This window comes from Variovorax sp. LjRoot290, assembly GCF_964253985.1.
Taxonomy (GTDB): Bacteria; Pseudomonadota; Gammaproteobacteria; order Burkholderiales; family Burkholderiaceae_C; genus Variovorax.
This window is the reverse complement of record NZ_CAXURW020000003.1, coordinates 439,923-532,618: the sequence shown is the minus strand read 5'-3', so window position 1 is coordinate 532,618 and position 92,696 is coordinate 439,923. Positions and strand designations below refer to the sequence as shown.

The 92,696-nt window shown below is 63.1% G+C and carries 78 protein-coding genes and 1 pseudogene (1 of these 79 only partly in view); 38 read left to right on the top strand and 41 right to left on the bottom strand.

Annotation, left to right across the window (positions count from 1 at the left end; translation table 11 throughout):
* On the bottom strand, positions 1 to 986 hold a 986-nt coding region (locus ACSQ9A_RS40085), incomplete at its 3' end, for an IS30 family transposase (RefSeq protein ID WP_436308236.1).
* A gap of 205 nt (positions 987 to 1,191) precedes the next feature.
* On the opposite strand from ACSQ9A_RS40085, the gene ACSQ9A_RS40080 reads away from it, so the two are divergent.
* A complete protein-coding gene (locus ACSQ9A_RS40080; RefSeq protein ID WP_436308235.1) occupies positions 1,192 to 1,512 on the top strand; it encodes a hypothetical protein in 321 nt (106 codons plus the stop codon).
* Positions 1,513 to 1,605: 93 nt separating this feature from the next.
* On the opposite strand, the gene ACSQ9A_RS40075 is transcribed toward ACSQ9A_RS40080, so the two are convergent.
* The 13 genes from ACSQ9A_RS40075 to ACSQ9A_RS40015 form a co-directional block, all read right to left on the bottom strand.
* Complete coding sequence (locus ACSQ9A_RS40075; RefSeq protein ID WP_436308234.1) at positions 1,606 to 2,937, bottom strand: hypothetical protein; 1,332 nt, start codon at positions 2,935 to 2,937, stop codon at positions 1,606 to 1,608.
* Positions 2,938 to 2,949: 12 nt separating this feature from the next.
* On the bottom strand, positions 2,950 to 4,395 hold the full coding sequence (locus tag ACSQ9A_RS40070) for a hypothetical protein (RefSeq protein WP_436308233.1): 1,446 nt from the start codon (positions 4,393 to 4,395) through the stop codon (positions 2,950 to 2,952).
* Positions 4,396 to 4,407: 12 nt separating this feature from the next.
* A complete protein-coding gene (locus ACSQ9A_RS40065) occupies positions 4,408 to 5,574 on the bottom strand; it encodes a hypothetical protein (protein WP_436308232.1) in 1,167 nt (388 codons plus the stop codon).
* Between the two features lie 274 nt (positions 5,575 to 5,848).
* Positions 5,849 to 6,193, bottom strand: coding sequence for a hypothetical protein (locus ACSQ9A_RS40060; RefSeq protein ID WP_436308231.1), 345 nt, complete (start codon positions 6,191 to 6,193; stop codon positions 5,849 to 5,851).
* Positions 6,194 to 6,210: 17 nt separating this feature from the next.
* Positions 6,211 to 7,500: a hypothetical protein gene (locus ACSQ9A_RS40055; protein ID WP_436308230.1), complete on the bottom strand. Its 1,290-nt coding sequence runs from the start codon at positions 7,498 to 7,500 to the stop codon at positions 6,211 to 6,213.
* Between the two features lie 28 nt (positions 7,501 to 7,528).
* Positions 7,529 to 8,143: a hypothetical protein gene (locus ACSQ9A_RS40050; protein ID WP_436308229.1), complete on the bottom strand. Its 615-nt coding sequence runs from the start codon at positions 8,141 to 8,143 to the stop codon at positions 7,529 to 7,531.
* Positions 8,046 to 8,948 carry a hypothetical protein gene (locus ACSQ9A_RS40045; RefSeq protein ID WP_436308228.1) on the bottom strand — a complete coding sequence of 301 codons (903 nt, stop codon included), beginning with the start codon at positions 8,946 to 8,948 and terminating at the stop codon, positions 8,046 to 8,048. The genes ACSQ9A_RS40050 and ACSQ9A_RS40045 overlap by 98 nt, the downstream gene beginning before the upstream one ends.
* Before the next feature lie 389 nt (positions 8,949 to 9,337).
* Positions 9,338 to 9,814, bottom strand: a complete 477-nt coding sequence (locus tag ACSQ9A_RS40040) for a hypothetical protein (protein WP_436308227.1) — start codon at positions 9,812 to 9,814, stop codon at positions 9,338 to 9,340.
* Between the two features lie 12 nt (positions 9,815 to 9,826).
* Positions 9,827 to 10,339, bottom strand: a complete 513-nt coding sequence (locus tag ACSQ9A_RS40035) for a hypothetical protein (protein ID WP_436308226.1) — start codon at positions 10,337 to 10,339, stop codon at positions 9,827 to 9,829.
* A 13-nt stretch (positions 10,340 to 10,352) separates the two neighbouring features.
* Complete coding sequence (locus tag ACSQ9A_RS40030) at positions 10,353 to 10,580, bottom strand: hypothetical protein (protein WP_436298023.1); 228 nt, start codon at positions 10,578 to 10,580, stop codon at positions 10,353 to 10,355.
* 55 nt (positions 10,581 to 10,635) lie between these two features.
* Positions 10,636 to 10,956 carry a hypothetical protein gene (locus ACSQ9A_RS40025; protein WP_436308225.1) on the bottom strand — a complete coding sequence of 107 codons (321 nt, stop codon included), beginning with the start codon at positions 10,954 to 10,956 and terminating at the stop codon, positions 10,636 to 10,638.
* 62 nt (positions 10,957 to 11,018) lie between these two features.
* Positions 11,019 to 11,525, bottom strand: a complete 507-nt coding sequence (locus ACSQ9A_RS40020; protein ID WP_436308224.1) for a DNA topoisomerase — start codon at positions 11,523 to 11,525, stop codon at positions 11,019 to 11,021.
* On the bottom strand, positions 11,522 to 13,045 hold the full coding sequence (locus ACSQ9A_RS40015; protein ID WP_436308223.1) for a DNA topoisomerase: 1,524 nt from the start codon (positions 13,043 to 13,045) through the stop codon (positions 11,522 to 11,524). The genes ACSQ9A_RS40020 and ACSQ9A_RS40015 overlap by 4 nt, the downstream gene beginning before the upstream one ends.
* A gap of 239 nt (positions 13,046 to 13,284) precedes the next feature.
* Between ACSQ9A_RS40015 and ACSQ9A_RS40010 the strand changes: the two genes are divergently transcribed.
* Entirely contained in the window at positions 13,285 to 14,391 is a 1,107-nt protein-coding gene (locus tag ACSQ9A_RS40010; RefSeq protein WP_436308222.1) for a hypothetical protein, read from the top strand.
* Positions 14,392 to 14,413: 22 nt separating this feature from the next.
* On the opposite strand, the gene ACSQ9A_RS40005 is transcribed toward ACSQ9A_RS40010, so the two are convergent.
* The 5 genes from ACSQ9A_RS40005 to ACSQ9A_RS39985 form a co-directional block, all read right to left on the bottom strand.
* Complete coding sequence (locus ACSQ9A_RS40005) at positions 14,414 to 15,064, bottom strand: hypothetical protein (protein WP_436308221.1); 651 nt, start codon at positions 15,062 to 15,064, stop codon at positions 14,414 to 14,416.
* 85 nt (positions 15,065 to 15,149) lie between these two features.
* A complete protein-coding gene (locus tag ACSQ9A_RS40000; RefSeq protein WP_436308220.1) occupies positions 15,150 to 15,830 on the bottom strand; it encodes a hypothetical protein in 681 nt (226 codons plus the stop codon).
* A gap of 27 nt (positions 15,831 to 15,857) precedes the next feature.
* Entirely contained in the window at positions 15,858 to 16,793 is a 936-nt protein-coding gene (locus ACSQ9A_RS39995; RefSeq protein WP_436308219.1) for a hypothetical protein, read from the bottom strand.
* Positions 16,794 to 16,800: 7 nt separating this feature from the next.
* Entirely contained in the window at positions 16,801 to 17,253 is a 453-nt protein-coding gene (locus ACSQ9A_RS39990; protein ID WP_436298030.1) for a bactofilin family protein, read from the bottom strand.
* A 14-nt stretch (positions 17,254 to 17,267) separates the two neighbouring features.
* Entirely contained in the window at positions 17,268 to 17,744 is a 477-nt protein-coding gene (locus tag ACSQ9A_RS39985; RefSeq protein WP_436308218.1) for a hypothetical protein, read from the bottom strand.
* A 329-nt stretch (positions 17,745 to 18,073) separates the two neighbouring features.
* Between ACSQ9A_RS39985 and ACSQ9A_RS39980 the strand changes: the two genes are divergently transcribed.
* From ACSQ9A_RS39980 to ACSQ9A_RS39950, 7 genes are all read left to right on the top strand, one after another.
* Positions 18,074 to 18,346, top strand: coding sequence for a hypothetical protein (locus ACSQ9A_RS39980; RefSeq protein ID WP_436308217.1), 273 nt, complete (start codon positions 18,074 to 18,076; stop codon positions 18,344 to 18,346).
* Between the two features lie 163 nt (positions 18,347 to 18,509).
* On the top strand, positions 18,510 to 19,067 hold the full coding sequence (locus tag ACSQ9A_RS39975) for a YcbK family protein (protein ID WP_436308216.1): 558 nt from the start codon (positions 18,510 to 18,512) through the stop codon (positions 19,065 to 19,067).
* Positions 19,064 to 19,492, top strand: a complete 429-nt coding sequence (locus ACSQ9A_RS39970; protein ID WP_436308215.1) for an A1S_2505 family phage non-structural protein — start codon at positions 19,064 to 19,066, stop codon at positions 19,490 to 19,492. The genes ACSQ9A_RS39975 and ACSQ9A_RS39970 overlap by 4 nt, the downstream gene beginning before the upstream one ends.
* A gap of 143 nt (positions 19,493 to 19,635) precedes the next feature.
* On the top strand, positions 19,636 to 21,354 hold the full coding sequence (locus ACSQ9A_RS39965) for an esterase/lipase family protein (RefSeq protein ID WP_436308214.1): 1,719 nt from the start codon (positions 19,636 to 19,638) through the stop codon (positions 21,352 to 21,354).
* 114 nt (positions 21,355 to 21,468) lie between these two features.
* Complete coding sequence (locus tag ACSQ9A_RS39960; protein WP_436308213.1) at positions 21,469 to 21,765, top strand: hypothetical protein; 297 nt, start codon at positions 21,469 to 21,471, stop codon at positions 21,763 to 21,765.
* 8 nt (positions 21,766 to 21,773) lie between these two features.
* On the top strand, positions 21,774 to 23,486 hold the full coding sequence (locus ACSQ9A_RS39955; RefSeq protein WP_436308212.1) for a hypothetical protein: 1,713 nt from the start codon (positions 21,774 to 21,776) through the stop codon (positions 23,484 to 23,486).
* A gap of 105 nt (positions 23,487 to 23,591) precedes the next feature.
* Positions 23,592 to 24,170 carry a hypothetical protein gene (locus ACSQ9A_RS39950; RefSeq protein WP_436308211.1) on the top strand — a complete coding sequence of 193 codons (579 nt, stop codon included), beginning with the start codon at positions 23,592 to 23,594 and terminating at the stop codon, positions 24,168 to 24,170.
* Positions 24,171 to 24,291: 121 nt separating this feature from the next.
* Here ACSQ9A_RS39950 and ACSQ9A_RS39945 read toward each other — a convergent pair whose 3' ends face one another.
* Together ACSQ9A_RS39945 and ACSQ9A_RS39940 are read right to left on the bottom strand one after the other, a co-directional pair.
* On the bottom strand, positions 24,292 to 25,869 hold the full coding sequence (locus tag ACSQ9A_RS39945; protein ID WP_436308210.1) for an ATP-binding protein: 1,578 nt from the start codon (positions 25,867 to 25,869) through the stop codon (positions 24,292 to 24,294).
* 14 nt (positions 25,870 to 25,883) lie between these two features.
* A complete protein-coding gene (locus ACSQ9A_RS39940) occupies positions 25,884 to 26,552 on the bottom strand; it encodes an HAD domain-containing protein (RefSeq protein ID WP_436308209.1) in 669 nt (222 codons plus the stop codon).
* 193 nt (positions 26,553 to 26,745) lie between these two features.
* On the opposite strand from ACSQ9A_RS39940, the gene ACSQ9A_RS39935 reads away from it, so the two are divergent.
* Both ACSQ9A_RS39935 and ACSQ9A_RS39930 read left to right on the top strand, forming a co-directional pair.
* Entirely contained in the window at positions 26,746 to 27,456 is a 711-nt protein-coding gene (locus tag ACSQ9A_RS39935) for a hypothetical protein (protein WP_436308208.1), read from the top strand.
* Between the two features lie 148 nt (positions 27,457 to 27,604).
* Positions 27,605 to 28,987 carry a Fic family protein gene (locus ACSQ9A_RS39930; protein WP_436308207.1) on the top strand — a complete coding sequence of 461 codons (1,383 nt, stop codon included), beginning with the start codon at positions 27,605 to 27,607 and terminating at the stop codon, positions 28,985 to 28,987.
* A 123-nt stretch (positions 28,988 to 29,110) separates the two neighbouring features.
* Here ACSQ9A_RS39930 and ACSQ9A_RS39925 read toward each other — a convergent pair whose 3' ends face one another.
* The 5 genes from ACSQ9A_RS39925 to ACSQ9A_RS39905 all read right to left on the bottom strand — a co-directional run bounded on the left by ACSQ9A_RS39925 (position 29,111) and on the right by ACSQ9A_RS39905 (position 39,282).
* Positions 29,111 to 29,332: a hypothetical protein gene (locus ACSQ9A_RS39925; RefSeq protein ID WP_436308206.1), complete on the bottom strand. Its 222-nt coding sequence runs from the start codon at positions 29,330 to 29,332 to the stop codon at positions 29,111 to 29,113.
* Between the two features lie 548 nt (positions 29,333 to 29,880).
* The gene (locus ACSQ9A_RS39920; protein ID WP_436308205.1) at positions 29,881 to 30,729 is read right to left on the bottom strand and encodes a hypothetical protein; all 849 of its coding nucleotides are present in this window, start codon (positions 30,727 to 30,729) and stop codon (positions 29,881 to 29,883) included.
* Positions 30,730 to 30,794: 65 nt separating this feature from the next.
* A complete protein-coding gene (locus ACSQ9A_RS39915; protein WP_436308204.1) occupies positions 30,795 to 36,872 on the bottom strand; it encodes a strawberry notch C-terminal domain-containing protein in 6,078 nt (2,025 codons plus the stop codon).
* Between the two features lie 163 nt (positions 36,873 to 37,035).
* Entirely contained in the window at positions 37,036 to 37,800 is a 765-nt protein-coding gene (locus ACSQ9A_RS39910) for a hypothetical protein (RefSeq protein ID WP_436308203.1), read from the bottom strand.
* Between the two features lie 114 nt (positions 37,801 to 37,914).
* Positions 37,915 to 39,282, bottom strand: a complete 1,368-nt coding sequence (locus ACSQ9A_RS39905; RefSeq protein ID WP_436308202.1) for a hypothetical protein — start codon at positions 39,280 to 39,282, stop codon at positions 37,915 to 37,917.
* A 464-nt stretch (positions 39,283 to 39,746) separates the two neighbouring features.
* Between ACSQ9A_RS39905 and ACSQ9A_RS39900 the strand changes: the two genes are divergently transcribed.
* A complete protein-coding gene (locus ACSQ9A_RS39900; protein WP_436308201.1) occupies positions 39,747 to 41,165 on the top strand; it encodes a sensor histidine kinase in 1,419 nt (472 codons plus the stop codon).
* A gap of 63 nt (positions 41,166 to 41,228) precedes the next feature.
* On the opposite strand, the gene ACSQ9A_RS39895 is transcribed toward ACSQ9A_RS39900, so the two are convergent.
* The 6 genes from ACSQ9A_RS39895 to ACSQ9A_RS39870 form a co-directional block, all read right to left on the bottom strand.
* Positions 41,229 to 42,614 carry an RES family NAD+ phosphorylase gene (locus ACSQ9A_RS39895; protein WP_436308200.1) on the bottom strand — a complete coding sequence of 462 codons (1,386 nt, stop codon included), beginning with the start codon at positions 42,612 to 42,614 and terminating at the stop codon, positions 41,229 to 41,231.
* A gap of 218 nt (positions 42,615 to 42,832) precedes the next feature.
* Positions 42,833 to 43,144, bottom strand: coding sequence for an IcmT/TraK family protein (gene icmT, locus ACSQ9A_RS39890; RefSeq protein ID WP_436308199.1), 312 nt, complete (start codon positions 43,142 to 43,144; stop codon positions 42,833 to 42,835).
* Positions 43,141 to 44,430: an ATPase, T2SS/T4P/T4SS family gene (locus ACSQ9A_RS39885; RefSeq protein ID WP_436298058.1), complete on the bottom strand. Its 1,290-nt coding sequence runs from the start codon at positions 44,428 to 44,430 to the stop codon at positions 43,141 to 43,143. The genes icmT and ACSQ9A_RS39885 overlap by 4 nt, the downstream gene beginning before the upstream one ends.
* An 11-nt stretch (positions 44,431 to 44,441) precedes the next feature.
* The gene (locus tag ACSQ9A_RS39880) at positions 44,442 to 45,200 is read right to left on the bottom strand and encodes a type IV secretory system conjugative DNA transfer family protein (protein ID WP_436308198.1); all 759 of its coding nucleotides are present in this window, start codon (positions 45,198 to 45,200) and stop codon (positions 44,442 to 44,444) included.
* A 57-nt stretch (positions 45,201 to 45,257) separates the two neighbouring features.
* On the bottom strand, positions 45,258 to 45,701 hold the full coding sequence (locus ACSQ9A_RS39875; protein ID WP_436308197.1) for a DotD/TraH family lipoprotein: 444 nt from the start codon (positions 45,699 to 45,701) through the stop codon (positions 45,258 to 45,260).
* Between the two features lie 237 nt (positions 45,702 to 45,938).
* Complete coding sequence (locus ACSQ9A_RS39870; protein WP_436308196.1) at positions 45,939 to 47,861, bottom strand: hypothetical protein; 1,923 nt, start codon at positions 47,859 to 47,861, stop codon at positions 45,939 to 45,941.
* 527 nt (positions 47,862 to 48,388) lie between these two features.
* On the opposite strand from ACSQ9A_RS39870, the gene ACSQ9A_RS39865 reads away from it, so the two are divergent.
* The 6 genes from ACSQ9A_RS39865 (at position 48,389) to ACSQ9A_RS39840 (ending at position 53,977) form a co-directional block, all read left to right on the top strand.
* Positions 48,389 to 49,522 carry a hypothetical protein gene (locus ACSQ9A_RS39865; protein WP_436308195.1) on the top strand — a complete coding sequence of 378 codons (1,134 nt, stop codon included), beginning with the start codon at positions 48,389 to 48,391 and terminating at the stop codon, positions 49,520 to 49,522.
* A 13-nt stretch (positions 49,523 to 49,535) separates the two neighbouring features.
* On the top strand, positions 49,536 to 50,105 hold the full coding sequence (locus ACSQ9A_RS39860) for a hypothetical protein (RefSeq protein ID WP_436308194.1): 570 nt from the start codon (positions 49,536 to 49,538) through the stop codon (positions 50,103 to 50,105).
* Positions 50,106 to 50,861: 756 nt separating this feature from the next.
* A complete protein-coding gene (locus ACSQ9A_RS39855) occupies positions 50,862 to 52,277 on the top strand; it encodes a hypothetical protein (RefSeq protein WP_436308193.1) in 1,416 nt (471 codons plus the stop codon).
* 212 nt (positions 52,278 to 52,489) lie between these two features.
* On the top strand, positions 52,490 to 52,744 hold the full coding sequence (locus tag ACSQ9A_RS39850; protein ID WP_436308192.1) for a hypothetical protein: 255 nt from the start codon (positions 52,490 to 52,492) through the stop codon (positions 52,742 to 52,744).
* Between the two features lie 374 nt (positions 52,745 to 53,118).
* Positions 53,119 to 53,613, top strand: coding sequence for a methyltransferase family protein (locus ACSQ9A_RS39845; protein ID WP_435482150.1), 495 nt, complete (start codon positions 53,119 to 53,121; stop codon positions 53,611 to 53,613).
* A 16-nt stretch (positions 53,614 to 53,629) separates the two neighbouring features.
* Positions 53,630 to 53,977, top strand: coding sequence for a transglutaminase N-terminal domain-containing protein (locus tag ACSQ9A_RS39840; RefSeq protein WP_436308191.1), 348 nt, complete (start codon positions 53,630 to 53,632; stop codon positions 53,975 to 53,977).
* A 494-nt stretch (positions 53,978 to 54,471) separates the two neighbouring features.
* On the opposite strand, the gene ACSQ9A_RS39835 is transcribed toward ACSQ9A_RS39840, so the two are convergent.
* Entirely contained in the window at positions 54,472 to 55,395 is a 924-nt protein-coding gene (locus ACSQ9A_RS39835; RefSeq protein ID WP_436308190.1) for an AraC family transcriptional regulator, read from the bottom strand.
* A gap of 17 nt (positions 55,396 to 55,412) precedes the next feature.
* On the opposite strand from ACSQ9A_RS39835, the gene ACSQ9A_RS39830 reads away from it, so the two are divergent.
* Together ACSQ9A_RS39830 and ACSQ9A_RS39825 are read left to right on the top strand one after the other, a co-directional pair.
* Positions 55,413 to 56,279 (top strand): SDR family oxidoreductase, encoded by an 867-nt coding sequence (locus ACSQ9A_RS39830; protein WP_436308189.1) that lies wholly within the window; start codon positions 55,413 to 55,415, stop codon positions 56,277 to 56,279.
* A gap of 987 nt (positions 56,280 to 57,266) precedes the next feature.
* A complete protein-coding gene (locus ACSQ9A_RS39825) occupies positions 57,267 to 57,914 on the top strand; it encodes a hypothetical protein (RefSeq protein ID WP_436308188.1) in 648 nt (215 codons plus the stop codon).
* A 221-nt stretch (positions 57,915 to 58,135) separates the two neighbouring features.
* Here ACSQ9A_RS39825 and ACSQ9A_RS39820 read toward each other — a convergent pair whose 3' ends face one another.
* Positions 58,136 to 59,209, bottom strand: a complete 1,074-nt coding sequence (locus ACSQ9A_RS39820; protein ID WP_436308187.1) for a ParB/RepB/Spo0J family partition protein — start codon at positions 59,207 to 59,209, stop codon at positions 58,136 to 58,138.
* A gap of 3 nt (positions 59,210 to 59,212) precedes the next feature.
* Positions 59,213 to 60,466 carry an AAA family ATPase gene (locus tag ACSQ9A_RS39815; RefSeq protein WP_436308186.1) on the bottom strand — a complete coding sequence of 418 codons (1,254 nt, stop codon included), beginning with the start codon at positions 60,464 to 60,466 and terminating at the stop codon, positions 59,213 to 59,215.
* Between the two features lie 634 nt (positions 60,467 to 61,100).
* On the opposite strand from ACSQ9A_RS39815, the gene ACSQ9A_RS39810 reads away from it, so the two are divergent.
* Positions 61,101 to 62,510: a replication initiation protein gene (locus tag ACSQ9A_RS39810; RefSeq protein ID WP_436308184.1), complete on the top strand. Its 1,410-nt coding sequence runs from the start codon at positions 61,101 to 61,103 to the stop codon at positions 62,508 to 62,510.
* A gap of 460 nt (positions 62,511 to 62,970) precedes the next feature.
* A complete protein-coding gene (locus ACSQ9A_RS39805; protein WP_436308183.1) occupies positions 62,971 to 63,276 on the top strand; it encodes a hypothetical protein in 306 nt (101 codons plus the stop codon).
* A 447-nt stretch (positions 63,277 to 63,723) separates the two neighbouring features.
* On the opposite strand, the gene ACSQ9A_RS39800 is transcribed toward ACSQ9A_RS39805, so the two are convergent.
* Positions 63,724 to 64,758 carry a hypothetical protein gene (locus ACSQ9A_RS39800; protein WP_436308182.1) on the bottom strand — a complete coding sequence of 345 codons (1,035 nt, stop codon included), beginning with the start codon at positions 64,756 to 64,758 and terminating at the stop codon, positions 63,724 to 63,726.
* An 87-nt stretch (positions 64,759 to 64,845) separates the two neighbouring features.
* Between ACSQ9A_RS39800 and ACSQ9A_RS39795 the strand changes: the two genes are divergently transcribed.
* Both ACSQ9A_RS39795 and ACSQ9A_RS39790 read left to right on the top strand, forming a co-directional pair.
* Entirely contained in the window at positions 64,846 to 65,868 is a 1,023-nt protein-coding gene (locus tag ACSQ9A_RS39795; protein ID WP_436308180.1) for a hypothetical protein, read from the top strand.
* A gap of 5 nt (positions 65,869 to 65,873) precedes the next feature.
* A complete protein-coding gene (locus tag ACSQ9A_RS39790) occupies positions 65,874 to 69,206 on the top strand; it encodes a UvrD-helicase domain-containing protein (protein ID WP_436308179.1) in 3,333 nt (1,110 codons plus the stop codon).
* Between the two features lie 717 nt (positions 69,207 to 69,923).
* On the opposite strand, the gene ACSQ9A_RS39785 is transcribed toward ACSQ9A_RS39790, so the two are convergent.
* The gene (locus ACSQ9A_RS39785; RefSeq protein ID WP_436308178.1) at positions 69,924 to 70,097 is read right to left on the bottom strand and encodes a hypothetical protein; all 174 of its coding nucleotides are present in this window, start codon (positions 70,095 to 70,097) and stop codon (positions 69,924 to 69,926) included.
* Positions 70,098 to 70,117: 20 nt separating this feature from the next.
* On the opposite strand from ACSQ9A_RS39785, the gene ACSQ9A_RS39780 reads away from it, so the two are divergent.
* The 7 genes from ACSQ9A_RS39780 to ACSQ9A_RS39750 all read left to right on the top strand — a co-directional run bounded on the left by ACSQ9A_RS39780 (position 70,118) and on the right by ACSQ9A_RS39750 (position 77,497).
* The gene (locus ACSQ9A_RS39780; RefSeq protein WP_436291680.1) at positions 70,118 to 70,726 is read left to right on the top strand and encodes a DUF2459 domain-containing protein; all 609 of its coding nucleotides are present in this window, start codon (positions 70,118 to 70,120) and stop codon (positions 70,724 to 70,726) included.
* An 803-nt stretch (positions 70,727 to 71,529) separates the two neighbouring features.
* Complete coding sequence (locus ACSQ9A_RS39775; RefSeq protein ID WP_436308177.1) at positions 71,530 to 71,835, top strand: hypothetical protein; 306 nt, start codon at positions 71,530 to 71,532, stop codon at positions 71,833 to 71,835.
* Between the two features lie 14 nt (positions 71,836 to 71,849).
* A complete protein-coding gene (locus tag ACSQ9A_RS39770; protein WP_436308176.1) occupies positions 71,850 to 73,199 on the top strand; it encodes a hypothetical protein in 1,350 nt (449 codons plus the stop codon).
* Between the two features lie 47 nt (positions 73,200 to 73,246).
* On the top strand, positions 73,247 to 73,987 hold the full coding sequence (locus ACSQ9A_RS39765; protein ID WP_436308175.1) for a GIY-YIG nuclease family protein: 741 nt from the start codon (positions 73,247 to 73,249) through the stop codon (positions 73,985 to 73,987).
* Between the two features lie 149 nt (positions 73,988 to 74,136).
* Entirely contained in the window at positions 74,137 to 74,859 is a 723-nt protein-coding gene (locus ACSQ9A_RS39760) for a DMT family transporter (protein ID WP_436308252.1), read from the top strand.
* Between the two features lie 1,008 nt (positions 74,860 to 75,867).
* Entirely contained in the window at positions 75,868 to 76,569 is a 702-nt protein-coding gene (locus ACSQ9A_RS39755; RefSeq protein WP_436308174.1) for a hypothetical protein, read from the top strand.
* The gene (locus ACSQ9A_RS39750) at positions 76,559 to 77,497 is read left to right on the top strand and encodes a S1 family peptidase (protein WP_436308173.1); all 939 of its coding nucleotides are present in this window, start codon (positions 76,559 to 76,561) and stop codon (positions 77,495 to 77,497) included. The genes ACSQ9A_RS39755 and ACSQ9A_RS39750 overlap by 11 nt, the downstream gene beginning before the upstream one ends.
* Before the next feature lie 249 nt (positions 77,498 to 77,746).
* On the opposite strand, the pseudogene ACSQ9A_RS39745 reads toward ACSQ9A_RS39750, so the two are convergent.
* Together ACSQ9A_RS39745 and ACSQ9A_RS39740 are read right to left on the bottom strand one after the other, a co-directional pair.
* Positions 77,747 to 78,448 (bottom strand): annotated as a pseudogene (locus tag ACSQ9A_RS39745) (IS66 family transposase); the annotation flags it as partial.
* Positions 78,449 to 78,462: 14 nt separating this feature from the next.
* A complete protein-coding gene (locus ACSQ9A_RS39740; protein ID WP_436308172.1) occupies positions 78,463 to 79,506 on the bottom strand; it encodes a competence protein CoiA family protein in 1,044 nt (347 codons plus the stop codon).
* A 227-nt stretch (positions 79,507 to 79,733) separates the two neighbouring features.
* Here ACSQ9A_RS39740 and ACSQ9A_RS39735 point away from each other — a divergent pair, with 227 nt between their 5' ends.
* Together ACSQ9A_RS39735 and ACSQ9A_RS39730 are read left to right on the top strand one after the other, a co-directional pair.
* Positions 79,734 to 80,507, top strand: a complete 774-nt coding sequence (locus tag ACSQ9A_RS39735) for a hypothetical protein (protein ID WP_436308171.1) — start codon at positions 79,734 to 79,736, stop codon at positions 80,505 to 80,507.
* A gap of 163 nt (positions 80,508 to 80,670) precedes the next feature.
* A protein-coding gene (locus tag ACSQ9A_RS39730; RefSeq protein WP_436308170.1) for an IS3 family transposase occupies positions 80,671 to 81,803 on the top strand; the annotation gives its coding sequence in 2 pieces (ribosomal slippage) (positions 80,671 to 80,920 and positions 80,920 to 81,803; 1,134 coding nt in all).
* 136 nt (positions 81,804 to 81,939) lie between these two features.
* On the opposite strand, the gene ACSQ9A_RS39725 is transcribed toward ACSQ9A_RS39730, so the two are convergent.
* A complete protein-coding gene (locus tag ACSQ9A_RS39725; protein ID WP_436308169.1) occupies positions 81,940 to 82,551 on the bottom strand; it encodes a hypothetical protein in 612 nt (203 codons plus the stop codon).
* Between the two features lie 524 nt (positions 82,552 to 83,075).
* On the opposite strand from ACSQ9A_RS39725, the gene ACSQ9A_RS39720 reads away from it, so the two are divergent.
* Positions 83,076 to 83,351, top strand: coding sequence for a hypothetical protein (locus ACSQ9A_RS39720; protein WP_436308168.1), 276 nt, complete (start codon positions 83,076 to 83,078; stop codon positions 83,349 to 83,351).
* Between the two features lie 34 nt (positions 83,352 to 83,385).
* Here ACSQ9A_RS39720 and ACSQ9A_RS39715 read toward each other — a convergent pair whose 3' ends face one another.
* Entirely contained in the window at positions 83,386 to 85,536 is a 2,151-nt protein-coding gene (locus tag ACSQ9A_RS39715; RefSeq protein WP_436308167.1) for an RNB domain-containing ribonuclease, read from the bottom strand.
* A gap of 93 nt (positions 85,537 to 85,629) precedes the next feature.
* Here ACSQ9A_RS39715 and ACSQ9A_RS39710 point away from each other — a divergent pair, with 93 nt between their 5' ends.
* The 4 genes from ACSQ9A_RS39710 to ACSQ9A_RS39695 all read left to right on the top strand — a co-directional run.
* On the top strand, positions 85,630 to 87,426 hold the full coding sequence (locus ACSQ9A_RS39710; RefSeq protein ID WP_436308166.1) for a UvrD-helicase domain-containing protein: 1,797 nt from the start codon (positions 85,630 to 85,632) through the stop codon (positions 87,424 to 87,426).
* A 5-nt stretch (positions 87,427 to 87,431) separates the two neighbouring features.
* Entirely contained in the window at positions 87,432 to 88,025 is a 594-nt protein-coding gene (locus tag ACSQ9A_RS39705; RefSeq protein ID WP_436308165.1) for a hypothetical protein, read from the top strand.
* 61 nt (positions 88,026 to 88,086) lie between these two features.
* Positions 88,087 to 89,178, top strand: coding sequence for a hypothetical protein (locus tag ACSQ9A_RS39700; RefSeq protein ID WP_436308164.1), 1,092 nt, complete (start codon positions 88,087 to 88,089; stop codon positions 89,176 to 89,178).
* An 836-nt stretch (positions 89,179 to 90,014) separates the two neighbouring features.
* A protein-coding gene (locus tag ACSQ9A_RS39695; protein ID WP_436308163.1) for a hypothetical protein crosses the window boundary here: on the top strand, positions 90,015 to 92,696 show its 5' portion. Its footprint extends 828 nt past the window's final position; 2,682 of the gene's 3,510 nt are visible here — the first part of the coding sequence; it begins with the start codon at positions 90,015 to 90,017; its stop codon lies beyond the right edge, outside the window.

The following is a 92,696-nucleotide window of genomic DNA, read 5'->3' as shown; positions in this document are numbered from 1 at the left end:
GTTCTTGCGAACACTTCCAGGGGCGAGTGCCACGCGTGAGTGGCGCGAGGGCGGTTGTTCATGCTGTCGGCGATCGCGTCGAGTTCGTCTTGGCTGAACAGGCTCAGGTCGGTGCCCTTGGGCAGGTACTGGCGCAACAGCCCGTTGGTGTTCTCGCAGGTGCCGCGCTGCCACGGACTGTGCGGGTCGCAAAAGTAGACCTTCACGCCGGTCTGCGCTGCCAGGTCAGCATGACGCGACATCTCCTTGACCTGGTCGTAGGTCAGGCTCTGGCGCAGCGGCTCGGCAATCGAATTCAGCTTTGCAGAGAAGCCCGCGAGCGCCGAGGCGGCGGTGGCGTCGTCCATCTTGGCCAGCAGCACCAGACGGCTGGTGCGCTCGACCAGCACGCCCACCGAGGACTTGTTGCCCGCGCCCTTGATGAAGTCGCCCTCCCAGTGCCCCGGCATGACGCGGTCGTTCACCTCTGGAGGGCGCACGTGGATGCTGACCATCTCTGGGATCTGGCCACGGCGATCATCGCCTCGGGTGCGGGGCATGCGGGTGCTGCGCCCGCGGCGCAGGCAGGCGACCAGCTGGCGTCGCAACTCGCCTCGCGGCTGAGCGTAGATGGCGTTGTAGATGGTTTCGTGGGACACGTGGCGCTCGGGCTCGTTGGGGAACACGCGCTTCAGGGTACCCGCGATCTGCTGGGGTGACCACCTCCAGTCCAGCAGGGTCAGTACCACGCCCCAACCAACACCTTGCATGTCGAGCTTGCGTGTCGGACGAGCGGCCTGGCGCCGCCCCTGGCTGCTCACCTGCGCCGAGTGCGAGGCGTAGGGCAACTCGGCCAGCGTGTTGCGCCCCAACTCCCGGCTGATGGTGGACGCCGAGCGCCCGAGCATGCGGGCCATGGCCCGCATGCTCGAACCCTGCTGACACATGCTTGCCATCGTCATCCGGTCCTCAGGTTGAAGCTGCTGGTACCTTGTTCGTTCGTTCATGTGCACACCTTAGGCGATGAGGTGTTGCACTTCATACTTGAGGCCGCCGGGCCTAAGGTACGAATTACGTCCCGAGGAAATCGTGCGAAGAATTCATACAGTCGTTGGGCACAACTTGCATGGGACGAGAGGATACTGGGGGCACCTTAACGGTTCGGGATCTGTTGAAATAAGCCGCAAAACCAGTAACTCTATAGCGGTCGACTTGGACCTCGCTGGAAGAACCCCGCTTTCACCTGATGTCGAAGTCGACGTCGACTTTGAACTCGCCTTTAGCTGCTCCGACACGGGCGTTCAGATAGAAGTGAAAGACATTAAGGTGGAGTCTGACTTCGACAACATCATCGAGATTCCCCTTGTCTTCCTTGGGTTCGGCGTTGCAACTGAGCTTTATATAGACAAGCAGATCAAGAAAAGTATGCCGCCCTTAGAGGATCTCAACACCTCGATGAGCACGTCTGGACTCAGGTGCGCATCAACGAACGTTATTGAAGATGGAACTGTCTATTTGCAATTCAATCTTTAATAATTTAGAACACCAATGGTACAGAAAAGCCGGCACTGCGGGAGTGCCTGCGTCGCAGGCCAGCTCTCTGGGCGAGAACCGACTTTCGCGGTTCTACCCGCCGCGCGGAGAGTCCGCCGGATGCACGCTGCCCGCCATCAAAGCATCCTTCAAGGACGGCTTCGGCTGCACAGGCGACGTGACCTGACTGAGGGCCTCCTGCCAAGCCAAGTCGGTGCCGTGCATCTCCACAGCCTCCGGCGCCTGGAGCATCAGCTCGAGCGCGGTGCGTTCCTGGTCGGTGAAGCGTTGGGCGAAGGTAGTCATGGGTTCTACTTTACTGGACCGATCAGGCGCCTGGCGTGATTTCTGGTCCAGCTGCCAAACCTCAGCTTCAAGTTCGCGCATTTCGAACGCTTTCCACTGCGGCTTGAGGAACGCCGCCACCGCCTGCGCGTCGAAACCTGGCTCAGCGGGCGACCGCATGGTGGCAAGAACTTTCGGGTCGGCGACAACCGCGTCGCGAAGATGCAGCAGGAACTCCGATGTCCCGTGGCCATCCTTCGAGATCGTTTCCGCGCGCCAGCTCGCAATCCCTTCGAGCTGCTTCATCGTCAAGGCGCCCCTGGCCAGCATCGACAGCACCGAGAACCCATCGGCGTAGCGCTCCGACGACCGCTTGCGCTCGACGCTCATCTCCATCAACTTCTCGCTCGGCGCGCGAACCATCAAGAGCCGCTCGAAGCGAACGTCCAGCAGGTTGGACTGCACCCGTTCTGGCCGGACCTTGCCGGTGAGTGCCACATCCCGCAAGGCGGCGATCCCCTCGCTGTATTGCGCGCAATGGGCTGCCTCGTGCGCCAGCACGTAGGCGGCCGCAGTTTCGGCGTCGATGCCTGCGGTCTTCATCAGGGATCTGAACTCTGGGACATCGTGGTCCGACACCAGGATCACGCAGCCGGTGCGATCCGGCGACTTGCTGGCATAGGCCCATGCATGTGGAGTGGCGATCTGTGGGGCGATGGTTGCGATGTACGCCCCGGTTCGATCGGTTCCGCCGTTCACCGGTGGCAGCAAGCCTGGCGACCGACTCACGAAGCGCTCTACCTGCCGGCCCAGCTCGGGACCGGACAGCGTCGCGCTGTAGGCGAATGGGAACGCCGAGACCTTCGTGCTTCGAGTGGCCGTGGCGATCTGTTGCGCACCCGCGCGCCGCATCGCCGCCGCGACTGACGCTTCGAATGCGGTTTCTGACCCAGCCGCCGCAGCAGCCACTGGCAAGCCGGCGGACTCGGGTCCGGCTTGCGCATTGCCGAAACTCAGCGCCGCCGCTGCCATGAGGGTGCCCAGCAAGTGCGCGCGCCACTTGCGATCGGAGCCATGGATCTCGACTCGCTCTGGAGCGGCGAGGAGCGCCTCGAGTTCGGCAAGTTCCTTGGGGTTCATACGTGGTGACTCTTATCGCGGCCGAGGCGCTCCACCCAGGAGCGTCTGCATGTCCTCGTCGGTATAGCCGCGCGGGTCTTCGCGCTGCACGCCGCGGGCCTGGCCGCCCGCATCGGACTGTCGGGCTCCGAAGGTCGACGTCTGGCTGATGCGCTCCGCCGGCCGATAGCCCTGATTGGTCCGCTGGCGGTTCTGATCCAGCTCCATCTCGCGCGCCTCGAAGGTCTTCCAGATCGGCTTCAAGAACGCGGCGACGGCTTGGGCGTTGAAGCCGGCCCCGCTGTCCGATTTCATCGCCTCCCGGGCGATCGGATCACGCTGGACCTGGTCCTGCACCCAGCGAACGAAATTGGACGTGTCGTGGCCGCTGCCGGCGGACATGCGCCAGGAACCGATTCCGTTCCACTGTTGGCCGCTCAGCGGCTGCTGAGCGTTCATTGCGAGCGCGGCGAATGCATCTGCATACCGTTCGGCCGAACGCGATGTCTTGTCGACCATTCCCGGTTCGGCAAGCGCGCGCAAGGCGCCGCCCTGAATGGCGCGTTCGGTGCGAACGTCGACCAGGCCGGAATAGGCAGTTCGCTGACGTGCCTGCTCGCCGCGGCCGGTGCCAGCTTCGAGCTGCGCGGCGAGGGTCTCCCCCTGCTGGGCGCAATGCGCGGCTTCATGAAGAACGGCGAAGTCCATCGCCTCCTTCATGGACAGACCAGTCATCTGCGCCATCCGCTGCGCGTAGTCGGCCTTGCCGGCGTGCATCACGATCATGCATCCAGCCGTGTTCGGCGCGGCGCCCATGTACATCACCGCCATGGGGCCTTGACCAGCCTGCTGGGACTGCATGAGCCCGTCACGCACGAACGCCTGACCGCCCGGGCCCGCCGGCACAGCTGCGACAGCACGGCCCGCCGCATCGTTGAACTGGCTGAACTCGCTCTGACCTTGAGCCACGACGACGGGGAACAAGACCGGGCGCAGTGCAGACGTCGATGCGACCGAAGCGACGTCGTTGCGCTCCATCACTGCGGCCAGGTCGTTTGTCGTTTGTGGCAGATCCGAGCGCCCGAAGCCCAGCGCGGAGGAGAGGGACGGTTTGCTGCTGCTCACCGCGCCCGTCCCGGGGCGGGCGGTGACGTTGCGTAGATCCTGGGCATTGGCCGAATCGCCATTGACGGCCTGCTTCACGGTCTTTCCGACCGCGTCGAAGCCACCCTGAACGGTCTGGCGAACTGCGGTTGCCATCGCATTGCTGGCAACGCTGCTCAGCGTGCGCTCGAAGAGATTGGGTGAGTCGGCATGGGCCGACGGCGCGAAGGTCATCGCGGCGGTGGCCATGAGGGCTCCGACCAGGCCGTGCCTCCACGCCGTGTCGTTGCCGTGCAGCTCGATCACCTCTGGGGCCTCGAGCATTGCAGCGAGGGCTGCGCGCTCCTCTGCGGAAAAACGAATCTGGTTTGCCATCTTTCGGGCCTTCTAGTTGAAATTGGAGGTTGTGCGGCCGGGACCGACTGCGGACGGAGAGAACGAATCCGCGGCGCGCGCCTTCATGCCGGTGGCCAGGACGTCCTTGAGGCCAGCGCTGCTCTCGCGACGCGCCTCCAGTTCGGCCTTCTCGAAATCGTTCCATCGCGGACGAAGGAAGGCTGCGATCGCCTGAGCATCAAAGCCCGACTCGCCGGCGGATTGCATGGCAGCAAACGCCACGGAATCCCTGCGCACCTGGTCACGAATGTGGGCAAGAAAGCTGGCCGTGTTGTGGGTCGGCGCGTCGCCGAGACGCCACGCGATCAGCCCCTCGATCTGTTGTCCGTTAATTCGGCTCTGCGCCATCAGCGCCAGCAGGGCGAACCCATCTGCGAAGCGCTCGGCGCTCAGCATGTTCGAGCGACCGGCGAGCAGATTGTTGACGAACAGGTCCGCTTCCTTCCCGCCCGCGATAGTCGCCTCCAGATGGGCGCCGAGCATGCCGGAGGCGACCCGCTGGGGTTGAACGCGTCCGTGCTTCATCACGTCGTAAGCGGCGGCCAGAACTTCGGCCTGCTGCGCACAGTGGGCGCTCTCGTGGATCACCGTGTAGTCGAGCGCGGTCTCAGGGCTCATGCCCGTGGCTCGAGCGAGCGAACCTATTGCCGGGGCGTGCTGGTCACTGATGAGGAAGGTGCAGCCCGCGCGCCCGCTTTCCTTCGCGACATAGCTCCATGACATGGGCGACTGCGTCGTCGGCAGGTCGGCCTCGAGGTTGTTCTGCAGGCGGATGGAGCCGCCCAGCGCCGGCTCCAGGACGGACTTGCCGAACACGAACTGGACGACCTTCTCGTGGATCTCGTCCTCGTTCATACCGGCGCGAAACGGCAGTGGATACACCGTGGGTTTCACGCTCACCGCGGTGGACGCAACTTCTTGCGCGCCGGCGCGGCGCATGAGCGCGGCAACACCGGCCTCGGTATTCGGCACCACTGTCTTCTTCGTGAAGAAGGATGCTGGGGGCGCTTCGATGTGCGAGAGGTGCGAAGGCGCCGTGTCGTCGGCATGGGCGGAGCCGAAGCTCATGCACACCGTGGTCATCACGGCGGCGAAAAGCCCTGCGCGCCAGGCGCGATCGGAGCCGTGGATCTCGACGCACTCCGGCGCATCGAGCATGCCCTGGAGGGCAAGCCGCTCCCTGGCGCTCAGCAGACTATTTGACGACAACACACGCATGCTTCGATGATCGAGGCAGATCTTTATTTCTGCGCAAATGTTTTCGCGCAGATGATTGTTCTCTCCGCGATGCATGCACGGGGCGCCACCTGAATTCATGGGATGTACACGCGAACGAGAACGCCACGGCGCTTGGTCCGTGGCTTGCAATGTGCGAAGGCGAGCGAGTAGCCTGGCTAGGCCCGTTTGCGGAGGGCGAGAACCCCGCCGCCAGTCAGCGCGAAATCGGCACCGGCACCATGTCGTTGATGGTGATCCTGCCCTTTTTTATGTCGCCGGGCCCGTCGAATAGCGCGACGACGACCGAGTTGACCCACTTGGTGCGGAACTTCGGTGCGACGAAGAGCATGGTCCGCGCCGGCGGATGCTGGAAGGTCAGCTCGAGCGCCGAGGCCAGCCAGCGTGCGCCGACCGGCGGCTGCATTCCCGGCTCCGACTTTATGATCAGGCAGGCGGCGTCGCCGCGCTCCATCGTTGCGAAGTCGGTAATGACGAGGTTGTCCTTCGCGCGCGGCTTGTGTGACGGATCGGGAAACCACGAGGCTTGCGGGCTGTTCATTTCTTTGCTTCCTGAGATCAGCGGTTGACAGCGCGCTTGTTGGCGGCGACGAGCTGCGGCATCATTTCCGAGCGGATGGCGGCCTGGGCCGTGTTCGAGTCGATGACAGAGGCGACGATCTGGCGGTCCAGTGCGATGCTCTGGAGCCACGCGTTCATGGCCTGCATCCGCACGTTCTCGCGCGCCAGGTCCGTGTCGGACATAGCGAGCAGACGGAGCTGCCAGTCGGGGTTCATGTAGCGGCGCTGCGTTTCGAGGGCGATCAGCTCGGCCATCGAAATGCCCTTGCTGGACCAATCCGGCGCATTGGTCTGAAGATAGCTCTGGACGAACGGAGCATCTTCCGACTTGAGCATCTGCTGCAGCATCGGGATCAGCTCGGCCTTGGCGGCGATCAAGTTCGCTTGCGCTTCCTGAGGGTACTTCGCAACGCTCATCCGCGCTGCGAAGACATCCTCCAACGCCATGAACTGGCGGCCGGCGTCGGAATTACGTTGGGCCTTGGATAGGTCCTGCAGTTGCACCGGCTGATCGAGATTGCGCATCAGAGCGCGCACCGCAGTGCCGTCGCTTCCCGCCAGGTCGACCGTCAGGCGGCGCTTGACGACGTTGCCGTCAGGGTTCGTCTGTGGACCGTCGAACAGGGTCGACGCCCGAATGTCGGCGTTCGGGTAGCCCGAGCTGTTCGAGGCCGAGAAGCCGGAATCGGCGCAGGCCTGTCCACGAAGGTGCCCACTCGCAAAGGTAGAGCACGCTGCTTTCGCCGACTTTGCTGCCTCGACTTCGGGCAGCCCCGCTGGCGCCCTCTTCTCCGCGACGTTCAACACCGCCTCCATGCCTCCCGAGCCGCCGGGAGCGGGCTTTGGCGCTCCACCGCCGCCCCCTCCCGTTGCGGTTACCCCGCCTCGACTGGCCGACGACGTGCCAATAGTGCTCACGAGCACATTGCAAGGGTCGATGCCGCTAAAGCGCTCTTCGTTGCGGATCGCGGCCTGTTCCGACGCGGTGCGCTGAGCCGATTCCCCGACGGTCTTTGCGGCGCCGCTTGAGGCCTTTGAGGTAGTCTCTGCTGCTCCCGAGATCGCGTTGGCCAGACCCTTCTTCAGGTCATCCAGGTTCCTCGTCAACGTCTCCGTCTGGTCCGAGGTCGAATCCCTAATCGTCTGGGTGATCGTCTGCGTTGCTTGTTGAAGCTGCATCCCAAGTGCGAAGTCAGTCACAGGGATCTGCGCGTGTGCGGCGCCAGCGAAGGCGAACAGGGCCAGAACTAGGGCAAAGCGTAGGCGGAAGATGGGCATGAGTTTCATTCTTTCGGTCCGGCTGCGGTCGTGGTGCTCAGCACTTGCCGCTGATAGAGCAGGAGATCGAGTCCCAGACAGATCCGCTCGTCGCCTGCGCGCCTTGATTCACGCTCGTATTGACGCCGTTTGCGAGGCTGCCCGTTGCGGCACCAACGACGTTCTGGCCGATGTTTCCGATCGTGCCGCCGCCCAGTCCGCTGTTCACGCCGCTATTGAGCCCGTAGAGGCCCTGGTTCACGCCGCTGTTGATCTGTCCCGTCGCCTGGTTCGTCGCTTGGTTGAGTGCCGAACACGCAGCGCTCGTAAGTTGGCTCATGGCGCTGTTCGCCATCTGATCCAGGATGCCACCCGAGCCGCTCGACTGGGCCATCTGCGGGATGACCCGAGCAATCGCGCCGGTGACGGTGTTCTGGCAATTGGCCGCCTGGTTGATCGCGCTCGAAAGATTGGTGTTGGCCCGGTTCTGGCGCTGGATGGCGCGGTCGAGTGCGGCCTGACTTGCCGAGGTCGCCTGCCCGCAGTAGTCGGGCGCGGCCTGGGCGATGCTGAGGTTACCGAGCGCGAGGCATAGAACCAGGATCAGGTTCCTGGCTTTCGGAAACGCCTTCGACCCGTTCCGAGGATCTGCGATTGATGAATTGCTGCGCATAGGTTTCGACTTCTTGAAAAAGGCTCAGCGCCTGGCGCTGTGCGAAGGTGAGGCGGTCCTCCCCGCCTGGGACGAGAGCCTGCGATTGGAGGACTGCGACGATCAGGTCGGTGCACCGGCCCAGGCTGCCTTGCAACCAGGCAGTGCGCAGATCGAGCTTCAGGCCCGCGTGGTTCTCGGTCCCCTGTAGGTGGTCCACCACCTCCGCGATGCAATGGGCTCCGCGAACCGGAGGCACGCCGAGGACGCTCAGGCGGCCGATGGCGGCGGTGATGGAGACGTACAGGCGAGCCTGGGCGGTCTCGACCGTATCCGCAACCGCGTACCCGTCGAAACCGACCCGCCCCGAGATCGCTTCGGCTTCCTGGGCGATCGAGCCAAGCTGCAGCGCCAGCGCCTCGTTGAAGCCCTTGATCTTGTCTGCACTCATTCCGCCTTCCCAGGCCATGCAGAGCGTGTTCGCTGCGGCATCGGTCGCCTGGGCGCGAAGCCAGTCGGGAATCGGCCCGTTCAATACGCAGCGCTGCGCGAGCGCAGTGCCCAGTTCGAGCGCCTGGCGGTGCAGGTCGCGCAGCGTTTCGCTGCGCTCGTGTTCCTCGGCCATAAGCCCGGGCCGAGCCGCGACAGCGCCAAGCAAGCGCGTGAGCAGCTTGACCGTTGAAATGTGCACCTTGGTGGCATCGGAAGCGCGCTGCGACGCGACCGCGCCGGAGAAGCCGCCCGCCGGCGGCGATTTGCTGGCCCCAGACGATGGCGCCGGTGCTGGTGCGGGCCCTTGTGCCGGACCTTGGCTGAAGCCAGCCACGCGGGCGGGTTCAGCTGCCGCAGCGGGTGCAGCAATGGGAGCAGGAGCCGCCGCTGGGACAGACGCCGGCTTCGAGGAAGACGCGCCTACAGCTTGCAATTGTGCCGGCCGAGCGAAGCCAACCGGCCGTGGCGCCGAGATAGGAGCAGGGGCAGCACCTGGGACGGGTGTAGCCGCCTGTTCGGTGTCGTCGGCGGAAAGCTGCGCCGCGCTCGACGGAACGCGAGTGCCATCGACTGGCACCTCAGGCTCGCTCGATGCCGTGCCTGAACCCTTCGTGTGCAGTCGGCCCGTCTTGAGCTGGTGCTTGAGGAACCTGTTGGCGCCGAAGCCGAGCGGCGCGTTCGCAGTTGTGGAAGCGCCGTCGGCGCCGTTTCCTGTGGAGGTAGTCATTCGGCCATTGCGGTCTGGGGTTGATGTGCCTCGACGCGCGCGGCGAGCGCCGCGGTGTAGGACTCAAGGGACTGGCGCTCTTGCTCGTACCCGTCTTCCTTGAAGCGCTTGAAAACGGCCATCAGATCGACGAGCTTCTCCTCGTTCCAGCCGAAGACCCGATCGGCCGCTTGCTGAAAAAGGAGGCCCCGCAGAACCCCGATGTCGTCGCCGAGCGGGCGCACCGTCACGTTGAACTCGAATCCCTCCTCGGCCGGAAACAACTGCGCGCCGACCAGCTCCATGTCGAAGTCGCTCTCGATGCCTTCGCTCAGTGCGCGCGCTATGCGAATCGCTTCCGCGACGACCGCCGGCATGAACGAGAAGTCAAGGGATCCGAACACTTCGGTCGCCCCATACGGAATTCCGGCCGCAGTGAACGAAACGCCGTTCTGGACGGCCAGATTTGTGAGGAGTCGCTCGACGGAGATCATGGAAGGGCGGTATCAGAAGGCCATCGGACGGACGGACTCACCCTCGGGCTCGAAGTCGAGATCGCCCTGGATCATGTGCAGCAGGCTCATGGCCAGCCGGCCGGTGGTGATCGGCTCGTCGCCGCGGGCAATCTCCGCCTCGGTCTGCGGCAGCGCCACGTCGTTGTCGACGATGACGGAGTTCTGGTTGCGGATTCGCTCGAGCGCGCCTTCGGGATCCACGAGGATCGCCTGCTGGACCGAACGCCAGTCCATGTCGGGGGCGCAGATGTTGCAGCATTCTTCGAAGGACAGCACGCCCCCATTGCTCGCAACCCACTCGCGGCTCACCTGAAGCTCCTCGACGGAGACGTTCCTGCTCAGATTGCGCTCGGCAGTGCGCACCTTCTCCAGCAGGACCATGTCCTCGATGCTCGAGCGGATCAGGCTGGCTGCGAGCTTGCGCTCACCTTCAGTCGCGAAGTGGTAAAGCTCGATATCGTCGAGCACGACTGGTTTGTCCCAACCTTCAGACGGCTTGGTCATGGAGAGCTCCGGCCTATGGCTTCGTAGGGGGAAATGGGAAGCGCAGGCGTGGAACCTGCGGCAGGACGAGGCGCGCATGAGGATCGCGCTTCAGTTCGCGCATCAGGCGCGAGTAGGTCTGATCGAACACCGCGCCATCGATCTGGCTCTCGCGGCAAACGGCCGCCTTCGGCGCGCCCCGGACGATGCTCAAGTGAAACATCGTCCGCAGGTCGTCCGGCAACGACTCGATGCGCGCCATCACGCGAGCAAGACGACTCGCCGACCCTTGGCTCACAACGGCCGCATTCATTGCCTCAGCCTCGCGGAGCGTTGCCGCCGTCGGTGTCGTGCGGCGCCTCGGGCATTTGCCGCAACGCGGGCACATTGGCACGCCATTCAGCGCCTGCGGCGAGGAGATCGGTGCGCGCTGGTGCGCCGCCCGCCGCGTATGCGGACAGGACGCTCTTCACGCGCTCGACTGTGACGCCAACGCCATCCGAGATGCGATCGAGGAGGGTGTTGAGCTGGGTGGCCCGCTCCGGCGACGGTGCGATGCCGTTCATCGTCATCGCCACGCCTCCCAAAAGTGCTGTCATTTGATGTGCCCTTGCTTGATGTGAGAGATTCAGGTTCATAGATTGTTCTCCATTTACATTGTGTCGTGATTCTTTCACGGACAAATGAATTTTCGCGTCAGTCACTTCCCTGAGGGAAATGTCGGCAAAACGCCACGCGAGGAAAACGCTTCGGTGAGCAACCTTTTCACCCTTTCGGAGATCTTTTGTTTTAGAAGGTCTGGATTCGCTCGGCCCTCGGCAATGTCCGCGAGCGCGAGCTCCCAGAGAGCCGTCATCGAGACGCTCTTGAGTGACTCCGGCAACTGGCTCAGGAGGTACGAGCCGAATTCGGTAATGTGCAGCTGGTGCTTTTTGCCCTTCTTGACGCGGCGAAGCAGGTCCCGCTCAAGGTGATTTGCGACGATCTTGTCGCGCGTGCGCGAGGTCCCTATGCCCTGGACGCGCTTGAGCATCTCGCGCTCCCGGTCGTTGCGTCCGAACTTATGGGCCGCCATCATGTCGTCCATCAGCTCGTCTTCCGTATACGGGCTGGGCGGGGTCGTGCGCTTCGCTTCGACCTTGGCGCTCACCGCGTACATCACTGCACCGGTCTGGTAGCCGGCGAACTTGTCGGTGGGATCGCTCATCCGCGCATCCTTTGCACTTCACCGCGAACTTCGCCATTGCCGGCCGACCCCTCTTCGGACTCGCCGCTTGTTTCGCCGTCCGCCTCGACTTCCTTCCAGCCCTTGCGGATCTCCTGCTTCTGGCTGGCGCGGAACTCGTCCTGGCCGAACCGCCCGACGAGCGAGTGCTGCTTGTAGACATAGTCCGGGTAGAACTGCGCCATGAACCGCTTCGCGATCGTGCGGAAGACGGCCTTCTCATTCATCCCGACGCTGTTGCTCGGCAGGCCCATTGGGACGATCGCGAAATGCTCGTCGAGCTTCGCATCGTTGAACGCCGCGCCCTTGATTTCCATGTGCGCTCCCTGCGCATGGCCAGGAAACAGCTTGGCGAGCTGCCCCATCACCTTGCGAGCGTCCGCATGCATCGACTCGGGCAGAAACCGGCAGTCGGTTCCGACATACGAGATTGCCTTGCTCTTGTAGAGGTTCTGCGCCGCCTCTGTCACTTCGTCCAAAGTCATGCCGTGCTGGCGAGCGGCCTCGGCCTGCAGCGCGCCGAGGGAGAACGGCAGGGGCGGCTTCTCGCTGTGCTCCTTGGCGGTGGCCTGGACGCAAGTGCCTTTAAGCCCGCCGGTAATTGCGCGGACGATCTGCTTGGCCACCTGTTCGTCGATGATCCGGCCTTCGTGGTCGAAGCCCGGCGTCCCGGCGGCTTCCTCGCGCCTGTGCCATCGCATGACGGTGCCGTCGCGCAGGGTGATCACGGGGATGAAGTAGTCGGTGGGCTTGAAGTTGGCGATCGCCAGGCGCCGGTTCTCAACCATGGCGAGGACCGGCGTCTGCACCCGGCCCACGCCAACGTTCGACTTCTGCAGAATCGCCTGATAGGCCATCGAGGGGTTCAAGCCCCACACCCAGTCCAGGTACTGGCGAACGCGCGCCGCCTCGCCGCGCAAAGCCCACTTCGGCGCTCCGTTGCGATCGAAAGGCTTCTTGAGCGTCTCAGCGATGTCCTCTGCACGGTTGGAGACCAGCTCCACTCGAAAGACGTTCGGGCCCGCGGGGTCAATCCCAAAATGCTCGAGCAGCTCGTCCACGATCAGCTGGCCTTCGCGATCGGTGTCCCCGGCATTCATGACCTTGATGCCGCGGCGCAGGAACTTCTTGGCAACCAGATACGGGCCGAAAGGCTTGCCGGCGCCGGCGCTCTTCCCCTTCCCGCCCTTCTTCTCATCGGTGCGCGGTTGGGTGATGAGCTTCGGCGGCAGGACCGGCAGAAAGTCCTTGTAACGCTCGAAAACGCGCTCTTCCTCGAGCTTCGCCATCTCGGGCGACAGGTACTCAGAGACGCGAGCCGTCGAAAGCAAGTGCCCCGCAAGCGGCAACACGATGTGACCGTTGTCCATCACGAAATAGCCGTCGCGCCCAGCTGCACTCTCGTTCGTGCATCTGACGCCGTAGGCGAGCTTCATGCCCGCGACCAGATCCCAGGCAGCCGAGGGCTTTTCCGCAATCCATACGACCTGCTCACCAGCCATCTCTACTTTGAAACCTTGCGCGCTTTGTTACGTTTGCGGCAATAGTACTGCACGGCGCAATTTAATCGAAGAGAAGTTCTCTCTTTGCGTTGGTTTCTTGTTCAAACAAGGCGCTGTTGCCTTGGCTGGCCTGGCGGACCGGGCCTTGCTAAGTTCGCGCGGGGTTACTACGATCGGGGAGTGTGTGCTTTCCGTCCTCGAGCTGCTTCCGGGGATTCGTATGAGAATAGGAAGACGCCATGTCCGAGACAAGCGCTGAATCCGGCTCCACAGCAGAACAGGATCGCTGGGAGGCTGAGTTCGCACTGAAGCAGCGCGAACAAAAGAGTCGGGAGCAAGATCTCGAGCTACGTCGCCGACAGGCGACGACACTCAGCTGGCACAGCCCTCTCGTCCTAGCCGTCCTTGCCGCCGCGACTGCAGCACTGGGGAACGCAGCTGTAGCGCTCTTAAATGGCCGCCAGCAGGTCGCCTTGGAGACGGCCAGGTCTGAGGGGGCGAGGATGTTAGAAATGATCAAGACGGGCGACCCAAGAACAGCCAAGGTGAATCTTAAGTTTCTCCTCGACGCCGGACTTATCACCGACGAGAAGACAGCGAAAGCACTTGATACGTTCTTGAAGCAAACGCCCGCAGGGTCCTTCCCTTCGCTGCCATCAGCGGCCAACCCTGGTACGGTCTCCTTTGTTCAAACTCCAGAGATGACCCCAGACCTGCAGAAGGCCCTCGACGCGACCATTGCCAAGTTCATTGACTTCATGAAGGGGCTGGGCGGCGATGTTGGTGGCTCGATCGCCGTCCATGTTCTAAAGGACCTCGAAGTTTCGAAGGGAATGTCGGGCTACTACGATCCGGCGAAGGGGGTGTTCATCGACGCAAAGTATGCGAAGGAACAGGACCTCATTCTTCGTGAGCTGTCGCACGCCGTGCTTGCAACCGCAGCGAAGCGTCCGGACATGCCAATTGCCCTTGAATCGGGCCTATCGGCCTATTTCCCAGCGAGCTTCCGAGGCGGCCCAGATTTCGCGTCGGGCATGGCCCGCGACGCTTGGAACCTACGGAACTCAGTGAAAGATACGGGACCTCGAGATCCGAGCTTCCCCGCGGAGACGTTTCGGGGGCTTCTGCTTTGGGGCGGCACCTGCTGGGATCTGCGAGAGGCGATCGGGAAGGAGGCAGCGGACCAGCTGATCCTCGACGCCTGGGCCCTTCTAGGCGCAAGCCCGCCGTCGGTGCCAGATCAAGGCAAGGCCTTCAAGACTGCCTTACTGACCGCCGCGGAACGGAAGGCCCCCGGAAGGTTCAACACTGCGATTGAGGGGGTGTTTGCTAAACGCGGAGTTTAACGGCGGCACGTCGCACGCATCGTCAGCACTGCTCGCATTTCAGGCCTTTCCCGACAGCCCGATCAACGATATCCCTACCAGCAGGATTCGGCAGCCACCACCCCTTCGCGTTGAGCGAACCATTGACGATCTCGGCAGGCCGGACCGGGTGTTTGGTCAGCAGCGGGAGGTCTTCTGCGTAGTTGTCCTCGATCGACGCCAACTCCAGAAATCGATTGGCATCGAATCGGCCCAAGTACTTCACTTGGCCGGCTGCCACTTCGAACTCGATCGGCCGCGAGAACGCCTCTGATCGTTTGATCAAGCGGCCATAGTCCAGGGCCCACCCGGTCACTTGATACTTGCCAGGGGAAAGCTGAAGGGCGAACGTACTGCCCACGCCCTTCGGCAGCTTGGGCAGATTGTTGACGATGGTGGCGCGCCCAGTGTTTCCGCCGCTGGCAACAATGATTCGCTCGTTGTCGGGAGATTGAAGATAGAAGTAGGCTCCATAGGGAACGAACACCGAGCGCTCAAAAACCGTTCCAACGACCACCCCTTTGGATGGGTCCCTCTCCAGCAACGTGTACTTGGCAGAGGTCTCGCGGATCGAGGCGCAACCTGCAAGGAGTGCCGCCATGACGCCGACGGTTGCGAGGCGCCTGAAACGGCCAATGTTCGAGAGTGTGTACAAGATGTCCCTTAAAGGTGGTGGGGCTGGAAGTGATTGATGGCTTGCCGAGCGCGCCGATGTGCTGGGATTGAGCGCGTTCCGACGGTCAAGGATTGGACGCAACGAGCGCGGCCAGATTCTTCTGTTGAATGGCAAGCATGCGGCTCACCGTGCTGCTCGGATGCTTGGCCTCGTACAAGTTCATGGAAACGGGCAGTTGTTTGATGACCGTCATTCCAGTCACACCCAGCAAGACACGTTTAGAGCCGTCTTCCGCCGGGGCATTCGCGAGCAGGCCGATATAGATGGCGGCATCGTCAGTGCCGAGCACCCCCAGGTCTTGGTTGAGCGAGGTCGAGCCGTCTGTCGCAGCACGCAACTTCGCATCGACCTGCTTCAGAGTTTCTTCGCTGATCTTCGTCGCCCAAGTGTTCGCCGCTGCGACAAATGCCTGGCGTGAGGCGAATACTTTCTGGAGCTGGCCTCTCGGCATCGGCACCAGGATCTGCCCGAAGTGGTCAAGTGTTTGTCGGCGGCCCTTCCGGAAGCCCGCGACCTCTTCGCACTTTGCGAACGACATCACAAGGTGGTTGCTGCCTTGGAGCATTCGGCGGGTTTGGCTCAGCAGCTCCGCATCCCTCGGGTTCGAGTCGTTCAGCTCGCAGAAACCCTCAGGAGGCGTCGCCGTGATCGCGGCCCCGTTGACCATCACCGTGCCAGCGTGGGCGCCGAAAGAGGCAAGAAGAGCCACAAGGGCGATAGTGCGAAAGGTGCGTGGGGTGTTCATGGGCGTCTCGTCCAAAAGGGGCGCTCGTTACTGTGGCGGGGCGACTTGCGGGGCGGCCTTGATGACAATGCGCCGCTTGCTCGTGATGATCTCGCCAATGCCAGGATCGACGCTGATGAGCTTTTCACCGCTCGGAAAGCTGTCGCCTACCGCGACACGGCGGCCGCTCTTGAACGTCACGCCTCCTGCCTGCACTTCCGCCAGGCCGGCCTCGTCCTTGGTGACGCGCTCAGTAGGAGCGTTCGTCCCTGCGGCAGGCACCGGAGCGGCAAGCTGCACCAGCGGCTCTCGGCGCACCGGGGCTTCGATCACGGGCTTTGCACGCGCAGCGGCAGCGCGCGCCTCAGCCTGCTCACGTTCGCGATCCTTCTTCAGCTGCGCCTCCTGGGCCGCCTTGGCAAGCTTCTGCTCGCGATCGAGCTTGGCCTGGCGCTCGGCTTTGGCCCTGCGCTCTGCGTCTTCTGCGGCCTGTGCTGCCTTCCGAGCGTCCGCGGCCTTCCGCTCTGCGTCGCTTGGACCACGGGGAGGAGCACCTGGTGGCTGCGCTGCCGCAGCTGGCACCGCTGGAGTCGCAATGGGCGCAGCCTGCTGCGCGGCGAGCGCTGCCTCGGGCGCCGGCGCAGTGACCTTCGCCACCTGTGCCGTTGTCACCTGCTGCGCGAAAACTGGAGCTGGGTCCGGCATCCTTTGCTGGGGCGCGGGGGCGGGTAGCGCGGAGGTCGGTAGTAGAGCGCTTGCGCGCGGCGGCTCCTCCAGGGAAGCCAGTGTCTCGGCGTCCACGCCGGGCTCCACGTGCCTTATCAAGTTCTCGACCTGCTCCAATCGCGCCGCATCGTTCCTGGCGGCCTGAAGTTGGCTCCAGAGCGGGACTCCGGCAGCAAACACGCCGGTCGCCGTCCCCAGAAGGAATGCGGAGGCGAGCCAGGCCCAGGCAGTGAACCGCACTCGGTTGATAACGCTCATCGCCATATCAGCCTGCTCCCGTCCCCAACATCGACTTGATGACGCTCGAGTTCATTTTGGCCCCGAGCGGAATGTTGAAGAGCGGCGCACGTACCACCGCATGGATGTCCGCGCCCTCGCCGATCTGCAAATCCTCGCTCGCAATGAGCAGCGCACTGTCCTTGGCCGCCTTGGCGGGATCGCCCACCTTCCCCGCCACCTTGATTCGCTCAGCCGTCAAGCGCCCTGAGAACTCTGCGCCTGGTGCGATGATGGCTGTCCCCTTCTTGCAGTCGAGCGTACCGCGGAAGGTCCCGTAGATGACCACTCCGCAGTTGAGCTCGAGCGTGCCCTGAAACACGGCCTTCGGGGGAATCACCATCCCAATTCCGTGCTCCTCGATGGAGACGCGTAAGGTGGAGACCGCCGCTTCCGCATCGGGGTGAGCAGAAGCATGTGCGCTAAGGGAAGAACTGTTCATGGCGGTGGAGAGGGTCAGTTGGCGTCTTCGCGCACGAGCACGCTTGCCGTCGGTGTCCGGTAGATCCGGCGCACGGGATCTGTTTGAAGGAGCAGCTCACCGTTGGGCAAGGGCTTGCCGAGCTGGACGCGCAACGGGCGAGCGGCGGCGCCCTCCAGTGCGACGGTCACGCCCTCGGCGTCGACTCGGATCACCTTCCAGGCAGGCAGCGTGGATGTCCTGCGTTGCTCGGTAGCTGAAGAGGTGAGGTAAATCTGAAAAAGCGAACCGAGTGCGAATGCGGCGACCGTGCTGGCGGCTGCGAGCACCACCACCGTTCGCATGCGAATGCGCGATGCCACCGAGTTCGCGTTCAGGGCAGCGGCATCCGGGGAGTCGGGCCCGAAGGTTATCCAAGGTACGCCCTTTGCCGTGATCACAGGCCCCGCGAAGCCGGGCAGTTCGATCACATCCGAACGGAGCAGTGCGCGCGTCCAGTCCGCAGAGGTCACGGCCTGGCCGCGCGATGGAGAGCGCGCACCGTTGCTACGCGCGACGGCAGATGCGGAGGACCGCCCCCCAGGAGATTCCGTCTTCAATGCATTTCCCCAAGATCTGCGCACAACTCGGAGAGACGCGCCTAACTCCGTTTTTTGCGTTTGTGCTGTACTACTTATGCGGGTAATAATATCACCCACCACTCCAATCCAGCAACCCGCGAGGCGTTGTTACTTCACACATGAGTTCAAGGAAGAAACGAGCGCGAGCGAGCCGACCCTTAAACGACCAGACGGAGCTCGCCGCCCTCCTCGAGCAGCCACATCCCGATCTGGCCGCGCCCATGGCGGTCACGTTCACTCTCGACGACGTGTCGGCCGCCGTGCGCTACTGGGGCGATGATCCGGAAGACAGGAAGGGCGCAAAGGTATGCGGAGGGTTCGGTCCCAACGCGTGCCTGGCCATCGAGGTTCTCACCGTCATGACGCTCTCACGCGAGCGGACGGTCGCGTGCCAGGTCGACTCCAGTCTGGCGAAGGTCATCGGCTGTGCGCTCCGCGCGGGCCCGAGCAGACCTCACACTCCAGCCGAATCCGCTACCGATGCGATCACCTGACCCCTTCATTCACCTCGAGCCCACAGCCGCGCCGGCTCTTGCGGAATCGGTCACTCGACGCGCGGCGCTTCGCGGCCTGGGCGGTCTCGGGCTCGGCTCAGTGCTCCTTCTTCAGGAGCCAGGCGTCGCGATCGCCCAAGCGAATGCCGCTTCGGCGGGCGCATTGCCCCCGGCGGCCCAGCGCGACGAGTTTTGGACCCGGGATCGCACCATCTGGGTTCGACGCACTTCCACGGGCGAGGTCATCAAGAGCACCTATTGGCGACAAGGCCAGCTTATCCAGGGCGAGTACGAGCGCCTCTGCTGGTTCGCACGGGATACGACGCTGGAGCGGCGGATGCGCGACAACAGCCCGCACATCCGCCGCGCTTTGGACTCGGGGCGCTTCACGCCACAGCAGGTGTCTCAGTGGACGATGATGAACCCGATCATCTTCGACGTGCACTACGCCATCACGAGCTGGCTCGGGTGGTTCAACATGGCGAGGCCTATCGACTGGACAAGTGCCTTCAGGCATCCGATCACGAATTCGATCGTCGAGGGGTCGGCACGCGACAGCTGGCACATGCGCGGTGGAGCGATCGATGCACGTATCCCCGGTGTGCCGATCGAGCAGTTCGGCCGCTTCGCGCAATGGCTCGGCGCCGGCGGTGTCGGAGTTTACGTAGGCAAGTCCTTCACCCACACGGATTCGGGTCGCGTGCGGAGCTGGCGCTCTTGAAGTCCCTCGTTAGCGGCCGGGTCGACGGCGCAGTGTTCGTTTTTGGCTCGAACACCGCTGGGCGCCACGGCAAGGGCGCCGCCCTCTTCGCGCGCCAGCAGCGCGGCGCGATCTATGGCCAAGGCGAGGGCCTCCAGGGCAACTCGTATGCGATCCCAACGAAGGACCAGCTGCCAGATCGAACGCTGGTGCCACTGTCCCTTCCCGAGATCCAGAGGCACGTCCAGCGCTTCCTGGCCTTCGCCGCCAGCCGGCCGGACCTCCAGTTCGAGGTGACGCCGATCGGCTGCGGCCTGTCAGGCTACAAGCCCGCGGAGATCGGGCCGATGTTCGCCGGCGCGCCGAGCAACTGCGCGCTACCCTCCAGGTTCCTCGAGGTTCTGAGGGTTGAGTCGTCGTCGAGACCAGCGATCAAGTTCCCTTGAGCGATACAGCGTACTTAAGCGGCGGCAGGTTGCATCGCCGGCTGCTGTCCACCTAGCGAGATATACCGTTCGACAAATGGCGCTGGGCGCCGAGCACCGACATATTTCGTCTTGGGCGGGTGTCCTTGACGAGGAGTCGAATGATGGCAACCAAGAAGAAGGCGCCGCAGGCCAAGCTGTACCCCATCATCTACGTGCGGGGCTTCGCCTTCACGGCAGACGAGCGGGACCAAACAACTGCGGACCCCTACTGCGGTTTCAACATCGGATCAACCGTCTATCGCGCTACCGCCGACCGGGAGCGGCCGAAGTCGTACTTCTTCGAGTCGCCCTTGGTTCGGCTCGCATCCGACTACGGGTACCGGGTCTTGTACAGGGACGGCCTGGAGATCCTTGATCCGGCCTATCGGATGGGGCCCGATGGCGAGCTAAGGTTGACCGAAGGCATCCCACTTGCGTCGATCGTAATTCATCGCTTCTACGACGCCGGATCAAGATTGAAGGGGGACGGCAAACCTGAGTCCATCGAGCACTATGCGGCGGAGCTCGCGCAGCTCATCGCGCAGGTGCGTGACCTCGTGCAGGTACAGGCCAAGAAGGCTGACCCGAGCTACACAGACGAGGACTTCAAGTGCTATCTCGTCGCGCATTCCATGGGAGGGTTGGTTGTACGCGCGTTCCTTCAGAATGCCGCGCTCGAGAGGCCGATGATCGATGACAAGCCCGTAGCTTCCGTTCGCGGGTGCGTTGCGAAGGTGTTTACCTATGCGACTCCGCACAATGGGATCGAAGTTGGAGGAATCAACGTCCCCGGATTCCTCGGCGATGCAAGCAACTTCAACCGGGACGTGATGCGGAAGTACCTGGCGCTCGAAGCGGATCACGAGGTGAACTTCCTTCCTCAATCAATCTCACCTACGCCTGAAAACTGGTTCTGCATGATAGGGACCAATCGCCTCGACTACGAGACCGCGGCGGGCCTGTCGCGCACCTTTGTCGGACGTGGAAGCGACGGGCTCGTTCGCATCGAGAACGCGAGCCTTTGGTACAGGGAGCGCACCGACGCCGGAGCGGTCATCGAGAAGCCGGTGGCCTGCGCATACACTTACCGAGCTCATTCGGGCGCCTTTGGGATAGTCAACTCCGAAGAGGCGTATCAGAACCTCACTCGTTTCTTGTTCGGGAATTTCCGAATCGACCTTTGGCTTGACATCGCGGACGTCACCTTGCCGGCGGACGTACTCGCTGAAGAGAAGAAGGGCCGCAAGATTGACGCCGTCTATCAGACAGAGCTCGTCGTGGCCACGCGCGGCAAGACCTGGGCGCTCAGCCGACGCAAATCAGAGGAAGACTCTCCCGCTTGCCGTACCTACCAGCAGATAAAGAATCGAACATCGAAGGTCGAGTCGGTGCACCTCTCCACGGTTTTCTTGTCGAAGCTTGCCAAGGTAAACGCCAAGCGCCCAGGGATCTCTTACTCGGTCACGCTGGGAATTCGCGCCCCAGACTACGAGGTGAACAAGGCCTTCTGGGCCGACGGCCACTACGAGGGCGTGACGCTGTTCCGAGACTCCCTTGTCGTGACCATCTTCGAGCCCGCCGAGAGCCAAACGGACGATCCCGGCAAGAAAGCTGAGCTCAAAGGACTTCCGGGCATCTGGAAGGTCCACTACGAGTGGCTGAAGATCGCCGAGGACACCGATATTCCGGAGCGCGAACGCAAGTGGACGCAAGAGTTTGCGCCCGAGGACTTTGATGGCAAGGCGCTCACCGTGGAAGTCCAGCTGCACAAGGACGGCGCGACAGCCAAGACCGGTGCAGTCGCGGCGAAGCTGCGCATGGTGGCGCAGGCTTGGAGTTGAAATGATCCTGGCCTCGGCTTCAGAAAACATCCGGCAGAATCCGGGCGTTCGGACCTAGCATTGCGCGATTGCACCCGCGCGCGCGCGCGGGATGCATTGACCATGCGAGGCTCCATGACCAAACCTGACTCCCCTGAATTCGCCATCGTCCGCCTGGGCGAGGGCGACGAAGCCCAGTTCGCCATCGGCGCCCTGCCCCGCGTCGGCCGCCTGCCATTCAGCAAGGTGGAGCTGCACGCCACCCATCTGTCCGTGACGGGTCAAGATGGAACCGCCGAGGAGCTCGGATCCGAGGCCGAACCGCTCAGCCCTGAGGTCATCGAGCAGCTGCTATCCGACGAAGGGCTGGTCTTTGCCGAGCTCGACGAGGACACCGGCGCGCCCGTGGCCACCGACCGCATGAAGGGTTGAGACCGGTCGTGACGGAAGTAGAACTCCAAGGCGGCGCAGCGACGCCAGTCGATGTCGAGGTCCGGGGCAAGAGCGCCAAGCTGTTCAAAGCCGCGGCAATGTTCGCGTCAGGTCTCGCGGCGACCGCGGCAATGATGGGACCGGGCGCCCACAAGATCGCTGACGTGATCGGGAACATGCAGGCCCGCGGCGACCAGGCCAAGCAGGTCGCGCTGGCGGCGAAGGCTCCCGCGGCCACTCGGTCGGTTGCGATCGCGTCCGCATCGGTAGCGCCGCCAGCGACTGCGCCTGCCATGAACGAGACGGACCGCGCCCGCATCCAGATTCTCAGCCGGCCGCTTCCATCGGACACGAATGCGGCGGCCGAGATGAGCCGGGCCATGCCGCTCCCGAAAGACACGAAGGTCGAGATGCCGTCGGCCGAACAGACCGCCGTGCTGAGCTATGGCCAGTTCGCCCCGATCGCCGCCCGCGTCTTCAACAACGCCTCGAAGCAGAAGGAAACTCACTGGACGCTCCACCCCTGGGACGTGGCACGCCTGGCCGACCAGGCATCTGCGGAGCTGTACCAGGAGCGCCGCATCCGCGTGGAGCCGCGCCTCATCGCTGGCGCCTATTTCACCGAGAGCAGCGGGGTTATGCAGGTCGGGTTCGATCGCAAGGGCGTCGAGCTGCTCAACAAGGGCAAGAGCATCGAGGACGTGGTCAAGAGCGGAGCCAAGGCCAGCTTCGGCCTCTTCCAGATCGACCAGCAGCACGCCGGTGCCAGCGACCCGGATCCGCTGCGCGGCGCCAAGCGGGCCGCCGAGTTCCTGGCGGAAGGTCAAGAGAACATGAGGCGGCATCCGCAGCTGGGCATGCTCGCGGTATCCGCCACGTACAACGCGAGCAGCAATCTGCGCGCGAAGATCTTCACCGGCGCCGAGATGGACGAGCGCGAGCTCGAATCCTTCGAGGGCGTTCGCAGTCACGCTGCGAGCATGTCCTACGGCGCGGCACTCTACGACCTTGCGCATCGCACGTATCAGCAACACCTGGCGCAGTCCCACAAGATGGGCGTGCCGGTCGCCGTCGCGGCGGCCACCGTGAAGCGCGCTGATCCGCTGAAGAACGAACGCGTCGACGCGGTTTTCGCGTTGACTAGTCGCAAGCTCCCGCCGGCCGACCAGGTGGTGGCAGCAACGCCCGCGCCGCCGGCGGCAGCGACACCATCGGTACCGACCGCCCTGGTGGTTTCCGCGGTGAGTACGCCAGCTCCGACGCCGGCGCCGGTCGCCGCTGCGAACCGAGCGCCCGTGGCCACGGTGGCAGCCTCTCCGGCTGCGCACGACGTCAGCGCCAAGACCGCGGCTCCGGCCAAACCGTCGCTCCGTGATTCCATCAAGGCTGCTCCTGCTGCGCCTAATTACCAGAAGACTGCTCGCGCAGCGCCGTCCAATACCCGCGCCGGCGCGCCGGCCCCGTCGTCGCGAGGCGCCAACACCGCTCTGGACGTCGATCGGTTCATCCTCGGCACCTCCCCGCGGCCGGACGCCCCCATGGCGGCGCCGGAACGCGCCATAGTCGTCCTGTCCCATGGGCCGTCCGCCGAGAGGGCCAAGGATGCCCTCGACGCCTCGGTGAGCGAATGGAAGAACGGCGCGGCATCCATGCTCGGCCGGGTCGCCGCGTTCCACGAGCAGAGGACCCGTGAGATGGCGGGGCAACGCGAGGTTCCGTAGATCGGAGGCGTTGCGAAGTCCAGGGCTTCGAGGCCGCCAACGATCCTCTGGACAGATCGGGGAACGGCTCTACCATGAGACCCCGCACTATCAAGGAGCGGCATAGTGGTAGAAGCAAAACATCGGCCAGCCGAGCCAAAAGCAGATGCGCTAAAGCGCACCACCCGAAAACGGGAACTGTCATCTCGCGAGCCGCCTAAGGAGTGGGAGGCTATCAACGCAGACCTTTACGCCGAAGTGAAGGAATCTAAAGGACAGACTGATGCCGCAGCGACGGCTCTCGTACCCCTGTTTTTACTCTGCCTATTGTGGGCCTGGATTGCCCTGGATCTCTTCAAGCCACCGACATTTCATGTCATCGGCGCCACCCTTCTTGCAGTTGCCTCGGTCGTCGGGATCTCGTTGATGGGAGGGCGTCATAAGAGAATTTATCTCGAAGTAGAGGCCGAGATCGAGAAGATAAAACTCGCTATCGAAAAACCTCTGAATCTGCCAGCATCCGTCACCGTCACCGGCCGCGGAATCATTCAGGTGTTCCCTGTTCGGAGCATTGGAACTGTCAATGGCAACCAAAACTCCCAGGACGCAGTAGTGGCACTGTGCGTCGACGGGTCGACGTGGCTTCTTGAGATGACGGGCGAAGAGCCACAATGGAAGAAGCTGCCGGAGATTCCGAGCTCCTGAGTGACAGGCTCCGCTCAACAAGTCTCAGATTTTGGCTTCCTGCCAGGACGGCCAGGACGCCTTGTTGCGGTCTTTGCTTCGGAGCGACGCAAACGGCGAAGCAATCCTGCTAACTCCTCGGCTAACCTGACACGCGAACCAGCTTGAACTGTGGCGACTGCTCGCCACGCACGGAGGTCTGAATGGCAGCCACCTTCCCCGGAACCACGGCACCCAGCACCTCCTTGTCGATGCGCATCTTGCGCACGGTGCCGTCGAAGTAGAGCGAGTCCAGGCCGAGCAGAATTTTTGTGCCAGTGTTCGCCAGGAAGTCTTCGGAGAAGTGCGTGGGGCTCTGGCTCGCAGCGATCAGCGCGATTCCGAACTTGCGTGCCTCTTTCGAGATCTTGTCGAGCACGTTGGTGTCCTTGTCGGCAAAGAAGTTGTGCGCTTCGTCCACCACGATGAGATCACGCACTTCAGCCGCGCCCTTTACGATGCCCTTTTCGCGCGCCGCCTCGAAGATCTCTGTCAACCGGGTCCAGACAAACATTTTCTGTTCGGTGCCCGAGAGTGCGGTGAGGTTGTAGCGCCACACAGGCGCCGCGTCATCGAAGGGTGGCTCCGCACTGCGATAGATCCCGCTCGCGACGATGGTCTCCAGGCGATTCACGATCGAGCGCATCGTGTCGAGCGTGTCGTAGCGAATGAGCGCGTCGAGCTCCCTGCCGGTCGCGATCCCGGTCACGTAGTCGGTGAAGGTCTCGATGACGCCCTCCATCCCGTGCTCGACTTCCTTCTTGGCCTCTTCAACGTCCTCGCCGTTGGCCAGGCCGGCGCCCAGCTTGCGCGCCTTCGCCTGCCAAGCCACGACCTTCTTGTGGTGCTCCTCGAGCAGCCGCGTCGCCTTCGTCCCGCCGCCAGTGGTCAACGAGCGGAGACGTGTCTTGGCGAACGCAGCTGCGTCCGCGAGGGATGGATAGTGCTTGCCGAAACGCTTCTGCGGGTATCGCTCCAGCGGGCCTTCGTGGCGATCGGTCCACCAGCACTTCGCGTCTCGGTCGAACTGGAACGTTATCCCAGCGGCGCGCGCAGCATCCTTTGCGCCGTCCTTTGACTCGAACGGCACGTCTAGGAAAATCCTGCCCTCGCCATGCGCAGGAGCTTCACCCGGCTCTTCGTGCCAGGTCGAAGCGTCGTCGGCGCGAAAGCCGTGCTGCGCGTAGAGATCCTGCAGCAAGTTGCGCAATGAAGCGATCTGACGATCGCCCATCGGCGTGCGGCTGGCGTCGTTCACCATCTCGATGAATGCCTGGATTCTCTTTCGGACGCCTCCGTAATGCGGGTTGGACGATAGCTTGAGTGGGTTGATCCCATAGGGGGTCGACTCCGAGAAGATCACCGTCGACGTGTCATCCAGTTCGAGGTCGCCGTGCACGTCCATCAGGTGAATGCGGACGCCCCGCTGCGCGCGCGTGACCTGGCGGACGATGCGTCGAAGGGTGAAGGTCTTGCCGCTGCCGGACTTCCCGGCGAGAAGCATGTGGCCGTTGACAGCGTCGGCCTCCGACCAGGCGACGGGGACCTGCTGGCCACGTTGGAGCATCGGGTCATCGAAACCGAAGATGATGCGCATGAGGGCCGGCGTCGCGACAGCGTGTGCAGCCTGCGCCGTCTGGGTCAGCGGCGTCGTCGTGAGTTCGACATCGGAGATGGCCACGGCGGTCGCGTATCCTAGAATTTCGACGTGAGCCCCGTGCTGACTTCAGGGGTCACGAAGTGTCGATCACTGCGAGCAGCGTCCAGCATGCGCGAGAGCTGGATGCGTGTCTGTGCCATCGATAGCCCGAGGTTCGGGTCGGTGACGAGCAAACGCTGAGTCAACTCAGCGTCGCCAGCGAAGAACTCCGCGCGGTCGTCAAGCACGACGATTTCCTCGATCGTCAGCTCCGAAACGTTGGCCTCGCGTCGCGTTTCGTTGATCCATTCGAGAGCCTGGCGGATGAAGTCAGGCGCCGGAGCATCCAGGTCCACGAAGTACGACGGCGCCTGAATGACTCGATCCTGCAGATCTCCGAGCAAGTGGGCCAGCGTTCCTTGATCGAACTTGCGCCGCCAGGTTGAGTGCACGAGGATGCCGACCTCCGGGCGGGCGGCGAGAACGTCGCTCAGCTCGTTGAGCCATACCAGCCGCCTTTGGGCCTTCAGCTGCACCGCCAGTAGCGGCCCGCTCGCTGGGCGATCGGAGATGTGAATCGCATCCGATGCACGATGGAGAACGCCGTCGAAGTCCAGGCAGAGGATCGTTTGGCAGTATGTCTGGAGCGGCGGCATGAGCATATTTAATTGTTCGCGGCATTCTACGGAAACGGACGTATTGTCATCTGTAACGATCAACGACAAGGAAGTTTTTGAGTTGATCGCGATTCGAGCGGCCGCCCAACGAGGCTTCCCGAAGGAGCCCCTTGCTCCAAGGTCGTTCCCAAACTATCCTGTGGACGGGGAGCAGGTCCCTTTCATGCTTGCCCAGCAGAGCCCAGTGCGGGAGCACTAGCTGGGAGGATCGGCTGGGGTACATGCAGACTGAAGGTACACGGTGGGCAACTCGACCTCTACTACGACAAACCCGGACGCACCAGCCAACCCCGACACTGGCACATCGCCCAGTAACGAGTTTGCAGCCTTTCTGGAAGGCGTCGAGGAACATCTGATCGCGCTCCAAACAGACTTTCTGGCGGAGGGAACGCGCAAGGATCAGCGAGTCCTACTTGCAATCGCCACCTTGCTTCTTCTCCTCACCGCCGGCGTCGTATCTGTGCCGCAAGGCGCCGTGAGCATAGAAACCCCCGTAGCGAAATTCACCGCCGACTTTGGCGGCCGTTTGATTCTTGTTGGAGTAGCAGTCTGCAGCTTCTTCGAGCTGACGTTTCTGGTACGGGTCTATTCGGACCTCACCGCCTTCGGCATCGGCCGCGCTCTTGCCGATGCAAAACTCAAGGTCGCTTCCGATCGGATTCTGAAGGATCTAGGGACGACTAAGCTGAAGCGGTTCGAGGAGACCAGGGAAGCACTAAGCCTCAAACTCAGGGCCCGCTACTACGAGCAGCCAGACTCGGAGCAACTATACGACGAGGCCGAGGCAGCGCATAACGCCCAGATTCTTCGCTTCTTGGAGAGAAGCAACTGGCTTAAGACAAAACTTTCTCAGGTCGGGGCAAGCCGACGCCTTCGCATGTGGATGGAGGTTCTCTTCCCTCTCTTGTTCGGGGCTGCCGCGATCATTTTTGCTTCTGCTGCGCGCCACTGATTGCCAGGGGGCCGCCTTCCGGCTCGGGCATTTCAAACTCTGTTCCGTTGCGGGACAGTCCTCGAAACATTGCACGCAACAATGCCTCATTTTCGTAGCATGGCCTCTTTCACGGATGGAGAGGACGCCTGACCCCGGCGACATGCACATGGATCTGACCCGAATCACCGACCCGCACAAGCGAGAGCTTGCGCTCCACATCGGCATTGCCGGCGACACGGGTATTTCGATCGGGCAGTTGATGGAGAAGTGTGCCTTGGTACAGGACGCCACCACGGGAATCGAACGCACCGCCGTGTGGCGCCGTCTGAAGCAGCTCGCCCAGGAAGGCCTGGTGCAGCTGATCGACCCAGGTAGCCGACGCAACGCCTACTACATCCCGACGGACGTGTTGCGCCGCGCCGCGCTGCACATGCACCTCACGTCACAGGTGTCGGGTCGCGAGCGCGTGGCCTACGACAACGGGCTACTGGACGGCTACGTCCCCAATGAAACTCGTTACCTCCGATCGAACGAGCTGGCCGGCCTGCACGTTGCCTGCGCACCGGGCACCTGGGAGCGCGGCGCGCGGCAGGACCGCGAGATGCGCCGGTTCATGAGCGACCTCTCCTACGCTTCGAGCCGCCTGGAGGGTGTCGACTACGGCCACCTGGCCACGAAGAACTTCTTCGAAGAGGATTCGCCGATTTCGAATCTGGCGCCCCGGGACCGCAAGGTGCTGATGAACCACTTCCAGGCGGCCAAGTTCATTGTGGAAGGGATCAATCATCCGCCTCGCGAGGAGGACGTGGGCATCACCGAGCATGACATCCGCAGCGTCCACGCCATCCTCTCGAGCGGCTTGCTCACGAACCCAATGCGCCAAGGCGCCATGCGCGCGACCCAGGTGCGGATCGCGGGCAGCAGCTACATCCCGCCGACGATCCCAATGGAGATCAAGCGCCTATTCAGCCTTGTCGTGCAGAAGGCCGCGCAGATCGTCGATCCCTACGAGCAGTCCCTTTTCCTCCTGGTGCATCTGCCCTATCTACAACCGTTCGACGACTGCAACAAGCGCGTCGCGCGGCTCTGCACCAACGTACCACTCCTGCGCAACGGCATCCTGCCGATCAGCTGGCTCGACGTGAACAAGGACGAGATGGAACTCGGCCTTGCCGCCGTCTACGAGCAACAGGATCCGCGGATTCTGGCCGAGGTCTATGTGCAGGCCTGTCACCGGTCATTCGAGAGCTTCTCGATCACGCAGTCCGAGCGCGATCCGCACGAGATTGACTTGCGCTACGACAGCGAGCTACGCCAAGCCGTTCGTGAGCGGATCCTCGAAGGTGCCGAGGTGAATGTACCGTCCAGCGTCGACCCAGCCGATTCGGCCGAGTTCGTCGACCGGGTCGCCCAGATCGTGAGCGCCTGCATCGACAACCCGTTCGTTGGCGCACCGTATGGGCTGCGGCTGCCGGATATTGAGCGGTTCTCCCAGCGGGCAGACTCCGGCGTCGAGCACTCGGGCAGAGGAATGCGGCCGCTTCCATAAGGCGGCAGCCACCGAAGCCAACCAATCTCGCCCGGTTGCATGCCTTCGAGGGCTCCGCAATCTCCCGCTCGGTGAACCGCGACCCGATCAGCTTGCCGGCGCCGAGCTAGCCAGCCGGCTGTTTCAGCGCTGACTGTCTGAGATCTTGATCACGCCGCCGGCCGCTACGGCCAGGGCAAAAGCAGCCACAAACCACACGTTCCGACCGAGGTAGTAGCCAGCGCGAAACATGAGGTCGCCCGCCACTTGTTCCGTATCCTTGAGCGCCAAGAAGACCCCTGCGCCGGCGGTGGCAACAACGATGAGCGCGACGAAGATCGCGAGGTTGAGGGCAGCTTTGTTCACCGTGTCGCTTCTGAGTACAGGTGCGCGGATGTTACCTGTCTAGAAGTTCGACAGGTCCTGGCCCGAAGCTGAAGGCTCTGATGTCACGAGACACCTGTTCAATGCGACGGATATTGCTTCAACCAGGCATTTAGCACCGCCGAGATCGTGTTCCCTGGAGTGCCCGCGAGGGAGCTTCCGCATTCCAGTCAGCGGGCCCGACGAGGTAACCACGCCAGGTCGCAAAGGGCGGCGCCTCATAAATGGCGAGACCGTCGTCCTGGGCGTCCGCCCGGAGAGGGTGGGAAGCGCGCCATTGGCGCAGGCTATCGGGAGGAAGGGGAAAAGTTTTCATGTGGGAGATGTAATGCACGCTCCTCCCCCGCGACGGTGCCTCTTTTCCCGGTCCACATGCGCGTGGATTTACTCGTGAAGAAGGCGAAACTATTCGCGGCGCGTGCCGCGAGGGACGACTCATTCCAGCACGCGCCCAACCGGCGCCAGGTCGCCACCAATGGGCGACTTGGCGTGCAGCACGTACTGGCCGCAATTGAGCCGGTACTCCACATTCACCCTCGTGGCACGTCGAGCTGACGTGGCGCCGCGGCGATCGCTGCCTCGACCGCCTCGAACGCGCCCTGCGGGCCGAGCCGGGCGACCAGGAACTGCACCTGGGCATCTACGCCATCGTTCTTGACGTCGGAGCCCTTCATCGAGATCAGATCACGATCCTCGTCGCGCACCTGCGTCGGTACACTGAGGTCGGCGGCAGCATGCACCGCCTCGTCCAGCGCTTCGGCACCGAGCTGCGCATCGCTCATCACGGCGTTGAGGAAGCCGACGATCTCGTCGTTGCTGACGTAGGTCCAGGCCTGAACGTAGGCGCCCTGCGCGGGAAGCTCGGGATCGTCCTGGGAGATGTTCACCTGGGCGTTCTCGTCGACCTCGAGCTCGCCTTCGCGTTGGCCGCTGCGTGCGTATTCACGGAACACATCGCGCGGTAGATCGCCCTGGCTGGCAAGCGGGCGCGCGACGGAGATGAATCCGGTTTCCGAGGCCTTCCTCAGGGCGAAGGTCTCGATGTCGTCGTAGTAGCTGGCTCCGGGCTCCTGACCAGCGGCCAGCCTGCGAGCGAAGTCCGCCTGGAACTCGCCTGCCCAGGCCGCGTAGAGCCCGTAGCGATCGCGCGAATCAGTCGGCACCGCCAGTTCAGCACGGGCGACGGTCTCGGCGATGTCGATCAAAGGCTCAACCAGCGCCGTGGGAATCGTGTCTTTCGGCGTCGCAGCGGCAACACCCTTCGCAAAGGCCTTGCGAACAACGTCGCGCCACTGGCCCAGAGACGGGGTCGGGCCAGAGAGGGCTTTCAGGAGTTCGTCACACTCGGCGTTGGACAGTTCGATTGTTTGGACAGTCATGGTTTCCTCGATGATGATTTGGGGTTGGTTTGGGCCGCGGCGATCGACTTGAGGCGGTGATTCCTTCACGCCGCTGCGCGCTCTGCGTTGGGCTCGTCGTTGGCGGCTGGTGCTTCGGCCTCCGCATGTCCTTCGGTCGGCTCAGCCTGGTGGGCAGACTCGACGGGGGCATCCGCCGCAGCGGCGGAGATCGCCTGGCGAACTTGGTCGCGACGCTGCGCGGTCTCGGCGCGAATTTGCGCAAAGTACTCGCGGCCCACTTCCTTCGCGAGAGCGCGCTGCTGCATGCCCTTGGCATAGATCTCCAGGCCGGTGCCGTGCACAAGAAGGCTCAGCGCGCGGTCCAGCAGAGCCGGCTTCGTTGGGTCGAATCCGAGCTTCACCGCGACATAGCCCTGAGGAATGCCTGCAGAGGAAGATGTCGTTGCCTCGTCGCCGACATCCGCCCGGCCGTTCAGGCCAATTGCGGCGCGGCCCGTGCCGAGCCGGCCGTTGCGCGACAGGACGCCGAGGGTCACGTTCAGCGGGTCGCGCGCCGCCGTGGCCCGATCGCCCAGGGCCTCCTTGCGCATCTTCACCTGCTCACCGCGCATCAAGCGCAGCGCGCGTCGTGCATCCTTGGACTTGGTCAAGAGAAGCAGACCCTTGTCGTTGATCAGAATGCCGTAGGGCTTGTTCGACGCCATGAACTCGGTTTCGAGCATGAGGCCGTTTGCGCCTTGCGCTTCCACCAGGCGCTTCACGAAGGGCTTGATCTGCCCTCCCCACACCCGCATGGGCATGAACTGCGCTCCGACGTGGCTCATCGTCGCCGGCAGCAACACGCCGCGCTGGCGCATGCCCTTGTCATCCGTGTAGATGATCGAGCGACCGACGCGCGACTTCACCGACCAGTCGTAAGCCATGTACATGTTGCCGCCCAGCACATAGCCGGATCGGCGATGTTGGCCAACCGGCGCCAGGTCGAACTCGTCGCGGGTCCAACCCACGCGGGGCTCGTTGCCGAAGACGCTGGTGAAGCGCCAGCCCGTTTCGTTGGGCCGCTGGAACTGGGCAGGGCGAAGGCGGGAGTAGGCGTTGGTCATCAGGGTGCCCGCGACCTCGCCTTTGCGCACATCGCCGCGCACTTCCGAGAGCAGTGCCCGCAGCGAATACTCGATGGGACGCTCTTCGCCCGGGAACACCACTGCGATCTTCCACTTATGCGGCAGGATCAGCTCGCGCGCTTCGGCGGGCAGCTTCATGTTGACGATCACGCCGGTTTTCGCGCGCTCGATCACGACACCGTTGCCGTCGACCTTGGCATCCTCGACGAAGAGCCCGCCGGGCACCAGGCCTTCGATGTGGTCCTTCAGCCATTCGGCGCGCAGGTGGGCACGCTGCGCCGGCGGGTTTGTGAGCACCGCCTCTTCCGAGTTCGTCATGCCGGCCGCGACAGCCGCCATGCTGACGATGGCCTTCATGCCGGCGTTCAGCTTCGCCACAATCTCCGGCTTCCAGGAAGCCCGGCCCTCCTCGTTGAGCTGGAAGTGTCCGCCCTCCGCGGCGAGCATCTCGCCGCTTACCGAGGCCGCAGCCACGCAGGCCGTCCACGACATCGGCTTCAAGTCGACGTTGAAGGCGATCTTCCGGATGTAGACCGGTCGATCGAAGGCGGAGAGCAAATCGTCCTGCTCGGTCGCGCTCCCGTCTTGCTGGCCGCCGGCGGCGAGGTCACTCACCTCCATGGTCGCGGCTGCAGTTGGCGCCGGCGCCGCGTCGGCGGCAGCGGGGGCAGGTTGCGCCGCGCCGGCCTCGGCGGTCGTGAGGGCGTCGTTGATCAGGGCCTCGGCCATGTTCTCCCGTTCGCCCGACGTATCGCCGAAGAACACGCCCGAGAACTCCTCCTTCGCGCGCCAGTCGTACTCACGCGTCTTGAGCGGGTTGGTACCGAGGAGCTCGTGACGGTTGAAGCTCTCGTCGAAGCGGTTGAACAGCTGCTCGTACACCTGGCGCTGCTCGGCCACTTTCAGCAGCGGCAGCCGCATCAGGAACATGTTCACGCCGGCGACGCCCGGGATCTCCAGGAAGTTGTCCGGCAACGCCAGCTTCTTCGCAACCAGGGGCTCGTCCTGGACATAACTGCGCACCGCCTCCAGGCCTATCGAGTTGAAGAGGTCGGGCACGTCCTTGATGAGCATCGCGTTCTCGCGGCTCGACCGGACGTTGGCGCTCATCTTCTCCAGCTTCCGGTTCTGCATCATCACGTAGCGCAGCTCGCCGTAGATGCCCGTCGTGCAGGTTTCCACCAGCGGGAAGGTGACCTGGTCGTAACGGTTCACGCGGCCGATCAGCTGGATGCGGTCGGTCACGTTTTCCGGAATCTGGTGCTCCAGCAGCACGCGGCGCGAGCGATCCAGGAACTGGGGCGACGCGTGCATCGAGGCTCCCGTGGCAGCCGACCGATTGATCAGCAGCGTTTGGATCTCGCCGTTATTGAAGGCACGCTTGACGGCGTTGACCGCGCGCTTGCTGCGCAGGCGCGGCACGACCTTCCACATCTTGCTGTCCGAGCCCGGCTCGTAGGTCGGGACCGTCGAGTTGGCCACGTTCCCGGCATGGAGCCCGAGCATCCGTCCGCGGTCGCCCGGCTCGGGGTTCGCAGGCGTTGCGGGCGACGACTGCACCAGTGGGATCGGCAGCCGCTCCAGCGAGAAGGACCGGCCGGTGATCTCGCCCACGGTGATGCCCGCGTCGCGCAGCTTCTGCTCGATCACGTCGAAGGCCGACACCGGTAGCTCAGGGATGGCATTGATCAGGCGCTCGAGCTCAGAAACTCCGTTCTGGAAGTGCTGGCGATCTGCCTCCGTCATGCCGGGCAGATCCATGATCGGCACAGTGCGGCGTGCCGAGATGACCTTCTTGTTACGCGCGCTGGCCTCCTCGACTTCCGGTGCGGCGGCGGCGATTGCCTCGTCCAGGTTCACGGCCTCGGCGTCGTCGGCAGCGACGGCTTCGCCGTCGGCTTGGCGCTGCAGGCTGCGCAGGAGGCGGGTCTCGCGCTGGGCCTCTGCCATCTCTGCAGTAGGTGTGGCCTCGCCCTCCTCACCTTCGGCATTCAGTTCGGCCGCGGCGCGAGCGGCAGCGTCCGCCACGGCCGAAGCGCCCTCCTCGGGCTCGTCCGGAATGTCCTCTTCCGTGATCTCGCGCTGGACGACGGTGGTCAGGCGGGGCATCAGCACCGCACGCACCGCGTCGCGGATCGTCGGCATCTTGATCATCGAGGGCAGGCCGCCCGCGGTGCGAGGGGCAGCGCCCTCCCCTAGGGCTTCCGTCTGCGCCATCAGCATGCGCGTGAGCGCCTCGTTCGTGGCTTCCGAGACGATCACCGGCTTCAGGCCCGCGCGGATGTGCTCGATCGCACGATCGGCAACCTGGTCGGCGTTCAGGGCGCCCTGAACGGCCTTCATCACCTGGTAGAGGACCGAGCCCGTGCCGAAGCTCGAACTCATGATGTTCGCTCGGGCAACCGGCGTCTGGGCTGCCGCGTTAGTCTGATCCACCATCGCAGAACGGGCTTCCTTGGCCTTGCGCAGCACGCTGACTGCCTCGCGGTTGCCGCGCATGAAGATCTGCGACATGTCGCCGGCCAGGTAGGTTGCAGCGCCCAGTGCTTCGGCAACCGCGTCGCTCACGCGTTCGTTGTGCGTGCGGCGCTCCTCGACCGTGTACACGCTCACGTCCAGCTTCGAGAGGTCGTGCTCGCGACGGATGAGCGCGCCTTCGGCCGCCAGCATCGAGCTCAGCACTTCCGAGAACGACTCGCCACCCTTCTTGATCGCAGCAGCCAGCGAGGCCACGTTCACGCTGTCCGGGAGCGCCCGCTGGTAGATGTGCAGGTTGTCTTCCGTCTTGCTCCAGGTCGCGGACGCGTACTGCACGCCCTTGGCGAGCCGCGCCATCTCGGAGATGTGGCTGGCAATCTGGCTGTCGGAGCCCGCGGCCACGTGGGCCTCATCGAAGATGATGAGCGCGTTGCCGAGCTGGTTCTTCACCCACTGGGCCTTGTCGCTCTCGGCGCCGGCGATCTGCGAGTAGGTCAGGAAGCAGGTGTTGAGCCCGGCCTCCTCCAGCTTCATGCCCCCTTCGACCATCGCCTTCGTGCGCGCGGCGGCAAAGCCCTCGGCCAGCACCACCGGCTGCTCGCCCGGGCCAGGCTCCCATGTGATCTCGCCATCGGTGTTCATCACCATCGGACGGACACGATCCCATTCGCCGATGGCCTTCAGGTCGCGCGCCAGGTCGGAGAAGAGGTTCGCTTTGTCGGTGACGAAGAAGACGGGCTGGTTGCGGCGCAGCGCCCAGGCCATCATCGCGGCGAGCTGGCGGCCCTTGCCGATACCGGTCTCGTCGGCCAGGATGCTGGCGTAGCCTTCAAGCTGGCGCACGATCATCATGGAGATGCCGTCGACCTGCTCGGGCGACAGTCGCTTGGCCAAGGCGCTTTCGCCCCAGCCGAGTTCGCGCGTCACGAGCTCGTCGACCTGGCCGTAGAGCGACTCGATACGGGTCATCGTCGCCTGCAGCGGTGCCTGCATGTTCGAAGGCACCATGGTGCGGGCTTCGCCCACGCGGGAGAACGCAATGTACGGACGCTGGACACGGCCTTCCAGCGCGGCGCGCTCGACGTCCACGCCCTGTGCCTGGGCGTCCAGGACCTCGGCGCGCGCCATCGCCTCATCGACGGTGGTCTTCAGGTCGTCCCACGAAGAGATGACCGGCAGGTTCGTGATCTGGGCAGGCAGATCTACCCGGCGGTTGACCACCGAGAGGATGCGAAGGCCCGGGTTGTTCTCCGTGACGCCGGCCTTGCGCGACAGGATCGGGGCGGTCTCGAATGCGCTCTGGATCTGGTAGCGCTCGTTGACCATCTGCAGGAAGGTGCGCGACGCCACCGACAGCTCGCCCGGCACCGCATCGGCGGCAAGGACGATCACGGCGCGGCCGCCTTCCTTGAGCGATCGCAGCGAGTTGATCGCGAGCATGTAGTCCGTGCGTCGGCCATCGGCGCCGAGCACGGGGTCCGCATTGATGAACATCGCGTCCGCGCCGACTTCACGGCCAGGCGAGAACTCGCCTTCCTGCCATTCGGTGCTGGCGCGCAGGTTGACGACGCTCGAGAGCGCGGACATGTCCTTTGTGCCGCGGTACGCGCGGACCTTCGTGCCCTCCGGCAGGAAGGCGAAGCTCGCGCCATCGAAGGCGTTCGGCACGAGGACCGTGAGGCCATCGGTGTCGCCCAGCAGGCGCTGGCTTGCCACCGAGATCGGTGCCGGCATCGTGCCGGTACCGCGCAGGTGTCCACGGAACGGGGGCAGCATGTCCGTCAGCCGCGCGGATTCACCGTAGGCATCCTGGGCGACCTCGAAGCCATCGCGCAGGTAGCGCAGCAGCGAGGTCTCGATAGCTGCGTGCACTTCGTCGTGCTGCTCGATCGTGAAGCTCGGAGCCTGCTCCCCGTTGACGGTGCCGTGCAGGGCCTGGAGGAAGCGGTCCTGATCTTCACTGTGCTGGACTTCGCCAAGCACCATCGAGCGCACGAAGCCGTCGGCACACTGGACCATCGACAGGGTGCGGAACTCGTGGTTCCCGTCTTTCGGGAGGCGCAGGAAAACGTGGGGCTGGCTCGCGTCGGATTCATCCACCCGAATCTCGGCGCCCTGGCCCGTGACCTTGATCACATAGCGGGAGCCTGCGGCTTCGAACACACGTTCGCCGTCGGAGTTGCGGCCCAGCAGGACCGCGTTGTTGATGTCGATCGCCGCGGCGCGCTCTTCCTTGCTGGCAGGGCGCTCGTCGGGCTTGCGCGCCGTTTGCAGGTTGAGCATGTAGCTCTCCGGGGTCATCTCGCGGACAGCTGCATTCGGGAACACGGGGCGGAAGTCCGAGGGCTTCGGACGCTCGCCCGGCTTCACGCGCCGGACGAGGTACTTGCGTGCACCGCCTGGATGGAAGCCGAGCTGAGCGATCGACTTGTTCCAGGCAGGGTTGAGGTAGGACAGGCCCGTGACGAACAGGTGCAGATGCGGATCGCCACCCACCTCGATCGTTGCAATCTTCAGACGCGCACCGGACGCATCGTTGAGGTCAATCCACTTTGGCATCGCGCCCTACTCTCAGAAAAAAGTGCGCACCCTCTGGGATGCCCGGGGATCCGGGGCCCAGGGGTGCGGCTTGTTCAGGGAAGAATCAAGGAGAAACTGGATTCGTTCGGAATCCGAAGGGGCCTGGCGGTCCCGTCAACCCGCCAGGCTCCTTCCCGGCCTTTCAGCCGCGGGGGGTAGCTGCGGCAGCGGCTTCGGCCGGGTCGATGCTGTCGCTGTGCTGGTCGCCGTCGTCGGGAGCTTGGCTGGACGAGTGGGCTTGGGTGTCCTTGTCCTTGTAGTAGCTCTCCAGGCCCGCAGCCGTGTACACGGCGATGTTGTTGATGTCCTCCCAGTCGAGCTGGTCCTTGCCCTGGAAGCGAACGGTCTTCGCCTTCGGCAGGCCTGCCGGCTTGCCTTCGCCGTCCAGCAGGATCTGGCCGTCTTCGCCGGCATAGATCGGGCTGAACTTGGCGGACGTGGCGGCGCCGGCCGGCTTCACGCTGATGAACGACTTGTCGCGATCGAACGGCTCGCCATTGCCGATCTTTTCACCGGCGCGCACCTGGCTCACATAGATGTCGATCGGACCGTCGCCGTGCGACAGCGCGTTCGCTGCCAGCAGGCCGATCACGTTGCGGCCGAGCTGCTGGTCCAGGCGGACCTTCACGCTCTCACCGTCGGTCAGGCGCACGGTGGCGATCGGATATTCGATCGGCTGCGCGCCGGGAGCGGTGTACGAGTCGGTGCCCACCTTCACGCTCACGACGTTGCCGGTGAGCTGGCGGGCCAGTTCGTGTTGGCCCTGCTCGTTCTTGTAGAGGAAACCAGCGAACTTCAGATCGGGGTTGCGTTCGACTTCGGCGGCCGACAGGTGCTTGTTGGTGCGCTCGACCAGCGAGATGAAGATCAGGTTCTTGCGCTCGGTGGTGTTCTTGGTGATAGCCATTTGTTCAACTCCTAAAAATGAGAACAAAGATGAGACCGCACACGTTTTGAATGTTCGCGAGGCTTGTGCGGCCTCATCTTTGGCCACGCGAACACGTTTGGGGATGGAGCGCGCCTATCCGCGCGGCGCCTCCGCCATCGGTTCCTCCGCGAATTCGTCCGCGGCTGGCGATTCGGGGTCTGCCTGCGGCAGTGCGACGAGTGGGAAATGGGTGTCGACGTAGCGCTCCATCTCTTCCTTGAGCGGCTTGTCGATTCGGAAGACGTGCTGCTCGGCCATGTAGGCGTCGAGGTCGATGCCGAACTCGTCGGCATGCTCGGCCAGCTTGTCTGAATCGATCTTGTCGGCCTTGAACTGCTTCAGGTCGACGCCCAGCGACTTCAAGTGAGCGGCCATGCGCTTCTCGTCGTAGCCATCCTTCTTCACGACCTTGGCGACCTGTTCAGGAGTGAGGTCGGCCTGGATCTTTTCCGCATCGATCTTCAAATTCGCGGTAAGCGCACCGGCGCCGGGCAGGACGATCTTGTGACCGTCGAGCTTGCGGCCGTCGAGGCCCAGGATGAGCTCGGCGCGCAGTTCCTTCGCGCGGTCATCGGCAGCCTTGGCCAGCGCTGACACGTTTGCCATGCGCTCAGCCAACTCGACGTGCTTCGCTACGAAGCCCTCCGAGTCGGCGAGAACTGGCGTGCGGACGTACGGTGGCACCACCTTGTGCATCACGCAGTCCCATGCCCAGTTGCCGGCGTTGCGCACGAGTTGCTTCAGCTCCGCGCTCACTTCGACCACGTCGTCCTTCAGACGCCAGTTCGCCCAGTCGAATTGGCTCAGCATCAGGCCGTGCAGCTCGACACCCTGCTCTTCGCAGAGGATCGCGCCTTGGGCGAGCTGGCAGCCGTACTGGAAGTGAATCTCGGAGTCGTCTTCGACCCTGCTCGGCGCCTTGTAGTCGATGAGCCACCGCGACATCGCTCGCTCGGCGGCCATCGGCCGGGTCGCGGCCAGCATGCGCGAGGGCAGCTGCGCCACTTCATCGGGGCTGTAGCGCATCCACGGAAGCGACCCTTGGGCCGCCTTCAGCGTTTCGAATGCGGGCAGGTCACGATGGGCGCCGTACTTCCTGTAGAACATGGAAGCGTGCCGGTCCTCGTTCTCGTGACCGCGAGTCATATGCTCGTTGGTCTCGTCGGGAACCTTGCGCATCAGCTTGCCCAGGACGATGTCGTGTGCGCTGGCCATATGGTCGGCGCGGACGCCGTGCTGATTGCGCACCAGGACGCCGATCTCCGAACCGCCGAAGCCGTTCAGGCGAATCGCGTGCCAGATGGCTTGCTCGCCATGAAGTTCGACCACGCGGCTGATCCACTGACGAGCGTCCGATTCCTCGATTAGATCGCGTTGCGGAAGAGCGTTCACGAGCGTCCACACCTTGGCAGCGACTGCTGCCTTTTCGTCGGCGCTCAGCTGGCGGTCCAGTTCTTCCATGTCGTTCGTACGTCCTCGATCCGTTGCACTCCCGACTCCAACGCTTCGTTGCTGCCGGTCATTTAATTGTTTGTGAGCATAGCTTGACGCGGGGAAGTTTCTTTTTTTGTTTTTGGTTCATGGCTGCGTTGCAGCGCTGCAACCATGAGGGCCCGGTACGAATGAAGTGTTCACGGCTGGCAGCCCTCGGACTCGTACGCTGGCGCGCCCAGGCGACGACCAGTCGATTCCCTGGGCGACGAGTCGGCCGCCGCTCGGGCGAGAAAAGTCACAGATCGGGGATTTTGTTGAGGCTGAGTTCGGTCCGTCGCTGTAGGTTGCGTCTTACCATCGAGGGCTACCCCCAATTGCGTACTCATGTGACCGCCTCAATCTTCGGCGTCTGTGACCCAGACGTCGACGCTGAAGGGCCCAGCCTACTCAAGCCATGTACCAGGGCCAATGAGACAAGGCGCCCTTCCCAAGTGCGACAGATAATCGCGCATGCGTCTATCTCAAGGACTGCCTCATCGACTTCGACGGAGCGCAGCGCCGCGGACGAACGGTGGACCTACGTCCAGCGTCATCTGATCCAGAGATACATCGACCCAGCCCAGCGTCGCAAGCCCGTCGCTACCTTTCTCGCGTTTGCCGTGGTGTGCATCTGCTGGACCGTCGCACCGGTGGCGCAGCTCATCTGCTGGTTCACTGCAGTTCTATGCTTCAACACGCTGGGACTCGCCGCCGAGGCGGCCTACAGGCGGCAGTACCGCGACTCCGATCTCCGAGCGCAGACGAAGTACATGCGTCACTTGGCGATCCTGTACGTCATCCTCGGCGCGATCTGGGGCTCATCCGTACTGCTCTTCTTCGACCAAGGGCCAGCCGCGGGACAGTTCGGGTGCTGGATCATCGTAGGAGCTATGTTGTACGTGCCGCTGAACAGGCTGTCGCTCGTGCCCATGCTCCTGCGCTCCTACACCAACACCTTCCTCCTGGCGGTCCTCGTCTGTTCTGTCTATTCGGCTTGGCAACTGCCTGAGCCGCAGCAGCATTTCGATGGATGGATCCTCGCGTTCGTTCTCTTCCAGGCGTGGCTCATCAACCGAATGAGCTCGGACACCCAGAAGAGCGCAGAAGATCAGTTGGGGTTGCAGTACGACCTCGAGGCCCAGCGCCGAGAAGCCCTTGAGGCAGTGAAGACCAAGGACCGATTCCTGGCAGCGGCAACGCACGACATGCGACAGCCGGTGATTGCACTTTCCCTCTACGCAGAGTACCTGGAAGCATATCCAGAGTCACACCTCGAGCTCGCGCCCAAGATCACGGGTGCAAGCAACGCGGTCAACAGCCTCTTCAACTCGCTTTTCGATCTGTCCAAGTTTGACGCCGGAGAGATTCACCTTGCGGTTGAGCCTGTGAGGATTGCTCAGGTCTTCGTCGGGCTGCAGGCGTCCTTCGAACCGCTGGCAAGGGCAAAGGGTCTCGAGCTGCGTGTGCGGGTCGCAGATGCCGTGATTCAGACCGACTCCGCGCGCCTGAAGCGCATGATCGGGAACGTGATTTCCAACGCGATCAAGTACAGCCGGCCCGGCCGAAAGGTGCTTCTCGCTGCTCGGATCCACGGCCCACGGTTGCGTGTAGAAGTCTGGGACCAGGGGATCGGGATACCCGCCGGCCAGATCGACGAAGTGTTCGCGGAGTTTTATCGGGTTGAGGCGGCCGCCAAACTTGCGCCTGACGGAATGGGCATCGGCCTATCGCTTGTCGCCCGCCTGGCCAAGGCTTTGAACACGCGTCTGGCGATCGCGTCCATTGAAGGCCGGGGCACGCGCGTGACGATGGAGATCGGGGACATCGATCCGGACCCGGAGAAGCGCAAGCTGGCGCTGGAATGCGGCTGAGGTTGCCCCCTGGGGGAGGCCCATATGGTCAGGCCGGCCGCGAGCGCGGCGAAGCACCGTAGCCTACCTGTCGGAGACTGGAGCTAGGTGCACGGTAACCCTGTCGCACGTGGTTTCGAAAGCGACGCCTCGGACCTCGTGCACATCGATCTGGTTCTGAACCAGGCCAAGCGCAACCTGCCGCCTGGTGGCTCGCTCCTGCGTCGACCAGCCATAAGGAGAGGACGACCTATCGGTTTCCCCGGGTGGCGGCTCCTGGATCCAAATTTGTGGTTGATAGCGATGGCCGGGTCCATCCTCTTCCATCTCCCAGAGAGACGCGGACCGAGAAAGGTACCCTCCTCCCCACTGCCGAACTCGCGACGCCCTCGGAAAGAGCACGACGTTCTCTCCAGCTATGTTGCCTCCGTGGCCACTGGATTGCGTCGAAGGGTAGAGGATGCCATCGACATCAGCGCGCGGATGCGTAGCCAAATAGTCCGCGATCACTTGAGTGATCAGGTAGTCCCGATCCTGAAGGTCAGGCATCACGGGCGCGACCATGAGGCGCGACAGGACCCGGAGGAAGTCGCGCCTTTGTGCGTTTGCGACACTTCGAGGATCGAAAAGACTCAACGCAGCGTCGCGCTGAACCCTGGCGAGGCTGCGGAGGTCGAGGAGCCTCAATGGCCTGAGAACATCGAACGCTGCCACCGCAACTCGGCTGCCTACCGGTGGCCGGACTTCGGCGATCGCAGTCCCACGCTCGGTGGCGCCGTAGAAGGCCGGCTGGCCTTTGGCATTCATTCTCCCCGCCATACCAATTCCAGCGGCCGGTGTGCCGAGAAGCCTTTCCGGATCCTTAAGCGCTTCTTCCAATGCCGCATCGGTTTGAAACACCCGGGCGCGGTAAAGACTGCTGAAAGCCGTACCCGGGCCAGCTGGCACGATGACTGGATCACCCTCTGCAGTGCAATCGTCGGCGACGCTGCCCAAGACCTCGTCAAGCACTCGCTGTGCATCCGGGTTGAGGTATCTGGCCTCCTCGCGCAAGCTCGCTTCCATGCCCTTCCATGTGCTGCTAACAGGCTCGCTCATGTCAGCCTTGGGCGTAAAAAAGGGTTCGTCATCACCGTGTTTGCTTTCCCCCGTATCTCGATCAAACCAGAGGGACTGAAGGCACGCGTTCAGTTCCTCGAGCGCATCGTCAGGCACGACCTGTAAGCCAACCAGCGTGTCATCAAGATTGGCACCCACCGGATCGCGCCCATATAGGACCACCGCGTTTGCATCGTGAGTGGATTCAAAGTGTTCGTCGATGACCCGGTCGCATTCCGCCGCTATGTCGAACAAGGGCACGCCAGGCAATGCGTCGTAACAGTAGTCGCAGGGCGACTTCGCAGAAACCTTTCCGGCCAGGTGCTCACGGAGAAAGGGATCCTTGAGGCAACTTATGCAGATATTGGTCATTGCGGGTGCCGGCGATTTCGTGACGATGCCGATGATTCTCCTCCAGTGCCCCGACCGGCCCGCGTTCAGACTCTTGTGGCCGGGCCCCCTTCGTGAGCCGGCCTTCGCGAGAAAAGCGGCCCCCGACCGAAGTCGGAGGCCAAAGCGTTCCTTCGGCCGGAAGCCGGATTTACGCTGAGGGGAGAACTTGCAGGGATACCGCGGGAGCGCTACGGGAGCTACTTCTTGCCCCAACGGCGAAAATCGATGTCGGACAGCTGCTGGTCGAAGGTGAAGCGCTGCCGATAGAAGCGAGGCCTGGCCGCAATGACGCCCGAGCGCATCTTGCTGCGCATGCGCCTCACGGCCCAGAGGATGGTTCGGTTCTTGTACGCGGCATAGCCGAACACGGCGCACACCCCGATCGCGATCGCGAGCGTCCACCACGAGAAGTGGAAGAGCGCGAGGACCATCGGTGCGCCGGCCTGCGGCGGCAGCGGGGTACCCGGGATTCGGTAGGACTTCCCGGTGCGGGGCCAGTAGTTGCTCATGCGGGCTCCGCCTCGGCCGTTGCCGCCACGTTCGTGCTGCCGTCAGCACCAGCGGGCGCGATCGGCGCTAATGTGGGGAGGGACGTCACCACTGCGGCGCCCGGATTGAAGCCCCGATGCGCGCAGTATTCGTTGGCTTCGCGCAGCGTCATCGAAGACACCTCGACGAAGCTCTCGAAGCTGATGAGGCCCTCAGCCAGTGCCGCGAAGGATTTGGATTCGAAGTCGTTGCCACGTTCGGTCACCAGCTTGCGAACGGCCAGGCCCCATTGGTGAGTCGGCAGTTCCTCCATGCTTCGCTTGACCTCGCGGTCGAAGACGCACCAGGAGCGGAACGCGATCACCTTGCCGTCGTTGCGGCGCGCGAGCTTCTGCGCGATGACCAGCCGAGTCTGCTCGATGAATTCGTTGGCGACGCGGGCGTGCTCCACCGGAGGGAAAAGCTGCAGCGTGCGTGAAAGAGCACGGTCAGGCGTCTCGGTGTGCATTGTGGCGTACGCGGCGTGGCCGGTCGCGCCCAGCTCAAAGCCGGCGCGCGCGCTGTCCATGTCGCGGATTTCGCCCATCTGGATGACCTGGCCCTTCCGGCGCATCGCGTTCGGGCCCACCATGTCCATGGAGCGCAGCTGCGCACCCACTCCGACCTCGGTCTGCGTCGGCTCGGGCATGAAGCCGCCAGCGTAGCCCTTGAGCAGGTACTCCACCGGTTGCTCGTAGGTGAGGATGTGGACCGGGTCGTGCCGGCGCTCCTCGAGGCGGTACCGATGCGCAGCTGCCAGCAGAGTGGACTTGCCCGAACCAGTGGTACCGACGATGAGGACCATCCCGTAGCGCGGGAACAGGTTCTGCATGAGCTCGGGCTCCAGGCCCAGCTGTGCGCATGTGGGGATCTGCTGCGGCATCGCGCGCAGCGTGATATTGACGCCAGAAGGCGTGTTGCCCACCGAGCATCCCGTGGCGTTCAAGCGGAAGGCGAGCACCTTGTCGCGGGAGATGACGGCGTCGACCCGCGAGTCGATCGCGTTGGCCGCGCCAATCTCGGTCTGGCCGCTCTCGTTGAAGAGCAGAGCAAGGATGGTGTTCACCTCAGAGTCGTCCAGGCGGCGATCGGTGACCGGATGCCAGAGACGGTTCACCTCGGCCCACACGTAGTCGGTCGAGGAAAACTTGATGTCCGAAACGCCCAGGTCGTAGACCTTGGCGAGGAACTCGTTCAGGTCCGCGCGCCGGATGTTGCCGATCGGCAGCGCGAAGCGAGGGACGGTGGATTCGGCGGCATCGAGCACAACTCGGTCGCCTATTCCAGAGGCTTCCAGCGGCTCGAATCCTCGAAGCCGGCCTGGCGGGTGATGCGGAACATCGTATTGCCCACCGAGATGGTGTTCGGGCTATCGTGATCGACCATCGTCTGCGCGCTCGCGACGACGGGGATCGTCACCATGCCGCGCTTCCACAGATCGTAGAAGAGACGCATGCCGAAGTAGGTCTTCTCGAGATTGGCGACGTTCAGCTCGAAGATCTGCTGCGCCTGAGCGCGGCCGGTGGCCACCGCCTGGGCAACTTCCTTCTTCCAGAAGGCTTGCTCGACGCTGTCGCGCGGAAGCAGGCTTTTCACCGTCGACATGTCCGCCGCGTCTTCATTGGGCAAGCCCAGCAGCAGCCAATCGCGCCAGGTGGGGGCGATGGCCACGAACCGGGCTGGTTCGTCGATCCTGTAGATCGCGCCGGACACGCGCATGGTCGTGGCTTCCAGCGAGATGGCGTCCTTGCTTTCCATGATGACAGGTGGCAGCACTCCCGGCCCCATCATCAGGCCGCCGAAATCGAAGCGCTTGTCGAGCTCGCGGTCGCGCTTCGCCACCTCGGCAGCGATCTCGCGCGAGCGCTCAAGCAGACCCAGCCGCGTGCCCAGGCCGAATGCGGTCTCGCGCAGCGCTGTTTCACGGACGAGGCTCAACCGGCTTTGGGACTCGCTCGCCCCCTGCGCGTTCATGAGGGATTCGATCGAAAGGGGCTGGGTCTGAGCCGAAGCAACTTGCGCCGCGGCAACTGCCATGGCTGCAATGGCCAAGCGCCTGGCCGCGCTGATGAAAGGGGTCCTGCTCATGTGGGATCAGAAGGCGCGGTAGCGAATCTCGATGCCCGAAGGCAGGAGCACCAGGTCCGCACGCTGGCCAAGCTGATAGCCGATGTCGCGCATGACCTCGTCGACCGGAACGCCGAGCGCGTGCACCTGGACGTAGAGGGGAAGCCGCGGCGTCGGGCCGGCGACGGTCACCTTCTGGCCCGTGACCGGCTCGAGGTTCTTCAGGAGGTCGTTCGCGTCGCCGCGCCAGGTCACCCATAGCTTGCCGTCCGCCATACGGGGAGCCGGCGCCTTCGCATCGGCACTGCCTGTGAATGCTGGTTGCCCAGCGGACTTTTGGAAGAGGCGGTCGAGCTGCGCGGCAGCCGGATCCGTCGAGGCGACGGGGGCCGGCGGAGTGGTGCAGGCGGCAAGTGCGAGAAGCGCTGCAGAAACTGCGCCAGCGCCGAAGATCCGCGAGAAGTGGGTCATTGTGGACGGGCCCCGGGACGGGGTAATGTCAAAACGAGGACGAGAACTAGGCATCCGCCTTTAATTCGTGCCGATACTATCTCACGGTGAATAGACCAGCAAGACAGACGCCGCTTTCCGCATGCATTGCGTAACGGGCCTGTCGAGCTTTTGATACGGACCCAACCGCACGACGCCCGCTCGTGCGTTACCAACACCCGCAACACATCTCGCTGCGGCGCACCCTCCGTCCCGGAGTCAGATGGTCATCCTCGGCGCCCGGTGTTCGATGTCCACCGCCTTTGGCCACAGGCCGCGGGCTTCCCGCACCTTGGCCATCTCGCCACTGCGAAGCGCCTCGAACATCGATTCGGTCGTGGGCGCCTTTTTGCCCGACACGCGCTCGGCGAGCCAGCGGCCGCAGTCCTTGAGTACGGACCAGACCTCCTGGAACATTCCCTTCGGTACCGACTCGGTGATCTCCATTTCGCCCGTGCTCCAGAGTGCGAATGCATGGGCCGCGCACTCCTCGGGATGGGCGCACTGGCGCGCGGCATCGAGCTCGCCAAGGTTGATCAGGGTCTGCTGAGTCCGGCGCGCGAGCATCTTGTGCGGGGCGAACTCACGCTGCATCGCGACTCGCTCGTCGACGGTCAGCATGTTCTCGGTGGCGAAGTGCCAGGCCTCGTGGCGTGCCGCGCGGTCGAGGTTCTGGGCGTGCAGGTTCAAAAGGATGCCGTTGTTGATGTACTTGCCGGCGACTTGGCGCTGGGTCGCGATGTCGTAGAGCGCGTCCATCAGCTTCACGTGGCGGGTCGTACCCATCATGAGCTCGCACTCGGCCAGGACACGGTTCACTTCGGCCTGGCCGTTGCGCGCGCCCTTCCAGACCGGGGACAAGCTGTAGAGAGGCATGGGCCCGCGAAGCGCTTCTTTGACCGCTGGCGTCATCTCGAACTGCGGAACCTGGTGGGTCACCCCATTGAGGTCAACCTGTCCCATCGTCACCTTGACGCCGAGTGGCTTCAGAAGCTTGTCGGCCAGCTTGGGCAGGATGTTCTTGTAGAAGTCGTCCAGGCTTGCGCCACCGCCGGCGCGGCCGCCGTTGCGCATGGATTGGGTGATCCAGGCGAATTGATTGACCTGCGGGATCGCGGCGGCCCGCTGCATCAGCCGGCGCAGGATCAGGCCTGACCATTCCTCGGTGCTTGTGACGAAGGGCGCCGCCGGCGTCCGGCCAGTCCATCCCTTTCGGCGGCCCTCTTCCGCCGCGGCGCTCAGCTCGGGGTCCTTCGGGTCGTACTTAACCCCGCGAAGTTCGACGGTGGCTTTCGCCTTGATCGCACCGATGAGCAGTTCCCGCTCCGAAATCGGAAGGTGGGCAACCCCAAGTTTCTGAGCCAGTAAGGCGATTACCGCCTCGCGTGCGGCGGCCCGACTCGCCTTCCCTCCGGCCTGCGCCCAGTCACTCTGGATCTCCTCGACGAAGAATAGTGACCCACGCTCCGTGAAGCGCGCGTGCGCCATGATGTTCTTGTCGACCGAACCGTCGAGCGCCTCCTGGAAGTGGGGGGCCGCATAGTCCCAAGCCTTCGGCAGCAGCTCGCGCAGCGCCTTCATCTGAGCTTGCATCCTGGCCGGCAGCTCCGGATCATCCATCAAGGACTCCAGGCTGAAGGCTAGATCTGCGGCGTCGTACTGCATCGCCTCGAGCCGGTACTCCAGTTCGCTCAGTTCGTCCTGCACGTTGTCGCGCTGGGAATTGAGGACGAAGAGAAGCTCCTTGTAGACGCCGCCGGAATGGCGCCAACTCGCGTAGCGCGGGGTCGCGAGCTCCAGCTCTTTTACGGTCGGCAGGCCCGACAGCACCAGGCTGGCAACCTGCTCCTTCGTGAGCGACTTCGCGTCGGAGGCCTCCAGCTGCTCGAGAACCTTGCTGTCCTCAAGCTCGGAGCGCTTCACGCCCTTCGTCTGAAGCGCCTTGATCATCGAAACCCATTGCTTGGGCGGAGCCTTGCCCTGGGTACCGTTGATCAGCAGCTGGTGCAGTTTGGAGAAGAAGCCGGCGTCGCCGGCGGCACCCACGGTCTCCAACGTGTGGCGCGCGTTCAGATAGCAGTAGCGATCACCTTTGGAATTAATCATTCGTGTTTGCCTATTGACGCGAAATAGAAAGTTCACTGCAAGTATAGGTTTCACGCTCGCAACAGCCGCGAAAACTTTCGGTTGTGCCGTTCCACTACTCGTGATGCGGCATCGAAGCTGCGGGCCGACTCAAAGTGCTCGCGAGGAGGAAGATCCGTGCCGATGGGATAGAGAAAGCCGTTGCACCTACCAAGTCACGTTTGGTATGGAGAAAGCCAACAGATCTACCAGGGGACAGGCTCCAAGCAGTGCAGCCGATCGGGCCCGCGGCCATTGGTAGACCTGTCGGCTTTCTCTGGTAGATCGAACCACCAATCGAAATTCCTCACGTCTCGGTCGCCCGATGGTCAGGCCGATGCAACGGCTTTCTCTAGGTCGTCTCTGGGATGCGTCTGGCGGACCACTTCCCTAGCCGTTGCAACGGCTTTCGTTGCGCCGTCTTTCGAACAACGCTCTGCCACGTCAATTCCATTTGTTTTTTCGCAACCTTGACGGATCGGTTTTAGGCGTGCCATTCTTGTTTGCAGCGTACTATCAGCACAAACGTAAAGGATCCCGCACACATGAGCAACGCAGCAGTAGACACACCCGTCGTGTTGGCCATTGATCTGGGCTACGGCCTCACCAAGTTCACGAAGCACAACCGCCAGACTGGCGGAGCGGCTGTTGTCGAATACGACCTTTTCCCCTCCGTCGCCTTTGGCGTCGATCGCCGTCGCTACGAGCTCGAGGAACGTCGGAGCGAGGACGTGAAGGTCGTGACGTACAACGGCGAGTCGTTCGTCGTCGGGCCGGACGTCATGAGCCGGGCCGCTTCCAGCTCGGACTTTGGTCGCCATCTGGACGACAAGTACTACGACAGCGCGCCGTACCACGCCCTGATGCGAGGCGCACTCTCCTATATGGAAGAGACCCACATCGATGTGCTCGTCCTGGGCCTGCCCGTCAGCCACTTCCGTGACCCCGGCAAACCCGCGGCCCTAAAGAAGGCCTACACCGGCCGGATCGACCTGGACGGCGAGCGCAGCGTGCAGATCGACAAGGTGGTCGTGCGCCCGCAACCCATGGGCGGCTTCTACAGCCTGGATCGCCACATTGACGGCATCAACAAGACCATTGCCCGCTTCCCCCAATCGGGCCTGAAGCCCTTGGCGGATTGGAACCAGCTGGTCGACACTCTGACGATCGTCACCGTCGATCCGGGCGAGTACACGCTGGACTGGCTGCTCGTGAACCGCGGCAAGCCGAACACCGACGTGTCGGGCGCCGCCGGCGACGCGGGCCGCCACCGCGTCATGACCACGGTCAAGGAGCACCTGGAAGCGAAGATCGGCCGCGCCATCGCCCCGTCGAACCTGAGCCGCCTGAACCATTCGCTGCGCACCGGCGCTGTCTTCAAGCTCGACGGCCGAGCGATCGACATGGCTGACCCGGAGATTCTGGCCGCTGCGCGCCGCGCCGTCCGCGATCCGGTGGGCATCATGATGAACGGGATCAAGGGCGCCTGGGACATCATCGACATGGTGGTGATGGTCGGCGGCCACCCGGCGCACTACGCTGAAGAGATCGCAGAACGCATGCCCGACATGCCGATCTATGTGCCCAAGCACTCGGTCTTCAGCAACGTCGAAGGCCTGCAGCTGATCGGCGAAGGCATCGCGCAAGCTGAAGCATTGGCCTCTGCCGACGCGGCTTGAAGGTCGATTCGCGATGAAGAAGTACGGCGAGCAGGCCACAAACGACGACGTCCTCGACATCCGGATCCGCTTCCTCCGGCGCGAGAGCCCGATGCTTTTCCGCGCCATCGAGCAGTTCAGCGGACGCCCCGGCGACCGCGCTCGGAACGGCTTCATCCGCCAACTGATGGAAATGGGCCTGGTTGTGCAGGAGGAGCGGATGCGCCGCATGGACGGCCTCTCGACCCGGATCTCCGGCGGCCTTGTCGACGAGGTGATGGGGGCGGTGTCGATCGTCCAGCGGCCCGCGGCGCCAAGCCAGGTTGAAGCCCAGCCACCGCACGGCCACGTGAATACTGAGGGCCAGGCGTCGGTTACCGCATCCGCACCTGGCGCGCCTCGGCCTGCCGTACCGGAAACGCCGTCGAGCATGGCGGCGCCTGGTTCCGGCCAACCAGCAGAGATGACCGGTTTTCTGCGATCGGTTACGCCGACGCCGAAGAATCCGGAGTCAAGCAGCCCGACGCGCGACGACGACCGCCCTCCCCCGCGCGTGCCCGGCTTCACGGGTCGCCGCATGCTGGCCGGCGAGTCCCTCGAATGACCTTTGGTCCGAGTGCATGGAAGGCGCCTGCTAGTTACGCGGTTAACTAGCAGTCGAGTGGCAATGGGAGGGGCGGCTGTCCATCTTTCGATCAAACCAACTGCTAATTACCCCGGTAAGCAGCAGTTGGCTGGCGCTTTCGCCTCCGAGCGCGCGTGCGCACCACTGCTAGTTACCGGCTTAACTAGCAGTCTGCTGGCAGCGCGAGCAACCGGCTCTCTTCGGCACGGCGCCCGGACCGGCGAGCCGATTCACCGACATCATGGCAGGCGACTGCTGCTTACCGGGGTAATTAGCAGTTGGTGGGCAATCGGAGGATTTCCCCGCCCGACTCCTAGTTTCGGCCGTCTGGCGCTGATTTCGGGCCCGCGTGGCAGGCAACTGTGGCTTATCAAGTTAACTAGCACTTGCCCGCGCGCGGCTAAACAGCCGCCTCCTCGGTCTACAAAGGCCCGAAACGGAACGCGACTGCTAGTTACCTCGGTAAGCAGCAGTTGGCCGCAGGGGTGGATTTCGGGTCCTTTTCCCGAATTGTTTCCAAAACCGCTATCAGTTATTAGCCATTTCTGGGAAATCCGGGCCGGACGTGGTCCTCGCGGGGTGCAGTTCAGGCAGGCACCAGGCCCCACCCGGCAGAGAGTCCCACCGCCCACTTAGCCCACCGATGGTCTAAGTCCACTCCAGAGCCCTGCCACCCCAGAACACAAACCCCAGAAGGCTCCAGCTCCACCAACCTGCGCCCAGAAACAAGCACCAATGCAAAACAATCAAGACCGAAACCAGACTTCAGAGGCGGACCAGGATCTCCGCTTAATCCATCCCGACACCCTCCAGACCGCGCGCAATCACGGCTCCGGCCCGAACCCCGATCGATCGCAGACTGGGCAGCCCGTCGAACCGCTGAGCAACTGGTATGAGTCCGCCGTACAGCCGGTCAACGAAGACACCGCGGTCTTCTACCGGAAGCGCTACTTCATGATGGTGGACCGCGTGGCGCTGGCGCTCAACAAGGATCCGGACTTCGTTTCGATTGAGGATCTCATCGAAAACCTGGCCGCAGATCCAGCCCTGGCGCCTGGCACCAAGACGACCTACCGCGCTGCCATCGTTTGGGCCTTGAACCAGCCCGACATGGACTTCTCGGCCGAGATCCGCGAGAAAGGCCTCGCGCTCGCTCGTGAGTACAACCCACGGCTGGGCAGTGCCCAAGCGATCCAGATGCGGCGATCGCGCGCCTCCGCCCGGGCCATTCCCGAGCAGGATCTCGGCCCGCTTCTGAACGGGCTCCTGGCGGCCAGACCCTCTCTCCAGAACTGGGGCGCCAAGACCACCGCGTGGCTGAACGCCGGGATCGCAACGGGCGCACGGCCGGGCGAATGGGAGACCGCCTTCTGGCTCGACCGCGATCGGAACATCCTTCGCCTTCCGAACCTGAAACTCAAAAAGCAGCCGTTTTTCAACTGGCGCCACATCCCCGAGAGACTGCTCAATCGCGCCGATGCCGATCTGGCTGCGATGGCCGGCGCCGACCAGGCCAACGTGTCAGCCGTCCTGGAAGCAGCCGAGCGCCATGCCGAGCTGGTCTCGAGGAACCTGGCCTTCTTCGATCAGGCCGAAGCCATGGTCGACGTCAACAACGAAGTGGCAATCGAAAACCTTAGACGCCTGCGCGCCTGGGAGCTGCGCAACGCGGGGCTCGCCTGGCGCGACGTCGAAGTGCCGTATCGATGGGTCGGCGCCGTGGACGCCCACCTCAGCAGTTTGCAGCAGTACCTGGCCAGTGGGGACGAGCACACCTTCGAGCGCTATTTCAACGGCTGTCGCACGGCGCTGTACGCCGCTTGCAACCGCGCCTTCCCCGACGGACGGAAATACTCTTTGTATGACACCCGCTCGACGGCGGCCGCGAACATGAAGGCTACGGTCGGGCCGGAAGTGGCCGCGATGGTCATGGGCCATTACATGAAGCGCAAGCGAACGATCGCTGGCCACTACGCAGGATCTGATCGGGCGTTTCGTCGGGCCGGTCGATTCGCGCCAGGCTTGGCCGACACCCAGAACCAACGCGACCAGGCCGCGGACCGAGCTGCAGAACAACAGTCAGCGGCGGACACGCTCGGAACGGGCGAAGCTCGCGCGGCTGCCGCGCCGGACGCGCCGACGATCGAATGAGCTTCGTTTCGCTCATTGATTCGCGGCGCAACAAGGAGCGAAACAAAGCCGCTTCTCACAACGGCCTCCCTGGTTATGCGGGCTGCTCACGAATCCGAATGCGGGGGGAACTTGGCCGCCCTGATCGGCCCCAACTTCAATCGCTCGACCACCGACCTCTTGCGCCCTTGCCGTCATTGGCCGGGGCGTTCTTTCGGAGCAGACAGGCCGCCGTGCGCGTCATCCCCGCGCCGATGCCGCTGCTGCAGCAGCTGTTGCCGCCTGCACACGACGACGCCCCCTCCGCCGAGCGCGCACAGCAGCACGCACACAACAACACACCGCGCGACCCCAAGGCCGATCTTGCCGCGCCAAGCCCGACGCCGACTTGCGCATCTTTGATGTCGCCTGCCCTTGCCGACTGCGACAACATTGCCCGCTCGGGCTCCGATCTGCGTCACTTTTTCTGGTTCGACCTGGATCATTGAGGTCTACGCTCAGACCGGCATCGAGCGTCTGCTTTCCGGCACCATCAACATCCGCTGACAGGCAGGAGTGGGCCCATCACAGTCTTTCGGCTTCGTCCCAAGCATGTCCGCAATGCGAGCTGAACCGGCCGTTGCAATCCCTCGGGCGCGGGACCTTCTTCGGGACACTGCCGGCGAAGATGGAAGTGCTCCCCGAGCCTCTTTCTCCGACTTGAAGCGGCATTATCTCGCTGATGCACTGGAGGCGTCCCGGGCGCTCTGCCACGCTCGGGACATGCCGAAGAACCGCGACTACACCCTCGCACAGGACATCGCGCGACGCCAGCGCTCGCCCAATCCGCACGATTCGCGGCGGCGTTGAGTATGATCCTATCGTGCAGCGCGCCGCCGCGATCATCGGTTCCGCGATCTTCCTGGTCATCGCTCCGGGCACGCTCGCCGTGTACGTCCCTTGGTACCTCACGCACTGGCACTTCGCGCCTCCGCTATTCCCGATCGCGCGCGTGCTCGGCGCCGCCCTGATCGTCGCCGGGTTGCCCATCTTGCTCGATTCGTTCGCTCGCTTCGCGTTGCAGGGCCTCGGCACACCGGCGCCCGTGATGCCTCCCAAGCGCCTCGTCGTCACCGGGCTCTATCGCTACGTCCGCAATCCGATGTACGTCGCAGTCACGGCGTTGATCGCCGGCCAGGGCCTCCTGTTCGGGAGCGTCACGGTGCTGGAGTACAGCGCGATCGTGTGGGCCGGATTCTTCTTGTTCGTTGTCGCCTACGAAGAGCCTGCGCTGGGCGAGCAGTTCGGCGACGAGTACAAGCGCTACCGGGCGAACGTGAGGCGATGGTTACCGCGCATCACCCCATGGCGCGGGTAGGTGGTAAGAACGCTGCGTGCGCGTCGTCGTCCAACATCGCAGCCGCTACCACTATCCGAGACCGGCGCCGCTAGGCCCGCAGCTGATCCGGTTGCGGCCGGCCGATCACACGCGAGCGCGGATCGAGAGCTATCAGCTGCTGGTCGAGCCGGAGCATCGCCTGCACTGGCTGCGCGATCCGCACGGCAATCGCGTCGCGCGCGTCACGTTCAAGGCCGGGCAAGCGGTCTCCGAGCTCGACGTGCTGGTCGAGTTCGCGGTCGAGATCAACGCGATCAATCCGTTCGATTTCTTCATCGACGATCGCGCGCGCAAGGTGCCGTTCGTCTATCCCGACGGGCAGGGTCGGCATCGCGCCATCTGACACTGTTCTGACCGACCTCGGGAAACCCGGCCTCGATGAGGCGGGTCAGGAGCTCTTGCCTCGATTCGGTAGTGAGCTGCGGCGTCAGGGGCGTCAGCGCGTGCACAAGGGAGCATCCAATCAAGAACGCGATGCCGGCCACGCGCCTGGCAGCAACTCGCTCTGTCCGATGAACCTCGGCGTAGCCTCCGTGACCTCGGTCTCCTCCCGAGGCGTCGCGGCGTCCTCGCCGTCGGTACGACGCGGAAGCCCCATTTCACCATCCGGGAAATAGAGCATAGTGTCGCAACGGCTCAACTACTGTGTCGCACGACAATCGTGTCGTGCGACACCAAAGGCCGATCTGCCGCGCTAAGCACGACGCGGACTTGCGCATCTTTGATGTCGCATGCTCTTGCCGGTTGCGACACCATTCCTCGTTCACGCTCCGATTTGCGTCACCTTTTCTGGTCCCAAAGCGGCGGTACGCACTTCTCCAAAGCCGACGCTCATCTCTACGCGGCAGTGTCATCCCGTAAGCGATAGCGTCCTGGGCTCGTCCCAGTTGCGCGCTTGAACGCAGAGTTGAATGCGGCGTCCGAGCCATAACCCACGCTCTCGGCGATGTCGGAAAGGCTCCTGTTTCCCGCTCTCAATGCGCTGCCAGCGACGGCCATGCGCCAGGCAATGAGGTAGCTGAGCGGAGGCACCCCGACGAGAGCCTTGAATTGCTCGGTAAAAGTCGTGCGCGACATCGCAACTGCTGATGCGAGTTCGTCGACCTTCCATTGCCTTGCGATGTCGCCGTGCATCAAGGCGAGCGCTGATCCAATCCGCGGATCGGCAAGAGCGCCGAGCCAACCGGGCATGCGGCGTTCAGATGCCAGATGGGCGCGCAGGATTTGCATCAGCACGATGTTCGCAAGACCAGCGGCAACGACCGGGGCACCTGGGCGAGTTGCTTCCGACTCAAGCCGCAGCAGCTCAAGCACCGCGCGTAGCGGCGCTGCACTTTCAGAGGCTGCGGGGATGTGGACAAGCGGCGGCAGCAATGGCAGCAACAAGTCGCATGTGTGGTCGTCAAAGACGAAGCGGCCGCCCGCGGCGCTCATTCTTTCGCCCTCAGTGCCGTAGCGCACAACGCCATCCGCGCAAAGGTGCGTCTCAAGGATCTCGCGGCCGTCAACAGTCTCAAGTGCGGGATCGCTACCCGTGGAATAGGGCTGTCCCCGTGTCAGCAGGTAGAAATCCCCGGCCTCGAGCTTGGTGGGTTCCTGGGCGCCGTCGCCCCACAGCCAGAACGACCCATCGAGGACCCCTCCAAATTTGATGTGTTGATAGGCAGAGAACCGCATGGCCCAGGGACCACGCACTTCCAAGCGCGCCGAAAGCACGCTCTCGACCCTTAGCAACAAAAAAATGTCTGAAAGCGGGTCCACACAACTCCGTACGATCGATGAACAAATTCGACGAATTGATTATGGATCGAACGGGCCGAACGCGCGACCATGCAGCACGCGATCGGCGCCGCCAAAAGGACACAACCAGCCCTTCATATCGCAAAGTCTTCAAAGGAAATCTCATGTCAGGAATCAAGGACAAGGTCGTGGTGATTACGGGCGCCAGTAGCGGAATCGGTGAGGCCACCGCGCTCCTGCTTGCCGAGCGCGGCGCCAAAGTCGTGCTCGGCGCGCGCGGGTCTGAACGCCTTGAGGCGCTGGTTACCCGCCTCGCGAAAGCAGGAGGTGAAGCCGCCTACGCCCGGACGGACGTGAGGCAACGCGACGCTGTGGCCGGGCTCGTGCGGCTAGCTTGCGATCGATTCGGAAAGCTCGACGTGCTGGTCAACAACGCCGGGATTGGACCGATCTCTCCGATGGACGAGCTTCGCGTCGAAGACTGGGAGGACATGATCGACATCAACATCAAAGGCGTGCTGTACGGCATCGCCGCCGCGTTGCCAGTATTTCGCGCTCAGGGATTCGGCCACTTCGTGAACACAGCTTCGACAGCGGCGCATCTCGTCAAGCCGAACATGGCCGTCTACGCCGGCACAAAGATCGCCGTACGCGCGATCTCCGAAGGCTTGCGCCAGGAAGCTGGTGACAAGCTTCGCGTGACAGTTGTCTCACCCGGCTTCACTCGCACGAACTTCGCGGAGTCCATGACAGATTCGAAAGTGAAGGCCCAGATCGTTGCCTCGATGGAGGGCTTCGCCATGCCGCCTGATGCCGTCGCTCGAGCAATCGGATTTGCGATCGAGCAACCCGCAGATGTCGATGTGGGCGAAATCATTATTCGTCCCACAGCCCAGGGCGGATGACGTTCTGACGTCGCCGCAACGGCCCTCTCGTCGCGGTAGCCGCCATAGTGAACGCGAATTGATTGAGGGCCGGGAGCCAGGGTCCGCTTCTTCTGGCCGATTTCGGCTGTCGGCCGCATTCTGCCCCGCCGTGCCCTGCTCTGCCCTTCCCAGTGCCTGCGCCTGTGCGGGCCTGGCGCCGATCCGCCGATCCCCTCGCCCTGGCGTCGCGCCAGCGGGCCAGCCGTAGATGGTCCCGGCGCCCCAGACGGGCGCGATTTGGCGGGCGATAGGTTTGACCACCGCTCCAGTTCTGCAGCCGCCGACCCTCATCGCGCTCCCCCGACTCCTAAGCTACGCGCTCAACTGGCCTCCTACGTCACCGCGGCGAGATCCGACTGGCACGACAAGTCAAGGTCGAGTTCGCGCGGCGCTAACTGCATGGCGGGGCGAGGCGTCTTGGAGGTGACCTACCAACTTTGGTAGGGGACGTGACGCTTGACCTGCGGCCCTCCTGTGGTCTGCAGCGAAGTTCAGAGCGAGCTGAGAACTGGCACCGGTTCTGCCCTTTCGATCCACCCCATTTCACCATCCGAGAACTGGAGAACAAACAGTGTCGCATCGGCTCAACTACTGTGTCGCACGACAATCGACCACCGACCTCCGTTGGCAAATCAGAAAGCGGATGTTTCACGGTTTTACTGGGTCGCAGCTTATCTTGTTACGCGACAACAAGTTAGCCGATTTTTCTTCCGCTCGCGGCGAATTGTTTCACGGAAACAACGTATCTGAAGGTCGATTCGAGGAACATCGGCCAAGTCAGTCGCATAATTCAGTTACTCAGTAACCAAACCTACTGCCATGGCTGAAGCCCCAGTGAGCCTCCTCCCCTCGGTGCCGCCAAGCGGTGACCCCGGCGGCGTTCAGTCCGTGGCAGCGCCGGCTACGGCTACCGCCCAGGGCTGGCCGCCTTTCTGCACTCTGGCTGAACTCGCCAGGGTGCTGACGATGATGCATGGCCACCAGGCGCCGACCGAGTCTTCTTTGAAAAAGTGGAGCGCTGCTGGCGAGTTCACCAACTGCATTGCCCCAGAGTCGACTGCTCTCGAAATGTCGCAGGCCCCCTCCTCTTTCACCCGCGAGGCTTTGCTGCGCCGCCAGCGCGGTGGCAGGCCAGGTCTGCGACTGAACACCCCCTTGGCCATCAACAGGGTCTACGAGCTTTGGCCCCACCTGACGGAAACTGGCTCGCAAGCGGTGCTCGAGCTGGCCGTGGCCCGCGCAGCGGATAGTCTCGAGTCTCGCCTCACTCGCCTGGTCGCGCCAGCGCAGGCGCAGTCCCCGCCGCCACCTGCGGCGGCGGCCGCCGACCCGGTTCCCTCGAACGAGCTCCTTCAGGAGCTGCTCCGGCAGATGTCCTCGCTCCGCCAGGAGATGGTTGAGGTGAAGCGTGAGGTGGCGCAGTTCTCGGCGATGCGCAACAACCTGATCACGAAACTGGACGAAGCTGTCGTCCGCGCTCAGGAGGCGATCGGGTCAGGTGGAGCTCGGGCGGCAGGCGGATCGGATCCTTTGGTGGAAGCCCGGCGCGATCGGGACATAGGCGTGATGAAGTCGATGCTCAGCGAAATTTTGGAGTCGCTGGGGAAGCGGTAGTCGCTCCTGAGCGGATTCCCACCCGATCTCACAATCCCAAGGGCTCGTGGCGATCGGGGGCGACCCGAGAGCCAGCGAGTGATTAACCGTTAATCACCGCGAGAGCACGGCCGGCGACGGCAGTGATTAACGGTTAATCACCCTCGCCTGCCTTCTGGTCACTCGGCAGACGTAAGAAAAAAGCGCCCACGAGGGCGCTTTCAAGCGTTTCGACCTAACTTCTATTTCCCAAGCATGCGCCTTAGGGCGCCCTCGAATTCGGTTCGCTCATGCGGCGTCAGTTGTCGATCGAACTTGACCGTCATTCGCCCTTTGCGGTCGAGGCTAATCACCGCCCTACCCCCAGGCCCGGCAATCTCAACGTCTGTCGCCGAACCCTGAACCTCACGCGAGGTGTCAACAAGCGCATTGAACACTTGGGCCGCTGTGAGCTTTACGCCGTTGCCGCGCAGCCGCCGTGCCCGCTCCAGTAGCGCGTCAGGATCTCGCTGCTGGGCGTCGCTGAGCGGCTTCGCCCAGCGAAATTGAATCTCAACCGGAGACGGGAACGCATCGACCACTGCTTGAGGCAACCCCGCTAGCGCGCAGGCTCGACTGACAACGGAGATATTGGCGCCGAGCGCTTCCCCCATCTGACGCATGGAGGGATAGAGCCCTTCCTTCAGCGCATGCAGATACATGGCGCCTTGTTCATACGGAGACAGATCGGCGCGCTCCCGGTTCTCACGCTCCATGTCTTCGAACAGCTCGCGATCCGTTCGAGCCTGGATCACCGCGTTCACCGGAAGGCCCAACTCAAGACAGGCCGCATGCCGACGATGGCCGTAGACGATCTCGTAGAGGGTCCCGGCCGCGACCTCCTCCGGCGTGAGGCTATCTGGCGAAACGGGCCGCACCTTGATCGGCTGGATGTTGCCGCCCGCATTGCGAACCTCGTCGCGCAGGTCGGCGAAGTCTTGCGTGTCGAACGAACTGGTGTGCCGATTGGCCCAGCGTGAACGCCGGATCGTCTGCGGGTCCAAGGCCCGAACCGGATCAGCCCCGTCGAAGCGTGCATGCTCGACCTTGAGTGCCTCCAGTTCAGTCACCACCAACGACTCTTCCCGCATGAAAGCGGCCATGCCGCCAATTGCAGTCCTGGGCGGCCGCGGCGGTCGAGCTGGCGCCTGATCCGGGTTGCCGTTTACAGTGGATGGGCCGGTGATGGTCCCACCCGTTGGCGCATGCTCTTCACGCTTCTGCTCCGATGGCAAAACAATCGAGTTGCCCTTTTCCAAGAATTTACGCGTTGCCATGGATCACGCTCCTTCCATTGCGACGCTGGTCTGGCCGGATGCCTGCTTGCGCTTGATGTCTCGCTGCCAGACGGCCCGGACCACGCCTTCCATGTACTGCACCAGGTTGTCGTAAGCGTCGCGAGCGCGCTTGTACGTTCGCGCATTGCCGTCGTAGCGCGAGATGTCGTAGACGGTGTTGAACTCTGCACTCGCTGCAGAAGTTACTACCGTCCGCGGGATCTCCGCCGGGAGCACCTTGTCGCCGTAGGTCTGAATGATCCACTTGCGCACCATGGTGCTGGCGTCGTCGTTATCCACCCTCGACAGCAACACGTTGATGAAATCGAACGTCTTCTCGACACCTGCGGCACCGATTAAGTTCTCGGTCAGATCGGTGAAAAGCGTCCAGAACTGGGCACCCGAAGCGAAGTCGAGGGCGTTCGGCGGCAGGGGCATGATGATCCCGTTGGCGGCGTACAAAGCGTTCACCGTGCCATATGAAAGGGCGGGGGCGGTATCGATCAGGATGACGTCGTAGTCTTGCCGCACATCATCGATCCCCAGGTTCAAGACGTTCCAGAACTCGAAGCCATCGCGACTCTCTTTGACCTGGCGAGCCGGCAGGGAGAACTCGATACCGAAGAGGAGGGGAGCGGCAGCGACGATGTCCAGGCCATCCCAGTACGTCGGTCGAATCGCATAGCGGATCGATTCCTCCTCGCCCAGGCAAAGAGGCAAGAAGGTGTCCTCTTCTTGGACATCGATATCGGGAACAAGACCGGTAAGCGTCGAGAGAGACCCTTGTGGGTCGGCATCGATGATCAGCACTCGATGGCCCAGGAGCGACAGGCCTTGGGCCATCGTCATGGTCGTCGTTGACTTGCCGACGCCACCTTTGAAGTTGGCCACCGCGATCACCACCGCCTCACCGCCAGCGGGCCGCAGGCGATCCTTCCGAAACTCCTTGACCCACGTTCGTGTCTCCGCAAGACTGAACTCACGCCGTCGGCTCTTCGCATCCCAGTGACCGGCCGGCAGAGGAGGGAGGTCTGCGTTCTTCATGCGATAAGTGAATTGGCCGGGCTCCAGCCCACACGCCTCGGCGACTTCCTTCTGGATAAAGACTGGGCTCGTCTTCGATGCCGAGGGCGCGAGCATCTTGGCGCGGATCTCCTCGACCATTACGCTTGCGCGCTGGGCCTGCGCCTTGATATCAGCCATGGTCGACGGCTGGAGAAAGATCTCGGACGGGATGGTGATTTCAAGTTCCTTCATGGCGCTCCTTCGGTCCAACTGATGTCGTACAAAACAGTTTGTGCGATTTGCGTGGATTGTCCCCGATCACACAGAATCTGCAAAGCGAACTCCTGTAGAAGCTCATGTGTGGGCCCGAGCTGGCTTGAGCACATGCCTTAGAAAACCCATACGGGTTTGATTTATCTAATACCCTTTGAAATCTCTAATACCTTTAAGAGCGAATTTCCCATTAAAAATCAACAACTTACATTGTTTTTGCGAGAGGGTACAGGAGAAACCCGAGCTTCGTCGGGAACTCAACCGTGTCGATGCGGGACGGCATATGAGCTCTGTCAGGAGCTTGGCAGGGTGAACACGGGAGTCGCCTGAATGCCTTGGAAAAGCGGTTTCGCGGCATCTGGTCTCGACTTGGAGCGCTCCGGCTGGGGCGTCACATGAGCTCCAGCAGGATTCCGGGCCGCCTCCAGCAGCGCGCGCTTGTCCTTCACATGAGCTCCGACAGGATTTCGAGCGCCTACCGACCGAAAATCGCCGCGGCTTATCACGTGAGAGGGCGTTCCAACTGCCCCAAAAGGGGCCAGCTCATACATGAATTTGCGCTTTCATCTGAGCAGAATCGGGGTTACATTGGCGCGCAACAAAAGGAACAGGTTTGCAGCAGGCGTCGGTGTCCCTCAGGTCGTCAGAAGACATCCAGGTTCAGGATCGGGGGGACGGCGACCGTCTCTTCAAGAAGCCGGTCAGTACGCTCGCGATGTCAGCGCGGTCGCATCCGATTACCGTGCTGGGCCGCAAGACCTACAACGTCCTCCTATGCCTGGCGCAAGAGGAACTGAGGAAGGGCAAGGACGTCGAGGTCCATCGTGCGCCGCTGAGCGAGGTTGTGCACCTCCTCGAGTACGACTCCAACGATCTGGAGCTGATCAAGAAGCACTTCCGGGCGATGCTGACCACCACAGTCGAATGGCAATCGCCGACGACAGGGGAGGGCGATTCGTGGATCGGCTGCAGCCTGCTCGCACAGGCTTCCATTGAGAAGGTCCGCGGGCAGGTGTGGATTTCTTGGGCGTTCGCACCGGCCCTTCGACACGAGCTTCTAAATCCGCGCGTCTTCGCTCGAATGAACCTGGCGATGATTGCGCAGCTTCGCACCTACGCGGCCGTGTGCCTATATGAAGTGGCGAACCGCTACAAGAACGTTGGGCAGAGCCCCCGCAAGGAATGGCGCTGGTGGCACGACCCCATCACCGGCCGGCTGCCAGACGCCGCACGCCTGGAGAAGCTGGACTACTCATTCTTCAAGCGCGACGTGTTGAAACCTGCAATCGCAGAGGTCAATGCGGTCACCGATCTGCAGCTCGAATTGAAGGAACACAAGCAAGGCCGCTTCATCCACGAGATTCAGTTTCTCATTCGACCCAATGAGCAGCGCCAGCTGGCCCTCGAGCAAGCCCCGGAGAAAGCAGATCTGGAATCGGTGCGTCAGGCGAGGGACCTTGGCATCAGCGATGCTCGCGTAGAGAAGATCGTCGACACGTACGGGGCCGAGGCCTTGGCCACAGCGCTTCCAGATCTCCGGCGACGAATCGAGACTCCCTTTCCGGAACCGGTTCGTGATCCTGAGCGGTACCTGTTGTCCCTGATGCCAGGCCACGCACAACGGGCGACGTCGCGCGCTGTGGCGGTGGAGGCGCGAAAAGATCCGGGAAGTCGAGAATCGCAGGAGCTCCAGTCTCGGCGCCGAGAGGCCTATGAAACGGCCTGGAAGGCGGCAAGGTTGAAGGCGGTGGAAGATGACTTCCGCAAGCTCTCGGCAACGGAGCAGGCGCAGATCGCCGGCGAGATCCTCCGCACGATGGAGCAGCTCATGCTGAAAGGCCCCGGCCCGATCCATCCTCAGATGATCAAGCGCTTGAAGACAGACGGGTGGACACACGACCTGGTCAAGCGGCGTTTCCTCTCGATGTATGCGGAAGCGACCGTCGGCAAGGACTGGAACGTGCCCACCGATCAGGACCTGCTGACGGTAGCCGCGCAGCTCGGGGACGCGGGCGTGCACTGAGACTTGGCACGTACCAGATCGGGATGGCGCATTGTTGCGATCATCGTTTCGCGGCGAACTATTCCCCGCAGCAAAAATTCGCCACGAACAGAGGATTGCTGTATCAGCGCATCGTTGCGCCGCGAACCCAATTGGCGAGACAAATCGGCACGCGCGCCGCCGGGACGCTTCTCAGGCGCTGGGTCGGGCAAGGACGATAGAGCATGCGCCGAGGGTCAGGGCGATCAAGGACCACGCCCGGAATTGCTTTGTCTTGGAGGGGAGGGATCCCTAGGGAATCAATACTTCGGGAATCGGTTCGGAGGGCAGATCCCAGCTGGATCCTCCTTCCAGGTCCGAACGGCCCTTGCGGGCGGCCGGCGGCGAACGAGAATGACGGCACCACGGGCCTCGCAGCACGCATCGGACCATCATGACCACATCGCCTCGCTATCTGGACAGCGCGCGTCCCGGAGACTGCATGCTGAAGCACGTCGGCTCGTCGTTGCCGGACCTCATGATCCAGGTTCAGTACGACGACGCTGCGCGGACGGTCACGCTCTCATCCGACGCCTTCGACAGCACCCTGGTAAGTGAGTTCGCCATTGAGCATCTGCCACAGGCCGGGATCATCGTCTTTGCGGACGAGACAGGCGGGCCGCGAGTGCCAGGCGCGCGCTGGCAGCTCATGTTCTCGCTCGCCGGCGTTCTATATGAGTGCGAGATCGCGCTGCAGGCCAGCTCAGACGGTGCTCGTAAGGCAACGGCCAGGCTGAGTCCGAGGTGATCCGTCGGCAGACAAGCAAACAAGGAGGCGGACGGAATTGCTTTGTCTTAGATGAGGGATCCCAAGGGAGCCAGTTCGGCCAAAAAAAATCCAAATGAGTTCGTTCAAAGTTAGACCCGATTCCCATCAAATTTATGCCCTAACTTTGACGACGGCGCGCGCAAGTCGTTGATTCGATGAAGAATCGGCCCGCCGCGCTGCTTGAACGCCCCGTCCTGAGCGACGGCAAAGGGCGGGGGTAGGGCAGGGCGGTGCGACGGCGCGATCGCGTTGAAGCGCATGCGCACTGACTACTCGCGATCAACAATGGGCGCCAGTCGCTTCCAGGCCAGGAGCGGGCAGTCATCGTCGGGCCACTTCCGACCGCTTCAGGCGCTGACTGCGGTCGCTCGACTTCAAGCCGCGAATAGCGGGGTCGGCAAGAACCGACCACTCCGGCGCCCCACACTAGGGAAAGAGCACGTGAGCCGGCCGGTTGCCGAGATGGCGACGACTGTCATCCAGCTGGGACGTGTCCAGCGCGTAGGTCCGCAGCAGCCACCTCGACTGCCCGCCGATTTCACCCCCAACTTCCCCGCGGCCGTGCAGGCAAAGTCGGTTGCTCACGAGCAGCAGGTCGCCGGGCTGGATGGCCACGGCCTGGGCTACTTCGCTGCAGGCCTTCGCAAAATTCTCAGCTGCTTTTTCTGCAGCGCCGCCAGGCTCAGTTGGCGAAACGCTGGAATGGCTGAATCGAACAATCGTGCCGATGGCTGCATCTTTGAGCACCGGCTCGTCGATGGCGGTATGGACATCCCCGAGGATGTCGCGCATGCCTTCGAGGAAGGTCGCTTGCGACTCGATTGAAAACTGCGCCTGCTTCAGTTCGTGAATGTCTTCCGGGGACAGCTTGCCCAAGGCCTCCTGGAGCACCATCACTGTCGTCGGCACGGACTTCGGATTCCGCAGGCCGACCAGGGTCACCACATCGGGCGACGGCGCGATTCGCGCATTGGACGCGTCGGTCTCGCCGTTGAACGGAAAGCTCACGCCGTCCGTGTGCCCGCGCAGTCCTCCCTGAGACTTGCGCGCGAACTTACCGTCACCAGGAATCGCCGTCAGGCTGACGAACAGTTCTCCGCTGTTCTCGGACCCGTACGACACGGTTTCCATGCCGAGGAAAGCCTGGGCAGCGATGGCCGCAGCGCGGCCCGCGTAGGTGCCGGTGGCGTCCGGAACAGGCGTGAACCAGTCCGGCGTGTCGGGCAATTGGGTGGGCTCGAACACGTTGGTCAACACTACGAACGGCGCCGACAGGACTTCTTGACGGACCGCTGCCAGGTCTTCGCCAGCCGCAATGAGCGCTTCTTCCACGCCGCTGGCCAGCTCGCCACCAAGCTTTCCAGGGTCAGCCAGTGCGTCCACTCGTTGCACAAATGAGGTCTCCAGCTCCCAGGCTGCAACGGCGGTCCTGATGGCCGCAGCCAGCTTCGGCGCAGTCATAACATCTCCATGGGGGTTGATACATTATTGATATACATCTACACTGCGTCAAGGGGCTCGCGTGCCCCGCAGCTATGGAGGGCGTCAATGCAAACCACGCTTAAACCGGTAGACCTTGACCAAGCTCAAGCGCTCTTGTCCCGGCTCCCAGATACATTTTCTAGCATTCTTCGGACAGCCCGATTGCAGGCGACGCCTGAGGGACATATTTCCGTTTCCTATGACATGCAAGGCTCTTCGAAGCGCGAAGTGACGGCTACTTCGCCGAATGAAGCGATTCGGCTGGCTCTCGTTGACGTTGCCACCTATGTGACGTCGTCCGCACAACAACACGAAGCGATTCAAATGAGTTCCTGTGCTACCGGCGCCGAATTGGCAACGGAGGCGTCTTCTCCAGAACGCACGCTTTCCAAGGCGAAGCAACAGACGCTTGGCGCTTCGTTGCCTTCTCGCCTGAAGGAACATCTCGAGGAGTTGGCCGCCACCGAGGCGACGAGCTTCGCCGACGTGTGCCGGCGATTCGTTGTCTTCGGATTTGAAGACTTCGTTGCGAGGTCGCTCTACGCGAGCCCCACCTCGCTATTCGATGTGCTTGCCAACGAGTTGCACGAATGGGATGACTCCAACACCGAGCAGGTAATGGTGCGTTTGGACCCAGGCCACGCCGTGCGGCTACGGTCGACCGCGAAGGAGTACGAGAAGTCTGTCTCTGAGTTGACCGTGCTGTGCGTGGCCCATGGTATTGCGATGCAAAGGCTGCTCGAGCCCCTCGAATCTCGGGTTTCGAAGTGCAAGGGTGCGGCAGTTAGAAGTCTGGTTTCGAAGCTTGGACTTCAGCCTTTTGCCGTTCCTCTCGTCTCGGGCATCCTGGCAGGAAGCGTACGCGCACCAAGGAAATTGCTTCCCAAACTCGCCTTAGCCTTGGATGCGCCTGAGTCTCTGCTGACCACCGTGTTTCGAGGCAGTTTTGACCGGAGGCTGGTACCCGCATTCAAAGCGGAGGGCGGAAAGCCTGTGCTCTCTACGGCGCCTGCAACTTGGACCACCGCGGTGAAGGCGTTGAGCCTTTCCCCAGAAGACGCGAAAGCTCTTCTTGAACTGGGAGTCTGATACGCATGAATCCCTTCCAGCGCGCTCGAAATGAAGCACATGCAACCAGAGCGAAACTGGAGCCCTTACATGCGCACACCCCGCTAGCGGCCAAAGACCTGCTGCAAAAGGTCGAGTCGGTCCTGAACATTGCGATTGAGTCTGTGCCGCCGACCTATCCCGACCTTGGGGGCGGGACGGCCGTGCTCCAGCGGGAGCAAATGTTCATCTATGTGAGTACGGAGGTCGACAAATGGAATGCCGAGTTCTGTGGTCTTGTCGCCCATGAACTCGGGCACTTCTTACTTGATGCGACGAAGCCGGCCACAACCGTTGCGCACTTGAGCACTTTGTTGGGCAGCGCTGGCAGCCCAGCCGTTCTCAAGGTGGAAGCCTATGGCGCGCGAGAGCGACAGGAACTCCAAGCGAACGTCTTCGCCCGCGAGTTGCTGCTACCAAGAGATGTCGCCCGCCAATTCGCATTGGCCGGAAAGGGCCCTTCAGATGCGGCCACCGAGCTCGGCATTCCACTGGAATTCGTCAGGCAGCAAATGCTCGATGGTCTCCTCCTTCCGGATTCAACCGAGACGACCAGCCCGCTAAGTAAACCGAGCCCCGACCAGTTGGCGGCGGCGAGAGCCGAAGAACGCGCGGCGAACGTGGTCGCAGGACCGGGTACAGGCAAGACCACGACGCTCATCCATCGAGTCAAGTACCTGGTGGAAGAGAAGCATGTGCATCCGAGCCAAATTCTGGTCCTCACGTTTACCAACAAAGCGGCGCTGGAACTGGTCGAACGCCTGCGAAGCGCCGGAATTGCCGATGCTTCCGATATCTGGGCGGGCACATTCCACTCGTTCGGACTGGAGTTCCTGCGGAAGTACCACCAGCACTTCGAACTGGACTCGGACCTTCACGTGTCGGACTTGATGGGCTCGATGACCAATCTGGTCAAGGCGCTGCCGCGCGTCAAGCTCGAGCACTTCCTGCGTGTGGAAGACCCGTACGACTGGCTTGGGGCCGTCGGCGACGGCATCAAGAGGCTCAAGGAGGAGATGGTCTCCCCGGCTGCCTACAAGAGCTTTGTAGAGAGCAACGAGGTCAAAGATGAGGAGCTTCAGCAAAAGCGCCTCGATGTGGCCACCCTCTTCGAGCTGCATGAGACCTTGCTCAAGGAGCGCCGGACTGTCGACTTCGTGGACCTCATCTCGAAACCGGCGATTGCGCTCAAACACGATAGGACGCCATTCGTCGAGTTGGCCGACCGCTTTCAATACGTCCTGGTGGACGAATACCAGGACGTCACGCAGGCCATGGTCGAACTGCTTCGTCAGCTGGCGTACAAGAAGCGTATTTGGGTGGTCGGCGATGTTCGCCAAGCTATTCACCATTGGCGGGGCGCTTCGCTGAAAAGCCTCCAGAAGTTCGACGTCGAGTTCAAGGCGCATGCCGCTGGGACTTCAATCCAGCGCTATCCGTTGACCTTCAACCGAAGAAGTTCGCAGGAGGTCGTCGACCTCACGCAGCAGATTGGCCGCGACCACGCTCTCGAGAGCACGTTGAGGCTCGATGAGGTCGTCGCGACCAATGGCGCATCGGGCGTAAAGCCTGTGGTTGTCACCTGCCGCGACGGCGATGCCCTTCTCGGGGCGATTTTTGAACACATCAGCGAATTGCAGGCCAGCGGGGTGCCCTTTAGTCACCAGGCAGTGCTTTGCCGCAAGTCGAGCGACGTAGAGCGCGCCGCCGAGCTTCTGGAGCAGGCGGGGGTTCCCATCATCTACATCGGAGACCTCACTGCGCGGGTCGAGGTCAAGCACATCCTCTGCCTCATCCAGCTCCTCGTTGAGCGTCGCCCGAAGGCACTGGTCGGCCTGTCGGGGATTTCTGCCCTCAACATGCCGCTGGCAGACGTAGACGTGCTGTTAAAGGCCGCCGAGCGCGATGTGGCCTTCCAGAGAGGTCGCTGGATTCACGCGCCGCCGCCGGGCCTCAGCCCTCGCGGACTGGAGGTGACGGCCAGTCTCCGAGACCTCATCGGGCGGTTTCAGCATGGCTCCAATCCCTGGGCCTTCATCTGCCATCTCCTGCTGGACAGGCGCTTCGGCCTCCCGCCTACCGCTGACACCAGCGTTCGAGCCTGGGTAAGTCGCGTTGCCCTCTGGCAGTTCGCCTACAGCGTGCGAAACGGCGACGGCGAAGTGAAGGAGGCGCGGCTGTCACGGTACCTGCTGCGACAACGGTTGCGGCAGCGAATCGGCGATGCCCAAGGTCAGCGCGAGCTTCCGCCGGAAGCAGCCGTACTCGACGGCGTTCGCGTGATGACCGTTCACGGCAGTAAGGGGCTGGAGTTCGATGCCGTGCATTTGGGCTTCGTGAGCGTGGACAGCTACGGAAGCCGAGAGCCCAGTTGGCGGCCTGAAGGAATTCTTGACATCGTGCCGCCCGAGGCCCTCGGTAGCAGCACGGAAGAATACAAATTTGAGGAATCGGTCGAACGGAACAACCTGCTTTACGTGGCTGTCTCGAGAGCGAAACGGCATCTGTATCTCTATCAAGACACCAAGTTCAAGAACTCGACCGCACCCCAGCTGGACCACTACCCCAGGAAGTACCTGTCAAAGACATACAGCGGGACTTCGCTGACCATGGCGAAGGCGGTCACGAGTGGGGCGTTTGTTGCGCCGACGGCGTTGCCCTTTGAAGATTTCTACAGCTACGCAACTTGTTCGCTCCGCTACTGGTACAGCCACGTCCTGGAGATGCAAAGCGAGTCGGATATCGACGTATCGGTGCGCGCCCGATGGGCAGTGATGGATGCGCTCAAGGCGTTCTCTTCCGGCGCGTCGGGCTCGGCACAGGGGGCGCTGGGTGCGGCCTGGACGAACCGAAAATTGCCCACCGCGGTCGAAGACCCCTCCCTGTGGGCCGACGCGCTCTATGCGCTTGACCGAGGTGAACGCCAGGTGAAGACCTTGCGGGAGCGAGGCGGCCGATTCGAGCAGGCCTCGGCTACCATCGGCGGACTAAAGCTGCAGATGCCTTGGGGTTTTCGCATCGATGGGACCTACGGCGGAACCGAGTACGCAATCCTGAGGTTCTCTCGCCGCGGAATCAGCGACTTCAAGACCATAATGAATCCGGTGCTTCGTGGGCTGGGCTTACCGGGACCTACGTCGATGTCCCTTCACCATGTGCTTTCGGAGAAGACCGACCAAGTAGAGGGCTCGAAGGCAATTGAAATGACCAAGGCCTACAAGGCGGCACAGCGTTTCGGCACCGGCGACAACACGCCGGCCATCGGTCACCACTGCACCCGTTGTGACTTCTGCACAATCTGTCCGTCTGCCCCTCGGTAGGTCCCGGCTCACGAGCTCTGGAGTTCTACACGCTCCCGGGAAACCACTTGGAACGGGCCGTTCGCCCAAGTCACGGAAAAGGACATCACTGCTGGTTCGCTCACAGTACAAGGCCGGCAGTCACCGCCGAAAGGCAGCAAACGGCACAGCTGTTGTTGAGGTTCGCAGGGCAAGGGACGGCAGCGGGCCCTAACCGGGCTTACAGCGGACGGCAATGGAGCCCGCAAGCGGCGGCACGCAAGCGCAGCGCGAGAGCACCAAGGCCGCATGAGATGAAACGGGGATCGATCGGGCGATGCGACGCGAGCACGATTGGGTAACCCTTGAAGCTTCTACAAGGGCACCGCAAGGTTGATCTCCGGCAATAGAGCGAGGCAGGCCCACGACGGACAGATGGAATGCTGGTACCCAATCCGCGGATATGAGTCTGATCCATCGTCGCTGCTACGCTCGCGCCGCATCACCCGATCGATTCCCATGCGCCATCGCGCGATTGACAGCGGCGACCATATGAGAAGCTTGTCTGAGCACCGACTCGGACCTCCAACAGTCCCCGACCTTGGATCACGATGGATGTCGCACCCCGCCGGCACTTCCATAGGCCGCTACGAACAGGTCCCGCCATGACCGTCATGCCTTGACAAACCAGTCCTCATAGAAGCAGTCAATCCGTAAAGGCCTGACCGCAGCTCCGTTCGAGGTGCGTCGCGTGCGGACTTACCGAACGGCCTTCGCGATGTGCGCGAGCGGCATCGGGTTCCCCATCATCGCGATGCGCACGCGCTTGGTCGGGTAGGCGAGAGCGCCGCCGATCACGTTCGGCACCGGCCACTCCCTGGAGGCCTCGGCGGGGCCGGTGTATGGCATGAGATGAAAGAACGAGAATTTCATCGCCGGGTCGGAAACTTTCTATGATCAGGTCCGCGCTAGCCTTGTTTGCAGTCCTGCTGTTGGCGGGTTGTGCAAGTGCGCCGGCCGAGCGCCCTGGGGCTTCTGAAATTCCTATATACGTCGTCGCCCACGGCTGGCACACGGGCCTCGCCATGGGGGCCGCCGACATCGACTTCGCGCGCTGGCGCCCCCTGCCGCACCCTGCCAGCGCCAAGTACCTCGAGGTAGGCTGGGGCGACCGCGATTACTACCCGGCGCCGGGGTTCAACCTCTGGTACGGCTTCAAGGCGCTCGCCTGGCCGACGCCGAGCGTGCTGCACGTCACCGGCTTCAACGAGCCGCCAGCGCGCGAGTTCCCGGCGAGCGAGGTGGTCGAGCTGCGCCTCTCGCGCGCCGGCTTCGAGCGCCTGCTCGCCTACATCACGGCGAGCTTCGAGGCCGACTCGGCGCCGATCGCGCCCAGCCTGTACGCAAGCGGCGCGTTCTATCCCTCGCGCGAGAAGTTTCATCTCTTCAAGACCTGCAACGTCTGGGTGGCGCGAGCTCTGCGCGAGGCTGGAATCGAGGTGCGCTCCTCGATCACTACCGGAGGCCTGATGTCGCAGCTGCGCCCGCTTCGAAGTCGATGAAGGCGGAGCTTGGCTGCGCGCGCGCCACACCGATCCAGCCAGTTTTGCCTCAGCGCTTACGGCGCTCGATGTCAACCACGATCTGGTCGAGCGCGCTCCCTTCGGCCGAGGGCGTCGCCGTAGGGCGCTACTTCTGGGTGCCTAGCGTCCAGGCATGGTTCGTCGTCTGCGTTGGCGCCCCCGGGGGCCAAGCAAACCGCCATGCCGCAGTGCACCGCTGCGGTTCAGGTTCCGCAGCAAGCTGCGGCGGGGGCGCGCTCGGCCTGCGAAGGCGTTGCCCGGGTTGCCCGAGAGGCTTCTATCGCCAGACGCCTACGACGTGACGACGGCCAGGTCGGATGCCGGGAAGCTGCCCGTGGCTAGCGACGGCAGGTGGCCGTTCTGCAGACCAAGATTCCATCAAGATTAAGGTCCAATTCTGAAGGCAGCGCGCGCAAGTGGTTGATTCGAATGAGGAAACGGCCGCCGCGAGATCCCGAGCCCTGTTTGGAGACCAGCACAAAGAGGTTGGGGCAGGGCAGGGCGGTCGCCATCGAAAGGGGTGGACCCATGGTCGCCCGGCTGGAAACCGGATCTCGAAAAGAGGGGCGAGCTCGGCCGGGCTGACCTCCGCCCTCTGCGGAATGGCTGACGTGGTCGTTACCTGCGCGTGAGGACCGTGCCGTTCAAATTTCCCGCCACTACGCCTCAAATTTCCCGCAGGATTTCCCGCGGCAAGGCTGCTGGCCCTGCGAGAAAGGGAAGACGCTGAGGGGCGATCTGGGCACCATTGCGCTCACCTCAGCAACAAACTCTCGGCAGCCATGAACACCCTTCCGCTCAGCCACCACGCCACCGTCCGCTCGCAACAGCGCTCGATTCCGCCCCTCGTCGCTGACCTGCTTGACCTCTACGGGGCGCGCCAGCCGGCTGGTCGCGGCGCGGAAATCGTCTACATGGACAAGGCGGCGTGGCGCCGAGTGCGCCAGGTCCTTGGCAGGGCCGCGGTCGCGGCGTTGCGGCCGCTGTTGTCGGCGTACCTCATCGAGGCCGAGGGCGGGCAGGTCATCACGGCGGGCTGGCGCTGCACCCGGGTGCGGCGGGACCGCTCTGTGCGTCGCGGCCGCTGAAGGAGGCACTTTCCATGAACACTCCGAAGAACCCGGCGGACAGAGCCTCCGGTTTGGAGGCTGTGCAACTGATGGCTCGGGTGCGCGCGGCGACCACGCGCCGAGCCGGCGACGAGCGGCGCTTCACCAAGGCGCTGACGCGGCAGCGCCCCAACCACCTGTCCGCGGACGAGGCGGTCCAGCTTGCCAGGAACATGGGTGCCATTCTGGAAAAGCGCAAGGCTCAAATCGGCCGTCGACCGGGCGAACTCTGCAGGGAGGCGTTCAAAAAAGCGACATCCTCGCGGGAGCTTTACCGACTGCGACTCGCAGAGGGTGAAGACCCAGACAAGAAGCAACTGCGGCGCTCGTTCGAACGGTATAAGGACCTCGCGGAGGCGGTCGCGACCATGACTGGTGAGCCCCAGACCAAGGCGCTGCGTGAGCTCGTGGCAGGGACTCGATTCGACCAACTCCAAGCCAAGATGGCCGAGTGGGATCGCATCGACGCTGTGGCCGACTTGCTGCAAGACCTCGTTGACCGCCTCAATGAGGAATTCGGCTGGAGTGCCCTGTACCGTCGCACCGTCGACGTTCGCCTGGCGTCCGGAGGGACGCTGACGTGGCCTCTTGAGCCTAACAAATATCACGAAGCGTCGCCGTTTGAAGTCGCGGCAGGGGAGACCGAGTCCTTCGAACGCAAACTGCGAGCCTCGGTAGATCCAGCCAGCATGTACTATGCGCCCCGGTCGGAGATTGCCGCCGCCTCGAGCATCACAAGGCAGTACTTCGACAATGATCAACTCCAGGACGAGCGCTTTTTCTTCGTGCCCCACGCGAGAGTGGGCTACCTGGCCGCCTGGGACCTTCCCAAAAGGTCGGAGGAGCCGCTGCGCTACCACGTCATGCGCGCTGAAGCGATTGCCTGGGAGCGCCAGGAACCCGATGGGATGAAAGAGCCCGAGATCGGCTGGGATGCAGAGCGCCAGGAGCCGAAGGGCCATGTGGATGGAGGAGCGCGCATCTACTGCGGGTCCACGACGCAGAGCTACGCTTGGCTCATCGCTTACCCGTCACCCCTGAACCACGGAACGATAGTGCCGGCGCTGTATAGGCCTGGCGAAGACACCGGCGCCTGGCTCATGCCGCTCGACCGCTCTACTTTGGCAGCCGTCGAAGACGGCATCTGGCTTGACCGGGAAAGCGACAGCACATTGCTCGAGCGTCTGGAGGTTCTGCTCGGGGCCGATCAAACCGACGGCATGTGCCCGCTTGAACGGGACCTGCGCCTCACGGGATCTTGGCTGGCATTCAACCCCGTGTTGACTTGGGAATCCCGTCAACGAGAGCGGCACCGGAACATGCTGGACCGGGCGCGCAGCTGACCGCGTGGTCGTGACCGCAACCACCACTACACAGAGGAAACGCTGCCATGTTGACCCCAGCCAAGTACTGGCGTATTCCGTGCTCGTTGAACTCCGTTACGGACGCGCCTTCCTCCGAGTTCACGCTGCCGCCCGAGATTGCCAACCAGGCGTCTCCACCCAGCCGCGGTCACGGCATCACCATCGCCGCCTATGACGACGCCGCTCAGACCGGGCTGCTGCGATGGCTCGGAGTTTTCACTGGCGGCATCGGCACGACCCGCACCGTCGACTGGCAGCCCACGACGGCCCTGATCGGGGTCGACACCGGCACCGGCCGGGGCTTCTGGAGGTCTGGTCCTTTCGCATTCGCGTCGAAAAAAATCTGTGATTACGGCCTGCACGAGCTTTGGCAGCAGCACTTCGACGGCCTGGAACTGCGCGATCACGCCACGATGGCGACGCGGCCCAAAGGAGCGGCGAAGACCAGATCGAGCCGGATCGCACCCGAGCGGCTGAACCCTGTCGAGGTCATCGGCCAGCCGACTTCCGGCGCGCTGGCTGGCGTCGTCTACGTGCTGAAGTCGGCCTACGGATACAAGATCGGTCGGACGCGGAGCGTGCCCGACCGTATGCGGACCTTCGGCGTGCGGTTGCCGTTTATTTACACGATCCCTTTCTGCGTCTGGTTCGACGACTGCCACGCCGCGGAACGCCGCTACCACGACGCCTTCGCGAGAAAGCGGATCAACGGGGAGTGGTTCGATCTCGAGGAAACCGACATCGAGCTGATGAGGAAGGCCGCTTAAGGATTGGCCTCCATGCCGGCAGTCCAGCCGGCGACGGCCCGCCCGGCCACCGACTTCGTCGGGCTCGTTCATAGTTAGACCAAGATTCCATCAAGATTAAGGTCTAACTTTGAAGGCGGCGCGCGCAAGTAGTTGATTCAAATGAGAACATCGGCTTCATCGGCAACCATGAGCATGAGCAAAAAACGATCGGCACGCTTCAGATGATTGCGGCCATGTTGATATCGGGAACGATCGGCTGGTTCGTCGTCTACTCCGGGCAGCCCATTAACCAGCTCCTGTTCTGGCGCTGCGTCTTCGGGGCGGCGACGCTGTTGTCGGTCTGCGCCATCACAGGGTCGCTGCGCGGAACGCTCACGCTAAGGCAAGTCGGCTGGGCCGCCCTTGGCGGCGTGGCCATCGTCCTCAACTGGCTTCTGATCTTCGCGTCCTTCTCGCGGGCGTCGATCTCAGTCGCCATCGCCGTCTACAACACGCAGCCCTTCATGCTGGTCGGCCTCGGCGCGATCTTGTTCTCCGAGCGCATCACCGCTGCCAAGCTCACGTGGCTTGGCATCGCGTTCGCGGGCGTGCTGCTCATCGTGCAGGCCAGGCCGTCCGCGGCGGCCTACGCCGGTCCGGACACGGCCTACATCGCCGGCGTCCTGATGGCCCTCGGTGCGGCCTTCTTCTACGCCATCGCGGCGATCGTCACCAAGAAGCTCGGCGATACGCCGCCGAACCTCATCGCTCTGATCCATGTCTGCGTCGGCACTCTCATGATCGCGCCCTTCGCCGACTTGACCAGTCTTCCGACCGACCTGCGCACCTGGCGTGACTTCGTCGTGATGGGCGCCACCAAGGAGCCGACTTGCATTCTTCTCGCTTCCTAGCTGTTGCCATGATGGCGGCTGCTTCTGCGTCCGCTTTCGCGCAACCTGCTGAATGGTGGGGGCGCAGTACCCACGGGTTTCGCTCAGCTGCGACCGCCGCCAAGGTGGCTCGCGGCTAGTCAACGACCCGATCTCCTCGCGGTAGAGTTCGGTCCGACTTCGCTGCAGTATCCGCGAACCGACCGCTTCTGGCCGGCCGGGCTCGCGCTCACTCAGGGACCGGCCTCCTCGATTTCTGAAAACTCCACCCGAGGGTCATCCCGGCAGCAGCGACAAGGATTGCAGCCGATCCGACGAGCTGCAGCAGCTTGAGCCTGTGATCGAAGGCAACGAAGTCCACCACCATGGCGAAGATGGGGTAGAGGAAGGGAGATGGGAATCTCGAGTGGACAAATCGCATGCGCATGCTGAACGTCCAGCATGAACACCGACTGGCTTTCACCGAGCGGCTGTGGCGGTTCAGCAGCGAGTGGGCTCCATCCAATGCTGGCTGGATCTTGAGATCCGCCTTTCATGCCGCCCCCTGATGATGCTTGTAGGGGTACCACTGTTCGCTGCCTTCGGTGCCGTTGGCTGGGTCTTTGAGTAGCTATCCGCGCCAATACCGATCGACGAGTGGCTGAAACGGATTCGGGAGGCCGAGGTGGAGACCGAGCAGTCTTCCCGACTGCGCAAACTGACGCTGTTAAGTCAGGGCAAGTCCGTATGGTCGCAGCACCAACCCAGCGAATCGCAGTAGTTTCTGCAACATCGGGCTAGGCGCTCAACCCGATGCCACGTACGCCAGCGAGATCTCCTTTGAACGCGCACCATGGTGCCGAGCCCGTTCGCTGGCCTTGCGACTTCAGGCGTGGTTCCTGAGAATGGATCTTGACCGCCGCCAATTCTCCCTGTTACGGCGACCCAAAGAGTGACTTAATACCGCTTCTTCGCCGCCCGTTGCCAGCTTCTCATGGTCGTCACAGGCCTGTTGCCGGTCAAGATTCGCGGGCACAAGAAAGAGCAGAAATGGCCACCGGAAGGAAACGCGCTACGAGCCAAGGCGAAGACCTTGTTGATTTGTTAAAAGTAAAGTATGACGTCAAAACCGATAGCGCCTTGGCCAAGTGCTTGGGCCTGACCCCTGCGGGCTTGAATGTCTGGAGACGATGGCGGGAGCTGACACCCAAGCAAATCGTGAGCGTTATCAGTCGTGCTGAGCAGGCCGCGCGAAAAGAGGTGTTCAAGCAGGCGATTCGCCCGGTGGTGGAGTTCTTTCCAATAGAAAAGAAGCTCTCCAAGGGAGAGGCGAAGTGGGAGATCTTCGACGCCTCGCGTACGCACCCCTATCTGCGTGGGTTGTTCGAAGAGCTAAACCGCCATCATGGCGTCTACGTGTTCTTCGACAGTCGCGGCCATGCAATCTATGCGGGGAAGGCACGCAAACAGCGGCTCTGGAGGGAGATAAATCTCGCCTTCAATCGTGAGCGGGGTGATGTTCAGGCAGTGAAGAGAGTGGACCATCCGTCCCGAAAACAGGTCTACAGGACACATGATGAGAAGCAGCGACGCATCTATCGCCGCGAGGTTCCTCTGTATGAGATGGCGAGTTACGTGAGCGCCTACAGCGTGCTGGACGAAATGGTTGACTCGTTAGAAGCCATGCTGGTACGTAGCTTTGCAAATGACTTGCTGAACGTTCGGATGGAGAAATTCGTCAATGGGGCATAGGCGGGAACTGGAAAGAGAAAAGGTCTCGACTGTTGCACAGCTGAACCCTGAGTTGGGGTTGCGGCGTGGCGAGGCGCTGGGCTTCGATGCGAAGCGACTTCTGTTCGAAGGCTCGAACGGCGACTACATGCCTGTGGGCTCGCAGTTGGGGATTTTGCTCGCGCTCAGCTTCCGCGACGACTCTGGGCATCACACGACCGGCTCGGCAGCGTTGGTTGGACCTGGGATCGCCATTTGTGCAACGCACGTGCTCGAAGATCAGGGATTCCTGAAGAAGCTCACAAACGGCGGCGCAACGCTAGTTGCGCAGGCTCCTTTGCCTGGGGGCATGCTGCTTTGGACAGTGACGCACGTTGCGACTGTGCCGGACAGCGACCTCGCAGTGTTATCCATGACCCTCAGTTCGGATTTCCCGTTAGACCGGCGCTTTGCCGTTGCCTCGATCACGACGCGAATGCCGGCAGTCGGCGAGGAGCTCACGCTCACAGGGCTCTCAGCGGTACGGCAGACAGAAGAAATTTCCAGGGCGATGAACATCGAGTTGTTGCCTGGGTGCATTAAAGGACGCGTGCTCGAGGTCTATCCAGAGGGCCGAGACCGCTTGCTTCCCAGTGCTTGCCTTGCGGTCGGATGCGAGGCAAGAGGAGGCATGAGCGGAGGCCCCGTCTTCGACAGCAGAGGTTTCCTGGTGGGCGCGGTGACTTCTGCCTACCCTGGCGCCAATGTATCGTTCGTGTCGCACGTCTGGCCGGCGCTTGTTCGTGCACAAGCGTGCCCCGTCTGGCCGGTTGACCCTTACCCCCGCCCCCCAGCCGGAACCATTTTGCAGTTGGGATTCAAGTTTGGCATTTCGATTGAGCGACCAGACGCGTTCGAGTTCTGTATCCACAACAACGAGCCCTCGCTTCGCTACCACGCTTGGCAGTAGCACAATGCGGCGCACGTACCGCTGCGGCCGAGCTCAGGCAACTTTCCAATGGCATCTCTCTGCCATGTCAGAAGCCGCTTTGGGCCCAAAGCCCCTTTCCGTTGGCACATACGGGAACTCTACTGACGCTCCGACGAGCTGCAGCAGCTTGAGCCTGTTCATCGCCCAATAGCACTGCCAGCCGAAGGGCGGACGTCGCGTCCAAGCCAACGCTTCCCATCGCCCGCATGTGGCGAATTTGAGGACTGAGGCAAACAACCGGATCGGCGGACCCGTGCCCTCGGGGCCGGATCCTTCGGCCATCTGCGCCCACATGAAGCTCTTGCTCTGAGCGGCCTTGCCGGCCTCCTTCAGGACCTGGATGTGGGTCTCATCGCCGTAGATCAGCGGCGCCTCCAGCACCAGGTCGCGCAGCAGTTTGATCACCGGCTGCACGGCTTGGCCCACACGCACGACACTTGCGGCCATCGTGTTGCGCGAGATGTCGCTGCCACCGAAGCGCGCCAGCAGCGCAGCCTGGCGATAGAGAGGCAGGCCATCCAGGTACTTGGAGGTGATCACCCAGGCCAGCAGAAGTTCGCTGAACAGACCCTTGGGAATCACCTGCTCGGGTTTGGCCGCCAGGCGAAGCCCGGCGTCGCAGCACGGGCACGCGTACTTCACGCGCTCGTGGCGGACGACGCGCACCTGCTGGGGGATGATGTCGAGCTGCTCGCTGGCCTCGACACCGATCTCCTGCAGCGCGGCACCGTCGTGCGGACACACGCGCTCGGCTTCGGGCAGTTCGTGACGCACCACCTCGCGCGGCAGCGCGGGATCCAACGGCTTGCGACCGCGCTTGGCACGCTTGTGGGCGGGAACAGTGACGGTGTCATCGTCTTCGCGCTCTTCTTGCGCCGGCTGGGCATCCACGCCCAGGTCCTCGGCCTCGTTGAAGAACATGTCCTTCTGATTGACGACCTAAGTTATGCAGCGTTGCCAGCGCTGTATACCCACCGAGGAGTGCCACGCTCGATGCGCTCGAAGGATGCAATCCCCAAGGGAGACGGGGCAGGGTCGCTGCGATCAATCCTGTGAAAGGCTTCGCGCAGCTTTTCGCTGACGTGATAGTTGTTCTGCGGCGAGCTGCAGTGGAGGCACAGGTTGCAGTGGGGCCAATGTGTGCGCTTGCCCTGGATGATTTGCTGCGTCCCAACCTCGTTCAGGCCTATCGCCCGTAGTTCCCCGGGCAGAACGGCCAGGTGCACCCCGCCGAGCGTCTGGGATAGCGCAGCCACGCTAGTGGGTCGGTACCACCAATGGGTGTCGTCGCTGCTGGTCATACCGCACACTTGTTTGACCGGCTTCTGGCACGCCCAACAGACGTCGCCCATGTACTCCACGTAGAGCGTCCGGGTGAACTGGGGCTCCTCCCAAGTCACGCGCTTCGACAGCAGGGCGGTCACAAACTCGGGCAGGTTTGCAGGAAAACCCTTTACGGGCGGTGGTGCCCCTACGTTGACGGCCTCCAGGACGAAAGAAGGGGTCTCCTTGTCAGTGTGCACCGTGTAGTCGCCCTTGCGAGGGGCATGAAACCAAGCGCCGCGCACGCCGGAGTCGCGATAGCGCCGTTGACGCCTAAGGGTCTCATCATGCGTTTGCGGCGACATCTGCACCTCGAAGGCAATCTTGGCGTTGCCTCGCTCGCAGAACACGTCCGCAATCCATTCTTCGCCTTGCGGGCACGACCCCGGGCGCTCGGTGAGGACCGTCCAGCCCGCAGCCTGGGCCGCCTGCGCGATGAGTTGCTTGCAGTACAGGTGCTGAGCCGTCTCGGGCGCGGTCTTGCATGGGCCTTTGCGAGAGTGCGCAAAGAAGTAGTTTCCCAAGGCGCTGGTTTTGGGTATCGCTCCGCGGCCGCAGCAAGGCATTGCCAGGCCGTGAGCGCGATAGCTCGATTTCAGCGCCGCCCATTGGTCCTCGTCGAAGTCGAACGCGTGGACGTTCGTATCGCCAGAGGTCGCGCGCAAGGGCATTTGAGCGTTGGTAGATGCTTCAGCAGGGAGCCCAATGATAGTTGCGAGCGAGGGATGTTTGAACCGCGTAACCTGGCCTCAGAGCAGTCCGCACCCTCTACTAGGGCAGAATGCGCGCGGCGGACCGCGGAGTGAGGATGAACGATCCAGAACTGCAAATACTACAGACGACAGTGCATCAGAGGCTTGGGCGCTTCATGCTTCGCGTACAGCGATATGAGATGCTGCTGAAGGCCTTGATCATCGACAGCGTCGCTTTCGGGACGGTCGAGACGGCGCCGCTCAATCAGCAGCGGCGCAAGGAGCTGTTCGCCTCCAAGCCGATGGGCTATCTCTTCGACGAAATCAACCGGTCGTACCTTCGGGAGCTAGGCAAGCCGACACCGGACGACGACGAGCCAGAGGTCGCTTCCGACAGGCCTGTCTTCCGCACGCGCTTTGCCCTCGAGATGCCTGCGGAGGAGCTGGAGCAAACGAAGGCGAGGCTTGAGGCATTCAAAACGCTGCGCAATCGCATCGTCCACCACTTCCTTGAGGACCACGAGTTGCTCACGCAGACCGGATGCGAACGAGCCATCGCCGTGCTTGAAGAGGGCCTTGCCACCGCACAGTCCTCCTATGAAGAAATCCACCGATGGGCCAAGACGGCGATGGAGGCCCAGCAGCACTTCGCGGCCTTCGTGCAGAGCGCTCACTTCGACGAATTCCTCCACGGCATCTTGCCGGATGGCACGGTCGACTGGCCGAACTGCACAGCCGTCATGCTGCTTCGTCGACAGGAAGAGCAAACAGCTCCAGGGCAGATGACCCGGCTGGATACCGCGCTCGAGGCGATACGGGCCTCCCACCCCGAGCACCGGCCACGGAAGTACAGCTGTCAGAACTGGAGAGAGCTCCTCAAAAGGTCGGGCCAGTTCTACATCCGCAAGGAAAAAGGAACCGCGGAGCAGCAGGGCATCACCTGGTACCGGAGCCTGGGTAACAGCGCGAGCTGAGCGTTGTCGTAGGTGCAGAGGCGCCGCGCCGGGATCAACAGGAATACGGCGGCGAGCGCCCGGGAGGGCATGAGAGCCGGCCGCGCAAATCTGAACACGTCGCAAAGTGGATAGGCTGCTCCCATGGGTGAGGACAGAGCCCGGTATGACAGGAGCAGACGACATGAGCAGAAGACCCCGCCGCAACCACTCAGCGGCGTTCAAGGCCAAGGTGGCGATTGAGGCCTTGGCCGATGGCAAGACGATTGCCGAGATCGCACAGAAGCACGACGTGCACCCGAACCAGGTGACGGAGTGGCGCAGACAACTGCTGGAACGCGCCGCAGGCGTGTTCGGCGCTGCGGCGACAGCGCAGGAGCCGGCGGTAGACCTCAAGGCGTTGCACGCCAAGATTGGGCAGCTGACGCTGGAGAACGATTTTTTAGAGGGTGCGCTCACCAAGGCGGGATTGCTGAGCGCAAAGCGATGATCGACCGTGATGCCGATCTGTCGATCAAGCGCCAGGCCCTATTGCTGGGCATCAGCCGAGGCTCGGTGTACTACCACCCCGAGCCGATTGCCGAGAGCGAGCTGGCGTTGATGCGTCGCATTGACGAGTTGCACCTGGAGCATCCGTTCGCAGGCAGCCGCATGCTGCGGGACTTGCTGGGGCTGCTGGGCATCGAGGTCGGACGGCGGCACGTGGGCACGCTGATGCGGCGGATGGGCATTCAGGCGCTGTACCGCAAGCCCAACACGAGCAAGCGGCACCCAGCGCATCCGGTGTTCCCGTACGCGCTGCGCGGGCTGGCCGTCGAGCGGGCCAACCAGGTCTGGGCGCTGGACATCACCTACATCCCGATGGCGCGCGGCTGGGTGTACTTGGTGGCGGTGCTGGACTGGCGAAGCCGCCGGGTGCTGGCGCATCGAGTGTCGATCACGATGGAGGCGGACTTCTGCGTGGAGGCCTTGCGCGATGCGGCGGCGCGTTGGGGTGCGCCGGAGATCGTGAACACGGATCAAGGCAGCCAGTTCAGCAGCGCCGAGTTCATCGCCGAGGTGCAGCGCATCGGTGCACGCCAAAGCATGGACGGCAAAGGCTGCTGGCGCGACAACGTCTTCGTCGAGCGGCTGTGGCGCAGCGTGAAGTACGAGGACGTCTACCTGAAGGCCTACGACGGCGTCAGCGCCGCTCGGCTGAGCCTGGCCGCGTACTTCGAGTTCTACAACGCGCGCCGGCCACATCAGTCGCACGACGGGCGCACGCCAGACATGGTCTACTTCGCCACGCTGCCCGCGATGAAGGAGGCTGCCTGATGGGTTGAACCATGAGTACATGGCTCAACCGGGGCGCCTCCGGCGGCCTGGCAGGGGCCTGAAGATTGAAAGATCAAACCCGCAGCCAATCCACTTATCTCAGGTCAAAGCGTGTTCAGACGAGCGGAGCCGGCTCTCATGTGGCTCGCAATCCTCTCCCGAGTTGACTGCAGAAGTTTTGACGCTGGGCGGGCGGGGTGCTGTCAATCTTTCGAATTTCTGCGATCCAATCCTCGCATGTTTCTTTGCGGCCCCGTCCTCGTTGGGGGATCGGTCCTGGAGGAGTTGGCGTGCTTGCTTCCTCCAGGCTTCCATCAGCGGCGGCGGTGTCGATGATTTCCTCGCAGAAGAAGCAGCTGCAGGTGCCGCTGACCTTGCCCACCGCTTCGCCGCCGGTCTGACGCACGATGTTGGTAACCCAGTTGGTCTGCTGGCGGCATTGGTCCATCGACTTGAGCACGCCTCGACGGACAGCCTCCTTCCCCAAAAGAAGGCCCGCTTGGTAGTTCTGGCTTACTTGGCAGGCGGCCTCTATCGCGGGGATGCCTTCCCGGCACGCTCGTTCTGCGGCCAGACAAGCTTCGTATTGCCTCGGATCATGGCGCCCCAGGATGCTCGGAACGGTGTTTTTGCAGTCGCGCTCGCAGAGCTCCGCAGCGCAGACACCCTCAGCGGATGCGATTTCGGAGAAGGCCCCGAGCAGGCAAAGCGCTGCCAGAACCCTGAAGACCCGCAAGGCGTGGACCATGGGCATCTCCTTCAAGCATGAGACTCGACGAACATCTCCCTGCGCCCGCAATTGAAGGGCTGCTCCAGGACTCCGTCAACCCCAGGCAGGAGGAGGTTCAGAGCAGATGGCCCCCTGCTCGGCTGGGTGCCAGTGGCGTGGGCGCAGCATCGCGCACAGGGCGCGGCCGCATAAAAGTCGACATCCGGAAGCACAAGGACGGACGTCGCCTCCTCGTGTCGCCGTCTTCCTGGTCGCGCTTGCGAAGAACAGCCCGGTGCCGAAAGGGCCAATTTCGAGCGGTGGGGGCAACTCGAGCCGGAGTTCACTCTGGGTGATGTACTGCTCGCGGAAGACCTCGTCGAAGAAGTGCCAGCTGGACGGAGCGTATCGATTGCACATGGCCGCAGCGTCCCCGAATCCGCGCGCGGTCGATCCTCGCTGCACCTGTGCGCCCGCGGAACTGTGAAAAAGTGAAGGGCGCAACTTTGAAAACGGCGCGCTCGTAAGCTGTTGATTTTCCAGGGTTGGCAGGTGCGACAACCTTGGAGGAACTCACCAAAATGGAAGAAATCCAGCCCGGATCAGGCTTCCAGGTGCGAACGGCCCCGGCGGACAAACTTCCGCGTCGTGAACGAGTGGTCGGCGCCTCGATGCGCTTCACGACAAGCGGAACGCTCGAGCGGATCGTTTCGATCATTGTTGCGCCACGAAATGGAAGCCGCAACAAAGACCAGCGATTGATCGTGGCCGTGCCGAGGCCAGGTTCTACGGCAAGCGGAACTTTGCGCGGTGCCCGGGCGGGAGCGGCGCGGCGGTAGGCCTAGACCCTGGAGCGTCCAGGGTCCAAGATCATCAGGTCGCGATGGCGGCGAGCAGGTCGAGCGCGCCAACGGCCGCGGCGGACTTGGACGCCTGTTTGCTCGCGCCGCCAGCGCGAAACTCTATCGAGTCGCCCGGCCGCGCCAGGTGCACGCGGCACTCGAACGAACTCGGGGTCTTCGAGATCTCGACGAACTCGTAGACGGGTGGTGCCAGGCGCGCCTTCTGCGCGTACTCCTGCAGCAACTGGATCGCCCGACCAGGATTGACCACCTCCGGTACCGATCCGGCGTGGGCCGCCTGGTCGCTGGCCGGGACTTCGCCAGCTCCGCCAACCGGCGACGTCGGCGCAGAGTCTTGGTTCTCATTGCTGGCCGCGCGCACGAGCTGCTCGAGCAGCGCCTGGGCTGCAAGGGCTTCAGCCTGTCTCTTCGTCGAGGACTCGCGCGATCTGGCGCTCGCGCGTCCACCATTCACTGCGAGGTCGACCACGCATACAAAGGAAGGCGCGTTCGATGGTCCCGTCGACGAGCTGATGAATGTCGGCGTGCCAAGTTTGTTCTTCTGGCAGAACTCGAGAAGGGCGCCCTTGGCGTTCGGGAGCTGGGGACTGCCGACCGCCGCGGAAATGGTGGCCGGAGAGGGCGACGTTGCCTCGGTGTTGACGGCGCGCACCACCGGACGCGCGACATTCATGAAGTCGCACAGCGTCTGGAGCGCAGCGGCCTGCTCGGCCGACTTCTTCCTCACATCGGTGGCCACCGCGGTGTAGGTCGCCCCACGTTCGGCATCGCGCATGGTGGCGGTCGCGCGAAAGGATGGGCCCGCGGCGCCTGGTACGGAAACCTCCGTGAACTGAACATCGAAAGAGGTGATGGCGTTGATCGCCCGAGCATGGTTCACGAAGGACATTGCGCTCGCTGGCTTGGCCCTCACCATCGCGATGAACCCATCGGCCAGCGCCTGCGGCAAGGAACTACGGCCCTCGATGAAGCGGACCGAAACCTTGTCGGCCAAGATCCCGGCGCTCATCCGGCGCCGCAATTCGTCAACCAGCGCTGGCGCGAAGGTACCGGCCAGGCCAACCTTCACCGCCTGGCCAAGCTCGTTGTCCGCCAGGCCGCGCAGCGCGTGCTGTGCGTTCGACTCGATCGCGGATAGCGCCTTCGAAAGCACTGGAGCCTTGAAGAATTCAGAGGTCGCTTCCACGTTCGCCTCGGAGGCCTCGAACAGGTCGTTGCCGATCTCAGTCAGATCGTCTTGGGAATAGGGTAGGGCAGTGCCATGGATGAGCGCGACGAGTTGGCGCTGGGCGACCAGGTCAGCGTAGCGTCTCAGGGGCGAGGTGATGTGGGCGTAGGCGGGCACGTTCAGGCCGTAGTGACCGGTGAGCGTGCTTGTGTAGCGTGCCTTCTGGGTGATGAGGTTCAGTCGCTCGGCGGCCGCCGCAGACGATGCGTGTCCGCCGGCGATCCAGGCCTCGAGCGACTCCGGCGCGGCTGTGCCGCGGGGCGCCGAGATCCGGGGCTCGTGGCATCTATATAGAAAGGGCACATCCTTCCGGGCCGCGAGCTCTGCCACCGCCGCGTTGGCCGCGATCATCATCTCCTGGACCAGGATGTGGCCGACCATCTCGCTGGCGTCGTAGTACCGAATGCGACCCTCCTCGTCGGTGAGCAGACTCTGCTGCTGGTCGAAGATGGCAAGGGCGCCGCGCGCGCGACGCTGCTTCAGGAAACCTCTCGCGATCGCGATCGCATCCACCATCGGCAGGTGAAGCTCGTGCGCCTGGTCGCCGGCGATCGCCGGGACATCTCGATAGGCGAGGCGCTGCGCGACAGTGATTTCGCCGAGCGAGAGGTGGGCGCCGGACAGCCGTCCGGCCAGGTCGAGCTCGAGGTCGATGAGCATGGCGGACCGAAGCTCGCCAGCGGTAAGTGTGGCCTGCAGTTCCGAAATGGAGCGCGGCAGCATCGGCTGGGTGGCCTGGCGCCCGCGATAGATCGTCGCTCCCTGTTGGCGGGCGGCCTGGTCTTCCGCGCTGCCCTTCGCAACCACTGCCGACGGATTCGCGATCGCGACGCGAACGATCCACCCGGTCTTTGACCTCGCGACGCCAATCGCGTCGTCCAGGTCACGGGAATGCGGTTCGTCGATGGTGAACAGGGGGATATCGTTGTGCATAAAACATTGTGCCCAGGAAGGCTGGGCTTCCGTCAAGGCTTCGAGCCTGCCGGCGGGCCCAAAAAAAAGCCGTGATCTCGACTGTTTCGAGTATTGTTGCGCCACCAAATTACAGCGCGCCAACAGTCCGATGCAAACAAAAGAAATTGTGTGCATCTTCCTGCATCGCGCACACTGACCACCATGGCGATTCTTCCCCCACCCCCCGGATCCGCAAGGCCTGGCATCCGCACGCAGCCTCCAGAGCAAGGGGCGGGCGGTGGATTGTCTTCTCTCGAACGAGCCCGTTCACTGCGCACCCAGTTCGAGCAGACGGCGCGCGCACATGCTTTCTCGTTCAGTACTGCGCGGGTGGCTGCGGAGGCTGCCGCCGTGACGACGCCTCGGCCGACGTCGGGTGGCAAGGCCGAGGTCAAGTACGACGAGAACCAGCAGCAGCTGATCGACGCCAAGGACCACATCGTCATCGGCGAGGCCGTGGCCGGTTCGGGCAAGACGACCACCGCGGTTGGCTACGCCGCGGCGCGACCGCGCGAAAAGATGATCTACCTGTGCTTCGGCCGCGCGAATGCCGACGAGGCCCGGCAGCGGTTCCCATCGAACGTCGACGTGTTCAACGTGCACAGCCTCGCCTTCAACGCCATCGGCCACAAGTTCAAGGACCGCCTGGTCAAGTCCTGGCGCCCGCGCGACATCGCCGAGCAGCTCGGAGTGGAAAACCGCATCGCCGGCTGCATCGGGAAGACGCTCGCCTCGTTCTATTCCAGCGTGGACTCCGAGATCAACGAATCGCACCTGGCGGTCGTGGCCGATTGGGGTCTGACGCCACTGGAGGAGGAGCTCGTGCTCGGCCACGCCCGCAGCGCCTGGCAGAAGATCATCGCCCCCGGCTCCACCATGCCGGTGACGCACGACACGTACCTGAAGCTCTGGACGATGTCGGGCCCGCGTCTCAACTACGACTGCATGATCCTGGACGAGGCGCAGGACACGAACCCGCTCACCGAGCAGTTGGTCATGGCGCAGCTGGATCGCTGCCGGCTCCTGGCCATCGGCGACCGTCACCAGTCGATCTTCGGCTTCCGTGGCGCCACGAATGCCATGCAGAACCTTCGAGCGATCGAAGGCAGCCGCGTCGTCACGATGCCTCGCACCTGGCGCTTCGGGCCAAGGACGGCGGACGTGGCCAACAAGATCCTGCAGAACCTGAAGGGCGAGTCGATCGTGATCCAGGGCATGGGCAAAGACACTGGCTGGGGCCGGCAGTCCACGCTCCTGACACGCACGAATGCAGGCCTTTTCGACGAGGCCGTGTCCCGCCAGGGCCGCGGCGTGCACTGGCTCGGCGGCGTCGGCAACTACAACCTGGATGTGATCCGGGATGCGTACAACATCTGGGCCCGCTCACTCCATGCCGTCCGGGCCCCGTTCATGAAGCGATTCCGCTCGTGGAACGAGTTTGTCGACTACTCGGAATCGTCGCGCGACGCCGAGACCCGCATGCTTATCAAGGTGGTGGAACGCCACGAGCACAAGATTCCCTACCTGATCGACCAGGTGATCAAGAACGAGGTCCGGGACCCGGCGGCTGCCGAGCTTACTCTGACCACGCTCCACAAGGCGAAGGGCATGGAGTGGGACTGCGTTCGGATTGGGAACGACTTCGAGTTCCTGTTCGAGGCAGAGAAGGAAATCTGCGAGACGGGCGAGCTTTCCCAGGCGACCCAGCAGGAGGTCAACCTGCTGTACGTCGGCATCACCCGGGCCCGCGGCATGTGCCGCCTGAACGATGAAACCGAGCAGTGGCTCAAGGAGCTTCCGATGCTCCAAGTGGAGCGCGCGCGCGCCCTCGAGCTCATGAGCGACGCCGGCGCGCGCCCCGCGGCCTGAATCCCATGACCAGCACCACCGACTCCATCACTCTCGCCGACGGCAAATACACCGTCGAGCTCGGCACCCAGAACGGCCGCTTTTCCTTCACTGCACTGAGGAACGGTCTACCGTGGCGGGACATGTCCGCCGACGGCGATGGAATGATGCTGGCCATGTTCCAAAAGCTGCTCGAGCAACAGGATCGCATCGCCCAGCTCGAGCGCGCAGCCCAGGCGCCGATTCAGCGCACCCTGCAACGCTGGGACGTGGAGGACGGCACCACCGAGCCTGTCGAGGCAGAACCGACCTACACCATGACCATGGACCCGCATCGAGGCCTGCTCGAGATTCGCCCCGCCGGATTGAGCGACGACCAGCTCGTCGGCTTGCCGCAGATGCTCGCGTACGTCGAAATCATGAATGGCCTCCCAAGGCTGATCGTCCAGACGGACATCATCAGCGGCGAAGTGGAGGCCCAGTTCATCTCGCTTCCGGACGGGCGTCTCGTGGACCGGCTCTACGCGATGCCCGACATCCAGGCCATCGGCGAGCAAATCCGTGCGCGCGGCACGGCCCGGTCCGAATCCACAGAGTCCCACCAGGCGCCCCGCGCCTGAACCAACTTTCAGTCAGCAACACGGCATCTCCCAAGAGCCATTCACCAGGAGCGACAGCATCATGACGAACCCAGCAACCCAAGCCGCCGGCACCAAGCCGCCCATTCGATTCAGTTTCGGCCGCTCCGCCGCGTTCGCGCCAACGCCAGCCACGGCACCCGCCGCGGCCCCAGCTGCTCCCGCATCGTCTGCCGTGGCGTCGACGCCAGTCGCAGCTGAAGCGGTGCTGACGACTGCGTCCGAGCATCCGGGCACCACCGCAAACGTTGCACCTGGTCAGCCGGCCGCCGACGCCGCTAGCCAGGCCGACGGCGCGGCTGCGGCCCCGGCGACCGAGCAGATCACCATCATGCTGCCGAGCGGCGGTCGCGAAGGTCAGGTTTTCGGCGGCGTCTTCGGTCGCATGGAAGATGGCAAATTCCGCACCGACCCGCTGTTGAAGCCGATCTACCTGCTCCAGCTCGTCGACGGCGCCGAGCCGGGCGCGGGCATGGACCAGCAGCGTCGCGACCTGATGTCGGCGATTGGCGGTCTGCCGGAAACGGTCACCATCTCGGTACCGACCGCTCTTGTCGCTCCTCTGAAGGCAACCCTCGCGCATCTGAGTGGTGCGCGCTGGGAACAGCTCTACGCGAGCGTCGGCCTGGCAGCCAACCCCATGGCAAAGTTCGCGTTGGCCAACGAGGCACGCATGGCGCGCGATGCGGTTGCCCAGATCACTCGAGTCGGCGGCGAGCTCTTCACGGTGCAGATCGCGGCGCCGAAGGAGCTGCGCTTCATGGAGGGCGGCGGCGACGACGAGTACGACGACTACGGGAGCGGGCTTACCGGTGTGCCGCAACCCGTTGCCGGCCAGCCTGTGACCACTGCCGTGGCCGGCGAGGTCGCATTGAATGCTGCCGGGCACGAGACGCTCGCCAGCGCCTGCAACGGCCGCCATGAAGGCGACACCGTGACCTACACGCACGTGGAGTCGTTCCCTGTCCTGGCTGACAGCGCGGAGAACGCAGAGAGGGTGCTGGCGTTGGTGCCGCAATCGCTCAAGGTGCGCACCTCCATCGCGGCCAGCGACGTGATGGTGAACGGCCAGCCGTACATCCTGGCGGCCCCGGTGCTCAACGACGAAGGCCCGGCGGCCGACGCCCCTCGCTGAGCTCTCGGCGACACGCGGCGTCGCGAACTGACATCTTTTGGTTTACGACGCCGCGCGAGTAGTCTGATACAAACGTAAAAACGTGCCAAAACATTGCGCAGGATTCGTGCGTGGAGCGACAATGATGCGAACAGACACTCCCTCGGGGCTGCTCTGTGTCAGATCGAGGCGGGCTGCTACACATCCGGTGACAGGCCGCCAGCACGATGGCGATCGCTGCTTCGGCACGCACGCGCCATTTGCATCACGGGGTTGAGAGTGCGCCTGCCATCAGGCGAGTGATGAATCGGAAAGGCAAAAAAAAGCGAGCACCGGATAAATCCAGAATGCTCGCTGCGGGTGACCAAGTCACCGATCAAGGCTGAAACGAAGTCCGAAGATCCTCGCGTTCAAACTCAACCGCTGCCTCAGTACCGAGGAAGATGCCTTTCAAGGCAGTTCTCAGTACCGGGTAGCAGGATTGAGGGACACAGAGCTGCATCACCACCGAATCGCGCCACCCAGAGTGTGAAAAGCACCAAAGGGCAAAACGTTGGCGCGATTATGGTAGATGCATCTACCAAGTGTCAACGCGACGACCTCTTCTGAAGCTCGTTCGACGCCGTGCTCGCGTGCCTTGTGGTCGTTGCGCAGCGCGATCCAGCACTACATCTACCAGACTTCTACCATCTCTCTACCAAGTGGAGATTCGGCAGCCTGTTTTGGCCGACAACATAACCTGTACCAGTCAGGGGATATTCGGCGCGGTAGTTGAACGTTGAGCGTGGTCCTCAGGGCCGCGGCATTCTCGAAATTGGCCTGCGCGGCCACCGGAGCTCGTTCGTTTGCGACGAGCAGTGCAAGACAGCGGCCTACTTTTTGAAGACGAGGACCTGGACAGCGGGGGCGGCGGCGAGCCGTCCACGTTGTCGCAGTTGGCCTATGGGGGTGTGCTCGAGACTTCGCGCGCGCTCGGCGTCGATGGCTATTCGTCTGAGCAGCTTTCCCGCAGCGGCTTCTTCACGATCTTGAACCTGGGGCCCGGCGTCGCGAAGCCCCAACGGAGCTACCACCTTAGCCAGCTGAACGAGGTGATCGCAGCTGCAGAGAAGATGCGCCTCCCGGATTTCTATGTGGGCAACGCGCTGTATGCGAGCAAGAGGTCGCGCCAGATCTCCAACGTCAAGTCGCTCCAGGTCGCTTGGGTGGACCTTGACTGCTACAACGAAGGCATTGACCCCACCCCGGAGTTCGTCGAGAAGCTCATTGCAAGAGCGCGTTTCGCTGGGATCCCCGCTCCGAGCCACGTCGTCTCCTCGGGCCGCGGTCTCTATCTGAAGTGGCTCCTCGACAAGCCGGTTCCTGACAGCCTGCTGCCGGCCTGGAATCAGGTCCAGCGCGCCCTCAGCCAGCTCTATGTGGATCTCGGCGCCGACATCAAGGCTACCGATGCAGCGCGCGTGCTCCGCGTCGTGAACACAATGAACGGCAAGGTGATGGCCGAACAGAAGCGCGCGGGCAGTGGCCTGGTCGGCGTCGTCTGGGATGGCGGCCAGCGCCACTCGTTCGAAACGCTGTGGCAAACCGTCAACCTGCTGGACCTGGAGACCACGAAGGCGATCAAGAAGGCGGGCGCAAAGGTAGCGCATCTGGCTGGCCGCAACGGATTGATCCCGGACTTCATTCTGCCGCCGGGCGCGCGCGGCGACCTCGGCCTCCTCGAAGAGTTCGGAACCACGCGTCTCCCTCGCCTCGACCTCGAGGCCAAGGCCAGGGCCGAAGGGAAGGGCAATGGCTTCTCCGGTGTCTCGCTGGCCTGGAATCGCTTCCTCGACCTGCGCGACCTCATGCAGCGGCGCGCTGAGGCGACTGGCGGTACCGGTGTTCAAGAGGGATCGCGCGATCTGACCATGCTCTGGATGGTCAACTTCCTGGCTCAAGCTCGGGTCGTGAACTCGAAGAACGTCTATCGCGAGATCGATGGACTGATGCGGGCGTTCGACGGCGCCGACCTGCCTGGGCCTCGTGGGTTCGAGCATCCTGAGAAGTCCGGCTCGCTGCACACCTTGGTCCGTCGAATCAAGGCGAGTGAGGCCGGCCACAAGGTCCGTCACGCGGGCGGCCTGTGGGATCCGAAATACACGCCTTCGAACGACTACCTCATCAACGTCTTCGGCATCACAGGCGACGAGATGCGGGATATGCGAACGCTTATCGATCAGAACGAGAAGCGCGCGAGGGCCGATCGCCAGGTGGTAGGCCGCGCCGAGCGCCGCGCGGTTCGCCACTCGTGGAACGACCAGGCGCTGCGAATGCGCGACGAGCGTGTCGCGGCGCTGAAGGGTGGAGATACCTCAATGCCGGAGCAGAAGTTGTGCGCCTGGATTGCTCACGAGTTGAAGCTCGGGACCGACCAGGTCCGCAAGTTCTTCAAGCGTCACGACGACAAGGTCCGCCTTGCCGAAGCCCGCAAACGAGGCGAGGCTCCGGCAAGGGCCTATCGCAAAGCAGCAGAGCTGACCCCCGACGAGCTGGAGGCTCGGAATCGCCTGAACGCGAAGAGGAAGCAAGCGCGCTTCCTCAAGGGGCTCCGCGGCAACGGATACACCGGGGACGGTAGCGCGGAGGACGTGCGGGCCTGGCTCGACGCGAAGACCGAGGCGTTCAAACAGGACAACGAGCGCGCCACCGCGGCCGCCGTCGATCAAGCGCTGCAAACGCAGGCGGAGAAACGCCGCGGGATGAACGCAGTGTTGGATCGGTTGCTGCGTAAGACAGGTGATCGCGCCGGCGCGCCCGATGCTCCGGACGTCCTCCCGCCGGCGGGGCCGGCGTGCGTGGTCGACACGATAGGCGGCGGCACGGCGAGCGGAGGAGATCGGGAGGAGGGCGCCGATTCGATCCTTACATCCGAGTCGGAAAGAGTTGCAAAAACATTACTCCGTTCTATTAGTCAGATGCGGGACAATCCGGCAAACCAGGCGCCTACCATGAATCCGCTTCCTTCCGAACATCCGAGCCCAGACGAACCTGCATCCGTCTCCATTGTGGGAGCGGGGAAAAAGGCGTCGAAGCGTTCACTCTTGAACAAGGCCCGCAAGGCCCAGAACAAGGATCCGCTTCTGGTGAGTGCGAACGATCCCGTGATCGAGTCTGCGTCTACGACACCTACCGCTCCGCTGGAGGCAGAGGCCGCGTCAGGTACGCCGCAGGATGTCGCGCGGATCGCAACCGGCGTCATTCCTCCCGATCTCATCGAGTCCTGGGGCGAATCTTCTCCGGATGACTCGGAGCAAGCTGGCATGCCGGACCTGGACGACGGCTACCTCGATTCATTCACCGAAGCGGAAGCGCCTGGCGCCTCCTCGCCGCGGGTGACCAAGGCGGAGCAACCGTCCGACGAGGCGGGTGGTCCTGGCGCATCGGTCTCCTCGGTCTCATCTGCTGCCGTATTTGCCTCTGCACGGCCAGCGCCAGTCCTGGCATTCGCGCGCGGAGCCAACGCGCGCGCTCCGATCGCGCCAGGTGTCGGACGTGGC

Excerpts from the sequence above, each read along its gene's own strand:
- ACSQ9A_RS40075 (WP_436308234.1), bottom strand. The coding sequence starts at position 2,937 with ATGAACCCCAAGGAACTTGCCGAACTCGAGGCGCTCCTCGCCGCTCCA.
- ACSQ9A_RS40070 (WP_436308233.1), bottom strand. The coding sequence starts at position 4,395 with ATGGCAAACCAGATTCGTTTTTCCGCAGAGGAGCGCGCAGCCCTCGCT.
- ACSQ9A_RS40065 (WP_436308232.1), bottom strand. The coding sequence starts at position 5,574 with ATGCTCGATGCGCCGGAGTGCGTCGAGATCCACGGCTCCGATCGCGCC.
- ACSQ9A_RS40060 (WP_436308231.1), bottom strand. The coding sequence starts at position 6,193 with ATGAACAGCCCGCAAGCCTCGTGGTTTCCCGATCCGTCACACAAGCCG.
- ACSQ9A_RS40055 (WP_436308230.1), bottom strand. The coding sequence starts at position 7,500 with ATGAAACTCATGCCCATCTTCCGCCTACGCTTTGCCCTAGTTCTGGCC.
- ACSQ9A_RS40050 (WP_436308229.1), bottom strand. The coding sequence starts at position 8,143 with ATGCGCAGCAATTCATCAATCGCAGATCCTCGGAACGGGTCGAAGGCG.
- ACSQ9A_RS40040 (WP_436308227.1), bottom strand. The coding sequence starts at position 9,814 with ATGATCTCCGTCGAGCGACTCCTCACAAATCTGGCCGTCCAGAACGGC.
- ACSQ9A_RS40035 (WP_436308226.1), bottom strand. The coding sequence starts at position 10,339 with ATGACCAAGCCGTCTGAAGGTTGGGACAAACCAGTCGTGCTCGACGAT.
- ACSQ9A_RS40030 (WP_436298023.1), bottom strand. The coding sequence starts at position 10,580 with ATGGCGCGCATCGAGTCGTTGCCGGACGACCTGCGGACGATGTTTCAC.
- ACSQ9A_RS40025 (WP_436308225.1), bottom strand. The coding sequence starts at position 10,956 with ATGAACCTGAATCTCTCACATCAAGCAAGGGCACATCAAATGACAGCA.
- ACSQ9A_RS40020 (WP_436308224.1), bottom strand. The coding sequence starts at position 11,525 with ATGAGCGATCCCACCGACAAGTTCGCCGGCTACCAGACCGGTGCAGTG.
- ACSQ9A_RS40015 (WP_436308223.1), bottom strand. The coding sequence starts at position 13,045 with ATGGCTGGTGAGCAGGTCGTATGGATTGCGGAAAAGCCCTCGGCTGCC.
- ACSQ9A_RS40010 (WP_436308222.1), top strand. The coding sequence starts at position 13,285 with ATGTCCGAGACAAGCGCTGAATCCGGCTCCACAGCAGAACAGGATCGC.
- ACSQ9A_RS40000 (WP_436308220.1), bottom strand. The coding sequence starts at position 15,830 with ATGAACACCCCACGCACCTTTCGCACTATCGCCCTTGTGGCTCTTCTT.
- ACSQ9A_RS39995 (WP_436308219.1), bottom strand. The coding sequence starts at position 16,793 with ATGAGCGTTATCAACCGAGTGCGGTTCACTGCCTGGGCCTGGCTCGCC.
- ACSQ9A_RS39990 (WP_436298030.1), bottom strand. The coding sequence starts at position 17,253 with ATGAACAGTTCTTCCCTTAGCGCACATGCTTCTGCTCACCCCGATGCG.
- ACSQ9A_RS39980 (WP_436308217.1), top strand. The coding sequence starts at position 18,074 with ATGGCGGTCACGTTCACTCTCGACGACGTGTCGGCCGCCGTGCGCTAC.
- ACSQ9A_RS39965 (WP_436308214.1), top strand. The coding sequence starts at position 19,636 with ATGGCAACCAAGAAGAAGGCGCCGCAGGCCAAGCTGTACCCCATCATC.
- ACSQ9A_RS39960 (WP_436308213.1), top strand. The coding sequence starts at position 21,469 with ATGACCAAACCTGACTCCCCTGAATTCGCCATCGTCCGCCTGGGCGAG.
- ACSQ9A_RS39930 (WP_436308207.1), top strand. The coding sequence starts at position 27,605 with ATGGATCTGACCCGAATCACCGACCCGCACAAGCGAGAGCTTGCGCTC.
- ACSQ9A_RS39920 (WP_436308205.1), bottom strand. The coding sequence starts at position 30,729 with ATGACTGTCCAAACAATCGAACTGTCCAACGCCGAGTGTGACGAACTC.
- ACSQ9A_RS39915 (WP_436308204.1), bottom strand. The coding sequence starts at position 36,872 with ATGCCAAAGTGGATTGACCTCAACGATGCGTCCGGTGCGCGTCTGAAG.
- ACSQ9A_RS39910 (WP_436308203.1), bottom strand. The coding sequence starts at position 37,800 with ATGGCTATCACCAAGAACACCACCGAGCGCAAGAACCTGATCTTCATC.
- ACSQ9A_RS39905 (WP_436308202.1), bottom strand. The coding sequence starts at position 39,282 with ATGGAAGAACTGGACCGCCAGCTGAGCGCCGACGAAAAGGCAGCAGTC.
- ACSQ9A_RS39895 (WP_436308200.1), bottom strand. The coding sequence starts at position 42,614 with ATGACCAATATCTGCATAAGTTGCCTCAAGGATCCCTTTCTCCGTGAG.
- icmT (WP_436308199.1), bottom strand. The coding sequence starts at position 43,144 with ATGAGCAACTACTGGCCCCGCACCGGGAAGTCCTACCGAATCCCGGGT.
- ACSQ9A_RS39880 (WP_436308198.1), bottom strand. The coding sequence starts at position 45,200 with ATGGCAGTTGCCGCGGCGCAAGTTGCTTCGGCTCAGACCCAGCCCCTT.
- ACSQ9A_RS39875 (WP_436308197.1), bottom strand. The coding sequence starts at position 45,701 with ATGACCCACTTCTCGCGGATCTTCGGCGCTGGCGCAGTTTCTGCAGCG.
- ACSQ9A_RS39865 (WP_436308195.1), top strand. The coding sequence starts at position 48,389 with ATGAGCAACGCAGCAGTAGACACACCCGTCGTGTTGGCCATTGATCTG.
- ACSQ9A_RS39860 (WP_436308194.1), top strand. The coding sequence starts at position 49,536 with ATGAAGAAGTACGGCGAGCAGGCCACAAACGACGACGTCCTCGACATC.
- ACSQ9A_RS39855 (WP_436308193.1), top strand. The coding sequence starts at position 50,862 with ATGCAAAACAATCAAGACCGAAACCAGACTTCAGAGGCGGACCAGGAT.
- ACSQ9A_RS39830 (WP_436308189.1), top strand. The coding sequence starts at position 55,413 with ATGAACAAATTCGACGAATTGATTATGGATCGAACGGGCCGAACGCGC.
- ACSQ9A_RS39825 (WP_436308188.1), top strand. The coding sequence starts at position 57,267 with ATGATGCATGGCCACCAGGCGCCGACCGAGTCTTCTTTGAAAAAGTGG.
- ACSQ9A_RS39820 (WP_436308187.1), bottom strand. The coding sequence starts at position 59,209 with ATGGCAACGCGTAAATTCTTGGAAAAGGGCAACTCGATTGTTTTGCCA.
- ACSQ9A_RS39815 (WP_436308186.1), bottom strand. The coding sequence starts at position 60,466 with ATGAAGGAACTTGAAATCACCATCCCGTCCGAGATCTTTCTCCAGCCG.
- ACSQ9A_RS39805 (WP_436308183.1), top strand. The coding sequence starts at position 62,971 with ATGCTGAAGCACGTCGGCTCGTCGTTGCCGGACCTCATGATCCAGGTT.
- ACSQ9A_RS39800 (WP_436308182.1), bottom strand. The coding sequence starts at position 64,758 with ATGACTGCGCCGAAGCTGGCTGCGGCCATCAGGACCGCCGTTGCAGCC.
- ACSQ9A_RS39795 (WP_436308180.1), top strand. The coding sequence starts at position 64,846 with ATGCAAACCACGCTTAAACCGGTAGACCTTGACCAAGCTCAAGCGCTC.
- ACSQ9A_RS39790 (WP_436308179.1), top strand. The coding sequence starts at position 65,874 with ATGAATCCCTTCCAGCGCGCTCGAAATGAAGCACATGCAACCAGAGCG.
- ACSQ9A_RS39785 (WP_436308178.1), bottom strand. The coding sequence starts at position 70,097 with ATGAAATTCTCGTTCTTTCATCTCATGCCATACACCGGCCCCGCCGAG.
- ACSQ9A_RS39780 (WP_436291680.1), top strand. The coding sequence starts at position 70,118 with ATGATCAGGTCCGCGCTAGCCTTGTTTGCAGTCCTGCTGTTGGCGGGT.
- ACSQ9A_RS39775 (WP_436308177.1), top strand. The coding sequence starts at position 71,530 with ATGAACACCCTTCCGCTCAGCCACCACGCCACCGTCCGCTCGCAACAG.
- ACSQ9A_RS39770 (WP_436308176.1), top strand. The coding sequence starts at position 71,850 with ATGAACACTCCGAAGAACCCGGCGGACAGAGCCTCCGGTTTGGAGGCT.
- ACSQ9A_RS39765 (WP_436308175.1), top strand. The coding sequence starts at position 73,247 with ATGTTGACCCCAGCCAAGTACTGGCGTATTCCGTGCTCGTTGAACTCC.
- ACSQ9A_RS39755 (WP_436308174.1), top strand. The coding sequence starts at position 75,868 with ATGGCCACCGGAAGGAAACGCGCTACGAGCCAAGGCGAAGACCTTGTT.
- ACSQ9A_RS39750 (WP_436308173.1), top strand. The coding sequence starts at position 76,559 with ATGGGGCATAGGCGGGAACTGGAAAGAGAAAAGGTCTCGACTGTTGCA.
- ACSQ9A_RS39735 (WP_436308171.1), top strand. The coding sequence starts at position 79,734 with ATGCTGCTGAAGGCCTTGATCATCGACAGCGTCGCTTTCGGGACGGTC.
- ACSQ9A_RS39725 (WP_436308169.1), bottom strand. The coding sequence starts at position 82,551 with ATGGTCCACGCCTTGCGGGTCTTCAGGGTTCTGGCAGCGCTTTGCCTG.
- ACSQ9A_RS39715 (WP_436308167.1), bottom strand. The coding sequence starts at position 85,536 with ATGCACAACGATATCCCCCTGTTCACCATCGACGAACCGCATTCCCGT.
- ACSQ9A_RS39705 (WP_436308165.1), top strand. The coding sequence starts at position 87,432 with ATGACCAGCACCACCGACTCCATCACTCTCGCCGACGGCAAATACACC.
- ACSQ9A_RS39700 (WP_436308164.1), top strand. The coding sequence starts at position 88,087 with ATGACGAACCCAGCAACCCAAGCCGCCGGCACCAAGCCGCCCATTCGA.